Source organism: Selenomonas sp. GACV-9, from assembly GCA_900116485.1.
GTDB classification, from domain to species: domain Bacteria; phylum Bacillota; class Negativicutes; order Selenomonadales; family Selenomonadaceae; genus Selenomonas_A; species Selenomonas_A ruminantium_G.
Window position 1 is genome coordinate 1 of sequence record FPAX01000002.1, and the last position, 115,343, is coordinate 115,343.

The 115,343-nt window shown below is 51.5% G+C and carries 105 protein-coding genes and 1 tRNA gene (1 of these 106 running past the window's edge); 12 read left to right on the forward strand and 94 right to left on the reverse strand.

Annotated elements, in window-relative coordinates; all coding sequences use genetic code 11:
* Positions 1 to 187: 187 nt before the first annotated feature.
* The 6 genes from addA to BM322_RS03280 all read right to left on the reverse strand — a co-directional run bounded on the left by addA (position 188) and on the right by BM322_RS03280 (position 11,583).
* The gene (gene addA / locus BM322_RS03255; RefSeq protein WP_075428483.1) at positions 188 to 4,039 is read right to left on the reverse strand and encodes a helicase-exonuclease AddAB subunit AddA; all 3,852 of its coding nucleotides are present in this window, start codon (positions 4,037 to 4,039) and stop codon (positions 188 to 190) included.
* Positions 4,005 to 7,601 (reverse strand): helicase-exonuclease AddAB subunit AddB, encoded by a 3,597-nt coding sequence (addB, locus tag BM322_RS03260; RefSeq protein ID WP_075428484.1) that lies wholly within the window; start codon positions 7,599 to 7,601, stop codon positions 4,005 to 4,007. Before addB ends, addA begins: the two co-directional genes overlap by 35 nt.
* Positions 7,602 to 7,673: 72 nt before the next feature.
* Positions 7,674 to 8,624 (reverse strand): phenylacetate--CoA ligase family protein, encoded by a 951-nt coding sequence (locus BM322_RS03265; protein ID WP_318254515.1) that lies wholly within the window; start codon positions 8,622 to 8,624, stop codon positions 7,674 to 7,676.
* 64 nt (positions 8,625 to 8,688) lie between these two features.
* Complete coding sequence (locus BM322_RS03270; RefSeq protein WP_075428486.1) at positions 8,689 to 9,477, reverse strand: protein-glutamate O-methyltransferase CheR; 789 nt, start codon at positions 9,475 to 9,477, stop codon at positions 8,689 to 8,691.
* A 129-nt stretch (positions 9,478 to 9,606) separates the two neighbouring features.
* Positions 9,607 to 10,050, reverse strand: a complete 444-nt coding sequence (locus tag BM322_RS03275; protein ID WP_075428487.1) for an Hsp20 family protein — start codon at positions 10,048 to 10,050, stop codon at positions 9,607 to 9,609.
* A gap of 87 nt (positions 10,051 to 10,137) precedes the next feature.
* Complete coding sequence (locus BM322_RS03280; protein WP_075428488.1) at positions 10,138 to 11,583, reverse strand: DUF438 domain-containing protein; 1,446 nt, start codon at positions 11,581 to 11,583, stop codon at positions 10,138 to 10,140.
* A gap of 225 nt (positions 11,584 to 11,808) precedes the next feature.
* Between BM322_RS03280 and BM322_RS03285 the strand changes: the two genes are divergently transcribed.
* Genes BM322_RS03285 through BM322_RS03295 form a run of 3 tightly spaced genes read left to right on the forward strand, consistent with a single transcriptional unit; the run spans position 11,809 to position 13,884 of the window.
* Positions 11,809 to 12,735, forward strand: a complete 927-nt coding sequence (locus BM322_RS03285) for a LysR family transcriptional regulator (RefSeq protein ID WP_075428489.1) — start codon at positions 11,809 to 11,811, stop codon at positions 12,733 to 12,735.
* Positions 12,717 to 13,304, forward strand: a complete 588-nt coding sequence (locus tag BM322_RS03290; protein ID WP_075428490.1) for a chromate transporter — start codon at positions 12,717 to 12,719, stop codon at positions 13,302 to 13,304. The genes BM322_RS03285 and BM322_RS03290 overlap by 19 nt, the downstream gene beginning before the upstream one ends.
* Positions 13,305 to 13,314: 10 nt before the next feature.
* On the forward strand, positions 13,315 to 13,884 hold the full coding sequence (locus tag BM322_RS03295) for a chromate transporter (protein WP_075428491.1): 570 nt from the start codon (positions 13,315 to 13,317) through the stop codon (positions 13,882 to 13,884).
* Between the two features lie 5 nt (positions 13,885 to 13,889).
* Here BM322_RS03295 and cbiE read toward each other — a convergent pair whose 3' ends face one another.
* The 27 genes from cbiE to BM322_RS03430 all read right to left on the reverse strand — a co-directional run bounded on the left by cbiE (position 13,890) and on the right by BM322_RS03430 (position 40,898).
* Positions 13,890 to 14,540 (reverse strand): precorrin-6y C5,15-methyltransferase (decarboxylating) subunit CbiE, encoded by a 651-nt coding sequence (gene cbiE / locus BM322_RS03300; protein ID WP_075428492.1) that lies wholly within the window; start codon positions 14,538 to 14,540, stop codon positions 13,890 to 13,892.
* A complete protein-coding gene (cbiD, locus tag BM322_RS03305; protein WP_075428493.1) occupies positions 14,522 to 15,634 on the reverse strand; it encodes a cobalt-precorrin-5B (C(1))-methyltransferase CbiD in 1,113 nt (370 codons plus the stop codon). Before cbiD ends, cbiE begins: the two co-directional genes overlap by 19 nt.
* Positions 15,635 to 15,714: 80 nt before the next feature.
* The gene (locus BM322_RS03310; RefSeq protein ID WP_075428494.1) at positions 15,715 to 16,704 is read right to left on the reverse strand and encodes a lysylphosphatidylglycerol synthase transmembrane domain-containing protein; all 990 of its coding nucleotides are present in this window, start codon (positions 16,702 to 16,704) and stop codon (positions 15,715 to 15,717) included.
* 34 nt (positions 16,705 to 16,738) lie between these two features.
* The gene (gene folE2, locus BM322_RS03315) at positions 16,739 to 17,527 is read right to left on the reverse strand and encodes a GTP cyclohydrolase FolE2 (RefSeq protein WP_075428495.1); all 789 of its coding nucleotides are present in this window, start codon (positions 17,525 to 17,527) and stop codon (positions 16,739 to 16,741) included.
* A 28-nt stretch (positions 17,528 to 17,555) separates the two neighbouring features.
* Positions 17,556 to 18,200 carry a ribulose-phosphate 3-epimerase gene (rpe, locus tag BM322_RS03320; RefSeq protein ID WP_075428496.1) on the reverse strand — a complete coding sequence of 215 codons (645 nt, stop codon included), beginning with the start codon at positions 18,198 to 18,200 and terminating at the stop codon, positions 17,556 to 17,558.
* On the reverse strand, positions 18,197 to 19,105 hold the full coding sequence (gene rsgA / locus BM322_RS03325; protein WP_075428497.1) for a ribosome small subunit-dependent GTPase A: 909 nt from the start codon (positions 19,103 to 19,105) through the stop codon (positions 18,197 to 18,199). The genes rpe and rsgA overlap by 4 nt, the downstream gene beginning before the upstream one ends.
* Positions 19,106 to 19,119: 14 nt before the next feature.
* The gene (gene pknB, locus BM322_RS03330; RefSeq protein WP_075428498.1) at positions 19,120 to 20,901 is read right to left on the reverse strand and encodes a Stk1 family PASTA domain-containing Ser/Thr kinase; all 1,782 of its coding nucleotides are present in this window, start codon (positions 20,899 to 20,901) and stop codon (positions 19,120 to 19,122) included.
* Between the two features lie 52 nt (positions 20,902 to 20,953).
* Entirely contained in the window at positions 20,954 to 22,351 is a 1,398-nt protein-coding gene (locus BM322_RS03335; protein WP_075428499.1) for a penicillin-binding protein 2, read from the reverse strand.
* Positions 22,344 to 23,615, reverse strand: coding sequence for an FtsW/RodA/SpoVE family cell cycle protein (locus tag BM322_RS03340; protein ID WP_075428500.1), 1,272 nt, complete (start codon positions 23,613 to 23,615; stop codon positions 22,344 to 22,346). Before BM322_RS03340 ends, BM322_RS03335 begins: the two co-directional genes overlap by 8 nt.
* Positions 23,612 to 24,316, reverse strand: coding sequence for a Stp1/IreP family PP2C-type Ser/Thr phosphatase (locus BM322_RS03345; RefSeq protein ID WP_075428501.1), 705 nt, complete (start codon positions 24,314 to 24,316; stop codon positions 23,612 to 23,614). Before BM322_RS03345 ends, BM322_RS03340 begins: the two co-directional genes overlap by 4 nt.
* Positions 24,317 to 24,320: 4 nt before the next feature.
* Positions 24,321 to 24,764 (reverse strand): FHA domain-containing protein, encoded by a 444-nt coding sequence (locus BM322_RS03350; RefSeq protein WP_407047824.1) that lies wholly within the window; start codon positions 24,762 to 24,764, stop codon positions 24,321 to 24,323.
* A 10-nt stretch (positions 24,765 to 24,774) separates the two neighbouring features.
* Positions 24,775 to 25,518, reverse strand: a complete 744-nt coding sequence (locus BM322_RS03355) for an FhaA domain-containing protein (protein WP_075428503.1) — start codon at positions 25,516 to 25,518, stop codon at positions 24,775 to 24,777.
* A gap of 94 nt (positions 25,519 to 25,612) precedes the next feature.
* The gene (gene rlmN / locus BM322_RS03360) at positions 25,613 to 26,656 is read right to left on the reverse strand and encodes a 23S rRNA (adenine(2503)-C(2))-methyltransferase RlmN (protein WP_177220810.1); all 1,044 of its coding nucleotides are present in this window, start codon (positions 26,654 to 26,656) and stop codon (positions 25,613 to 25,615) included.
* Positions 26,657 to 26,669: 13 nt separating this feature from the next.
* Complete coding sequence (rsmB, locus tag BM322_RS03365; protein ID WP_075428505.1) at positions 26,670 to 28,004, reverse strand: 16S rRNA (cytosine(967)-C(5))-methyltransferase RsmB; 1,335 nt, start codon at positions 28,002 to 28,004, stop codon at positions 26,670 to 26,672.
* On the reverse strand, positions 28,005 to 28,805 hold the full coding sequence (locus tag BM322_RS03370; RefSeq protein WP_075428506.1) for a DUF116 domain-containing protein: 801 nt from the start codon (positions 28,803 to 28,805) through the stop codon (positions 28,005 to 28,007).
* Positions 28,806 to 28,858: 53 nt separating this feature from the next.
* Complete coding sequence (gene fmt / locus BM322_RS03375) at positions 28,859 to 29,794, reverse strand: methionyl-tRNA formyltransferase (protein ID WP_075428507.1); 936 nt, start codon at positions 29,792 to 29,794, stop codon at positions 28,859 to 28,861.
* Positions 29,791 to 30,258: a peptide deformylase gene (gene def, locus BM322_RS03380; RefSeq protein ID WP_075428508.1), complete on the reverse strand. Its 468-nt coding sequence runs from the start codon at positions 30,256 to 30,258 to the stop codon at positions 29,791 to 29,793. The genes fmt and def overlap by 4 nt, the downstream gene beginning before the upstream one ends.
* 16 nt (positions 30,259 to 30,274) lie before the next feature.
* Positions 30,275 to 31,117 carry an amidohydrolase family protein gene (locus tag BM322_RS03385; RefSeq protein WP_075428509.1) on the reverse strand — a complete coding sequence of 281 codons (843 nt, stop codon included), beginning with the start codon at positions 31,115 to 31,117 and terminating at the stop codon, positions 30,275 to 30,277.
* Positions 31,118 to 31,126: 9 nt separating this feature from the next.
* On the reverse strand, positions 31,127 to 32,377 hold the full coding sequence (gene pepT / locus BM322_RS03390) for a peptidase T (protein ID WP_075428510.1): 1,251 nt from the start codon (positions 32,375 to 32,377) through the stop codon (positions 31,127 to 31,129).
* 172 nt (positions 32,378 to 32,549) lie between these two features.
* On the reverse strand, positions 32,550 to 34,832 hold the full coding sequence (locus BM322_RS03395; protein ID WP_318254516.1) for a molybdopterin-dependent oxidoreductase: 2,283 nt from the start codon (positions 34,830 to 34,832) through the stop codon (positions 32,550 to 32,552).
* A 9-nt stretch (positions 34,833 to 34,841) separates the two neighbouring features.
* Positions 34,842 to 35,387 carry a NapC/NirT family cytochrome c gene (locus tag BM322_RS03400; protein ID WP_075428512.1) on the reverse strand — a complete coding sequence of 182 codons (546 nt, stop codon included), beginning with the start codon at positions 35,385 to 35,387 and terminating at the stop codon, positions 34,842 to 34,844.
* A gap of 1 nt (position 35,388) precedes the next feature.
* Positions 35,389 to 36,159: a 4Fe-4S binding protein gene (locus BM322_RS03405; protein ID WP_075428513.1), complete on the reverse strand. Its 771-nt coding sequence runs from the start codon at positions 36,157 to 36,159 to the stop codon at positions 35,389 to 35,391.
* Positions 36,160 to 36,171: 12 nt separating this feature from the next.
* Positions 36,172 to 36,714 (reverse strand): 4Fe-4S dicluster domain-containing protein, encoded by a 543-nt coding sequence (locus BM322_RS03410; protein ID WP_075428514.1) that lies wholly within the window; start codon positions 36,712 to 36,714, stop codon positions 36,172 to 36,174.
* A 209-nt stretch (positions 36,715 to 36,923) separates the two neighbouring features.
* Positions 36,924 to 38,078, reverse strand: a complete 1,155-nt coding sequence (gene nagA, locus BM322_RS03415; RefSeq protein ID WP_075428515.1) for an N-acetylglucosamine-6-phosphate deacetylase — start codon at positions 38,076 to 38,078, stop codon at positions 36,924 to 36,926.
* 4 nt (positions 38,079 to 38,082) lie between these two features.
* Positions 38,083 to 39,324, reverse strand: a complete 1,242-nt coding sequence (locus tag BM322_RS03420; RefSeq protein WP_075428516.1) for a radical SAM protein — start codon at positions 39,322 to 39,324, stop codon at positions 38,083 to 38,085.
* Positions 39,317 to 39,943 carry an aminoacyl-tRNA hydrolase gene (gene pth, locus BM322_RS03425; protein WP_075428517.1) on the reverse strand — a complete coding sequence of 209 codons (627 nt, stop codon included), beginning with the start codon at positions 39,941 to 39,943 and terminating at the stop codon, positions 39,317 to 39,319. Before pth ends, BM322_RS03420 begins: the two co-directional genes overlap by 8 nt.
* Positions 39,944 to 40,049: 106 nt before the next feature.
* The gene (locus tag BM322_RS03430) at positions 40,050 to 40,898 is read right to left on the reverse strand and encodes an undecaprenyl-diphosphate phosphatase (RefSeq protein WP_177220811.1); all 849 of its coding nucleotides are present in this window, start codon (positions 40,896 to 40,898) and stop codon (positions 40,050 to 40,052) included.
* A 223-nt stretch (positions 40,899 to 41,121) separates the two neighbouring features.
* Here BM322_RS03430 and trxA point away from each other — a divergent pair, with 223 nt between their 5' ends.
* Positions 41,122 to 41,430, forward strand: a complete 309-nt coding sequence (trxA, locus tag BM322_RS03435) for a thioredoxin (RefSeq protein WP_075428518.1) — start codon at positions 41,122 to 41,124, stop codon at positions 41,428 to 41,430.
* A gap of 48 nt (positions 41,431 to 41,478) precedes the next feature.
* Here trxA and BM322_RS03440 read toward each other — a convergent pair whose 3' ends face one another.
* The 8 genes from BM322_RS03440 to ispE form a co-directional block, all read right to left on the reverse strand.
* Positions 41,479 to 42,267 (reverse strand): YgcG family protein, encoded by a 789-nt coding sequence (locus BM322_RS03440; RefSeq protein ID WP_075428519.1) that lies wholly within the window; start codon positions 42,265 to 42,267, stop codon positions 41,479 to 41,481.
* Positions 42,268 to 42,279: 12 nt separating this feature from the next.
* Positions 42,280 to 43,383, reverse strand: coding sequence for a hypothetical protein (locus BM322_RS03445; RefSeq protein WP_075428520.1), 1,104 nt, complete (start codon positions 43,381 to 43,383; stop codon positions 42,280 to 42,282).
* Positions 43,384 to 43,398: 15 nt separating this feature from the next.
* Positions 43,399 to 44,679, reverse strand: coding sequence for an SPFH domain-containing protein (locus BM322_RS03450; RefSeq protein WP_075428521.1), 1,281 nt, complete (start codon positions 44,677 to 44,679; stop codon positions 43,399 to 43,401).
* Positions 44,680 to 44,794: 115 nt separating this feature from the next.
* A complete protein-coding gene (locus BM322_RS03455) occupies positions 44,795 to 45,475 on the reverse strand; it encodes a Crp/Fnr family transcriptional regulator (RefSeq protein WP_082334358.1) in 681 nt (226 codons plus the stop codon).
* Positions 45,476 to 45,601: 126 nt separating this feature from the next.
* Positions 45,602 to 46,549 (reverse strand): ribose-phosphate pyrophosphokinase, encoded by a 948-nt coding sequence (locus BM322_RS03460; RefSeq protein ID WP_075428522.1) that lies wholly within the window; start codon positions 46,547 to 46,549, stop codon positions 45,602 to 45,604.
* A gap of 147 nt (positions 46,550 to 46,696) precedes the next feature.
* A complete protein-coding gene (glmU, locus tag BM322_RS03465) occupies positions 46,697 to 48,064 on the reverse strand; it encodes a bifunctional UDP-N-acetylglucosamine diphosphorylase/glucosamine-1-phosphate N-acetyltransferase GlmU (RefSeq protein ID WP_075428523.1) in 1,368 nt (455 codons plus the stop codon).
* A 30-nt stretch (positions 48,065 to 48,094) separates the two neighbouring features.
* A complete protein-coding gene (locus BM322_RS03470) occupies positions 48,095 to 48,823 on the reverse strand; it encodes a GntR family transcriptional regulator (protein WP_075428524.1) in 729 nt (242 codons plus the stop codon).
* A 50-nt stretch (positions 48,824 to 48,873) separates the two neighbouring features.
* Positions 48,874 to 49,734 carry a 4-(cytidine 5'-diphospho)-2-C-methyl-D-erythritol kinase gene (gene ispE / locus BM322_RS03475; RefSeq protein ID WP_075428525.1) on the reverse strand — a complete coding sequence of 287 codons (861 nt, stop codon included), beginning with the start codon at positions 49,732 to 49,734 and terminating at the stop codon, positions 48,874 to 48,876.
* A 145-nt stretch (positions 49,735 to 49,879) separates the two neighbouring features.
* On the opposite strand from ispE, the gene BM322_RS03480 reads away from it, so the two are divergent.
* From BM322_RS03480 to BM322_RS03500, 5 genes are all read left to right on the forward strand, one after another.
* Complete coding sequence (locus BM322_RS03480) at positions 49,880 to 51,109, forward strand: HAD-IC family P-type ATPase (RefSeq protein ID WP_075428526.1); 1,230 nt, start codon at positions 49,880 to 49,882, stop codon at positions 51,107 to 51,109.
* 128 nt (positions 51,110 to 51,237) lie between these two features.
* Positions 51,238 to 52,605, forward strand: coding sequence for a cytochrome ubiquinol oxidase subunit I (locus tag BM322_RS03485; RefSeq protein WP_075428527.1), 1,368 nt, complete (start codon positions 51,238 to 51,240; stop codon positions 52,603 to 52,605).
* A complete protein-coding gene (cydB, locus tag BM322_RS03490) occupies positions 52,605 to 53,618 on the forward strand; it encodes a cytochrome d ubiquinol oxidase subunit II (protein WP_075428528.1) in 1,014 nt (337 codons plus the stop codon). The genes BM322_RS03485 and cydB overlap by 1 nt, the downstream gene beginning before the upstream one ends.
* A gap of 38 nt (positions 53,619 to 53,656) precedes the next feature.
* Complete coding sequence (locus BM322_RS03495) at positions 53,657 to 55,300, forward strand: ABC transporter ATP-binding protein/permease (protein WP_075428529.1); 1,644 nt, start codon at positions 53,657 to 53,659, stop codon at positions 55,298 to 55,300.
* Positions 55,297 to 56,919, forward strand: a complete 1,623-nt coding sequence (locus BM322_RS03500; RefSeq protein ID WP_075428530.1) for an amino acid ABC transporter ATP-binding/permease protein — start codon at positions 55,297 to 55,299, stop codon at positions 56,917 to 56,919. The genes BM322_RS03495 and BM322_RS03500 overlap by 4 nt, the downstream gene beginning before the upstream one ends.
* Here the strand turns inward: BM322_RS03500 and BM322_RS03505 are convergent, their stop codons facing one another.
* Positions 56,920 to 58,632: a phosphoethanolamine transferase gene (locus tag BM322_RS03505; protein ID WP_318254517.1), complete on the reverse strand. Its 1,713-nt coding sequence runs from the start codon at positions 58,630 to 58,632 to the stop codon at positions 56,920 to 56,922.
* A gap of 79 nt (positions 58,633 to 58,711) precedes the next feature.
* On the opposite strand from BM322_RS03505, the gene BM322_RS03510 reads away from it, so the two are divergent.
* The gene (locus tag BM322_RS03510; protein WP_075428531.1) at positions 58,712 to 59,416 is read left to right on the forward strand and encodes a hypothetical protein; all 705 of its coding nucleotides are present in this window, start codon (positions 58,712 to 58,714) and stop codon (positions 59,414 to 59,416) included.
* 19 nt (positions 59,417 to 59,435) lie between these two features.
* Here BM322_RS03510 and tadA read toward each other — a convergent pair whose 3' ends face one another.
* The 9 genes from tadA to uvrC all read right to left on the reverse strand — a co-directional run bounded on the left by tadA (position 59,436) and on the right by uvrC (position 68,509).
* On the reverse strand, positions 59,436 to 59,951 hold the full coding sequence (gene tadA, locus BM322_RS03515) for a tRNA adenosine(34) deaminase TadA (protein WP_075428532.1): 516 nt from the start codon (positions 59,949 to 59,951) through the stop codon (positions 59,436 to 59,438).
* Positions 59,938 to 60,225 (reverse strand): hypothetical protein, encoded by a 288-nt coding sequence (locus tag BM322_RS03520; RefSeq protein ID WP_075428533.1) that lies wholly within the window; start codon positions 60,223 to 60,225, stop codon positions 59,938 to 59,940. The genes tadA and BM322_RS03520 overlap by 14 nt, the downstream gene beginning before the upstream one ends.
* A 175-nt stretch (positions 60,226 to 60,400) precedes the next feature.
* Positions 60,401 to 61,369 carry a malate dehydrogenase gene (locus BM322_RS03525; protein ID WP_075428534.1) on the reverse strand — a complete coding sequence of 323 codons (969 nt, stop codon included), beginning with the start codon at positions 61,367 to 61,369 and terminating at the stop codon, positions 60,401 to 60,403.
* A 285-nt stretch (positions 61,370 to 61,654) separates the two neighbouring features.
* A complete protein-coding gene (locus BM322_RS03530) occupies positions 61,655 to 61,816 on the reverse strand; it encodes a rubredoxin (protein ID WP_075428535.1) in 162 nt (53 codons plus the stop codon).
* A 114-nt stretch (positions 61,817 to 61,930) separates the two neighbouring features.
* A complete protein-coding gene (locus tag BM322_RS03535) occupies positions 61,931 to 63,208 on the reverse strand; it encodes an oligosaccharide MFS transporter (RefSeq protein ID WP_075428536.1) in 1,278 nt (425 codons plus the stop codon).
* 47 nt (positions 63,209 to 63,255) lie between these two features.
* A complete protein-coding gene (locus BM322_RS03540; protein ID WP_075428537.1) occupies positions 63,256 to 64,641 on the reverse strand; it encodes a glycoside hydrolase family 32 protein in 1,386 nt (461 codons plus the stop codon).
* A 165-nt stretch (positions 64,642 to 64,806) separates the two neighbouring features.
* Positions 64,807 to 65,781 (reverse strand): LacI family DNA-binding transcriptional regulator, encoded by a 975-nt coding sequence (locus BM322_RS03545; RefSeq protein WP_075428538.1) that lies wholly within the window; start codon positions 65,779 to 65,781, stop codon positions 64,807 to 64,809.
* Positions 65,782 to 65,811: 30 nt separating this feature from the next.
* A complete protein-coding gene (locus BM322_RS03550; protein ID WP_075428539.1) occupies positions 65,812 to 66,672 on the reverse strand; it encodes a PHP domain-containing protein in 861 nt (286 codons plus the stop codon).
* A complete protein-coding gene (gene uvrC / locus BM322_RS03555; protein WP_075428540.1) occupies positions 66,659 to 68,509 on the reverse strand; it encodes an excinuclease ABC subunit UvrC in 1,851 nt (616 codons plus the stop codon). The genes BM322_RS03550 and uvrC overlap by 14 nt, the downstream gene beginning before the upstream one ends.
* A 270-nt stretch (positions 68,510 to 68,779) precedes the next feature.
* Between uvrC and BM322_RS03560 the strand changes: the two genes are divergently transcribed.
* On the forward strand, positions 68,780 to 70,189 hold the full coding sequence (locus tag BM322_RS03560) for an acetyl/propionyl/methylcrotonyl-CoA carboxylase subunit alpha (protein WP_075428541.1): 1,410 nt from the start codon (positions 68,780 to 68,782) through the stop codon (positions 70,187 to 70,189).
* Between the two features lie 140 nt (positions 70,190 to 70,329).
* A complete protein-coding gene (locus BM322_RS03565) occupies positions 70,330 to 70,599 on the forward strand; it encodes a type II toxin-antitoxin system RelB/DinJ family antitoxin (protein ID WP_075428542.1) in 270 nt (89 codons plus the stop codon).
* 143 nt (positions 70,600 to 70,742) lie between these two features.
* On the opposite strand, the gene BM322_RS03570 is transcribed toward BM322_RS03565, so the two are convergent.
* From BM322_RS03570 to BM322_RS03775, 43 genes are all read right to left on the reverse strand, one after another.
* Positions 70,743 to 71,099 carry a helix-turn-helix transcriptional regulator gene (locus BM322_RS03570; RefSeq protein WP_075428543.1) on the reverse strand — a complete coding sequence of 119 codons (357 nt, stop codon included), beginning with the start codon at positions 71,097 to 71,099 and terminating at the stop codon, positions 70,743 to 70,745.
* A gap of 4 nt (positions 71,100 to 71,103) precedes the next feature.
* Positions 71,104 to 71,295 (reverse strand): ribbon-helix-helix domain-containing protein, encoded by a 192-nt coding sequence (locus BM322_RS03575; protein WP_075428544.1) that lies wholly within the window; start codon positions 71,293 to 71,295, stop codon positions 71,104 to 71,106.
* Positions 71,296 to 71,399: 104 nt separating this feature from the next.
* Positions 71,400 to 73,073: a phosphoethanolamine transferase gene (locus tag BM322_RS03580; RefSeq protein ID WP_082334363.1), complete on the reverse strand. Its 1,674-nt coding sequence runs from the start codon at positions 73,071 to 73,073 to the stop codon at positions 71,400 to 71,402.
* A 9-nt stretch (positions 73,074 to 73,082) separates the two neighbouring features.
* Entirely contained in the window at positions 73,083 to 74,114 is a 1,032-nt protein-coding gene (gene aepY, locus BM322_RS03585; protein WP_082334364.1) for a phosphonopyruvate decarboxylase, read from the reverse strand.
* Entirely contained in the window at positions 74,065 to 74,631 is a 567-nt protein-coding gene (locus BM322_RS03590) for a DUF6564 domain-containing protein (protein WP_075428546.1), read from the reverse strand. Before BM322_RS03590 ends, aepY begins: the two co-directional genes overlap by 50 nt.
* Before the next feature lie 171 nt (positions 74,632 to 74,802).
* Positions 74,803 to 75,870: a DegT/DnrJ/EryC1/StrS family aminotransferase gene (locus BM322_RS03595; RefSeq protein WP_075428694.1), complete on the reverse strand. Its 1,068-nt coding sequence runs from the start codon at positions 75,868 to 75,870 to the stop codon at positions 74,803 to 74,805.
* A 148-nt stretch (positions 75,871 to 76,018) separates the two neighbouring features.
* Positions 76,019 to 76,681, reverse strand: a complete 663-nt coding sequence (locus tag BM322_RS03600; protein ID WP_075428547.1) for a LicD family protein — start codon at positions 76,679 to 76,681, stop codon at positions 76,019 to 76,021.
* Positions 76,678 to 77,961 (reverse strand): ATP-grasp domain-containing protein, encoded by a 1,284-nt coding sequence (locus BM322_RS03605; RefSeq protein WP_075428548.1) that lies wholly within the window; start codon positions 77,959 to 77,961, stop codon positions 76,678 to 76,680. Before BM322_RS03605 ends, BM322_RS03600 begins: the two co-directional genes overlap by 4 nt.
* Positions 77,962 to 79,416 (reverse strand): lipopolysaccharide biosynthesis protein, encoded by a 1,455-nt coding sequence (locus tag BM322_RS03610; protein WP_075428549.1) that lies wholly within the window; start codon positions 79,414 to 79,416, stop codon positions 77,962 to 77,964.
* Between the two features lie 5 nt (positions 79,417 to 79,421).
* A complete protein-coding gene (locus tag BM322_RS03615; protein ID WP_177220812.1) occupies positions 79,422 to 80,426 on the reverse strand; it encodes a glycosyltransferase in 1,005 nt (334 codons plus the stop codon).
* Positions 80,427 to 81,095: 669 nt separating this feature from the next.
* Positions 81,096 to 82,448: a phosphomannomutase gene (locus BM322_RS03620; protein ID WP_075428551.1), complete on the reverse strand. Its 1,353-nt coding sequence runs from the start codon at positions 82,446 to 82,448 to the stop codon at positions 81,096 to 81,098.
* An 11-nt stretch (positions 82,449 to 82,459) separates the two neighbouring features.
* Entirely contained in the window at positions 82,460 to 83,833 is a 1,374-nt protein-coding gene (locus BM322_RS03625) for a mannose-1-phosphate guanylyltransferase/mannose-6-phosphate isomerase (RefSeq protein ID WP_075428552.1), read from the reverse strand.
* A 443-nt stretch (positions 83,834 to 84,276) separates the two neighbouring features.
* On the reverse strand, positions 84,277 to 84,777 hold the full coding sequence (locus BM322_RS03630) for an acyltransferase (RefSeq protein ID WP_082334365.1): 501 nt from the start codon (positions 84,775 to 84,777) through the stop codon (positions 84,277 to 84,279).
* Positions 84,777 to 85,739 (reverse strand): glycosyltransferase family 8 protein, encoded by a 963-nt coding sequence (locus tag BM322_RS03635; protein WP_075428553.1) that lies wholly within the window; start codon positions 85,737 to 85,739, stop codon positions 84,777 to 84,779. The genes BM322_RS03630 and BM322_RS03635 overlap by 1 nt, the downstream gene beginning before the upstream one ends.
* Before the next feature lie 229 nt (positions 85,740 to 85,968).
* Complete coding sequence (locus BM322_RS03640; RefSeq protein ID WP_075428554.1) at positions 85,969 to 87,081, reverse strand: hypothetical protein; 1,113 nt, start codon at positions 87,079 to 87,081, stop codon at positions 85,969 to 85,971.
* A gap of 185 nt (positions 87,082 to 87,266) precedes the next feature.
* Positions 87,267 to 88,376: an EpsG family protein gene (locus BM322_RS03645; RefSeq protein ID WP_075428555.1), complete on the reverse strand. Its 1,110-nt coding sequence runs from the start codon at positions 88,374 to 88,376 to the stop codon at positions 87,267 to 87,269.
* Between the two features lie 27 nt (positions 88,377 to 88,403).
* Positions 88,404 to 89,201, reverse strand: a complete 798-nt coding sequence (locus BM322_RS03650) for a glycosyltransferase family 2 protein (protein WP_075428556.1) — start codon at positions 89,199 to 89,201, stop codon at positions 88,404 to 88,406.
* Positions 89,198 to 89,998, reverse strand: coding sequence for a glycosyltransferase (locus tag BM322_RS03655; protein WP_318254518.1), 801 nt, complete (start codon positions 89,996 to 89,998; stop codon positions 89,198 to 89,200). Before BM322_RS03655 ends, BM322_RS03650 begins: the two co-directional genes overlap by 4 nt.
* A 3-nt stretch (positions 89,999 to 90,001) precedes the next feature.
* The gene (locus BM322_RS03660) at positions 90,002 to 91,393 is read right to left on the reverse strand and encodes a sugar transferase (RefSeq protein ID WP_075428557.1); all 1,392 of its coding nucleotides are present in this window, start codon (positions 91,391 to 91,393) and stop codon (positions 90,002 to 90,004) included.
* 13 nt (positions 91,394 to 91,406) lie between these two features.
* Positions 91,407 to 92,762 carry a GumC family protein gene (locus tag BM322_RS03665; protein ID WP_075428558.1) on the reverse strand — a complete coding sequence of 452 codons (1,356 nt, stop codon included), beginning with the start codon at positions 92,760 to 92,762 and terminating at the stop codon, positions 91,407 to 91,409.
* A gap of 381 nt (positions 92,763 to 93,143) precedes the next feature.
* Positions 93,144 to 93,228, reverse strand: a tRNA-Leu gene (locus BM322_RS03670).
* A 46-nt stretch (positions 93,229 to 93,274) separates the two neighbouring features.
* On the reverse strand, positions 93,275 to 94,435 hold the full coding sequence (locus tag BM322_RS03675; protein WP_318254519.1) for a D-alanyl-D-alanine carboxypeptidase family protein: 1,161 nt from the start codon (positions 94,433 to 94,435) through the stop codon (positions 93,275 to 93,277).
* A 93-nt stretch (positions 94,436 to 94,528) separates the two neighbouring features.
* Complete coding sequence (radA, locus tag BM322_RS03680) at positions 94,529 to 95,908, reverse strand: DNA repair protein RadA (RefSeq protein ID WP_075428560.1); 1,380 nt, start codon at positions 95,906 to 95,908, stop codon at positions 94,529 to 94,531.
* Position 95,909: 1 nt separating this feature from the next.
* Positions 95,910 to 96,038 carry a hypothetical protein gene (locus tag BM322_RS13770; RefSeq protein ID WP_318254520.1) on the reverse strand — a complete coding sequence of 43 codons (129 nt, stop codon included), beginning with the start codon at positions 96,036 to 96,038 and terminating at the stop codon, positions 95,910 to 95,912.
* The gene (locus BM322_RS03685) at positions 96,031 to 98,520 is read right to left on the reverse strand and encodes an ATP-dependent Clp protease ATP-binding subunit (protein WP_075428561.1); all 2,490 of its coding nucleotides are present in this window, start codon (positions 98,518 to 98,520) and stop codon (positions 96,031 to 96,033) included. The genes BM322_RS13770 and BM322_RS03685 overlap by 8 nt, the downstream gene beginning before the upstream one ends.
* A complete protein-coding gene (locus tag BM322_RS03690; RefSeq protein ID WP_075428562.1) occupies positions 98,517 to 99,605 on the reverse strand; it encodes a protein arginine kinase in 1,089 nt (362 codons plus the stop codon). Before BM322_RS03690 ends, BM322_RS03685 begins: the two co-directional genes overlap by 4 nt.
* A complete protein-coding gene (locus tag BM322_RS03695) occupies positions 99,592 to 100,143 on the reverse strand; it encodes a UvrB/UvrC motif-containing protein (protein WP_075428563.1) in 552 nt (183 codons plus the stop codon). The genes BM322_RS03690 and BM322_RS03695 overlap by 14 nt, the downstream gene beginning before the upstream one ends.
* A 35-nt stretch (positions 100,144 to 100,178) precedes the next feature.
* On the reverse strand, positions 100,179 to 100,631 hold the full coding sequence (locus tag BM322_RS03700) for a CtsR family transcriptional regulator (RefSeq protein WP_075428564.1): 453 nt from the start codon (positions 100,629 to 100,631) through the stop codon (positions 100,179 to 100,181).
* 149 nt (positions 100,632 to 100,780) lie between these two features.
* The gene (locus BM322_RS03705; RefSeq protein ID WP_318254529.1) at positions 100,781 to 101,650 is read right to left on the reverse strand and encodes a metal ABC transporter substrate-binding protein; all 870 of its coding nucleotides are present in this window, start codon (positions 101,648 to 101,650) and stop codon (positions 100,781 to 100,783) included.
* Positions 101,651 to 101,756: 106 nt separating this feature from the next.
* Positions 101,757 to 102,158 carry an ATP-binding protein gene (locus BM322_RS03710; protein ID WP_075428566.1) on the reverse strand — a complete coding sequence of 134 codons (402 nt, stop codon included), beginning with the start codon at positions 102,156 to 102,158 and terminating at the stop codon, positions 101,757 to 101,759.
* Positions 102,159 to 102,183: 25 nt separating this feature from the next.
* Positions 102,184 to 102,489, reverse strand: coding sequence for an STAS domain-containing protein (locus BM322_RS03715; RefSeq protein WP_075428567.1), 306 nt, complete (start codon positions 102,487 to 102,489; stop codon positions 102,184 to 102,186).
* Between the two features lie 27 nt (positions 102,490 to 102,516).
* Positions 102,517 to 104,367 carry a condensation domain-containing protein gene (locus BM322_RS03720; protein WP_075428568.1) on the reverse strand — a complete coding sequence of 617 codons (1,851 nt, stop codon included), beginning with the start codon at positions 104,365 to 104,367 and terminating at the stop codon, positions 102,517 to 102,519.
* A 177-nt stretch (positions 104,368 to 104,544) separates the two neighbouring features.
* Positions 104,545 to 104,934, reverse strand: a complete 390-nt coding sequence (locus tag BM322_RS03725; RefSeq protein WP_075428569.1) for a biotin/lipoyl-containing protein — start codon at positions 104,932 to 104,934, stop codon at positions 104,545 to 104,547.
* A 37-nt stretch (positions 104,935 to 104,971) separates the two neighbouring features.
* On the reverse strand, positions 104,972 to 105,127 hold the full coding sequence (locus tag BM322_RS03730) for a methylmalonyl-CoA carboxyltransferase (protein WP_075428570.1): 156 nt from the start codon (positions 105,125 to 105,127) through the stop codon (positions 104,972 to 104,974).
* Between the two features lie 14 nt (positions 105,128 to 105,141).
* Entirely contained in the window at positions 105,142 to 106,671 is a 1,530-nt protein-coding gene (locus BM322_RS03735) for an acyl-CoA carboxylase subunit beta (protein ID WP_075428571.1), read from the reverse strand.
* Positions 106,672 to 106,788: 117 nt separating this feature from the next.
* A complete protein-coding gene (gene mce, locus BM322_RS03740; RefSeq protein ID WP_075428572.1) occupies positions 106,789 to 107,205 on the reverse strand; it encodes a methylmalonyl-CoA epimerase in 417 nt (138 codons plus the stop codon).
* Positions 107,206 to 107,236: 31 nt separating this feature from the next.
* Positions 107,237 to 108,175 (reverse strand): methylmalonyl Co-A mutase-associated GTPase MeaB, encoded by a 939-nt coding sequence (meaB, locus tag BM322_RS03745; RefSeq protein WP_075428573.1) that lies wholly within the window; start codon positions 108,173 to 108,175, stop codon positions 107,237 to 107,239.
* An 81-nt stretch (positions 108,176 to 108,256) separates the two neighbouring features.
* Positions 108,257 to 108,652, reverse strand: coding sequence for a cobalamin B12-binding domain-containing protein (locus BM322_RS03750; protein WP_075428574.1), 396 nt, complete (start codon positions 108,650 to 108,652; stop codon positions 108,257 to 108,259).
* A gap of 59 nt (positions 108,653 to 108,711) precedes the next feature.
* Positions 108,712 to 110,358: a methylmalonyl-CoA mutase gene (locus tag BM322_RS03755; RefSeq protein WP_075428575.1), complete on the reverse strand. Its 1,647-nt coding sequence runs from the start codon at positions 110,356 to 110,358 to the stop codon at positions 108,712 to 108,714.
* A gap of 63 nt (positions 110,359 to 110,421) precedes the next feature.
* Complete coding sequence (locus BM322_RS03760; RefSeq protein ID WP_075428576.1) at positions 110,422 to 111,924, reverse strand: acetyl-CoA hydrolase/transferase family protein; 1,503 nt, start codon at positions 111,922 to 111,924, stop codon at positions 110,422 to 110,424.
* A 283-nt stretch (positions 111,925 to 112,207) separates the two neighbouring features.
* A complete protein-coding gene (locus BM322_RS03765; RefSeq protein ID WP_075428577.1) occupies positions 112,208 to 112,837 on the reverse strand; it encodes a redox-sensing transcriptional repressor Rex in 630 nt (209 codons plus the stop codon).
* A 12-nt stretch (positions 112,838 to 112,849) separates the two neighbouring features.
* Positions 112,850 to 114,283 carry an O-antigen ligase gene (locus BM322_RS03770; protein WP_318254521.1) on the reverse strand — a complete coding sequence of 478 codons (1,434 nt, stop codon included), beginning with the start codon at positions 114,281 to 114,283 and terminating at the stop codon, positions 112,850 to 112,852.
* Positions 114,283 to 115,343: the 3' portion of a folylpolyglutamate synthase/dihydrofolate synthase family protein gene (locus tag BM322_RS03775; RefSeq protein ID WP_075428578.1), read on the reverse strand. It continues 250 nt past the right edge of the window; 1,061 of the gene's 1,311 nt are visible here — the last part of the coding sequence; its start codon lies off the right edge, out of view; its stop codon occupies positions 114,283 to 114,285. Before BM322_RS03775 ends, BM322_RS03770 begins: the two co-directional genes overlap by 1 nt.

Consider the following 115,343-nt stretch of genomic DNA (forward strand, 5'->3'; position numbering starts at 1 on the left):
CATTTAGCGGAGCGGAGAAAAAGTGCACCCACCCTCACCCAAGCTGAGCTGTAGCAAGCTTATTGTAATCTCGCACTGACAGACAAACTGCAATTTTACGTAAAAAAGCCCGCATAAGCCATTTTCATACCGACTTACGCGGGCATTTCATTTGCCACTTGTTTTTTGAATGTAGCTTTTTATCTCATTACGGAACCATCACCATCTGTCCGCTGCGCAGCAGATAGAGATAGCGCTCCTTGACGGGACGTTGGAGGATTTCTTTTACCGCTTCGCTGTAGAGGTCCACCTGTACCTGATAGCGCCGCAAAGCCTGCTCAGGATCAGGATTCTGGTCAGTCTTATAGTCGATCAGCACGAGGCTACCGTCATCCTCCTCAAACAGCAAGTCAATGACGCCCTGTGTGAAGACTTTCTCATCCGGTGACTGCACATCTGAATAGAAACGCTTGGCTGGCAGCATACGCGAAAACGGCAGCTCACGCCAGATATCCTTCGCCTTGCGCAGACGCTGCCCGACAGCCGACTGCACGAAATCGCGGATGCCTTTCAGATAAACGACATCCTTCTGGCCAGGCAGCAGGATTCCAGCCTGCTCCATCCCCACCAGCTGTTGCCGGATTCCGGCAAAACTCATATCGCCATGGATATCGATATGCTGCATGACGGTATGCATGATGGTGCCCTTCTCGGCTGCAGATAATCCCTGCCGCTCCTCCTGCAGGAACTGTGGCCGTGGCCAGTCAAAATCAGCCTGGACCGCCTTGTCCATAGTTTCTGCCTTTACCAGCATCGTACCAGGCTCTGTGTCATCCTCATGCAGTTCTTCGACGGCAAAGCGTCGCTTGATCTCAGTGACCGTCAGCTTGGCTGGCACCTCATCGAGTCCCCCCATATCATAACGATACGCGAGACAGTGCTCAACACGCTCCTTGTTCTCCGTTGCCGGCATGGGCTGCCCCAGAGCAGCTGCCCGCAGCAGTTCGTCATCCTGCAGTTCCTCTTCGTGCTGCATGCCGATAGCAGCAGCATTCAGGACTTGCACGGCAAAATGGGCCTCGGGCTCCAGCTCCAAGGCAGCATATCCATCAGCCTCATCAGCCACGAACTGCCGCAAAGCCTCGCCATCAGCATGGCGGATGATGGCAGGTGCCACCCAATCCAGATAGCTTGCCGCCTGCCGGACAAAAGCCGCAGGCATCTGCCTGTCAGTACTTTGCAGATATTTGCCCCATTTCTTTTGTACCTTGTCAGCCTTCGACGCCGTCAGCACACCTGTCAGGATGAGCTTTTCGCGGGCCCTTGTCATTGCCACGTACAGCACACGCATCTCCTCTGCCTTTGACTCTGCGACGATTTTATCAGCGATTGCCTGCCAGGGCAGTGTATTGTAAATCTGCCGCCCGACACGCGAGCGCTCGCTGAGCTTTATGCCGATGCCTAGCTGCTGATGCATCAGGAAGTTTTTCTTGGTATCCTGCAGATTGAACTCTTTGGCCATATCAGCCACGAAAACCACAGGGAACTCCAGTCCCTTGCTCTTATGGATGCTCATGATGCGCACGACGTTTTCACTAGCCCCGAGCGTCCGCGCCACGGAAAGGTCCGTATCGCGCTTGCGCAGGTCATCGATGAACCGCAGGAAACGGAACAAGCCGCGGTAATTCGTGCGTTCATAATCAGCCGCACGGTCAACGAGCATGCGCAGATTCGCCTGCCGCAAAAGACCGCCCTTGAGACTACCGACATAATCATAGTAGCCGGTCTCACGGAACAGCATCCAGATGAGTTCCGGCACGCTGTGGCTCACGGCGTAATTGCGCCAGGCAGCCAGTTCCTGCTGAAAGGCTGACGTCCGCTCCGCAAGCTCCGCAGGCAATCCGGTATCTGGCGAGAAACTAGCCAGCAATCCATCGTAGAGATCACCATCTTCCGCCGACATGCGTATGCGGACAATCTCCTCCCAGGAAAAGCCGCCGATTGGCGATGCCAATACCGCCGCCAAGGGAATGTCCTGCCGTGCATTATCGATGATCGCCAGTAATGCCAGGACAAGCCTGACCTCCGTCGCCTCAAAGTAACCGCCATCCACATCAGCATAAGCGGCAATGCCATTCTTGCGCAGTGTCTCGAGCAGTATATTGGCCTTGCCACGCACGGCGCGCAGCAAGATAGCAATATCGCGCAGCTCCAACGGCCGATAGCCGTCAGCATCCTTATCATAGACGAATTTCCCCGCCTGCATGAGCTGCTGGATGCGGCTGGCGATATGCTGTGCCTCAAGGTCAAAACCTTCCAGCTCCTCACTATCGCCATCCTCTGCTGTCTCATCCATCTGCTTCTTAGGCACCTGCTGCTCCTCCGCAGCCTCCTGCAGCACGAGATCAAGTTCCAGTGGCCCTTGCAAGGTATTTCCATGGGCGGGATAGTTGGCCCCTGGATACAGCTTGCTGCGCTCATCGTATTCAATCTCGACGGCATCCCGCCGCATGACCTGATCAAAAATATAGTTGATTGGCGCGAGCACCTCTGCCCGGCTGCGGAAGTTCTGTTTCATCGTGATCAGCTGATTCAGTTCATCGGCCTGCGGCTGTTCCGGATAACTGTCATATTTGGCCTGGAACAGATAGGGATCTGCCAAGCGGAACCGATAGATGCTCTGCTTGACATCGCCTACCGTGAACCGGTTGTCTTCACGAGCAATGAGATTCAGTATTGCCTCCTGTACACCATTGGTATCCTGGTACTCATCGACCATGATTGCCTTGAACTGCTCACGCAGGGACAAAGCCGCCTCCGTCGGCACGAATTCCGGCTCCGCCTGCATGAGCTTTGCCGCATCGCCACAGAGGATTGCCAGCGCATAGTGCTCGAGGTCGTTAAAGTCGAGGATATTGCGCTCTTTTTTCGCCGCCTGCAGGGCCTCGATAAAATCAATGACTAGTTCCGTATACTGCACAATGACCTCGCCGCAACGATTGATGCGCTCCATATTCCCGGCTTCACTTTCACAAAAGTAACGATCCTTGAGCCCTTCATTGAAACGTTTCTTCAGCTTCTTGCGCTCCGCATCAAAGGCTTCGCGGATTTCCGGATAATCTTCCTGCAAGGGTTTGAAAATCTTTGCACCGATATTCTTCCACTTTAGGTCAGCGACACATTGGCATACCTCATCAAAACAGCCTGCTGCCGGATTTTTCTCACAGCTGCGCAACGCCCCCCGGATTGCCTTGAGCTGTTCCACATCTTCCTGCACCGCAGCAGCATAAGGCTGCCATTCCTCCTGCAATGCCGCAGGGGCCGCATCCGATACTATTCCTGCCAGAGCAGCATACTCTCGGATGATTGCATCTAGCTCCGGACAGACCGTGGACAACATCGCCTTAAACCACGGCGTTGCAATAAGGCTGTCTGCTGTCAGGAAAAGCTCCTGTTGCTGACGCAGCCAGGCAATTGGATACGGCTGGCTCTGACAAAATCCATACAGCTTCAATACTGCATCGTATATCTTATCATCGCCCTTATCATCGCCATAGTCATCGGCAAACGACAAGAAACCTTCCCAACGAGAAAGTTCCGCTTCGTTTTCCGGCCGCTCATAATGCTGTTCCAAGAGTTCTTCGAGCACGTCGCGCTTGAGCAGGACCATTTCCTGCTCACTGGCCAGGCGGAACTGCGGATCTACATCAATAACATCAATGTACTGGCGGATGACCTTCTGACAGAATGAATGGAAGGTACAGATATCGGCCCCGGTCAGCAGCACCGACTGCCGCTCCAGCCAGGCAGACATCCCGGCACTCGTCTCCTCTAGCAGCCGTTCCTGCAAGGCCCCTTCGATACGCTCACGCATCTCGGCCGCCGCTGCATTGGTAAACGTCACGACCAATAGCTCATCGATGCTGAGTTCCTGCTCCATCAACTGCTTGATGATGCGCTCGACCAACACGCGGGTCTTTCCCGAACCGGCTGCTGCCGCTACGAGGATATTCTTGTCGCGGACATCAATGGCTTTCTGTTGGTCCTTCGTGAATCCCATCGAGCAAATCCTCCCTTCCCATACACTTTGCCATCTGGCACTCCATCTGCGCCTCATCGCTGCAACCGATTTCGCGGTATTCGCAGCCCGGCAATTCCGGATTGAAGCCGCAGACATCCTTATACAGGCAATATCTGCAGGCCGTGCGCTTCTTCTGCTCCCGCAGGCGATAGGGGCTGGCTTTTATGACACCATCGAGTATCTCACGGCCTGTATCCCGCAAAATATAGTCGACATAAGCAAGCAACAGTTCAAATTCCTTCTGCGTGCGCACATAATGATACTTCTTGGTATTATCATCAAAACTGCCGTCTTTTTTCTTCTTCACCTTCAGATGCCCCAGCCCCTTTTCGATGCTGTCAACAAGTTCCGCATCAGCCAGGACCCAGCCAGGCATACGCAATTCGGCCATTACCTTCTTTTGCAGCTCTGCTTCGGACAGGCGCTTCCCGCTCGCAATCAGCGGATTCTGCAAGAACGCATAGAGCATGCCAGCGGGAAAACGGTCTTGGCCCTGCTGATGGAAGAGCTGCTGTGCCACCAGCACATAGACCAGCAGCTGCAGCTTGAGCCCATAGTAAACCTCAAACAGATTGATGGCCGCCTGCCCCGTCTTGTAGTCAATGACCAGGAAGAATGGATTATCCTGATGGATATCAAGACGGTCAATCTGCCCCTTGAAGGACAGCTGATAGCCATTGCCAAGCGGCAACGGCGACAGCTGCGCCATATCCCCCGCATGACCGAAGGCCTGCTCGAAATACGCCGGCTGGAACTCCGACAACGCCGCCCAAGCGGTAAGCTGCTCCACCGACTGGCTTGCCGTTGCCGCGATACGTTGCTTGAGATGCCGGTAATTGGCACGGCTCAGCAGGATCTCGCTTTGCAGCCGCGGAGCCAATGTATCCACAAGTTCCCGGCAAAGATCCAAGCGGCGCTCTGCCGGTACATCCTGCCAGCGGCCAGCATACTGGTCACGTACCTGCTCACCATAAGCACGCAGTACGGCATGCAGCAGCTGCCCCAGATCCATATTACGGAACTGATATTCACGGCGTTCCTGCAGCTTGAGCCCATAACTGGCAAAATGCGCAAAGGGACACGAGCGGAACTTCTCAAACTGCGTCACGCTGCCATGCAGGCTCTTGCCCCGCAGATATATCATCTTGGCCAGTTCCGGCGGCAGCTGCTCTTCATCAGTCTTGGCAAACAGACCTGACAGTGCCAGCTGCAACGGCCGCTCCAAATCCTTTTGGTTTAAAGCCCAGTTGTAGACATCCTGCCAAAACGGCTCCATCTCACGGCCGCCAGTTTCGCGGCGGCCACGCAAGGCATTCACGAGTCCTGACAGTGCCGGCCGTCCCGCCGAAAGCTGCAGGTCATCGCTGCGCCCCAAGGTCTCCAGCGGAATGGACAGGAACGTGGCCGCCGGCACGAGCTTGCGCAACTGGCTGACAAGCGTTGATGGCTGCAGCCCTTTTCCTTCAGCATCAGCCAGCGCATACGATACCCAAAGATACTCACGCGCCTCGTTGAAGCCGCGATAGAGCAGGAACTTCTCACCGAAACTGCGCTCGCGGCCGCCGCGTGATATCTCCTGCACATCCATGCCTTCCTTGTCCAGCTGGGCCAGGATCTCATCGATATGAAGCCGATCAGCATCTGTGAACAAGCCCTGCTCGGCCGTGTGCCGTGGCATGATGCCAGCATTAGCCCCCAGGATATACACGGCCCGCGTATTATCAAGACTGTTCTGATCGAAGGATGCGATGGTCACATAGTCAAGCCCTGGCGGGATCAGCGAGATCTGCAACGCATCAAGCCCATCACTGAGCACAGCGGCAAAATCCGTCAGGGACATGGTGTCCTGTCCACTGATCTCCACGATCTGGTCGAGCAGGGCGATACTGCCTGCCCATATCTGCCGATGTTCGGCCGCATCAGCCAGACGCCCTTCCTGCTCAGCCATTTCAGTCCACTGGGCAAGATGCAGCGGCACCTCAAGCCCCACCAGCAGATGATAGACTGCCTCCGTCTGCGCCCGGACATCCTTAGCCGCCCGGACCTCATCCTCAAAGGCAGCCAATGACGCCACAGCCTGGCGGCGCAAGCTGTCGATATGCAGCAAGCGAAGCTGCGCTGCCTCATCGATTGCTGCTTCATCATCCTCCAGATCGTAGCGGCGATGCCACGACCATGCCTCTTCCTGGGTCCAGCGCTTGCGACCACGAATCCCAAACTCCAGCACATAATTCTCGAGTTTGTCCACGTCCTCGCGGACCAACGGGAAGAATCCTGTACGCAGGCAGCGGAATACCGTTTCATACCGCCAGCCCTTCACGACCACTTCCAGCACAGAGCGCATGAGTTCTGCCAATGGATGATGGATACTCGGCCGCTTGCTGTCCGCGAAGAACGGTATTCCATAATCCCGGAATACGAGCTGCAGCACCTCATCATAGGCCTCTTCGGCCCGGATCAGCACACCGATATCCCGATATCGGCATCCTTCCTCCCGAACCAGCCGCAGGATATCCGCCGCCACGACTTCCACCTCGAGCCTGCGATTAGCTGCCTCCACGATCTTAAGCCCCTGACCTTCCACCAGCGAAGCACCGCCAGCAGCAAACAGGTTCTTCTCTACCTGCTGCAGGACCTGTGAGTCTGTGCGCCGATTCCCTGTCAAAAGCGTTACTGGATAGCTGGCATCTGCGCTGCTCCTTGAAAGCTCCCGCATCAGACGGACGATATTTTCCATAGTCCGGTACGACCGTTGGAACAGCCCAGTCTCCTGCTGGTTCTCTGGCAGCTGCAGATTCACGCGCCCATCCGCCAGCAGTTCCCCCTGCATGGGCAGGGTAATATGCACAGCCGCTGCTGTTTGCAGCAGCGCTGCCAGCACCATCATTTCCTGCGGATTGAAGAAGATAAAGCCATCGATCCACACCTCGGCCCCATGCATGAGCTCAGCCTGGGGCAGCTGCTCTGCCAGCAGTGTCATCATGTCTTCGGCATCATTGGCCTTGCCCTGCATGGCAGCGGCAAATTCATCAGTCAGCAGGGAGAGCTCCTTGAGTTTGCCCGCCAAGCGGCTGCTGTGTTCATCCAGACGGCTGCCTGCCATGCGCAGCACATCAGTCGTCAGCCGATAGCTCTTGATCTCCTTGATAGCCTCCGACAGGCTTGCCGTAAAGCCACGCTGCCGGGCCGCTCGGGCAAACACCGTGAGATCCTTGGCCTTCTGATGCCTCACAAGCAGCTTGCGCAGCAGCAACCGGCGTCCGACCTCGCTGATGCGCGGTGTATACGCCCCGCCTGTCTCCATGAGGATTTGGCGGGCGAAACGGCGAAAGCCGAATACATAGGCGCGGAAAAATCCCTGGCCCTGCGGCATCGATGCCGCAAGCTCGCGCTCCACCTTATACGTCATATGCTCGGGCAAGAGCAAGAACAGCGCCGGCCCCAAAGGGTCGCGCTGCATCTTTTCGCGCATCGCCGTCAGGCATGTCTGTGTCTTGCCTGTACCCGCACGGCCGATGATGAAATCTAACTTTGCTGTCATGATAACCTGCCTTTATCCATGCCTGTCATAAAAGAAAGGACATATTCCCCTCGGGGAATATGTCCCTTTCACTCACATAAAAGAGAACGGTGTCGTAACACGGCACAGCGTACGTCCGCAGCTGCAAGCCTCTTCCTCCACCATGACGGCCTGACCCGTACGATAGCGGATAAGCGGCATCGCCTCATTCATGAGGCTGGTGATAACCAGCTCACCCATCTGATGCGGCTCTGATATGACTTGATCGCTGTTGAACGCCACGATCTCCGGGTAATAATAATCCTCCTGGATATGATAGCCATTATGTGCCTCACATTGGAAAAGTATGCCTGCAGTCCCAAGCTCAGCTGGCTCATAAAGGTTGAATACCTGTGCCTTGGTCCGCTCCTGGATATGACGCTGCATAGGGTTCTGCACGCCCTGAGTATTACAGCAGATCACGCGGCTCAGCGGATAATCCACGATGTTCTTGCCTGTCGCCTGCAGCTGGATGATCAGCTGCATGATAAGCTGTGGCGTGCTGACCAGGGTATCCATGCTCATGAGCTCCATGAGCCGCAGCCACTGCCGGTAATCTGTGCCCATCGGCACCACCGTCGAGCCAATCATCTCAAGCGCATACTGGATATCGAGCAGTCGGCTGTCCGACAGGTCTCCCTGCAGGGCGACAACCGACGCATTGGTGATGCCAGCAGCCACCAGGCAGCGTGTCATCATCTCAACATTATGCGCGATATCCCCATTCGTATAGAACTTCGTTATCTCACCGGTCTCCTGCTGCATCACATTGAAGCGCAGGATTCCTGAAAGCGGCATCGTCAAAATGTCGAGCGAATCAACACGATACAGCATATTCTTTTCCAGGAACGGCAGTTTCGCAATGTCCGCCAAGCTTTGCACATCCTCATAGGATACACCTTTTTCCTCAAACTGCTTTTGATAGAAAAAGCTCTTTTCCAGCGTCCATTTCAATTGCTTTTTCAGCCGTTCCAGCTGCAAGTCGCGCAACTTTTCTCTATCCAATTGTTCGATCTGCTGATTCGCGTACATGACTTAGCTCCGTTCAACTCTATTTGCTATTTCCGGCTTACCCCAACGGTTTCTGATAGAAGAACGGCTGGAAGCTGGTATACCCCAATTTGCGGAAATTGAGGATTGCCTCAGTAGCACCGACAAAGAGGATACCACCTGGCTTGAGTGCCTTGAAAAAGTTTGCATACAGCTGGTCTTTGGCTTCCTCGGTAAAGTAGATGACTACATTACGGCAAAGGATCAGGTCAAAGCCCTCTTCGAACTTATCCTTCAACAGATTGTGACGTTTGAACTCGATGCAGCTCTTGATTTCCTGCTTGACTGCAAACTTGTCACCATCCACCTTATCAAAATACTGGGCACGACGCTGCGGCGTCATGGCCTTGATCTCGTTATCCGTATAGATACCGCGTTTTGCCTTGGCCAGGATCTCAACATCAAGATCCGAAGCTAGGATGCGGTGGCGCGTATTCGGCGTCATCTCTTTCATGATGATAGCCAGGGAATAGGGCTCAGCACCAATCGAGCAGCCAGCGCTCCAGATATTGAGTTTCGGCGACCGCTTGAGCAGGTCCGGAATGACATCAGTTTCCAGCTTACCAAATTTCTCTGGCGTGCGGAAAAACTCCGAAACGTTGATCGTCAGATATTCGATAAAAGCCGCAAAATCATCCTTATCCTTGGCCGCATTGTCAAAATACGCACTATAGGAATCCATGCCTGCCCGCGTAACCAGATTGCCGATACGGCGTTTCATCTGTGGTTCCTTGTACAGGTCAAGGTCAATTTCCGTCTTAGCTTTCAACTTTCTCTTGAATTCCACCCAATCTTTTTCATCCATCATGGGTCTTCCCTCCTATTTCCTCTGCCTGACTGCCCACTAGCAGTCTCCCGTTGCTACATCTCATTACTATATAGTATTCCCGCTATCCTAGAAAAATCCTGCTGCTGGCCATGGGAGGGAAAAAATATTTTAGTCGATATCAAATACGGTACGATTGTCTTTGGCCTGTTCTTTTGGCATGATGATATGCAAGATGCCGTTCTCATACGAGACACTGACATCTTCTTCCTTGATGCCATCGATCAGGAAAGTCCGCTCATATTCACCAGTGCGGCGTTCATGGCACAGGTATTTGAGCTGCGATTCACTTTCCGGCCGTTCCGCCCGGATACGCAGATAATTATGCTCATCATACGAGACGTTGATCTGTTCCTTATAGAAGCCAGGCAGTTCGGCAAACAGCTCATAGGCCGTCTCGGTATCAATGACATCGACACGGAACGGCGACAGTGCACTGCTGACCCGCCCCATCGGATTAAACGGCTGGTCGGCCATAAACTCCAAAGCCTTCTCCAGCACTTCGCGTCCACGCTCAGCGTTTTCCCGCAGGTTAAATGGTATCGTCCGGAACATAAAAATCGCCTCCATATATAGACTGAGTTTTTCTGTCAGTTCTATTATAGAGGCGTTTTCTGAATTTTTCAAGATTCGCGTCAGTGACTATATGCGTGGGGGAAACTTCGCGAGGATATGACTGCAATCCTGCACGACTTCCACCGTGCCGATATAGCTGCCAGCCTGATCGTAGACAGCCATATATTTCACCATGACAGGTTTGCCCATGATGTAGCGCGCCACTTCCAGACTGTCACGCTTCTTTGCCTTGAAATCCGCCAGCAGGTTGCGAACAACGGGTACGATCTGCGGCGGATGACACTCGTAGACCTCGCGGCCCAACGCTGCTTTGGGTCGAGGGAAAATGTTGCCCTCGTTGATAAAGAACCGCAGCTTATCCTGTTCGTCAATGAATGTGATGTCTACAGGCAGCAAGGAAAACATCGCCCGCAGCTGCTTGACCGTAAGCTCCCCGGTGGGCAGCTGGATCCTGCCAGCAAGGATTTCCTGCTCGCTGACACGGGCCATCTCAGCCTCAGCCCAGGCCTCGCCCTCTGGCCAGATTGGCGGTTTCTCCACAAAGGCAATGCCCATCTCGGGGAAATCGCGATAGATGCGTTTCCATTCCTCCGCCGTAAAATACCGCAGGCAAAGCGGAAACAGGATGCGCTCTTCCTTGTAGATCATCTCCCGCGTGCGCTGAGCCAAAGCAGCGATACGCCCCTTATAGATCATCACATTATCCGCATCCTCTTTTATCGCCCGCGTCAGGGTGCCAAGTTCTTTCTTGATTTCATCATCGACACCCCACATGACCTGCGCTGGCCCCGTCACACCATAATTGTAGAGCAGCGGCATCAGCAGCTCTTCTTTCTTGGCATAATGCGCGCGCACGCCATTGAAGTCCACCAGGGCCTTAACCACCACCGCTGCATCCGGTGCACCGCTCTCACATTGGGCGGTGATGATGTCAAGAACCTTCTCCATTCCTTCATTCTCCGCCCTTAGCAGGCTCAGCGGATGACCTGCCGGCAAATCGCTGCCCGCTAAATCCTCCATCTTTGCCGCCTGTGCCTTAAGCCCTTCTTTCAAGACTTCCGTCTCTGTACATCCATGAAACATCGCCGAATGCACATCGCAGAGTTTCTGCACATGTTGCAGTGGCACGCCACTCTTGATGAGCTCCTGCTCCGCCGTCGCGATTTCCAGTGCTGATACACTGGCAAACTCGCTGACAAACTCCGCCCGCACAGACTCGAGCGCTTCGCCCTGACTCAGCCGCTCGATATAGCTGCGCAATTTTGCCTTGCGCTCTTCGTCCTCGTCATAGCCCACAACCATAAAATCATTGGCCTGTAAAGCAGCAACGACTTTCTCCAGCGGCACACCCTTGACAGCAGCCCCGCGCGGCAAAGTCATGATATTTCCCATCGCCTTGAGGGCCAGTGGACTCATGATCTTATCAAAGCCCAGCTCTGCAAGGATAGCCCGCAACTCTGGATATGTATTTACCAGTTCCCCCACCGTGAGGTTCAAATCGATTTTTTTCATAATGGCTCCTTCTTCCCCACATATCATTCATCTTGCTTTTATTATAACCTGCCGCTTCCCCATCGTCTGTTGCATCGGTTACACTTCCTGAAGGACGATTACGCCACGAGCACTTGCATTTTTTTTCCCAGAGGTTTATGATATCAGTGTCGCATTAGTATATGAAAAAAATATCACCCTTAGGTGATATATATAAAATAAGTATAGAGAGGATATTCTATCGCTATGGACCTCAAGCAGCTAAAGTATTTCCTGACTGTCGTCGATGAACGGCAGATTACCGCTGCGGCCAAAAAACTCCATATGGCCCAGCCCCCGCTGTCACAGCAGATGAAGATGCTGGAATCTGAGCTGGGAACTGAACTCTTCAAACGCGGCCCCCATCATATCGAATTGACCGATGCAGGGCGTCTGCTGGCCCGCCGGGCGCAACAACTGCTCGCCATGGCCGATTCGACGAGCCGCGAGATTGCTGACCTCTGCCAGGGCCTGCGCGGCACGCTTTCCATCGGCACCATCTCTTCTTCGGGCAGCATCCTGTTAAGTCCTGGCCTGCAGCAGTTCCAACAGGAATACCGTGACGTCCATTTCGAGATTTATGATGCCAACACCTATCAGCTCATTGAGCTGCTTGAAAAAGGCGTCATCGAAATCGGCATCGTCCGCACCCCCTTCAATGCAACTCCCTTCAATTGCGCTTACCTTGCCGCTGAGCCAATGGTTGCTGCCATGACAGACGCCTTTGACTGGTGCCCGGAGCGTGATACCATTGACCTTGCTGAACTTAATGAGCGCCCACTCATCATCTACCGCCGTTTTAGCCAAGTGCTGGCTGATGCCTTTGCCGCCCAGAATATCGCGCCCACTATCTATTGCCGCAACGACGATGCCCGCACCACGGTCCTATGGGCCAACGCCGGCCTTGGCATTGCCATCGTCCCTGCCTCAGCAGTCAATCTTGCTGCCCACGAGCAACTCCATATAAAAAAAATAGCGGCTGACGCACTGGTCACCCGCATTGCCGTCATCTGGCGGCGCAACCGCTACCTTTCCAGTATCGGCGAAAAATTCCTGGCGGCTCTCGGAGCCTCACCATCCAGACAAGACCACAAGGCCACTCAGGAGGAACAACTATGTCCAACGAAGAATTGAAATCAGTTGCTGCCGCTTGTCCCCATTTCTATTGGAAACTCTTCCAATCCACTTTCCTTATCAGCGCCTTCACCGTGGGCGGCGGCTTTGTCATCATTCCATTGCTGCGCGCTAAATACGTCGACGAGTATGGCTGGCTTAACGATAAGGAAACCTTGAATCTCGTTTCCATCGCCCAATCGATGCCCGGTGTTGTCGCCGTCAATGCCTCGATCATCCTCGGCTACCGCATGGCCGGCCTGGCAGGCGCTCTTACCGCCCTGTCAGCCACCATCCTGCCGCCGCTTATCACCCTGTCAGCCATCTCCTGTGCCTACGACTGGTTCGCCAGCAATCCCTATGTACGCTATGCCTTGAAAGGCATGCAGTGCGGTGCGACGGCCCTGATCGTCAACGTCGCCATCGACCTGCTCAAAAAACAGTTCAAGAAGAAATTGTTGCTGCCGCTATTTATCATCGCCGGAACATTCCTAGCCAATTTCTTCTTTGCCGTCAACATCATGCTGCTCGTCATCATCGATGGCATCATCGGACTGCTGTTCCTGCGCGGCACCGAGTACAGCAAATAAGGAGGACATCATGATATACTTGCTCTTGTTTTGGGAATTCGCCAAAGTCGCCATCTTCTGCGTAGGCGGCGGCTACGCCTCCATGCCACTGATCCAGGCCGCCGTCGTCGACACTTACCACTGGATGAGTCTCAGCGAGTTTGTCGATATCTTCACGATTTCCCAGATGACACCAGGCCCCATTGGCATCAATGCCGCGACCTTTGCTGGCCAGAAGATTGCTGGCTTTCCCGGAGCGGTCTGCGCCACAGTTGGATTCTGTACTCCATCCCTTATCATCGGCATCGCCCTCACGCGCCTGTTTTTCAGCTACGGCGATATCGGCGCGATCCGCGGCGTCCTCAACGGCCTGCGTCCGGCCGTCGTTGCTCTGATTGCGGCTGCTGGCATCAGCTTTGTGGTACTGGCGCTCTGGAACACCGAGACACTGCCCGCCGACCTCACCACGATCGATCCGATTGGCGTACTGATCCTCGCCGGTTCCCTCGTCGCCGTCCGCCGCAAGATTGGTGTCATCCGCATCCTTGCGGGAACAGGAATCATCGGCCTGCTGCTTGGCGTCGCACGCGAATTCCTCTGATTCCCTCACCCCTCAACAATCAGTATGCCGCTGGCATAAGCGGGCAAGGAGGCAGCCTCCCCGAGGCTTACCGTCCGTACTTCCTCATCTTCATAGGACAGCCGCATACAGATATGCAGCTTGGCATCTTGGGGCCACCCCTGCTCAATCAGCAGGGGTGGTATTGTTTTAGAGGTATACTGGCCATCAGTCAGCATCCCGATCACAGTGCCCGGCGCATAGCGCAGGGCAGTATCTGCCGGGCGCCGCCCGTGAAAGCTCACGAGACGGGCATCATGCCAAGGAAGGGCCAGCCGCGCAAAGGCCAACTGCATCGCGCTGATGCCAGGAATCACCGCGATCTGCTCCACAGGAAAATTGCGGCGCAATGCATCGAGCAGCGAATAATAGCCGGGATCTCCCGAAACCATGACGACCACATCATGGCTGGCAAGTTCCTGAGCAATAAAGGCCATGACGCCTTCGATATCCCGCGTGACAGCCATGGTCTTCTGCTCCGTTGATGCTTTAGCAGCGAACTGGGCTAAAGCACGTTTGCCACCGACTAGGGCCTTGGCTGCTGCAATCGCCTTACTGGCCAACGGCACCATGTAATCCGGATTGCCTGGGCCAATGCCGGCTACGATGATCTTATGTCTCACTGTGGCAGTTTCCATCCATATCCCTCCCCGATTTCTTTGGCTGTCGCATCCATGCCTAAAAGCTCGCCGCTCAAGGTCACCATGACGGTACCGACTTTCAGCTTCTGGAACAGATAGCGCTCAGCGCGCAAGCTTGCGCGCTCCGCCAGCTTTTGACATACCTTTTCCTGTAGTCCCGCCTGCTGCAGCACGACCAGTGCATCCTCCGTCGTATTGGCGGCCAATAGTGCCTGTACTCCATCTTGCGGCAGACCTGCCGCTGCCCCATAGGCCGCCATCGTCTCCAACCGGCCATCGGCAATGCGGTTATGGGTGTAGAAAACACCGGCGGCCACCTTGCTGAGCTTGCCGATATGGCCAAACAACAGGATCCGTTCTATCCCACGTTCGGCTGCCGCCTCAAGCATGAACCCGATGAAGTTGCTCGTCTGCACCATAGCTGCTGCTGGCAGATTCCAGCCAGTCGCAATGCGTTCGCCAATCTTGCCCGGCACAAAGATCAGGTCCTTAAAACCGGTTGCCTTCGCCACATCGATCTGCGGCACCAGCGAATTCTTGAACCCTTCCTCGGACATCGGCCGCAGGACACCAGTAGTGCCGATGATTGAGATGCCGCCCTCAACACCAAGGATCGGGTTAAGTGTCTGCCGCGCCAGCTCTACACCAGCCGGAATCGAGATCGTGACCTCAAGCGGTATCGTCTCCTTGCCCAGCACCTCAGCCACAACATTGCGGATAAGCTGCCGCGGCCCGGGATTGATGGACGGCTCTCCCACCGGCACCGATAGGCCAGGTTTCGTCACAGTGCCGATGCCCTCACCAGCCCGGAATATGATTTCCTCTTTTGCGCCAGTCAGATGCCGCACCTGAGTAAATACCGACACTCCGTTCGTGATATCAGGATCATCCCCCGAAAACTTCACGACCTCAGCCTTCAGCCCTGCGGCTGTCTTCTCAACAGCCTTGACAGGAATCGTCAGCTTAGTGCCATCGAGTGCTGTGAGCTCTACCTCCTGCCAGCTTTCTCCGGCTGCATACAGCAATGCCGCCTTGACGCCTGCTGCCGCACAGGCACCAGTCGTATAACCGCTACGCAATTCTTTTGCCACAAGATTCACCTTCTCCAGTATCTATTCCACTGAAACAGCCCCGCCGGTAAGGCTTGACATACCAGCGGGGCTGTTTTCTTTTACTTGTTCAACTGCCTGTTGAGGAAGTCACGGCCAAATACCGTAAGCGTATAATAAAGACCGATCAAGAACGGGATGTATTCGGCAATCAGCCGCCAGCAAACCGCGACAATGCCTACAGTACCAGCCGGGACCGTCTCGCTGAACAGCAGCACGAAACCGCCTTCGGCGATGCCCGAGCCCCCTGGCGTCGGCGTGAAATAGAGCAGCATGTTCAGGAATATCATGCGCCCCATGACCGTATACCAGTCAGCATCCGTCACCCCCAGCCCCAGCAGCAGGCAAGGCACTATCGCATAAATGCAGAGCAGGTTCAGTCCCGACTCGATGAACACCAGCAGCATGCACTTTGGCGCTTGTGACAGCAGATTGATGGCGCTCTTGGTATCACGATAAAAAGCAAACAGCTTGCGCCGCTTCTCATTCTTCATGCGCTTAGAGCATTTGACCACCACATAGTCAAGATAGCCGCGTCTAGCGCCAAGGATGATAGCCAGGATGACCGCGAAAGCCGTCAGCGTTATGCCCATCAAGGTCTCATTCGACACACCGGGAATGATGCCTGCATCATGCAGGAAGATAAACGGCATGCAGACCACTAGGAACAGGATGGACAACAGGGTGCGCACGATGACCAGCACCGTCGCCTTGCCCGTCGGCACCCCCGCATGGCGCAGGAACATCAGCTGGGCCACAGCGCCGCCAGTCGCCCCTGGTGTCAAAAGTGCCAAGAAGTAGTTGCCGAAAATAACCTGTACCGCCTGGTACAAGGTTATCTTCTCATTTGAAATTTTTACCATATGCATCAGCCGGCTGCCATCAAAGAACATGCCCAGACCAACAGCAAACACCGCCAATGCAATCGACCACGGTTGGAATTTGTCCAGATTCCGCAGCGTGTGGATATCGACAGTCGAATAGATGACGATGCCGGATATCACGACGACGAGCAGGATCAAGAACAGGAACCGCTTATAAAACTTATTCATGCAAACCGTCCCTTAGGATAGTTGTAATTCTCATTTAAACCAAGTTTTCCTCATGTGCCGCAAAGGCGCTGTGATTATGTATCGACTCATAGTTCTCACACTCAACCGAGAACCACGCGAGACCTGCGATTCCCCGCAAGGCGAGGACGATATCCCGCAGGATATCCTCGACAAATTTCGGATTCTCATAGGCCGCCTCAGTCACGAACTTCTCATCCTCACGCTTGAGCAACGGATAGATTGGTGACGAGCCCTGCTTTTCCGTAAGCGCCGCCAGATTTTCGATGTAGATGCAATCCACACCAGGCTGGAAACGCAGCTGGATACGTGCGACCGAGCGCTGATTATGCGCCCCGTATTGCGAGATTTCCTTACTGCATGGACAAAGAGAAGTGAACGGCACCTCAACACCGAGCTGGAACTCCAGCTCGCCCCCCCTTTGTTTGCGTCCCGTAAAACAGCAGTCAAGATCGAGCACCGATTTCTTGCCGCTGACCGGCGCCGTCTTGTCCACGAAATATTTGAAGGCCAGCTCTACCTCTGCCGACTGGGCATCGAGATGTTCCAGGGCCTCAGCGAGCATCTTATCGATTTCAGGCTCAGCCAATGGTTTCTGGCTCCAAGGCATCAAGATCTCCAGAAAACGGCTCATATGCGTGCCCTTGTATTCACTGGGCAGGGAAACCGTAAACCGGATGCGAGCCAGTACCTGCTGGAAACCGCCATCCTTCGTCTTGATGAGGAACGGCAGATGTGCATCCTTGATGCCGACACGCTGGATTGCGATTCCCCGGGCATCCTCCCGGCTCTGTACGTCCTGCATTTCAGATTCTCCTCGTTTCATCGTATAATCAGCCACGGATTGCCTGGATTGCTGCCGCCACATCATCAGCACCATAGATTGCCGATCCTGCTACGAGCACATTGGCACCCGCCTCGCGCACGAGCTTGCTCGTCTCTGCATTGATGCCGCCATCGACCTCGATATCACAAGCAAAGCCCATATCCTGGATCGTGTGATAGAGCATATGGATCTTCTCAAGCTGTGACGCGATGAATTTCTGACCGCCAAAGCCCGGATTGACCGTCATGATAAGCACCATGTCCACATCCGGCAACAGCTCCTCGATCATGGCCAGCGACGTGCCCGGATTGACAGCAATGCCCACCTTGCAGCCAGCCGCCTTGATCTGCTGGACAATGCGATGATGATGTTTCGCTGCCTCCACATGGAACGTGATGATATCTGCACCAGCCTCGGCAAACGCCTCAATCTGCGTCTCCGGATGTTCCGTCATCAGATGGACATCGAAGACAGCCTTCGACGTCTTGCGCAGGCTCTTGACCACCGGCGAGCCCAGCGTGATATTCGGTACGAAGGTACCGTCCATGACATCGATATGGATGTACTCAGCTCCGGCATCGGTAACTTTCTTTACCTCGTCTGCCAGGTGGGCAAAGTCAGCCGATAGGATAGATGGTGCAATCTTGATCATTTATATTCCTTCTTTCGTGCAATTTTTTGATTCTCTTTGATCTCTTCGTAGATATTCACATAAGCATCATAGCGTTCCTGGGTGATGGCGCCAGCGGCAACAGCCGCCTTGACCGCACAGTCCGGCTCATGGGTATGGCTGCAAGGCGCGAAACGGCAGCCATCAAGATACGGGCGGAACTCTGGGAAATAGCCCGGTAATTCCTGCGTATCAAGTTCTGTAAGCTCCATCGCGCTGAATCCCGGCGTGTCGACAATGAAACCGCCAGCATAAGGCAAAAGCTCGGCAACGCGCGTCGTATGACGGCCGCGCTTGATCTTCTCGCTAACATGACCAGTCTGCAGAGCCAAGCGCTCATCGATGCAATTGAGGAGCGACGATTTGCCAACGCCAGACGGCCCGGCAAAGACTGTCGTCTCGCCCTGCAGCTGCTGCCGCAGCTCAACGATGCCCTCGCCCTGATGCGCCGAAACGCGCAGGACTGGATAACCGATCTGCTCATAGGCCTTGAGGAACGTTTCGATATCGCCCTCGTATAAGTCCTGCTTATTGACGCAGATGACGATCTTAGGGATGCCCGACCATTCAGCCAGCACGAGGAAACGATTCAAGAGCAGCGGATGGAGATCCGGCTGCGCAGCTGCAAAGGTCAATACCACCTGCGTGATATTGGCCACGGCTGGCCGCTTCAGCAGGCTCGTGCGCGGCAGCTGCTCCTCGACTACGCCGCTGCCGTCCGGCAACCGGTCGATACGCACGCGATCGCCGGGCACAACCCCGACACTCCGCCGCGATTTCTTGAACTTCCCCCGCAGCTTGCAGGTAACCATCTCCTGACCATTTTCCATATCGGTCAGCACATAGAAAAAACTGTTATAGGCCTTGATGACTCGCCCTTCTTGCATGAACGCTCCCTTTCTCAGCGGCTCTTTGAGCCTTCTGTCGAACGCTGCACCGCTGGATTATCATTTTCCTGCTTACTGTTTGTCTTATTGTTTTCTTGCTTGCTCTTCGCGGTGGATGCCTCAGCCACCACCAGGTTGACCGACGTGCCCTCTGCAATGGAGCTGCCGCCTGACGGGCTCTGGCTGATTACCGTTCCCGCCGCCTGCTTGCTGGCCTCCTTCGTCACGCTGCCGACATGGAATCCGGCACTCGTGATGGCCTCCTTGGCTGCCTCTAACGGCAGGCCCGTCACATCTGGAACCGAGGCTTTCTTCTCCTTCTTGCCCTTGCTGACGGTAATATCCACACTCTGACCCTTGGTGATCTTGCTGCCAGCCCGCGGATCCGTCGCAATGACCGTTCCAGCCTCTTCATCCGAATTGCGCTCATAGATCGAGCCTATCTTGAGCCCCATCTTCTTGAGCTTTTCTTCCGCATCGGTCCGGCTCAGGCCTTTGAGATCTGGCATCTCCATGCTCTCGCCGCCCTTGCTGACATAAATCGTGACCAGGCGCTCTTCTTTGACCTTTGCACCAGCCTCAGGATTCTGGGAGACGACCGTACCAGCCGGAACGCTGGCATCATAGGTCTCGGCCACGTTGACGCGCAGCTTCTTGTCCTCCAGGATCTGGCGTGCCAGCGTCATCTGCTTGCCGGTCACATCCGGCACCACGACTTCAGCCGTACTCCAGAACTTGCCATAGCTCATGAATGCTCCGGCAAAGAATCCCATGACCAGTACCATGATAAGGCCAGCAATGAACGCCTTGGATTTGAAGATCGACTTCTCATTCTCCTCGGGTTCCTCGTCCTCATATACGGCAGCATGATTGCGCTCACGGCGCGACACGATGGGCTCCGCCGGTTCTTCTACCCGTGGCAGCACCTGCGTCGCGAAGGGATCCGGCTGGCCCCCATTGCCGTAGCCATGACCAGCCCCCAGCATCTGCTCGGCCTGCTGGATATCGTGCATGAGCTCTGCTGCCACTGGACGCATGGCAGGATCCTTACTCATAGCCCGGGCAACGATTGCCTCAACCACAGGCGGTATTGACGGATCAAGCTGACGCACAGAGGCCGGCTCTTCCTGCAGATGTTTCATCGCAATGCTGACCGGCGTCTCACCCGTAAACGGCAGTGCTCCAGTCAGCATCTCATAGAGAACCACGCCCAGCGAATACACATCGGACTTCGGCGTGATCATCGTACCCTTGGCCTGCTCCGGCGAGAAATAATGTACAGAGCCCACGACATTGCCTGTATAGGTCATCGTGGATTCTGTGACCGCACGAGCAATGCCGAAATCAGCAACCTTGGCACTGCCATCTGGCATCATCAGGATATTGTGCGGCTTGATATCACAATGAACGAGATTATTCGCATGGGCATGTGCCAAGGCACGGGCAATATCCCTCGCAACCTGAAGGGCATCCTCGACAGAAAGATGGCCTTCCTGCTTGATCCTGTCCTTCAGCGTCCGGCCCGGCACATATTCCATGACGATGTAATGGGCATCGTCCATCACGCCAACATCGAAGATATTGACGATATTCGGATGTGACAAGCGTGCAGCCGCCTGGGCCTCACGGTTGAACTTATTGATGAATTCCGTATCGCTCTTGAACTGCTCATGCAGTATCTTCACAGCCACAGGACGATTGAGCAGCAGATCCTGTGCCCTGTAGACATCTGCCATGCCACCACCGCCTATGAGCTCCTGCAGCTCATAGCGCTGATCTAATACACGCTTTATCATTAACTGTTCCTCCTAGACTTTAATACGATCTATCGGACAACTCATACTCTCTCTAATTCTGCAGACTCAGGATTACCTTGCGGGCAATCGGTGCCGCCTGAGTACCGCCGCCACCACCATTTTCGACGATGATGGCAAAGACGATGCGGCGATTGCGCAGTTCTGCCGAGCCGATGAACCAAGCATGATCCTCGCCCGCCGCATTCTCAGCAGTACCGGTCTTGCCCGTTACGCGCACGCCACTGACCTGCGCTGCCCGGCCCGTCCCCTTCGTAACGACGTCTTCCATGAAACTATCGATCTTAGCTGCCATTTCCGGTGTCGTAGCTGTCAGCCATTTTTCCGGACGCGTGTCCGCGATGACTGTTCCCCCTGGCGTAATGACTTGCTGTACCAGATACGGTTTCATGATCGTGCCGCCATTGGCATAGGCAGCTGCCAGCAAAGCCATATGCATCGGCGTCACCAGCAAAGTACTCTGACCGATAGCCGTCTGGGCCTGGTCACCACTGCCCAGCTTGCCGAAGTCGGGCAGATGGGATTTTGCCATGAGTATCTCACCGCCAATGCCGCGGTCAAAGCCAAAACGTGTAAAGCACTTCTTGAGCTTATCATCGCCAAGGCGCATGCCCAAGGTGCCGAACGTGACATTGCACGACTCTGTCAAAGCCTTGCGGAGATCCACCTTGCCATGAACCTCGCCATGGCTCTCACGGATGGAATGTCCGCCGCCAACATCAAGCGCGCCCGTGCAGTCGAAAACTTCTTTCTCATCAGTCACGCCTTCCGTCAGCGCCGCATCAGCAATCATCGGCTTGATGGTCGACCCCGGCGGATACATGCCCTGCACCGCACGGTTCAGCAGTGCGCCGTCCGCCTGCTTCGACAGCTCCTTCCAATTGGCCTCGATATTGTTCGGATCATACGAGGGCGTACTGACCATAGCCAGTATTGCACCAGTATTCGCATCCATGACCACGACGGCCCCCTTGCGGCCACCAAGGCCATCGTAGGCAGCCTGCTGGGCATCGGCCTCAATGGTCAGCTTGACATCATTGCCACGCTCTGACTGAAAGAGCTGTGAGGCCGGCCCCATATGGCTAAGGTCCTCCGATAAGCCCAAGAGTTCGCGGTTGGCATGACCTTCCACGCCAGCACTGCCGATGTTCTCGCCATTGTAGCCAGTCACGGCCGCCATAGCCGCGCCCATCGGATAGCTGCGGCTGCCATCGGGCCGATTCTGTGCCAGCACGCGCCCCTGGGCATCGAGGATTGCCCCGCGCCAGATATCTGCCCGCGCAGCCGCGCCGCGCATGTTCAGCGAATTATTGGCAAGGCCATCCGCCGCCCAGGTCGATAGATAAATGATATATGCGGTCAAAAGACCTGTCAGCACCAGTAAGATTGATGCCGCCTGCAGGATCTGCCGCTTGATTTTCCAATCAGCCATGTTCCTGCTCCTTTGATAACGATAATAAAAGTCCCAATAAAATAAAACTGGATACCAGTGAACTGCCGCCATAACTGATGAACGGCAGCGTAATGCCTGTAAGCGGCAGGAATTTCGTGACACCAGCAATGATGATGAATGCCTGCAAGAGCAGCAGCGAGCAGCAGCCCGCTGCCACCAAGGCCTCCTTTTCCTTGCGGCAGGCCAGTGCAGCCTTGATTCCGCGCCAGAAGAACAGCACATAACAACAAATCAGCATCATCGTAGCAATCAGCCCCATCTCCTCAGCGATAGCTGCAAAGATGAAGTCCGTATGCACCTCAGGAATAAAGCCCGGATGGCCAAAGCCAAAGCCGGTTCCCCAGATGCCCCCCGTGCCGAATGCGAACAAGGACTGCACGACCTGATAGGCCATGCCGTTCGGATCCTGCCACGGATCCAGCCAGATGTCAAAGCGCACGCGCACATGGCCAAAGGCCGCATAACTGGCAGCCGCCGCTGCACCGATAAAGGCAAGCGCCAGGAAAGCATACGACTTGCTGCCTGTAGCCATGTATGTCATGAGCACAGCCATGCCGAAAAACAACAAGGCCGATCCAAGGTCCTTCTCCACGACGAACATCAGGACCGCCATGCCCCAAATACAGATAAGCGGTGCGATGAACCGGATAGGCGGCAGCCGCAAGAACAGGAAGCGCCGCGAGGGCAAGGTCAATACGCGCCGATGATCTGACAGGTACGAGGCCAAAAAGAACACCAGCAGGATCTTGCCAAACTCCGACGGCTGGATCGATATCGGCCCCAGCACGAGCCAGTTCTTGCTGCCGCCAATCTCAGTGCCAAAGAGCAAAGGCAGCCCGAGCAGGAACACGCAGACCAGTCCCAACAGATACGGATAATTGAGCATCCGCCGGATACGTCCCCAAAAGCGCAACACCAGGATCATCACGATCATAGCCACACAGAGCCATTGCAGCTGCCGGATGAGCAACGAAGGTTTCAGGCGGGCAATCTCGACGATGCCGACACTTGCCAGCGTCATCACGATGGGAAACAGGAACGTATCTTCGTGGCGACGGATGATAACGGCCTGGATGAACATGGCCAGCACGATCACACCAGCCAGCCAGGGCACGTAGTTAAGTGGCCCCTGCAGGACATCTGCCGTCAGCTTCGAGCCGCCAGGATTCATCTTGAGATAGAGCACGCTCATGCCACAGAGGACAATGCCCAAGGGCGCAGCCAGCAATCCCCAATTCTTCATGAGCCACACACCACCACAATCGCTGTAATATTGTCTTTGCCACCGCCGGCCAGGGCACGCTGGATAAGTTCCGCCGCCGGGTCATCATAGCCGGCACGGAGGATGCGGCAAATCTCCTCATCCTCGACGGTCTTCATCAGCCCATCTGTCGCCAGCAGCAGGATGTCCTGCTGCTCCACAGGGAAATGTCCCGTGTCGACCTGCAGCTCTGCCTCGATGCCTACAGCCCGTGTCAGATAGTTCCGTTTCGGATGCACCCGGGCCTCAGCCTCAGTAATCGTTCCCTCAACGACGAGATCCTCCACATAGGAGTGATCTCGCGTGACCTGCTGCAGCGAATCGCCGCGCAGCAGGTACAGGCGGCTGTCACCAACATGGGCCCAATAGGCCTCATCGTCTGCCAGGTGCAGGACCGTTGCCGTCGTTCCCATGCCTTTGTAATCGGGATTTTCATCCTCACAGGCCAATATTGCCTGATTACCTGCCAGCACAGCCTGGCGCAGCTCATCTTCCCCGATTGCTGCCACACCGGATAACTGGCGGCGAACGGTATCTGTCAGCATATGGCTGGCAACTTCGCCAGCCACATGGCCGCCCATGCCATCAGCCACCACATATGTCGATGGCTCAAACACCACGGCACAATCTTCATTTCTCGGACGGACCAGACCAACATCGGTGGCCTCGTATACCTGAATCATCCGCTCACCTCTCGAATCTCAATGTGACCATGCCAATGCGAACGATATCGCCTGGCTTGATATAGGCTCTGCCTTCCAACAGATGATCGTTCACATAGGTATGATTCACACTGCCAAGATCTTCAATAACGTATTGGTTGCCATGCTGATAGATAGCTGCATGATGGTGCGATACGAATCCCTCAGGAATCACGATATCGTTGTCTTCACCACGGCCGATGGCAATTTGCTCACTAAAGGCAAACCGCCTGCCAGCAAGGCTTTCCTCTTCAGCCTCCAGCACAGACAGCACCGCCTCATTCTGGCTTGTCTCCGGCCGCCGCTGCTGCTTTTTCTCCTTGCGGATTTCCATGAACATACGCCGCGTAAGTTTCGTGGCAAACCATAGCAGCCATAGCAGCATGCCATATTCGAGTATCACGCGGACACCCTTCAAAATCATCGCCATTGCCGGCAATTCAAATCACCTCATATAATAAAACCGTAGAACCAGCCTTGATCTTATCGCCAGACTGCAGGCAATGCGTCTCCACACGTTTGCCATTGACAAAGGTACCATTGGTACTCTGCGCATCATGCAGCACATGGCGATGCTCCTCATACGTGATCCAGGCATGAAGCCTTGATGCCTTGGTGTCGGTCAGGATGAACTCATTCTTGTCCCGGCGGCCGATATAGATCTTCTTTTCGCCGAATTCCAGATAGGCATCCTTGTCAGGACCTTCGAGCACCGTCAACGATACTGTCTTGTATTCGCGCGGCAGATTGAGGGGCGTGCTGCCCGAAAGGCCTGGCCTTTCAAGGACAATCGTATTCGATGCCGCCTCAGTTTGTTTGGGCGAAGGCAGTTCCTCGTAGGAGGATTTGAGCTCATATGTCCCCATGCCCCGTGCCTTATCCTGTTGGCAGGAAATCTTGAGCTGTCCCGTCATGCGGTAGTTCTGCAGGATAACCTGTTTTTCCACGGCCGCATAAAGTGTATCGATGACACGCTGGGCACAAAACCGCTGATAGTCATCGCCAGATAATATGAACACATAGCTGTTGGGCACCTGATGCATAGGCTTGCCGCGGCCCTGCCGCGCCACTTCCTTCTCAATGCCCTTGATCAGTTCAACAAGCTCCAGATTGCTGCTGAAACGCTTGTTGAAAAAACCTTCGATATGATTCTCGAGAAACGATTCGAGCTTGCCGATTCCCATAAAACAGACCTCCTTTTCCCGTCTGTTTTCCTTTTTGTCCATTATAGCAGAAAGCCTGCGCAATGCCTAGGTTGCGTTTCTTTCCGCCGCCTGCTCACTTGCACAGGTGCTTGTTGCGCAGCTGGCCGCAGGCCGCCTGGATATCTGCCCCCATCTCCCTCCGTACCGTGACATTTATATGATGATCGGCCAGGTATTTCTCAAACCAGTCGATTCGTGCCTTGGACGGACGCATCAGATTGCGCTCGACAACCGGATTGATGGGAATCAGATTGACGCTGGCCAGCTGCCCCTTGAGCAGGGCCACGAGCTCACGTGCTTGCTGCTCACCATCGTTGAGCTGATCGATGAGGATGTACTCATAGGTCACACGCCTTTTCGTCGTATCGGCATAATGCTTGGCCGCTGCGATGACATCGTCCAGCGGATACTTGCGGTTGATGGGCATGATCTCAGACCGCAGCTCCTGATTCGGCGCATGCAGCGATACCGACAGCGAGATTGGCATGCCCTCATCGGCCAGCTTGTACATATTCGGCACGATGCCCGACGTCGACAAGGTAATGTTGCGATAGCCCATGCCCAGCGTATACGGCTCATGGATCAGCCGCAGGAAAGCCACGACATTCTCGTAGTTCATCATGGGCTCGCCCGACCCCATGATGACCATCGTATCGACCTTCGCACCTTCTTCTTCCTCCCGCAGCATATCATTGATGGTCACGGCCTGGGCCAGGATCTCGCCTTTAGTTAGGTCACGCGCCATGCCGTGCAGCGTCGAGGCACAGAACGCACAGCCCATATTGCAGCCAGCCTGTGTCGACACACAGATGCTGTTGCCATAGGGCTGCCGCATCAATACGGTTTCTACTGCCGTGCCATCGGCATATTCGAGCAGGAACTTCGTCGTGCGGTCATCCTTGGAATCCAGACGATCCTTGATGCGCGGGCGGCCGATGTACAGCTCTGCCGCCAGCTCCTCGCGCAGCTGCTTGGAAAGGTTCGTCATCGCCACAAAATCCCTGGCGCCGCGCTGATACATCCACTCGGCAATCTGCTTGGCCCGGAATTTCTGCACCTTATACGGTGCCAGCACCTCCTGCAGCTCCGCCAATGTCATTCCAAATATATCTTTCACGTTTCTTTCCTTTCTAGTCGCTGCGACGCATGCGGGCGATGAAGAACCCGTCCGTACCGTCCTGCTGCGGATAAAGCTGCACCATCTTGTCCTGCCGCTTTTCCCCTGGCAGAAAGGCTCCTGTGTCTTCCAGTACAAATCCCGGCTGCTTCGCCAGGAAGGCCTCGACCACATCCTGGTTTTCGGCTGCCTCAATCGTACAGGTACTGTAAACCAGCACGCCGCCCTTCTTCACAGCTTTGGCCGCACTCATAAGGATTTCCAGCTGCAGGGCCGGCAACGCATCGATTTCCGCCGCAGTCTTGTTCCAGCGCGCATCGGGCTTACGGCGCAGGACGCCGAGCCCTGAACAGGGTGCATCGACCAGCACGCGGTCTGCCTGCTCAGGATATTTCTCCCCGACCTGGCGCGCATCGATGAGCTGTGTCTCGACGATATGGATGCCCAGACGCTCCGTATTCTCTCTGATGCGCTCGAGCTTATGCTCATAGACATCGCCGGCAACAATCAGTCCCTTATCCTGCATCAGCGCCGCCATATGCGTCGTCTTGCCGCCTGGCGCACTGCAGCAATCGATGATGAACTCGCCTGGCTGCGGGTCGACGATATGTGCCACAAGCATCGAGCTCTCATCCTGCACCTGGCAAAGGCCCTGCTGCAAAGGCGCCAGTGCATCCAAGGCACCATGGCGCGTTATGCGTATGCCCTCGGGCGTCCATGCCGAAACCTCCGCCTCGGCCCCCTGCTCAGCCAGCTTGGCCAGCAGTGCCTCACGATCCGTCTTCAAGGTATTCGTGCGCACCGACAGCACCGGCTCCCCATTATCGAAGTCACAAAGATCCCGCGCCGCATGAAAGCCGAATTCCTTGACCCAGCGCTTGACGAGCCAGTACGGATGCTGACTCTTGAGGGCTAGCTCCTCAACACCGTGTCCCTTGCCACTGGGGAACGTTGCCTTTTCCGGCTCCCGCACGGCCGTCCGCAGTACCGCGTTGACGAATTTTGCCGTTCCCGCATTGCTGTATTTCTTCGCCAGGTCGACTGCCGTATTGCAGGCTGCCGATGCCGGCACTTTGTCGAGATAAAACAGCTGATAGATACCGAGCCGCAAGATATCGCGTACCATGGGCTCAATCTTCTTCAAGGGCCGGTTCACATAGCGGCGCAGGATCCAGTCCAGCGTGTCGCCGGCCTTGACTGCACCATATACGAGCTCCGTCACAAAGCGGCGGTCACGATCCTCGATGCCAGCACGGCGCAACTCCCTGACTAACGCCACGTTCGCATAGGCGCCCTTCTCATGCACTTCATTCAAGATTTTTACCGCGGTGTCACGCGCTTTGTCCATTTATTTCTCCTTCGGTATGATAATCTTCTCCAGCTGAGCCTTCACTTCGTCGATATCCACATGGGTGTTATAGCATGGCCCATTGGGACGGATGTTCAGTACGCCCACCGCCGGCAATGGATAGACATCCTGAATACCGCTCATGAGATCGCGCTCACAAGCAATCGCCAGCACAGCCTTTGGGCGCGTCTGATAGACAATCTGCCGCGCCAGCGTACCACCTGTGGCTACGAAAAAGTGAAAGCCCATCTCCTCGGCCAGCGTCACCAGTGCGCCGATGTCACAGCCACCGCAGCGCTTGCAATTGTTCGGGTCACGCGTGATCTTATGCGGGCACGTTGCCAGCTGCAGGCAGTGTGGCGTCACCACAAGCAGCCTGTCAGCCGGCACACGGATTCCCATGCGGGCAAACATCAGATTGCTCGTCGCGATGAATGAACCCTCCAGTTTCCGCCGCCCGATACCAAAGGGCTTTGCCAGCCGCACGGCCACGGGAAACAGTAGATTGATGAGCTCATAAGTCTGGCGCTGCAATACCGGCAGATATGGCAGGTTCAGCACCGCCAGCACCATATTGATTATGCCCAGCAAGGAAACTGCCACCACAATGCCAAAGACAGCACCAACCACCAGCGGCAGCACCGCAGCGATATTGGAAAGTCCCGGCGACGCAATGTACCAGATGCCATACAGCAATGCTGCTGTCAGCATCGCCGTCAATGTCAGCATCGCCAAAAACAAGCGTTTTTTCGGTCGGCCGGGAATCACGATTTTCTTCTTATTCATGGATTGATCTGCCATTGTTAACCTCCAACAAATCTCACCCGTTTCGCATCCTGATTCTCAAAATCCCCTCAGACAAACGCCGCGGGCAGGCTGATGCCATGGCCGTTCAGATAGTCAGCCGCACGCATCTTCTTCTTGCCCGGTGCCTGCAGCTCCAGGATTTCCAGCAACTCATCACCAGCAGCCACCAGCAGGCCTTCTTTCTTGTCGGCCTTGACCACCGTTCCGGGCGCAGCCTCCGTCTTGCTGCCGGTTTTCTTCGTCAGCCAGATTTTATACTTCTTGCCCTCGAGTTCCGTGAAGGCCCCGGGCCAGGAATTGAGACCACGCACCAGGTTATGGACCTGCTGCGCTGGTTTTGACCAGTCAATATGGCCCGTCTCCTTCGTAAGCATCGGCGCATAATTCGACTCACCAGTCTGCGGCGTGCGCGTGAGGCTGCCATCCGACAGCTGCGCCAACGTCTCCATGAGCACTTTGGCGCCCATCGCCATCAAACCATCGTGGACGGCCTCGAGCGTCATATCGGGGCCAATCGGCAGCTCCGCTTTGAGCAGCATATCCCCCGTATCAAGGCCAGCATCCATGAACATCGTCGTGACACCGGTCTTTTCCTCACCGTTGATGACGCACCACTGCATCGGTGCCGCACCGCGATAGCGCGGCAACAGCGACGCATGCACATTGATGCATCCATAGGACGGAATATCGAGGATGCGCTGCGACAGGATCTGCCCGAAAGCCACGACGACCATCAGATCCGGTTTGAGTTTCTCGAGCCTCTCCGTGAATTCTTCCGTCTTGATTTTTTCTGGCTGGTAAACAGGCAGGTCATGCTCTGTTGCCCAGGCCTTGACCGGCGACGGCATGAGTTTCTGCCCACGCCCCCGCGGCTTATCCGGCTGCGTGATGACACCGATGACCTCACACTGCTCATAGAGAGCAGCCAGGCACGGAACGGCAAACTCCGGCGTGCCCATAAAGATTACACGGAACTTCTTCAATCCTGATTCCCCCTGCGGATGCTCTTAGCAACATCGATGAACAACTGTCCTTCCAAATGGTCAAGCTCATGCTGAATGCAGCGTGCGAGCAGGCCCGTTGCCGTCAGGTGCTGTTTCTTGCCCCGGCGGTTCATGAACTCGACCTTGACCTTGGCTGCGCGTTCAACCTCGCCAAAAATATTCGGTACCGACAGGCAGCCCTCCGTATCCAGCTCTGACCCTTCACGGAACGTGATGACCGGATTGATGAGCTCGATGAGACCGTGGTCATCCTGGCAATCGATGATGACCAGGCGGATTGCCTTGCCCACCTGCGGCGCAGCAATGCCAACACCATCGTTCTGGTACATGGTCTCAGCCATATCGTCCATGAGTTTTTTTAGCTGCTTATCGATCTTCTCAACCGGTGCGCAGACTTCCTTCAAAACCGGATCGCCGGCTTTCTTTATCTCTAATAATGCCATTCCATTACTCCTTCGCTTAATATCTGTTTATCGTATTTCCTTCTGTCAGCTGCAGATGATAGACGCGCTGGGCATTGGCAAAGAACACGGCCTCCCAATGCTCGGCTGGAATGATTTCCTGGGTAAACTTGATATAATCCCCAAGATTGGCCAGCGGCCAGTCCGTGCCAAACAGGAACCGGTCGTAGCTGTCCAGATATTCCAGCCAGCCCTTCATGCGGTCGATATAGAAATGCTTTTTCTGCAGGAACGCTGCAAAATCAGGTATCTTTGCCGTAAGGATGCCCGACAGGTCCGCCACGACATTGGGATTCTTCTCGATTACTGCCGCCGCATCCTCAAACCACGGCTCACCAAAGTGGCACATGACAAACTGTACACCACGGAACTTCGTGGCCGCCTCGTCCATGACCAGCGGGTGGCTGTACTTGAGCAGCGCGTCGTTGCTGGCCGTAAGCCCCATATGCACGGCCACCGGCTTCGCATACTTTTGCGCCAGCTCATAGAAAGGCTCCAGGCAGTCATCATAGATGTAGAAATAATTATAGCCTGGATAGAGCTTGAGTCCCACACACTGAGGATTCCGGAAGTGCTGCTCGACCAGCACTGCCTGTGCCTTGATTGTCTCCCGGTCAAAGCCCACGCGGCTGTCGATACCCACACAATAGCTCACGAATGCCGGATACTGCGGTGCCGTGTTCTCCAGCGGCAGGTTGCCCATGACGATGCCATGCACCAGGCCACGGGCACGGTACTGCTCCGCCAGATGTTCTACATTGTTCTCATGACCGGCCGCCTTGGCAATCGCGTCAAAATAGGCGTCCGTCCCCAAGTGCAGATGCGCATCAATAATCTTCATCGCTATCCCTTATTTCTTCAAAGATGCCGCTCCCACTGCAATGCCGAGAACCGTCTCTCCGGCTTTCTTGAGGGAATTCAGCGGCAGATATTCAAAACGGCCATGGAAGTTGGCACCGCCTGTAAAGATATTCGGGCAGGGCAGCCCCATGAACGACAAGCGCGCACCATCCGTGCCGCCGCGGATTGGCTGCACATCCGGCGTTACGCCGCAGCCTTCCATTGCCTGCTTTGCCAGCTCCACCACATACATATTGCCATCCTCGATTTTCTCGAGCATGTTGTAATAGACATCATGCGGCGTGATTTCCACCGTACCTTCCCCATACTTTGCGTTGAGGAAGTCAGCTATCGTCTGCAGCATGGCCTTGCGGGCCTCAAACTTCTGACGATCATGATCGCGAATCAGCATATGCATCGTGCACTTCTCCACGCCACCCTCAAGCTTGTGGACCTGATAAAAGCCTTCATAGCCTTCCGTATACTCCGGCTTTTCGCCTGCCGGCAGCATCTGCTGCCATTCAGCGGCTACGCTCAGCGCATTGATCATCTTGCCCTTGGCGCTGCCCGTATGCATGCTGCGGCCATGGAACGTGATTGTCGGATTGGCCGCATTGAAGTTCTCATACTCAAGTCCGCCGAGCTCGCCACCATCAATCGTATAGGCAAAATCAGCCGCGAACTTCCCGACATCGAAACGATCTGCACTGCGGCCTACCTCTTCATCCGGCGTAAAGCCAACGCGAATCTTGCCATGCTTGATTTCCGGATGCTGGACAAGGTACTCCATGGCACTCACGATAGCCGTGACGCCAGCCTTGTCATCAGCGCCCAATAGCGTCGTGCCGTCGGTGAACATGATGTCCTGTCCCTTATACTTGAGTACCTCAGGGAAATCCTTCGTCGAGAAAATGATTGGCCCATTCTCATTGAGCACCACATCGTTGCCATCGTAGTCTTTGATGATCTGCGGCTTGATGTCGGCCCCCGAAGCGTCTGGGCTCGTATCCACATGGGCGATGAATCCGACGACCGGCGCATCCGTTACGCCATTTGCCGGCAGCGTCGCCATGACATAGCCATGATTGTCAAGATCGACCTCCTCAAGGCCAATCTCCTTCAATTCCTCGGCCAGATGCTTGGCCAATACCAGCTGCCCCGGCGTACTCGGGCATACCTTATCATTTTCTTCATCAGACTGAGTATCAAAGCTGATGTAGTCCTTAAAACGTTTTACTAATACATCCATTTCCAGTTCCATGGATAAAGCACCTCGATCAATATTTCTATTTATACATCATTACATTATAGCAAAGTTCATCTTGAAAGTCCAAACTCGTCTCTTTCCCCGCTAAAAACACAAGCACATAAAAATGCCGCCTGCAACCGCAAGCGGCATTCTGCTGACTATTCAATTATCGGCCCATCACCTGTCATGCCTGATGCTTTTGCAGTCTCACGGCGCAAACCTTATACTCAGGCTGCTTGGATGCAGCATCAAACGCATCAAGCAGCACGCGGTTGATCATGCGCTCCTTGACCTGATCGTGGAACGGCACATAGACCAGCCCCTTGCGCGGACGGCCGCGGCCATTGAGATGTGCCTTGAGCGTACAAGTTGCCCGACGTGAAATGACGTCGACCTCATCCCCCTCGGCAATGCCAAGGCCAGCGGCATCCTCAGGATGGATCTCCACATACATCTCACCGACAACATTCTTGAGCTCCGGCACGTTGAAGGTCATCGTGCCCGTATGCCAGTGCTCGAGAATGCGGCCCGTCGTCAGATAGAAAGGATACTCAGCATCAGGATTCTCCTGCGGATCGACCTGCGGCCGTGCCCAGATGACGGCGCGGCCATTCGGACGGCCGTAGAATTCGATGCCATCCGGCGCATCTTCCTTGACATATGGATCCCAGGGACGCGCATAGCGGATATAAGTCTCAGGCTTATCATCCCCCGGCACCGGCCAGGTCAGTCCGTGTTCCTTGCGCAGGCGGTCATAGGATGCCAGCTGCATCGCTGTTCCCTCCTGACACTTCTGATATTCCTTCCAGACATCCTCCGGCGTCTTGAACGGAACGAGATCATCATAGCCAAGACGCTTGGCCACCTCGATGAGTACCTCAAGGTCTGGCTTGGCCTCCCCCGGCGGGTCGATAGCCTTAGCCAGATGCTGGGTGCGGCGCTCGCCATTGCCGTAGACGCCTTCCTTTTCCATCCAGAGTGCTGCCGGCAGGACAACATCGGCAAGCTCCGACGTACGTGTCGGATGATAAGCCTCCGAAACCACCATGAAGGTCTTCTCCATGCCAGGACGGTAATACTCGAGATTTGGCAGTGACTGCCCCGGATTCGTGCACATGACCCAAAGGAACTTGAGCTTGCCCTCTACAGCGGCCTTGAACATCGCCAACGTATGATAGCCTGGCTTGCTCGGCATGCGCGCGGGATCGATGCCCCAGATCTTTGCGAGCTCCTCACGATGTTTCGCATTGGCCACCAGACGATGCGCCGGCAAGATATGGGAAAGGCCGCCCGTCTCGCGGACAGAACCACAGGCACTCGGCTGGCCAGTCAGCGAGAACGACGAATTGCCCGGCGAGCAGATCTTGCCCGTCAGCAGATGCAGGTTATGGACGAGGTTGTTGACCCAGACACCACGCGTACGCTGATTGAGGCCCATGCACCAAAGCGACATCGTCTTGCGGCCCGGAGCTGCAAACAGGCGCGCCACCTCACGGATAGTCTGTGCGGGAATCCCCGAAATAGCCTCGACCTTTTCCGGTGTATAATCCTGCAGGAAAGCCTTGTATTCATCAAAGGACAGCTTGTCCGTCCCCTTCATGAATTCCGTGTGGCGGTCGATAAATCCCTGATTGATCAGATTCTCTTCAATGATGACCTGCGCCATCGAGTTAAGCAAAGCCAGATCACGGCCCGGAATGAATTCCAGGTAGTAGTCGGCAATATCGCCAGTGCGCGTCTTGCGCGGATCGGCCACGATGACCTTGACATCGGGATTGGCATTCTTGCGGTCAATCAATCGCGAGAACAACACAGGATGCGCCTCGGCCGGATTGGCACCGATGATGAAGAACGTATCGGCCTCCTCGATGTCTGCATAGGTGCCCGACGGTTCATCTTCGCCAAACGAGGTCATGAATCCAGCCACGGCCGACGCCATGCAGGTACGCGGATTGCCATCGATATTGTTCGTACCGATGCCGGCACGGATGACCTTCTGCGCTACATACGTCTCCTCAGCAAAGGTCTGCCCCGAACCGTAGAAACCGATGGAATCCGGGCCATACTGGTCAACCGATTCCTTGATCTTGGAAACGATGAGTTCAAGGGCCTCATCCCAAGACGCTTCGACAAACTCGCCATTTTTTTTGATCAGCGGATGCAGGACGCGATCCTTCGTGTTGATGATCTTCGGCAACAGGATGCCTTTGACACAAAGGCGTCCCTTATTGACGGCACAATCGGGATCCCCCTTGACCGCCACGATCTTATTGCCCTTGACACCAGCCAGGACACCACAGCCAGTACCGCAGTAACGGCAAACGCCCTTTACCCATTTTTCCGCATCTTCGGCGCCTTTCGGCCCATTTTGCGTATCGCGGTCTTTCGAAGTACAGCCGGCTGTAAGCATGGCACAGGAAACAGCCATCGCTTTCAGGAAATTTCTACGCGTTATCGATTTCATCATTATGCCTCCTTACAGCTTGCCCATGTTATCGAGATGGCAGGTGTAGCAGCGCTCACGGCCCGGCACATCCATATTCACCTTGTCATCATGGACGACGCCCGTATGACAGGTCAGGCAGTTCATGCCATTCTCGAAATGTTTGGCCGTATGCGGATCTTTATGTTTTGCCGCCACTTCACTGTTCATGATCTTATCCTGATGGCAGATATAGCAGTTGACCTTCTTATGGGCATCGGTCATCTTGATGGGATCTGGTACCTGACCAGTCACATGCAGGAACAACTCCTGCGTGCCCTGCCACTTCGACTCGATCGTGCCCCGAAGGCCCGGCTTCTCATGGCAGTCAGCACAGCCAACCCCAGCCTTCGCATGTATCGAGTGATCATAGCTCTGCGCCATAGGTGCCATCTCATGACAGGTCGATGAGCAGAACGAAGTCGTATTCGTCGCCTCGATCATAGCCGTTGACACACCAAGCAAGGCAATGCAGGCCAGTCCGGCCACAGCAATGTACTTGAGTTTGAATTTCTTATCTGGCAATTCTGATAATTTCATTTCACTTTCCCTCCCCAAGCGCGTCTTCTCCTCTTCCACGCCAAGTAAACCTGATAGCCTGCTTATCACAGGCATCTATACAGTCACCACAGTTCGTACACAGATACGATTCTTTCCAATTGCCGCTCCCCGGATATGTTCCCATCGAGCAGGCAGCGCGGCATTTTCCGCAGCGCACACACCGCTTCGCATCGACCTGCAGGAACAGGCGGCGCTTGATTCCCAGCAGTCCATAGACAGCACCGAGCGGACAAAGCGCACGGCACCAAATCTTCTGCCCCCAAACCAGTGCAGCCAGCAATACCAGCGCCACCAGCAGCAGTTCACTCCCCCAGCCAAACAACAGCACGCGCAGCAGCGAAAACACCGGCGAGATCGTATTATTTACAGGTACCGCCAAAACCAGCGACAGCAGCAGCACCATGACCGCAATGCCAATCGGCAGCGTCTTGCGCACCAGCTGCCTTTCTTGGCGCCGCGGCAGCAGCTCGAGCAGGAAGTTCAGTGGGCAGATATAGCTGCAAAACACTCTCCCCAGCAGCAAGGCCAGTACCACCAGCGGCACAGCCGAAAGCCACAAGGCCGGCCAGATAGATTTGCCAGCCAAGGTGATCTCGAGAACCGACAACGGGTCCGTCAGTCCCACACCCAGGAAATCCGCCGATATATAGGTACCAACCCAGACCGTCCCGAGGAAGTACACCGGCGGAAACAACCAGCCGATGGCTGCGAGCTGGATCAGGCGGCGGATGTATTTCTTTTTATTCTTCATGCCAACCGCCTCCTATTCCCGTACCCGCACATGCACGGCCTTGGGATTTCCCAGACAGACATGCTCGCACATGCCGCAGCCCGTGCAGTAATCCGGATCGATGATTGGGTACTTGAGTTTCTCGAGCTTGATGGCCTTGCCATATTGCGGACAAGTACGGTAGCAGGTCTGGCAGTCATCGTCACGGCGTGCAATGCAGAGATCCTGATCGATGACGGCAACGCCCATACGTACCTCTTCCTTCGGGATCTTCTTCAAGGCACCTGTGCTGCAGACCTCCGTACACTTCATGCAGAGGTCACAGGGATGCTCAAGCGGTGTCATATACGGCGTTCCGACTGCCAGCAGTCCATCGTCAGCATGGGCAATCTGGATACAGCCCAGCGGACATACCTCGGCACACTTGCCACAGCGGGCACACTTGGCCAGGAACATCTCCTCTGCCTCAGCCCCAGGCGGCCGTAGCATCGGCGCTGCCCGGCCCTTGCCAATGCCGAATACCAGGCCAAGGACTCCGGCGCCTGCCGCCATCTTGATAAACGTGCGTCTCTCCATATCCATCCTTCCCCATTATCCCTCGACACTCTTATTGTGGCGCAAATAGCCGCAGTTACTATTATAATTATAGCGTTTTCTATCAACCCATGATGTTGCGACAATCACCTTACTGAAAATTTTGTGATAAAAATCAAAGACATGTCATTTCGCGCACAAAAAAAGAACTGCTGAATGCTCAACAGTTCTCTCTAGCATGGAATATGAAGTCAGGCAAAGACCTTGCCACCAATGATTGTCTGTCTGATATTGACACCATCGTCAAAGATGACGATGTCAGCGCGCTTGCCAGCTTCCAGTGAACCAAGCTCCGCATAAAGCCCGAGTTCCTGCGCCGGCGTCTTCGTCACCATCTCGATGACCTCTGGCAGTGGCGCCCCTGTATTCTGCCAGAAATGAGCCACGCAGCGGTTCATCGTCGCGACACTGCCTGCAATCGTCCCATCCGCCAGTGTCGCCAGCTCGCCTTTGACAAACACAGCCTGGCCGCCGAGCTCCGAGGGCCCATCGCCAATGCCACAGGCCCGCAGCGAGTCAGTGATCAGGATGATATGCTTGCCGCCCTTGGCCCGATACAGCAGCCGCTGAGCCGCAGGATGGGCATGCACATTGTCGGCGATGATCTCACAGTTAGCCGCCGAGTCGAGGGCCGCTCCGACAACGCCAGGATTGCGATGATGAAATGGTGTCATTGCATTATAAAGATGCGTGATGTGATGGACACCGTGATTTTCGATGGCATCCATCACCGTATCATAGTCGGCTGCCGTGTGGCCAATCGATACCGTGGTTCCCGTCTGCTCACAGGCAGTAACAAACGTGTAATCTGGCAGCTCTTCGGGGGCTAGCGTGATGATGCGCACAACATCCTGCCACGGCTCGACCAGCGAGAAATCTGCCTGGCGGATATTCTCTTCGGCCTGCGCCCCTTTCTTGGCCGGACTGATGAAGGGTCCCTCCATATGCGCACCAAGCACGCGCGCTCCCTCTGGCTGCTTCTGCATGCATTGGCGGATATGGGCAAATGCCGTTTCCACTTCCTTCCAGGCACAGGTCATCGTTGTCGGCAGGAAGCCCGTGACACCGGTCTTGGCCTGCAATCTTGCCATGCGCGGCAAGGCCTGCGCATCGTCATCCATCGTATCCATCCCATCGCAGCCATGCACATGGACATTGAGGAAGCCCGGCGCTACATAGCCGCCCCCAGCATCGATAATACTTTCTGCGGGCAGAACTGCCGCTTCCTGCGCATCAACGATGGCTGCGATGCGCTCCCCCTCGCAAAGGATCGCCTTGTCCGTCACGATGGCAAAGTCTCCCTTGGCATCGGGCAGGAAGAACCGGCCATTGATGATTGCAATCATAGCGTCAATCCTCCACGTAATGGCTGAAACTGCCGATGACCAGCTGTGGGAACTCCTCATGCAGCGTCTCGATAAACTGGCGTGTGCCCACCGCCTTGCCCTGGGGCTCTGGCATGATATCGAGGAACGCATCGGGATCGATGTTGAGGTTGCGCACTTGGATCATCTGCACCGGCAGCTCACGGAAGAATTCCTGCCAAGCCTTCAGCTCTTCCTCACGATCATTGAACCCTGGGAAGTAAAGAAGATTCAAGGACACATAGACGCCCTTGTCGAGCGCATAACGGATGGAAGCCTTGACATTCTCCAGATGATAGCTGGCCCGATAATAGGCATCGTAGCCTTCCTCGCGGGCACTGATGATCGATACGCGCAGCGAGTCAAGGCCGGCATCGACGATTTTCTTCACGCCCTCGGTCCAGCCGACATTCGAGTTCATATTGATCTGTCCCTTATCCGTCTTGGCACGGATAAGCTTGATGCCAGCTGCGATATTGTCAGCAGCCAGCGAGGGCTCGCCCTCACAGCCCTGGCCAAAGCTGATGATGCCATCAGGGGCAACGCTCAGATGGTAGATGCCCACCTCAGCGATTTCCTCCGGCGTCGGCCGGAACTTGATGCGCTCCTGTGGCGAGGGACAGCACTCTGCCGGCTGCAGCGAAATGCAGCCAAAGCAGTTGGCATTGCAGACCGGCGAAGTCGGGATACCGCACTCCCAGCGGCGGTAGAAGAGATTCTGCGCCGTGCAGCAATGCCAGTTGAGGGAGCAGCCGCCCACCTGCTCGACGATGCGATTGCCCGGCAGCTCCTTCTTCGTGCGCTTGACGAGATTCTTGAGCTCCTTCGTATTGTAGTGAACAGGATCCCACTTGTCATTCTCATCGGTATAGACTGCCGCACAGTAAAGCTCATCCTTGTAAACCACCACGGCCGTATAGCCATAGAGCGGCAGGCGCTCGGCCTCTTCGGCACGCTCATAGGCCGGCAGATAGAGCCGCGTATAGCCAGCTGGCAGGATGGCCGCCACAGCCAGGCCACTTATCGGCATGACCTCGCCATCCTCCGAGCAGCCCACGGCCAAATGATCTGGCAGCAGCATAAGGTCAGCACTTTCCGGCAAGGGAATCAGATCTTCAGGCTTCAGCAGGATGTTTTCACGCCCCGTGCGCCCCATGCCTTGCATGCCTGGCGCATCAAGGATATTGCCATCTTCATCGGCATAGACTGCCGTAATCCTCTCATGCATTGACTGCCTCTCCTTCCTGTGGCGCATCGGCTGGCGCCGTCTTCTTTTTCTTCTGCTTCTTCGGGTTATACTGATTCATTGCCATATCGACATCTTCGCTGACGATGCATTCCACCGCTGGCAGCAGATAGTCGATAGCCTCACGGATTTTCGGCTCATCCTCAGCCGTGAACGGCGCCAGCACATGATTGACCACCGTCCACCCCGGCAGCGGACGGCCGATGCCGATGCGCACACGCGCAAAATGCTCATCCCCCACATGGGCCAGGATCGACTTGATGCCGTTATGGCCGCCCGCACTGCCCTTCTTGCGGATGCGGATCGTACCGGCAGGAATATCCATATCGTCATGGACGACGATAAGGTCTTCTATTGCCAGTTTATAGAAATCCATCAGCGGGCCAACCGCCTTGCCACTCTCATTCATATAAGTCTGCGGCTTGACCAGCAGGACTTTTTCCGTGCCGATGCGAGCCTCACCGATCAGCGCATCGAACTTATCCTTCCACTGCGTCACCCCCAGCTTATCCGCCAGCGCATCGACAAGCATAAAGCCAACATTATGCTTCGTCTTGGCATATTCACTGCCCGGATTGCCCAGGCCTGCAATTATCTTCATTCTGGTTTTCACTCCCATCAAAACTGTAACTCCCATTATAGTAAAGTTAGCCAGTAACGGCAAGCCATAAAAAAACAGCCCTCCGAAAGGAAGGCTGCTATAGGCATCAGTTGTCAGCCGTCGGATCGCCAACCAAAAGCAGGTAAGCGATGACGATGATACCGAGAACGATACGGTACCAACCGAAAGCTTTGAAGTCATTGGTCTTGATGTAGCTGAGCAAGAACTTGATGGACAGGATGGAAACGATGAAGGCCGTGACCATGCCGACCAGCAGGATGACAATCTCAGCCCCCGTATAGCTGAAACCGAACTTGACCATCTTGAGCAGGCTCGCACCGAACATGACCGGGATTGCCAGGAAGAACGTGAACTCAGCTGCTACATAGCGGCTCGTGCCAAACAGGATACCACCGAGAATCGTCGCACCGGAACGGCTCGTGCCCGGCACCAGCGACAACACCTGGAACATGCCGATGATGAAAGCCGTCTTGTAATCGAGGCGGCGGAGCTCACTGACACGCGGACGACGGCGCTTGTTGTAGTTCTCGACCAGGATGAACATGATACCATAGAAAATCAGCGTAGCTGCAACGACCGGTGCCGTCATGAAATGCTCTTCCATGTATTTGTTGAAGGCCAGGCCAATGACTGCGGCCGGCAGGCAGGCAACGATGACCTTGCCCCAGAGCTGGATCGTCTCGCGTTTCTCCTGCCGCGACTTCCACGACGACCAGGGATTGAGTTTCTCAAAGTTCAGCACCACGACCGCCAGGATGGCACCGAGCTGGATGACCACCAGGAACATATCCATGAAGGCCTTGCTGACATCGAGCTTGATGAACTCGTCCACAAGAATCATATGACCCGTACTCGATACCGGCAGCCACTCAGTCAAGCCCTCGACGATACCGAGGATGATTGTCTTCAATAATTCTATGATACTTAAATCCACTGTGCTATTTCCTCCTAAAATATGTGTTCAGATTCAAAAACAAATCCCATTATAGCACAGCCACTTGCCTTATGCATGTATATGGTCAAAAAATCTGTATATTTTTATTGTCTGCACTCTATCTGTGTGAGCCGGTCACTGAAAAGCCCGTTCCAGCACTGCTATAATCCAATTGAACAAACACAAGAAACTACAATTTACCATTTGCTATAGGAGGAATATCATGGAACCTGTTACGATTACCAATGAGAATTTCCAGTCTGAAGTGCTCGAGGCCAAAGGCACGGTCCTCATCGATTTCTGGGCCTCTTGGTGCGGCCCTTGCCGCATGCTCGCCCCCCTCGTCGACCAGGTTGCCGCTGAACACAGCGACGTAAAGGTCGGCAAGGTCAATGTCGATGAACAGCAGGAACTTGCCGCTCAGTTCGGCGTCATGAGCATCCCCACGCTGATTGTCTTCAGGGACGGCCAGAAAGTCAACGAGTCCGTCGGCCTCATCCCTAAAGAAAATATCGAATCACTTATCCAGTAAGTGCATAGGAAAAAGCCTTCCCAAAACCGGGAAGGCTTTTATCATGTCCTAGAACTTGCCACCGCCACCACCATGGCTGCCGCCAGAGCTGCGGCTGCTGCTTTTCGCTTTCCGCGTGCGCGTGACGCTGGTATAAAGATATGTATCACTCTGCTCCGTCAGCGCAACGCTGTCTTGCTGCAGATACGTGTCAGCAGCTACTGCATGCATGACATTGTTGAGCTGCCTGACCAGGATCTGCCAGACGCCGATTGCAACGAGCCCCGCCAGTACCATCGCTATGATAAGCGCCAACAGGTTGAAATCGCTGGCCGGATCATACGGCTCCCCCTGCTCTTCATAATAGCCCAGCATTTCATCGGCCGTCGCCGCATACATCTGGAAGGCTTTCGCATACTTCTTTTCCTTAAGCGGCGGCAGGAACGCCTCGGAAAGATGCTTGAACCCACCTTCATCGGTGATGCGCTTGCGCATCGTATTGTCCGTCGACACATACCAGTCACGGGAATCCATGGCCAGCAGCAAGACCATGCTGCCGTGAGTCCCATCCGCATAATCCCGGTCAAGGATACTGTCAGCTGTCGCCCCCGGCTGCTTGCCGTGCAGGGATTTGAGCGTGACCACAGCAATCCGGACGCCATGATCGCGTTCCACCTGATCGATCTGGCTCATCAATTCCTGCCGCTGTGCGTCCGTCAATAGGCCGGCTTCATCCACCACACTTGGCACCGGGCCATTCTCATGCTGCGGGACAGTCAGGCTGCCAGCAGCAAATGCCGTCGTCATCATCACAGCTAGGATGAGGACTGACAACAAAGCAACGATTCTCTTCTTCATCGCGTCCCCTCCTCAAGCAACAAAAAATTTCGCCAGGTAATACATGAGCGGCAGCAGCAGCAGGAACACAGCCGCTGGATAGAGCACCTCTTTGCGCTTATCGCTTGGCAGGCTGCCGACGACCTTGCCGGTCTGCCCATTCATCATGAAAGTATAAGGTTCCCCTTTATACCGCGTCGTCAGTATCCATACAGGCACCATCGCATAGGCTACCTGGCCGCTGTTCTTGATCACGGCCGAGGACTGGCATGATACCGAATCATAGCCGATGACGCTTTCCTGGAGCACGCCTACGGCACTGTATTCGATACGCTTGTCAGCCCGCGGCACCGATGCCTCGGCATCGACATCGTATTTATCGGCCAGGAACCCTGTCAGGAATGCTGTGCTGAATGGCACCATCTCGGCATAGTCAAAGGGCTCGATGCTTTCCATATAGGCATCATCCATCTTCTCACTGCCATCCACAGGAATGCGCGCAAAATCCATCGAGCCGCTGCGCTCGCAATCATAATACGAAGTCTCGGTGATGCGCTCATCTGAAGTCTCATAGACGCGCACTCGCGTAGCGCGGAATCCCGCATGCGCTGACACCGAGGAATCAAACAGCCAGAACGGCACATACATCGGCTGGATGGCCTCCAGGCGATTCTGCGCCTTGAACTCTGCTGGCAGCAGCCACTTACCCTTGTAGAACTCCTTGAGGGCCTCCACCGCATCCTGCTTGGTCTTCTTGAACGGGATGACATAGTCAGGTTTCAGCATGCCATCGAAGTTCTTCGGTATCATGGTCGGATTGCCACAGTATACACACTCCGTTGCCATCGTATTGCCATCACAGACGATTTCGGCACCGCAGGACGGACAGGTGCAGACGCGCAGAGCCGCGGCCTCAGCTGCTGCCCACTCGCTGCCGGCCTGCTCCGTCGCCCATTTGGACTCCTGCGCCTCAGCAGCTCGGGCAGCTCGCTCCTGTTCCTTTTGGAACATTTCCTCGATGGTCTTTACCTCGAATTCGTTGCCGCAATACTCACAGCTGACCTTCTCATGACCGGGCTGGAACGAAAGCGGCGCACTGCAATTCGGGCATTTGTAGTTCACAGAGGTCTCTGCCATCTGTCTCCCTCCTTTTTACGGGCGCGGCTTGCCACAGTTCGAGCAGAACTTCCCTTCATTGGCCGTCCCGCAGTCGCAGGTCCAGGGGCCAGCTGGTCTTGGCTTACCACACTCCGAACAGAACTTGCCCGTGTTGCCGGCATGACCGCAGCTGCAGGTCCACGACTCGGCCTGAGGTTTCGGCTTGCCGCAGTTCGAGCAGAACTTGCCCTCGTTGGCCGTCCCGCACTCACAGGTCCAGCTGGCAGCAGGCGCTGCCGCAGCTGGTGCCGCTGCTGCCTGCTGCTGTCCCATCGCATAGAGATTGCCCGCGTTCATGCCGCCGGCCTGCCCCGCCATGTTCATGCCCATAAAGCCCAAGGCCGCCCCCATGCCGCCCTCGTTGGCCGCCGCAGTCTGCATCGCCTCAGCCTGCGCACCTACGAGATGCGCTGCCGCCATCGTCGGATTGCGGAATGCAGCATTGCGCTGGATTTCCTTGATAAGCTGCTGGTCTTCCTCACTGGCACTGACATTGCTGACACCAAACGACACGACATCGATACCGCGCAGCTGTCCCCATTTCTGGCTCAGCACCTCATTGAGGGCATCGGCAATCTCCTGCGTATGTCCCGGCAGGGCGCTGTAGCGGATGCCCATGGCCGAAATCTTGGCAAAGGCCGGCTGCAGCGCCGTCATGAGCTCCGTCTTGAGCTGGCCGTCAATCGCACTACGATCATAACTGCCTTCCACATTGCCGCAGACATTCGTATAGAATAGTATAGGGTTGGTCAGCCGATAGCTGTATTCGCCAAAACACCGGATGGAAATATCCACATCAAGTCCGATATTCTGGTCGACGACCCGGAAGGGAATCGGGCTCGGCGTGCCATACTTGTTGCCCATGATCTCCTTTGTATTGATATAGTAGACGCGCTGATCCTTTCCCGTGTCGCCGCCATAGGTAAAACGATGGCCGATACGCTCAAAGACCGCCTTGATATCCTCGCGCAGATTGCCGCCAAATATCGATGGCTCCGTCGACTTGTCATAGACATATTCCCCCGGTTCGGCACAGATATCGACCACCTTGCCCTGCTCCACGATCAGCATGCACTGGCCGTCATTGACAGCAATCGTCGAGCCATTGGAGATGATATTATCCTCTCCACTCGTATTCGAGCTCCGCTCGCTCGTGCGCTTTTGTCCCTTAGCCGCCAGGACATCGGCCGTCAGGCTGTCACAGTAAAAGAATTCTTTCCATTGATCCGCCAGTACGCCACCCACAGCACCAGCAGCTGCTTTTATGAGACCCATATGCTTTCCCCTTTCTGCTTGTCAGCAATAAAACGCTGTTATTATACATCCCATATACTAAAATACGCTGAGATAATGACTTCTTCGCCATCTCTCAGCGTATTTCCTGCTAGACTCAGCCCGCCAAATCCCGCAGGGCCTCCCGATTCGTCAAACGGATGCAGCCACGTGCTGTCTTTACCCAGCCTTCCTGATTGAAATATTTTACCAGCCGGCTGACCACTTCACGGGCTGTTCCCATAAAGCGGGCAATCTGTTCATGGGTCATATGAATCTCATCGCCGCCCAGTTTCTCACTCTCCTCGAGCAGGAAGATGGCCAGCCGCCTGTCAGCGGACAGGAAGAGTACTTGCTGCATCTTCCAGAGCATTTCCGACAGGCGATTTGCCGCCTTCTCATAGCCAAAGCAGCGCACATAGACATTGGTGTCTGCCAATTTCCGGAAAGCCACCGCATCAGTCAGCAGCACTTCGGTATCCTCTTCGGCGTCGATATATACGTCAAAGGTCACAGCATCCAGCGCACACGATGCCGACAAGATGCCGACATCATCGGGAAACAGACGGTAAAGCGTGACCTCACGTCCATCCTCGGACATGGTGTAGACGCGCAGCTGGCCGCTCTTTATGAGCAGCACGCCGATGCAGTCCAAAGGCCCCTGATGGACCTGCGTTCCCTTGGTATAGCGGACAATATTGGTATGCGCACTGATCAGATCCTTTTCCGGTTCCGACAGATGCGGCCAGAAATCAAAATGCTTGATAAAAAGGTCGGTAACATTCTTTTTCTTTTCCAAACATACTCCTCCTCTTTCGAACTACTCATTTCTCATTATAGCGAAACAACCTGCCGGAATCTGTAACTCATGCACAAAAGCAGCCCGCTCCACAGAGCAGGCTGCTTGAAAAGCCAATGTATTCGATTAGCGGAAGAGCTGGCTGACCGAACGATGGCTCTGGATGCGCATGATGACATCGCCGAGAGCATCGGCCAGGGACAGCGTAACGATCTTGTCGGATTTTTTCTCCGGCGGCAGCGGAATCGTGTTCGTGATGACGAGTTTCTCAATCGGGGACTCGTTGATGCGCGAAACAGCCGGATCGCTAAGGATTGCATGGGAGCAGGAAGCAAAGATGCGTTTTGCACCGCGCTTCTCAAGGGCCTTGGCACCCTCGCAGAGGGAACCAGCCGTATCGACGATATCGTCGATGATGATGGCCGTCTTGCCCTCAACATCACCGATAAGGTTCATGACCTCAGCGCAGCCCGGTTTCGGACGGCGTTTCTCGATGATGGCAATCGGAGCCTGCAGATGATCGGCGAGGATACGGGCACGCGTAACACCACCGAGGTCCGGCGATACGACAACCACGTCCTCAAGCTTCTGCTCACGGAAGTAGTTGGCAATGACCGGAGCAGCAGCCAGATGGTCAACCGGGATATCGAAGAAGCCCTGAATCTGACCAGCATGGAGATCAACCGTAACAACACGAGTAACTCCAGCCGTAACCATGAGATTAGCGACGAGTTTAGCGGAGATTGGCTCACGGCCACGGGTCTTGCGGTCCTGACGAGCATAAGCATAGTACGGAACAACTGCTGTAACGCTGTGTGCCGAAGCGCGTTTGCAGGCATCTGCCATAATCAGAAGTTCCATCAGGTTGTCGTTGACCGGATAAGACGTCGGCTGAATGATGAAGATGTCCTTGCCACGAATGCTTTCGCTGATCATGACCTGCGTTTCACCGTTGTTGAAATGACCGACATATGCATCGCAGAGATTGACGCCGATATGGTCAGCGATTTCTTTTGCCAGTTCCGGATTCGCGTTACCGGTAAGGATGCATAAGTTTCCAGTGTCTAAAGCCATTTTGTAAAAATCCTCCAAATCGTTTTGTACTAAAAGTTTTCTTCTCCTGAGTGAGCAAAGTCACCCTTTATACAACAGTATAGCACTGTTTGTAACAAAATAACATAAAGCTTTTTATTTGTTTTTAAAATTCCATTAAAAATCTTATCAGCTGTTGCGCTTATCTTTCCAGCCCTCGATATTCGTCTGACGCGCACGGGCGATTGCCAGCGTATTGCTCGGCACCTTCTTGGTGATCGTGGAGCCTGCTCCTACATAGGCACCATCTTCCACCTCGACCGGTGCGACGAGATTCGAGTTGCAGCCGATGAACGCATCGTTGCCAATCTTCGTGCGGAATTTCGTCTTGCCGTCATAGTTGACCGTAATCGTACCGCAGCCCATGTTGCAGCCCGAGCCCATATCGGTATCGCCGATATAGGAAAGATGCGGCAACTTGGAGCCTTTGCCCACCGTGGAGTTCTTGACCTCGACGAAGTTGCCGATCTTGACACCCTCAGCCAGGTGGGTATTCGGACGGATATGGGTGAACTGCCCCAGGATGACACCATCCTCCAGCTCACAGTCATGTGCATAGGTGAACTGGCCCGTCACATGATTTCCAGCCTTGACATTCTGGAAACGGATGCTCGGTCCGATCTCGCATTCCTCACCAATGACCGTGTTGCCCTCGAGCCAGGTCATTGGATAAATGACCGTATCACGGCCGACCTTGACATCAGCATCGACATAGGTCGTATCTGGATCCATCAGCGTTACGCCTTCAGCCATGAGCTCTTCGTTCTTGCGGCGGCGCAGGATCTTCTCAGCACCTGCCAGCTGCTGGCGGGAGTTGATGCCCAGCGTCGACTCATAGTCATCAGCAGCTACAGCCCAGATTTTCTCGCCCTGCTTCTGCAGGATCTCGAGGACATCCGGCAGATAGTACTCGCCCTGCGCGTTGTCGTTCGTGACTTTCTCGAGAGACGCAAACAGTGCCTTGGCATCAAAGCAATAGATACCGGAATTTACTTCCTTGACTTGGCGCTCTTCTTCCGTCGCATCCTTATGCTCGACGATTTTCTGCACCGAGCCATCTGCCATGCGGATGATGCGGCCATAGCCCGTAGCATCCGGCATGATAGCCGTCAGGACCGTAGCTTTGGCGCCAGCCTCAACATGAGCATCAAAGAGTTTCTTGAGGAGATTCCCCGTCAAAAGCGGCGTATCCCCGCAGAGAACCATGACCGTGCCAGTTTCATCCTTCAGCAGGTCTGCCGTCTGCATGACAGCATGGCCCGTGCCGAGCTGCTCTTTCTGCTCAACGAACTCAGCCTGAGCGCCGATAGCCTCACGAACCACATCGCCACCGAAACCAGTTACGACGATATTGCGCTTGGCGCCAGCAGCCTTAGCGGCATCGATGACATGCTGCACCATCGATTTGCCCGCAGCCTTGTGCAGGACCTTCGGCAGCTTGGATTTCATGCGGGTGCCTTTGCCGGCAGCCAAGATAACTGTAACTAAATCAGACATGTAAAAATTACTCCTTTATTGCTCCGAGGCTCATTTGTCCTCGGCTTTTTTCTTCTTGGATTTCGTCTTGGTCTCGCTCTTCTTATCCATGATTTCCATCGCCTTGAGCAGCGTCTTCTCGGAATTTTCCATATGGCGCTCTGCTGCCTTGATGGCTGCCTTGCGGTCGCCCTGGGCAATGGCCTCGACGATCAGGCGATGCTCCTCGAGGGTTGCCTCGAGACGGCCCGGATAAGACATGGACAAGGTACGGAAACGCGTCAGTTGATCGCGCAGATTCGAGATGATACCGACCAGACGCGTATTGCGGGCAGCATGGTACATCGTATCATGGAACTCGATATCAGTCTCGACGATCTTTTCCATATTGCCTTCTTTGATATAGCCGCCAATGATGACGAGCAGCCGCTGCAGATGCTCGAGCTCCTCGTCCGTGATGTGGTCAGCAGCCAGGCCATTCGACAGCGCCTCCAGCGCCGTGCGGATCTCAAAGATCTCATTGATATCACGGATCGACATGCTCGCCACATAGGTACCGCGACGCGGCATCATGACAACATAGCCTTCGAGCTCCAGCTTGCGGATTGCCTCACGTACCGGCGTGCGGCTGACACCGAGTTCCTCAGCCAGCTGGATTTCCATGATGCGTTCGCCCGGTTTCAGGATTCCATTGCGGATAGCCTCACGCAGGGACTCACATACGACCTCGCGCAGCGGTTGGTAGCTGTCAAGCTTAATGGGAGCTAATCTGTTGTCCATTTACGATTCCCTCAATTCTGGTAGCTTAGTGATTTAGTGATGATCTGTGGTTACTGTACTTTCCCCGTCGTGCGGATGACATAGACATAGGCATCGGTATGCTCGCGCATATAGGCCGCAATCTTTTCGGCTGCCTCCCTGCTTTCCGCCAATCCGAAAACGGTCGGGCCGCTGCCAGACATCATGCTGGCCATAGCTCCCTGCTGCATCATCATCTGCTTGTACTGGGAAATGACATCATACTTTTTAATAGTAACACTTTCGAGCACATTGCACAACAATCCAGCTACAGCTTTTCGATTGCCGCGGGCAATTTCCTGCTGGATCTTCTCAGTGTCCGGATGCTTTTCTGCCCCCTGCTCATCATAGTTCTGATACGCCCAGGCCGTCGAAACCGAGATGCGCGGTTTCGCGAGGACCACCCACGTTTCCGGCATATCGGGCAGCCGTTTCAGTATCTCGCCGCGCCCCGTCGACAGCATAGTGCCACCGAGCAGGCAGAACGGGATATCCGAGCCCAGACGCGCACCGAGCTCGCAGAGCTTCTCATCGGAAATATCCAGGTCATACAGCGCATTCATGCCGCGCAGCACAGCTGCCGCATCAGTACTTCCTCCAGCAAGACCAGCAGACACCGGGATGCGCTTAGTCAATTTCATGCACACGCCACCCGTCAGGCCATACTCTTCCTTTATAAGTGCCGCTGCCCGCCAGGCCAGATTCTTCTCATCTGCCTTGAGCCAGGGAACATTGATGGCAAGCTCAATCGGCCCATCCGTCTTCTCCATCTCCACCGTATCGCTGAGGCCAATCGACTGCATGACCATCGCTACTTCATGATAGCCATCGGGACGCTTGCCCAGAATATCCAGCGTAAGATTAATCTTGGCATTGCCCTCCACCTTAATCACGAAACCACGTCCTTTCGCAAACTTTTCTATATAAGGATAGCAATAAATCCCCCCCTGTTCAAGTGTTTCCGTCCAACTCTATTGCACAATTTCATATTTTGCAGGATAATAAGAATCAGAAAACTGAAAAAATGAGGTCATGCGTATGAAAAAACAAACAAACATCCGTTATTTCACCGTTCTGGCCGTATTGCTCGCTGCCGGAATGAGCGGCTATTGGTACTCCACAGGCCTGCCACTCCCTCAAATCATAAATATTGGTTTTGCGATTCTCTTGGCCGCCCTGCCCATCCCGCTGTGGCTCTCACGGCCAGTTGCCCTCGCACGCGGTGCCAAGCGGGCCGCAAAAGAAGAAGAGATCCTGCTGGCCCATCCAGCTGTGATTGCCGAAACAGCCAAACTTGATACGCTGGTCGTAGCCAAAGATGGCATCGTCACCGAGGGCAACCCCTATATCGCCGCCCTCGTCCCTGAGGGCATCAGCCAGGGAGCACTGCTGGGACTGGCCGCCTCAGCCGTGCGTGACTCAAGCAATCCGCTCTTCCAGGCCATCTACCGGACGGCTATCGAGCGCCGCCAGCATCTGCAACGCTTATCGGCAGCCAACGAATTTCCAGGCTATGGCGTCGAGGCACTTATCAACCGCTCGCCCCTGCGGGTCGGCAAAGGCGAATGGCTGCAGCAGGAAGGCATCGAGATCAGTGCCAACCTGCTGACTAAGGCTGACCAGCTCGCTCAGCGTGGCCAGACCACCGTATTCGTCGCCAACGACAAATACTGCCGTGGCATCATCGCTCTAGCTGACGAGATTCCTCAGGACAATATCACGGCCTTCCATAAGCTGCACCGCCAGAAAATCAAACTCATCATGCTGACGGGAGACAGTCGCCGCACAGCTAATGCCGTCCGCAAGCAGGCCCACCTCGACGAGGTCTGCTCCAACCTTTCCCCTCAGGACAAGGTCCGTGAGATCCAGCTCCTGCGGGCCCATGGTGCCACCATGGCCATGGCCGGCAGCCTTGACAGCGATACAGCCGCCATGGCAGCGGCAGATCTCAGCATCCATGTAGGTGCGTTGCCAGAAGAACCAGCCGGCGATATGGAAAATCCTGCCCGCCCCTTTCCAATGACCTTTTCCATTGTCTTGCAGAGCGGCAAGCTTTGGGATCTATCCACGCTGATCGACATCAGCCGCAAGACCATGGGCATCGTCAAGACGAACCGCTTCATCGCAGCTGTCACCTGGCTTATCCTGCTGCCACCAGCCCTTGGCCTGCTCCACGTTTTTGGTGGACCTTTTCTCCCGCCATTCTGTGCAGCAGCCATGCAGCTGACAGCTGCCGTCCTGATTCTTTTGAATTCCTTGCGTGCCTGATTTTCAGCGAACTGCACCGCTTCTGAAAACGGAAGCGGTGTTTTTATTTTATTGTAATTCTTAATTTTCTGATTTATAATAAAAGATGAATTTATGTCTTTTATCTACGCCGCAAAGGAGGGAATCAAATGGAAGCCTTGCTCTTATCCCGATGGCAATTTGCCATCACGACAACGTATCACTTTCTGTTCGTCCCGATTACCTTAGGGCTGTCGATTTTCGTCGCCCTGCTCGAAACCTGCTATGTCCGCACGAAACACCCGGCCTGGAAAGCCACCTGCCGTAAGCTCGTCCGCTTTTTCGGCACGATTTTCCTGATCAATTTCGCCATGGGCGTCGTCACCGGTATCGTGCAGGAATTCCACTTCGGCATGAACTGGTCCGAGTATTCGCGGTTCATGGGCGACATCTTCGGCGCGCCGCTGGCTCTTGAGGCACTGACGGCCTTCTTCCTCGAGTCGACATTCCTCGGCATCTGGGTATTCGGCTGGGATAAGCTGTCCGAGAAACTTCACTGCGCCTGCATCTGGCTCGTCGCCATCGGCAGCAATATCTCGGCATTCTGGATTCTTGTCGCCAACAGTTTCATGCAGCATCCCGTCGGCTTTGCCATCGAAAATGGCCGTGCCGTCATGACCGACTTCTTCGCACTGCTCACGAACCATTATGTCATCGGCGAGTATTCCCATGCTCTGTTTGCTGGCATTTCCACCGGTGGTTTTGTCGTGCTAGCGGTCTCGGCCTGGAAGGTGCTCTATGATGAAACTTCACGCCAGGCCTTCACCCAGACGCTCAAGGCCGGTGCCATCTATATGATCATCGGCATCCTCGGTGTCATGGGCAGCGGCCACATGCACACGCAGTATCTTGCCGAGGCCAATCCGATGAAGCTTTCTTCGATGGAAGCCCTCTGGGAAACGGAGAATCCCGCACCGTTTGCCATTATGGCCGACATCAACATGGAAAAGAATCGCAACGACAGCGAACTGGCTGTCCCCGGCGTCTTCTCTTTCATGCTCTACAATAAGCCAGAAGGCGAGGTAAAGGGCATCAACGCCCTGCAGAAAGAATACCAGACGAAGTACGGCCCTGGAGACTATCGCCCTGACGTGCCAGCCCTGTTCTGGAGTTTCCGCATCATGGTAGCAGCCGGCGGCTTTATGCTGATGCTTGCGCTGGCCATTGGTTTCCTCGCCAAGATGGATCGCGTCATGGCCTTCCCGCTACTGCTCAAATCACTGCCCTTCCTGCTGCCGGTTCCCTTCCTAGCGAACTCAGCCGGCTGGTTCATCGCTGAGGCCGGACGCCAGCCTTGGATTGTCGTTGGCCTGCAGAAAACCGCCGACGCCGTGTCGCCAAACCTCACTGCCGGATCTGTCTGGCTGACCATGATCGGCTTTACGGCCATCTATCTACTGCTGGCCATTGCCGCACTCTACATCGCACTACGTCATATCCGCACGACCTCGATTCCCGTTGAAGGGAGGGATTCATGATGGAACTCAATGTAATCTGGTTTGTGCTCATCGTCGTCCTGTTCACAGGCTTTTTCCTGCTCGAGGGTTTTGATTATGGTGTCGGCACGCTGCTGCCCTTCATGAGCCCCCACGACAACGAACGCACACAGGTACTGCGCACGATTGCGCCAGTCTGGGATGGCAACGAAGTCTGGATGATTACGGCTGGCGGCGCATTATTCGCAGCCTTCCCCCATGTCTATGCCACGATGTTCTCGACCTTCTACCTCGCCTTGTTCCTGATGCTCGTGGCTCTTATCCTGCGCGGCGTGGCCTTCGAGCTGCGCGGCCGTCACGAGTCGCCGTGCTGGCGTCATTTCTGGGAAGGTGCTATCTGCTTCGGCAGCGCGATTCCCGCCTTCCTCTGGGGCGTCGCTGTCACCAACCTCATCCAGGGACTGCCAATCAGCGAGAAGATGATTTACCTCGGCGGGTTCTTTGACCTGTTGACGCCCTACACCATCATCGGCGGTCTGACCTTCCTATTCGTCTTCACGTTCCATGGTGCCGCCTTCCTGACCCAGCGTCTGGCCAGCCACGGACTGATCCTGCGGGCCAGGACCCTTGCAGCCAAAGCTGGCGCACTGGCAATCATCGCCTTTGTCTTCTGCCTGGCCCTGACCTTCCTCAATACCGACCTTTTCCACAGTATGCTTGGCGGTCTGTGCCTGCTGGCTGCTGGTGCCTTCTTCATCGTAGGGTATCTACGCTTGTTCCAGGGGCATTCCCGCACAGCTTTCGTGCTGAGCTCGCTGGCAATTGGTGCCACGACTGTTGCCTTCTTTGCCGGCCTGTTCCCGCGGCTCATGGTCTCCAGCCTCAATCCTGACTGGTCACTGACCATCACCAACGCCGCCTCGACTCAATACACACTGTCAATCATGACCATCGCAGCCGCCTGCCTGGTGCCGGTCGTCCTGCTCTATCAAGGTTGGACCTACTGGATCTTCCGGCAACGCATCACGCCTGAGGATGGTGAAAGCTCCCATTGATATCTGAAATATCTGACCGGTCAAAAGAGTGAGGTACTATGTCCAAACCATTCATCCAGCATTTCCTAAGCACATATAAAGCCGCCTTGCTCTGGCTTGCCAGTCTCGAGCTTGTCAGCAGCCTGCTGATCCTTGCCATCGCCTGGCAGTTCACGGGCCTTATCGCCGGGGTAGCCAGCCAAACCTTTACGGCCATTTCCGAAACAGCGCCAGTCCTGCTGGCGCTGTTTCTCATGCTCTGCCTGCGCCTGCTGCTGACAGATTGTCAGCGCCGCCGCCTCGTCCACCTCTCCACCAGCTGGCGGGAACAGTGCCGGCAAAAGATCCATACTGGATTGACAAGTCAATCCCTGGCACCAGCTGACTTGTCAATCCTGGCCGTCGAAACAATCGATGCGCTGGACAATCTGCTGAGCCAAGGACTGCCTGTGCTCCTCGCGCTGGTGATCCGCACGCCAGTGCTCATCGCCGCAGCCTCTGTGGCCGATCCGTTTACCGCACTGCTCTTTGCCCTGACCCTGCCCATCGCCCCCTTCCTGCTCTACCTGATTGGCCAGACCACCAAAGCGGCCAGCCAGAGGGAATGGGCAAAGCTTGAAGAGCTTGCCACAGGCTTTCAGCAAATGCTGCGCAGCATGCTGACCATCAAGCTCTTCGGTCAGGAGCGCACCGCCCGTCATACGCTCCATACCCTCAGTCATGACTTTGCCACGGCTGCCCTGCAGGTACTAAAGCTTGCATTTGCCAGCGCCTTTGCCTTGGAACTCATCACGACGCTTTCGATTGCCATCATCGCCGTGAGTACTGGCCTGCGCCTGCTTGACGGCACCCACTCCTTCCCTGCCGCCTTTTTCCTGCTGCTGCTAGCCCCGGAATTCTATCAGCCGCTGCGTCAGGGCGGCATCATCTTTCATGCAGCCATCGAGTCGCTGACCGCCTGGCAGAAACTGAAAGGCTTCGGCCTGACTTGCGAACCTCCAGCAACAGAAAATGCCCGCCATGAGCAGCTGCAGGTTCCCCCCGCCATCTCCGTGCAGAGACTCAGCTACCACTATCCAGGCACTGCTGCAAAACTTTTCGAACAGTACCATGAGGATTTCCCCGCCGTCAAGATTTCCGTCATCACCGGGCCAAGTGGCTGCGGCAAGTCCACCCTGCTGAAACTTCTGGCCGGGCTGCTGTCCCCCGCTTACGGCACCATCCTGCTCAACGATCAGCCGCTTGCCACAATGGCAGCTGCCAGCCGCCAAAAGCTCATCACCTATGTCCCCCAGCAACCCCATATCTACGACGCCAGCCTGAAAGATAATGTCAGTCTGTTCCAGGAGGTGCCCGACGAGCGCGTCCGTCAAGCCCTGCGGCTCGCCTCACTGGAGGACTGGTTCCTTGCGCTGCCTGATGGCCTCGCCACACCGCTTGGCGATAGCGGCCTGCCGCTGTCACAGGGACAGCGCAATCGTCTTGGTCTTGCCCGTGCCCTGCTGCAGAACCGCCCGATTGCCCTGCTCGACGAGCCGACAGCTGGCATGGATGAGCAACTGGAGCAGCAGCTCCTTCGCACCTTGACGGCCTTTGCCAAGCGGCGCACGCTCATCATCATCTCACATCATCCCGCCGTACAGTCCATCGCCGATAAATGCATTACCCTCTCCCCAGCACCCGAACAGGAGGCCACACCATGAAAAACTGTCTTGCTGCCATAACCCCACTGCTAAAACTCATGGCCCCCTCGGCGCTCCTCCCGGCTGCCCTGGCCGCTCTGGCCTCAGCCCTCTGTGCGCTCAGCCTTATGGGGGCAGCCGCCTGGCTCATAACCACCGCCGCACTCCAGCCGCCCCTAGCTGCGTTGGCGCTGGGCATCACCATTGTCCGGGCCTGCGGCATCGGCCGCGCTGTCTTCCGCTATGCCGACCGCTATTTCTCACACCGGCTGGCCTTTGACAGCTATACCGCCCTGCAGCTAAAACTCTACGATAGCGCAGCTGCTGTCCTGCCCCTGCGCGAGGGACCTGTTGCCCAAGGCCAATGGCTGCACCGGCTGACAAGCGGCTGCCAGGTGCTGCGCGACTTCTATCTGCGCGCCCTGCTGCCACCGCTTGTCAGCCTGCTGCTCATCCTGTTGACCACCATCCTGCTGTTTCCCGTGATTGGCCTTATGAGCTGCCTGCTGCCTCTGCTTTTTCTTGCCCATCTGCTAGTGCCGCTATGGCGCGAATCTGCCCAGCCCTGCGCCAGCCAGCAGGCAGCCCCCGCCTATCGCAGTGCCCTGCTGGACACTGCCGAAGGCCGCGACGAACTCCAGCTGGCCGGAAGCCTCGCTGCGATAACGATACGCCTGGATGCCCATGCCCAGCGGCTTTGCAGTCAGCAGCGGCAGGATGACTCTGCCAGGATAACCAGCGACAATCTGCTGCAGCTGGCCAGTGTGACCGTCCTTATCCTGCTGCTTGCCAGCCTCAGTGGCGCTGCAATCGCCCAGACGCTTTCCTTTATCGAGCTGGCGGTCTGGCTGCTGATCCTGCTCGCTTTGCAAACGGAACTGCCACCGCTTGCCGCAGCCGCCCGCTCCCTGCGTGAGAGCAAGACAGCAGCACTGCCCTTATGGGCAGTGCATTCGCCGCTAACAGAACAAAAGACTGCTGCCACGCCTACGGCTGCTACCCCACTGCTTGCCGTCAACCAGCTGACCTTCGGCTACCACCCAGAAGTTCCCATTTTCAATGGCCTGTCGTTTACGATTACTACTGGCCAGCATACAGCTGTTATCGGCGACAGCGGCAGCGGCAAGACAACACTGGCCTGCCTGCTGACGGCCTGCTGGCCCCCCGACAGTGGCAGCATCAGTCTTGGCGGACTTGACGCCGGCAAACTCACGCCCACACAACAGCGCAGTTTCTTTGCCGCCTGCCTGCAGGGCTGTCAGCTCCCCGCTGGTACGATCCGCTCGCTGTTCTCGCAGTTCATCCCCGGCATTAGCGATGATACTATCCAGCACTGCCTGCAGACTGCTCAGCTGACCGCCTTTATCCACCAGCAGCCCCAGGGACTTGATACCGAGCTCACATCCGATGCAACCAATCTCTCAGGCGGCCAGCGCAGCCGCCTGCTCACGGCCCTATCTCTTGCCCGCCCCGCACCTATCCTGCTGCTCGATGAGCCCACAGCCGGTCTTGACGCAAAAACATCGTCCGCACTGCTTACCGCCGTCCTTGACGAACTCGATAAACAGCAGCGAACGCTGCTGGTGATTACCCACGATCCACTGGCCATTGACCGTGTCTCCCAGGTAATCAGGCTTTGATTATTTCGTTTTCATCTCCGCATCATAGTCCCGGCCGCGGACTATTCGCTTGCGGCTGCTGACAAAGGCCGGATTGATGACACTCTTGGCCGGATTGAACTCCGGCGTCCGGATGTCGAGGATATCGAGCAGCGTGTGGATCATATCATCGGTCATATAGGGCCTGTTCACAGCGGCACAGATAGCCTGCCACTTCTCGGGATGTTTCTGCTTATAGGCAGGCGATGCCCAGAATACCAGCGGCACCTCGAGCTGCTGCCGGTTAGGGTTCTCCTCCACATGACCAGCAAAGCTGCTGCCATTATCGTAGATTGTCTCACCGTGGTCGGGCAGATAGATGACAAGGGCTTCCTTGTCCTGGAACTTGCCGATCAGCGAGCTCACCACAAAATCATTGTAGAACAGCGCATTCTCATACTGTGCGATTTCCGTGCGCTTTTCCTCAGACAAGTCATTCTGAGGGGCCGGGATATCCTCCTTGGTAAACTTCGTGAAGATATACGGGAACCGCAGATAGTAGAGGCTATGGGCCCCCATCAGATGCAGCACATAGAAATTCTTTGCCGCCGGCTGCTGCAGCGCCTCATCCACCAACGGGAACAGCTCCTCGTCCAGCCGCCCCGACTCCTCATGGGACTCGCGCAGCTGCGTATAGCGGCGCACATCGCTACGGCCCGCAAAGAGCTGCCCCACATTGCCCCAAATCCCCGAGCTCTCCTGATTGGACAGCCAATAAGTACGATACCCAGCAGCCTTCATGACATCGATAAGGTTGTTGTACTCGTACCACTCCTTATCCGACTCAGCGTCGTTGAAGGTCATGAGTTCCCGCAGGACAGCCACAGTCGCCCCCTGCGGCGCAATGGCATCCCGGTAGACAGCAATATCGCCCTTGACGGCAAGCTCATCAAGGTTCGGCGTATTTTCCAGCGGATACCCATAGAGGTGCATGCGCTCGCGGTTTGTCGACTCGCCGAGGATAAACACCACATAGGGTACATCGCTGTCATTAGCCGTAATCGTCACATCAGCTGCGGCCTGCTGCCTGAGCTGTTCAAAGGCCTGGATGTTGCGCACCGAAGTATCGATGGCCCTGCCCACACGCACAGCCGGAATATCCAGGGAATCGTTGACGACAAACGAATGATAATACTGCCAGAGACAGACGCCAGCTATGCCGCCTGCCAATAGGAACACCGGCACGATGCGGCTGCGCCAATGACGGTTGCCGAGGCTTAGCCGCAGTTCCCAGTCAAGCCGGTATACGGCTGCTGCCAGGCCAATAGCCACCAGCATGATGAACAGTCCCGTCCAACCCACATACATGCGCAGGAATTCGCTAGCCTCATGGATATTGGTTTGCATCAGCGCCGTGATGATGCCCGCCCCCACCAATGTCTCATAGTTGTAGATGGAAAAACACTCCAGCGCAGCCAGCACCACCGATATGCCGAGCACCAAGCCCGTGAGCAGCTGCCGCCCCCGCTTTACTGGCACCCAGCTGATACCTACGACCACCAGTGCCGCCATGGCCAGCAGGAACACGGCATCCACACCGAGGACTGCAAGCTGCCCATCCTTATACATATGGATATTCTGCCAAGCTATCGTGAAGAAATTCAAGCAAAACAAGCTCAGGATCGAACCAATCTTCGACTCCACCACCTGCTGCATCCTGGCCCAGAGCCTGAGGAAAACTGCCTTCAATCGCACAAAAAGACCTCCTGTCCTGTCAAATCACAGGATTCATGATATAATGGTATCATTATATCACGTTCCAGGAGGTTTTTTCATGACACAAGATGAATTTCATAAATTGGTGCACGTCGTAATGGATTCCCCGGCCAAACCGCCCGAGTCGCTGTTCATGGGCGGCATGGACAGCTGGCAGGCCCGCGCGCGGCTCGCGCATTTCCTCGCCATGCAGGGCATCGATAAGACCGATGAGGCCCTCGAACTCTTCCACAGCGTCGTCGAGGCTGAGCCTGACGAGGAAAAATCCGAAGAGGTCGAGGAGAAGGTATATGCGCTGCAGCGTCTCAGTTCGCTTGAAAAGGAGCTTGGCCAGAACGACGAGTCCTTGAACCATATCAATCAAGCCATCGAGCTTGCCGAAGGCACGGACTTCCTCTACAAATACATCCTGCGCGGCGAACTCTGGGCTGACCGCTGGAACCTCATGCACAAGATGGGCATGACCAGCGAGGCCGAAAGTGAGGCCGATGAGCGCATCGCCGCCTACAAGGACATCCCCGTCGAGCACAACAGCTATCTCTACTATGGCTACCGCTTCAAGGCCCAACTCTCGGCCGAACGCGGTGTAACACTAGTCGCCAAGGACTACATGCACATGGCCATCCACAGCATGGAAATCCCGGCCGAATACGAGGCTGGCCTCGAAAAAGCTTTCGCAGCCACCCACGATAACGCCTCATGGATCCTCAGCGAAGTGGACAAAGCCACGCCTAATCCAGAAAAATTGCACTGGGATATCTGATAACCCTTTACCTCATCCGTCAGACTTCGTCTGCCACCTTCCCCATAGGGGAAGGCTTTTTTTTTGCAGCCTTTTGCTGCTCCCGGCGCATCTTGAAGAACCGCTTCATGATATCGGCGCATTCCTGCTGCAATATCCCCGCTGTAATCTCCGGGCGATGATTGAGTGTCGGATTACCTGGGATATTGAATACTGACTCGCAGGCACCGGCCTTGGCATCCGTACTGCCATAGACCACACGGTCAACACGGCTCATGACGATAGCCCCGGCACACATCGGGCACGGCTCGATCGTCACATAGAGGGTAAGCCCTGACAGGCGCCAGCGCCCCAGATCCTTGCAGGCCTGCTGGATGGCAATGAGCTCGGCATGGGCCGTCGCATCATGCCAGTTCTCCCGCATATTATGCCCACGCGCCACAACAGCGCCATCCTCATCCACAAGGACAGCGCCAATGGGCACCTCTTCTTTGTCATAGGCCTTCTGCGCTTCCGCCAGTGCCAGCCTCATATACTTCTCGTCATCCAGCGTCATGGATCTTCCCTTCTACCTTGCTGAGGTCCACGCCTCCGCGATAGAACAACGACTGGGTAGGCCGGGCCGAAATCTCCAAACGGTAAGCATTCGGCGCGCCGGGCCCTGCCTCGTTCTCTGGCCGTGTATCCTTGGCCAGCTCGCGGTCGAGCACGTCAGCAAACTGTTTCTTTTTCTTTGGATCGTCCTCATAGCCTTCCTTGCGCTCAAAGAACTTGCCAATGCCTGAATCGATTCCCTTGAGACGGGATACTCTTTCAATGCGGTCTACCATATCAACCACCTCCCTGGTGATGGCAGCGGTTATTATCATACCTTACATAGTTTATATCGTCAAATATCCAGCAAACATTAAGCATTTTGCCGATATTTTACAAGATTTTATGAAAATAGGGGCATGTGCCAACCGCACATGCCCCTATCTCTATTGATCCAGTTTCATCGCTGGATTATTTCAGTGCATCACCGAGTTTTGCGTTCGTGTTGCGAGCAGCAGCTACGCTCTCATCGAACTTAGCTTTCTCGTCGCCTTCGAGTTTATACTCGACGATCTTCTCCATACCGTTCTTGCCGAGCAGGACCGGTACACCGATGCAGAGGTCTTTCTCGCCATACTCGCCATCGAGGTATACGCAGCACGGCATGAGCTTCTTGGAGTCAAGGGCAATAGCCTCGACCATAGCAGCTGCTGCAGCACCCGGTGCATACCAAGCGGAGGTGCCCAGAAGCCCCGTCAGCGTAGCGCCGCCAACTTTCGTCTGCGCAACGGCTTCATCCAGCTGCTCTTTGGAAAGGAGCTGCGTAACAGGAATGCCGCGATACGTAGCAAGGCTCGTAAGCGGAACCATTGTCTTGTCGCTGTGACCGCCAATGACCGTACCATCGACATCGGTCGGCGTAGCCGGATAGCCAGCTTCCTGCAGAGCCTTGGACAGGAAATAACGGAAACGGCTGCTATCGAGCATACCGCCCTGGCCGATAACACGGTTGCGCGGCAGTTTGGAATCTTTGAGCGTCAGGAACGTCATAGCATCCATCGGATTGGAGATGATGATGAAGATGGCATCCGGCGAATACTTGAGAGCCTGATCGACAACGCTCTTGACAATCTTAGCATTGACGCCGATGAGCTCCTCACGCGTCATGCCCGGTTTACGCGGCATGCCAGACGTGATGACAACGACATCAGAACCAGCCGTCGGCGCATAGCCATTCTCATCCCCGATCTCGGCCGTCACACCGATGACCCGCGTGTCGAAGTTCAGCATATGCGCCGTCTGCATGATATCCATGGCTTTACCTTCGGAAAAGCCCTTCTTGATATCCACGAGCATGACCTCGCTGCAGAAATTCTTGACTGCCAGGACATTTGCAACGGTAGCACCAACGTTACCTGCACCAACAACTGTTACTTTCATAATAGATTGCCTCCTTATAATTTGAAAACGGCTGCCCCATTACCATAATGGAAACCGCTTTCGGAATGCCTATTATTATGAATCACACTTATGATTCATTACGTGTAAATTATAACAAAGTACGACCAAAAAAGCAATGACTTTCCTTGAAATTTCTTATTTTATCATAAATTATGATTATTATCATAAGACCTGCTAACAATTCGTCAGACAATAAAAGAGGCCCCTTTCATAAAGGGCCTCTTTGACCATACAGAGTGGATAAATACCATTTCTATCCACTCGTCACGACTGTTCCTCGAACATGTCCTTGCCGACACCACAGAGCGGGCAGACGAAATCATCCGGCAGCTCTTCAAAAGGAACGCCTGGAGCCAGATCGTAATCCGGATCTCCCTTTTCTTCATCATAAATCCAGCCACAAACCGAGCAAACCCAAGTCTTCATAACCGAACCTCCTAAAATATCTACACACCTGTTATCCTAGGAGTACACTTCGCCTCACCAAAGATGAATTCCTGCCTCCCTGCAATTATTTTTCCCGGCTGCAGCGAGGCCACGTCACTCGAGCACCGCCTCCAGCGGCTGGCCTTCTACGCATTGATCATCCTTCCGCAGAACAACAAAGGCATACACGCTTGCCACACACACGATTCCAGAGATCACCAGAAATGTCGGCTGATAACCAATTGAATCATGCAGTGCTCCTAAAGGAGCCGAGAAAATAATCTGGCCAACCTGCGCAGCAATCTGGAAGCCAACCATATAGAGCGTCGCCGAGATACGCGTATCGAAATGGAGCGTAAAATAACGGAAGATGGCCAAAATAAACAGTGCTGTCTCCGGAGCATGCAGCAGCTTGATCACTGCTACACCGAACGGATTCGTAACCAAGCCGCAGCCGCCGATACGCAAGATCATGATTGCACAGCTGAGGAGAATGGCCTTGCGGACACCAATCTTTCTCATGAATACAGGCACCAACCCCATCATCAGGAATTCCAAAAATACTTCAACGGAGTTCAGCACACCATAAGCCTGCTGCCCCTGTTCCGGCGTTGCAAAGAAACGGGTGAAAAACTCAGGAAACATCTGTTGATCGAACACCGTATAAAACGTCCAGCTCATAACCACAAAAAGTATGATCTTCCAAACGTCAAAGATTTTGAATACACCCAGGATCTCTCGCATCGATGGTGTTTTATTATCTTTTCTGCTCTCTTCTTTATCCTCATAATGCGCCAGATTTTTCGTGTCGCGCTCAGGTCTCCATACCAGCAAGCTCACGAACAATATGGCAGAAATCGCCGACCCCGTCCAAAAGATCAGATACGGATTGATGGTAAATAGGAATCCGGCGGCCAGCGCTGCCACAGCATAGCCAAAGGAGCCCCATGCCCTTGCCTGTCCATACTCAAAATGATACCGCCGGCTCATGCGCTCAGTCACAGCCTCAAACACAGGGCAAGCTGCCAAATACGAAATTGCCAAATAAACCGCACCAACCATCGCACCAAGGAAAAAATTGTTTTCCAGCATCGGTACATACACCCAGGTAAAGAACGGTGCTATGAATATCTGTAACCCAATCAAAGCCAGCAACAGATTTTTCCTCATGCCAAGTTTATCCTGAATCGAACCATAAACAAACATCAAGACCAGCGCGACCGCCGAACCAAACGAAAAAATCGTACCTACTTGAGTCCCCGAAAAACCTTGTTTTGTCGTGAGCCATATCTGGAAAAATGACCACCAGATTCCCCAGCCCATAAAGAATAACAACAACTGTGTAGAACCAACACGATAAAATGGATTTTGAAATGCCTGTAGAAATTTCATGGTAAATCCCCCTTATCCATACCATTTCTGCCCCGATTATCTAGCGGTCAATATTGATTGGCCTGTGCCTCCAAGGCGTAAACCTTAGCAACTTCAGCCCCCCAGGGAAGCTGCATCGTCAAATCGTTCTGCCAATAAATCCGTTCGGTAAACGTAAATTCCCCCTCGTTCACAAACAATTCTGCAGAACTATTATCAATATACACCGTCAAATCCAGCTGCGCCGCCGAACGCATGGTGAGCGACCGCTCGCCATCCTCCGTTGTACGCCTAAGCGTCAGACGCCTGTCCCTCCTATCTATCTCCAAACTAAGCGTCTGCTGTCCATCACTCAATTCCAAAAGCTTTTGCTTGCCATCGGGGATATCCCCAAAAACCAGCTCCACTTCAGCCGTACGTGGTATCGCCAGCTGTTTTCCAGCAGCCAGATTGCCATCCCATAGTTTTTTCTCGCGCAGCAGCTGCATTTCTTGAATCGGCCGCTGATATATATGATTATCCTTTATGGATAATTCCCGAGGAATCGTCAAAGCCCCCGCCCAGCCATCTGTCTTTTCATACATGGGCGAATCCCAAGCATTCATCCACGCTACCATGATTCTTCTTCCATCTGGTGCCAGCATGGTCTGCGTAGCATAAAAATCATGCCCATGGTCGATTTCCTCGAACTGGCCGCGAATGAATTCCTTGTCATCTGTAACCTGTCCCAGCATATAGCCCGTCTGATTGAGATTGCGGAACCGATCGCCCTGCGCTTCTACCCCTTGCGGCGACATCAGTAAAACGTCCTGCCCCATCAGAGGGAAAAAATCCGGACACTCCCACATATAACCTTCACTTTTTACATTTGCAGCTTTTGCTAAGACACTGACCTTCTCCCACTGCTTGAGATCCTTTGACTGATAGAGCAGCGCCCGACCTAAGCCGTCCTTTCCTTGGCTCCCCAGCACCATATAGAAAGTCCCCGCCTCCTGCCAAACCTTAGGATCGCGAAAATGTTTTGTATTATCCGCCGGTACCTGCAAGACCGGATTTCCTTCATATTTTACGAAATGAACGCCATCCTCTGACCACGCAAGGTTCTGATCCTGATAAAACGCCTCGCTGTCTGCAGGGTCGGTCAAATGATGACCTGTATAGATCAGCCAAAGTTTATCCTCATAGACAACCGCACTGCCAGAAAAGCAGCCATCCTCCGCTTCATCTGGTGTCAACGCAACAGGCAGCGTCTCCCAATGTACCAAATTCTTGCTCCGCGCATGCCCCCAATGCATCGGCCCCCATTCAGCCGCATATGGATAATACTGATAAAACATATGATAATAGCCTTTGAACCAGGAAAAACCATTGGGATCATTCATCCATCCGCCGCTGGTCATCAAATGATACCCTAGTCTATATCTTTGATTATTCACCCGTATTTTTTCTTTCATCGATTATCCCCCATAGCTTCTTCTTTTTCTCAAACCGGTTCGAGATTTATTCGAAAATACATCGAACCAATATCGAATCGGTTCGATGTATTAATAATAACGCCGCAAATACGATTTGTCAATAGTATTTGCGGCAAATATATAGCATATAATAAAAAATAGGACTCAACAAGTATTGCCATCCAGGATAAACGGATCGATAACCCAAGGACCGTCTTCATACGTACCATTGACCATCTGCAGCACTTTACGTACCGATAGCTCCGCCAATTCACGAATCGGCTGCCGCACAGCAGTGATTGGCTCTAACCCCATCCGCGTCACCGCTGTGCCATCATAGGCAAGCAAGCGCAAATCATCAGGGACACGCCGCCCCAGCGCGGCAGCGACATGCAAACACGCCGCAATAGCCAAATCTGCTCCCAGTACGCCATCTACATCCGGATACTGCTGGAATAACTGCTGTGCTGCCGCTGCAAAGCTCGGATAATCAAACGCATTCCACGGCATCTCAACCACGTCCACTCTTACCCCATGCGCGTGTAAGATATCTGCCGCATTGAAATGATATTCGTTGGCTGGCGTCTGTACCCCTTGATAACCTATGACTTCGACAATATGCCTGCACCCATGCGCCAAAAAGCGCTCCGCCGCCAATTGTCCTCCTTTTTTATGATTGCAATGCACAATCGGAATCCGATCATTCAGATAACGGTCAAAGGCCACGATAGGCTGCTGGACATCTGCATACAGCGAAACATCCAGTGAATGGGCGCCCATGATGATGCCATCCATAGTCCGCCGCTTGAGCATATCCACAAAGGTCCGCTCCCCATTTTCTTTATGCTGCGTACAGCATAGCATCATCTTGCAATTCTGGTCATAAAGCGCAGCCTCCAGTGCTTCGATGACCTCACCAAAAAATGGATGCGATACCGATGGCATGATGACACCGATCGTATTTGTCCGGCTAAGAGACAGATTGCGCGCTACCTCACTCGGCACATATTTGAGCTTCTTCATGGCAGCCTCGACTTTTTGCCGTGTGGCTTCCGAAACATAGCCTTTCTTATTCATGACCAATGATACAGTACTTGCTGCTACCCCTGCTTCTTTCGCTACATCTTTTATCCTAACCATTGCTATCCTCTAATCCCGTGTCTTATCCTATCATTTCCCGCAATGCGCCCTGACCTGGGCAAAGAACTCATACGGCACGGCCATATTATTGTCAATACCTGTCCCGAGCTCGATTCCCGGACGGTTCGTACCATGGAAATCCGTGCCGCCCGTTGGCAGCAGACTGTATTTGTCAATCATGGCCGCAGCAAACGCCTTATCTTCCTCGGTATAGTTTGGATAATAACGCTCCATCCCATCGAGGCCAAGACTATGCAGATAACAGATAGCCTCTTCCTGCTGCTCACGCGTCAGACCCTTGAGGCCGATATTCTTATGGAAATGCGCCAGTGATGTCACGCCACCCGCCTCATGGATAAGCGGCAGCGCTTCCTCGACCGTAATCGTCTTATTGAGCCCAAGTTCAGCAGCCGCTGGATCGAGATAATTATCCCAGAGGGGCTGCGCCCGGTCATACATGTGCAGCGACACCAGATAGCGCATGATGGCATAGCGGTCAAACGGGCCATCATAGGCAAAGGGACGCACCTTCTCTACGGAAATATCTACGCCCTTGTCCCTGACGTAGGCGATGATTTCCTCGATTTTTCCTTCCTTGACCGCGCGGATCTTCTTATAGACCTTCTGAAACGATGGATGCTCTGGATCGAAGCCAAGGCAGACGATATGCACCTTGCGCTCACCAAAAGTCGCCGCAAGCTCCATGCCCGGGATGAATTCGATACCAGCTTCCCTTGCCGCTGCAGCGGCCTCCGCATTGCCCGCAATAACATCGTGGTCGGTCAACGCCAAAGCCGAAAGGCCACGCTCCTTGGCAAGCCTAACCAGCTCAGCCGGACGGTAGCTGCCATCAGATACCAGCGAATGGACATGCAAATCAACTGTTTTCATTTATATCTTTATCCTTCCCTCGAAATTCCTGTTGTGCCAAAAAGAAATTAAAGACGGCCTCCGCCGCTGGCCGGTTCATGCCTGGCGCCGCCATGAGTTCCTCGACCCCAGCCGCCTTGATGCGGCTGAGCGTGCCGAAATGCGACCATAGCGCCTGCCGGCGTTTCGGCCCGATACCGACGATATGGTCAAGCACCGAGACAAGATTGCGCTTGCCGCGCAGTTTGCGATGATACGTAATCGCAAACCGATGGGCCTCATCGCGAATGCGCTGGATAAGGTATAATGCCTGGCTATGGCGCGGCAGTACCACCGGCTCTGACTCGCCCTCACGGAATACGAGCTCAAACTGCTTGGCCAGGCCAACCACCGGCACCTTTTTATGTCCGGCATGCTGGCGGATGATTTCCAGTGCCGAGGAGAGCTGTCCCTTGCCACCATCGATGACGATGAGGTCTGGCAGCTCATTTTCCGGCAGGCCCACATAGCGCCGCGTCGTTACCTCGCGCATCGACAGGAAGTCATCCGGCTTGCCCTCGGTGCTCTGGATCTTGAAGCGCCGGTAATCCGACTTCTTCGGCAGGCCGCCTTCAAAGACAACCATCGACGCCACAGTCTCACTGCCCTGGATATGTGAAATATCGAAACACTCCATGCGATCAGGCGGATTCCTGAGCCCCAGATAACGCCCGAGCTCCTCGACTGCCCCGCGTGTCTGGTCGTTGGCCTGCTTGATGCGTGCAGCCTCATCCGCCAGATATTTCTGCGCATTGCCCGCAGCCATTGCCACGATATCATGCTTAGTCCCGCGCTGCGGACACAAGATCTGCACCTTGGCTTTGCTTTTCTTCTCACTGAGCCAGGCTTCGAGCAGCTCGCGCTCAGCTGCTGGCAGCTCCAACGGCAGCAATACCTCGCGTGGAATAAACGCGGCCCGATGATAATACTGCTGCAAAAAAGCCGCCAGGATTGCTTCGTCGCTTTCCTCTTCCGTACTCTGCAACAGGAAATGCTCACGGCCAATCATCTTGCCTGCACGAATGAAGAAAATCTGCACAACGACGCCGATTTCCGAACGCGCCATGCCGACGGCATCCTGATCGCCCGAACCTGTGACGATATTCTGCTTCTCTGCTACCTTGCGCACAGCCAGCAATTGATCGCGCAATCGCGCCGCCAGCTCGAAATGATAGGCATCGGCCGCCGCCTCCATGCGGAACTGCAGCTCCCGCTCCACATCATCGGTGCGCCCTTCCAAAAACAACAGCACCGCACGGATCATCGCATCATAATCGACCTTCTCGACCTTGCCGGCACACGGTGCCAGGCAGCGCTTGATATGGTACTCAAGGCACGGCCGCACCTGCAGATGCCTGCAGGTCCGCAGCGGGAACAGACGCCGCAGCAGCTTTAGGCTTTCATGAACTGCCGTCGCATTCGTATACGGGCCAAAATAACGCGCCCCATCCTTCAAGACCCGCCGCGTGATGAACACGCGCGGGAAATCCTCCTGCACCGTCACCTTGACATACGGATAGCTCTTGTCGTCCTTGAGGCTGATGTTATAGCGTGGCCGATGCTTCTTGATGAGGTTGCACTCGAGGATCAGCGCCTCCACCTCGGAATGGGTCATGATGATCTCGAAATCTGCGATATGGGAAACCATCGCCCGCACCTTCGGCGTGTGATTCTTGTTCGACTGGAAATACTGCCGCACACGGTTCTTGAGCACCACGGCCTTGCCCACATAGATGATCTTGCCCTGCTCATTCTTCATGAGATAGACGCCAGGCTTATCGGGCAGCAGCTTGAGCTTTTCCTCTACGATCTCATTCATCGGCTCACTTCCTTTCCTCAATAAATCGATGCTTCTTATTATACTCCATTTGACCGGTCAAATGAAACGCAAAATCTGTATACAGTATAAATAATTCTTCTGAAGAATTGCTATAATAACCGAAAATTATCATTGCATTTATCAGACAACTGTGCTAGAATTCGTTCATGAAGTTTTTGTTAGTAACAGGTACTAATACCAGTTGATTGACACTAATAAACTTATTTAGAATTATTTCTATTTAATTTGTTAAGTTTAGGAGGTAATCCTATGTTTAAACGCATTCTTATTGCTAACCGCGGCGAAATCGCCGTCCGCATCATCCGCGCCTGCCAGGAGCTCGACATCGAGACCGTAGCCGTATACTCCGAGGCCGACGCCAAGGCACTGCATGTCCGTCTGGCTGACCAGTCAATCTGCGTTGGCCCGGCAGATGCCATGGAAAGCTACCTGAATAAAGACTCCATTCTCGCTGCTGCCCGTGAATCCGGCGCCGATGCCATCCATCCGGGCTATGGCTTCCTCTCCGAGGATGCTGACTTTGCCGAGAAGGTCACGAAAGCTGGCATCACCTGGATTGGACCGATGCCGGAAACCATCCGTCTTGTCGGTGACAAGGATATCGCCCGCGCCTCGATTGCTCCGTCGGGCATCCCGATGGCCAAAGGCAGCGACCCGCTGACCAGCAACGAGGAAGCGATGAAGGCTGCTGAGGAAGTCGGCTATCCGGTCATCCTCAAGCCAGTTGCTGGCGGCGGCGGCAAGGGCATGTGCGTAGCCCGCAACGAAGAAGACCTGCGCAACATCCTGAACCTGCTCGTCGACATCACGAAGACGAAATACTACTTCGAGCATTACATCGAGCGTTCGCGCCATATCGAGGTACAGATTGTCGCCGACAACTACGGCGAAGTCCTGCACCTGGGCGAGCGTGAGTGCTCGCTGCAGCGCCGCAACCAGAAACTCCTCGAGGAGTCGCCGTCGATTGCTCTGACCCAGGATATGCGTGAGCGCGTCGGCCAGCTCGCTGTCAAGGCTGCCAAGAGTGTCCACTACTCCAACATCGGCACCGTGGAGTTCCTGCTCGACCTCTCGAACAACGAATTCTACTTCATGGAAATCAACCCGCGCATCCAGGTCGAGCACGGCATCACCGAGGCTGTCACGGGCATCGACCTCGTCCGCACCCAGATCCGCATCGCTGCCGGTGAGGCCCTCGAATTCACGCAGAAAGACGTCACCTTCACGGGACATGCTATCGAGTGCCGCATCAACGCCGAGGATCCGGACAACAACTTCCTGCCGTCCCCGGGCGACATCACCTTCCTGCATGAGCCCAGCGGCCCCCGCGTCCGTTTCGACAGCGGTGTGACGGCCGGCCTTGCCATCGAGCCATACTATGACTCGATGATCGCCAAGATCATCGCCCATGGCCGCACGCGTGGCGACGCCATCAAAATCATGGAGCGTGCCCTCAAGGAATTCCGCATCGACGGCGTCAAGACGACCGTATCGCTGCACAAGAAGATCCTCAAGGACACCTACTTCCGCACGGGCAACATCGACACCCAGTTCATCAAGAACCGCATGGACGTCTACGAAGCCCTGCCGAAAGACACGAGCGACATGAACGAAGAAGAACTCGCCAACACCATCAGTGAAGGCATGTACTTCGCTTAATCGAATACTGAAACATCGTTCTCTTTTTCGAGAACGATGTTTTTTATTGCACATATATAAAATAAGCACTACAAGTCATTGCAATTTCATTGACTTTACCTACATATCAGCTGTAAAATATACGTATAGGAGGGATCAGTATGGCTACAGCAACAATACAAGTGCGCATGGATTCAGCATTGAAAAAAGAAACCGAAGCTGCACTCAAAAGCATGGGACTCAACATGTCCACAGCAATCCATCTTTTCTGCCGTCAGGTTGTGAACCAAGGGCGCATTCCTTTTGATATTGTCGCCCCCAACATCCCCAATGCAGAAACCAGAAAAGTTTTAGACGACGCTCTGGCAGGAAAGAATCTTAGTCGTTCCTTTTCTACAGTAGACGAAATGTGGGATGACCTGAATGCTTAACGTCCGTTACTCTACAAAGTTCAAAAAAGATTTCAAACTAGCCAAAAAGCGTGGTCTTCCGATGCACGAACTAGAACTACTCGCCTATCGTACAGGAACACATAGTGACTTATTTCAATAACACCGCACAGAAGGCATCGTTCTCATTTCTTGGAGAACGATGCCTTCTTGCTGTCTACCTTCAGATTTTCCTGTAGCTCAAAATCAACCAGCCGCGAAAAGAACTCCTGCTTGTCCGCTGGCAAGCGCCGATACCGCTCAAGCAGAGAAATTTCCTCTGGCAACAGACGGCTATCATCTGGCTGAAAGCCTAACAAATCATCCACACGCACCTGAAACAATGCCGCAATCTTCATCAGCATGACATTGTTCGGACTGCGCTGTCCTGCCTCATAGTTTGCATAGGTAGCCCTGCTGATGCCCAGCCTATCGGCCACATCCTGCTGCCGCAGTCCACGAGCCGCGCGTATGCTCTGGAGATTCTTCGAAAGCTCCGTCATACCCTCACTTCCTCTGCTTCGTCTCCACCTTTCCTCCGCCTGCCATATCCCCCAGCGCATACTCACAGCACTGCTGCACCAGATTGTTGACCGATACCCCCTGTGCCGTTGCCACTTCAGTGAGCCGCTCCAACAAATCTACAGGCAGACGAAATGTCTTATTCATCATCTCAGAGTTTTTCTTTACTACAAACATTCAATCGCCTCACTATCTTCAAACTCGAAATAACGCATAACATCCTTATCTCACTTACCTCTTCGGCAATGCAAATCAAATTTCTGTGGCATTTTATCTAAATCCTATCCTCGAACCAATGTAGTTTCATCACCAGTTTTCATATACTGCATTCCGTTATATTTTCTCTCCGATGGTTCGTATTCCTTATTTATAACGCTTTTACTCGGTTCGTAGTCCTTAGTCTCAATCGATAAGATATCCAGCAACACATGAATCATATCATCTGTCATAAATGGCCGATCAACAGAAGCAGCTATCCTACTAGTTAACGCTGGACGCTTTTTGCTAAAAGAATCAGAAGTCCAAATCAACATCGGTATTTCTATCATGTGTTTTGTCCCCTGTGATTCCGTATGCCCTACAAAATCTCTATCTTCATAAACCTCATCCGCATGATCAGATACATATATGACTATTGCATCCTCATTTTTAAATTTCTCAATAATGGAATCTACAATATAGTCATTATATAATACAGCATTATCATATTCAGCTCGAATCTGTTTTTGCCTCACATCGCTCCCCTTCGTTTCGTCATCCGCTTTGAATTTTGCAAATTCTTGCGGATAACGTTTGTCATATGATCCATGAGTCCCCATAAGATGAACTACAACAAAATTCTTCTCTGCAAAACCCATATTATCCAGCATCGGCAATAATGCTCCATCCGGCAACGAGCTATCCTCTCTGCTTTCGCGAATCTCTGTAAAATATTTCTCAGTGCATCGTTTAGAATAGAACTTATCTAAACTCCAAACGCCAGAAGATTCCTGATTCGACAACCACACTGTACGATAATTCGTTTGCCGTAGAATATCAAACAGATTATCATAACGGAACCATTCATCATCCATGCCTCGACGATAAAAAGTGAACAACTCTCGCATAACCGTCAATGTATGTGAATGATGGCTAATAACATCAGAAAAAACATACAGACCCTCATTAGATTTACGCTTACTCAACAATGGATTTGTATTCAAATCATAGCCATACAAACTCATGTGATTCCGGCTTGTTGATTCACCAACTATAAAAATTACATAAGGGATATCGCTATCATCTCGAGTTATTGAAACAACATTTTTCGAGGCTTCTTTTTCGTATTTTTCGTATGCTTTAACATTTTCATACCCAACTTGTACAATATGAAACAATCGCATAATAGGAACATCTTGATTAGTGGCCATCCACCACTGGTTTAAGCCTAATCTTCCCATGTCAACAGCACCAAAAGCAAAAACAAAAGCGACAAGCATCCCCCCCCAGAGGACACGTCTTTCTATCCATTCCGCCCATTTCACTATAAGTCCAATACCTAAAATACTGATTGCCAAAACCAATAAATATCTAACAGTCACAAACTGTTCCACATACTCCAAAGCTTCATGTTTATTAGTCGATATAATCACATCAAACATACCTGTATTAAACGGATATCCATACTGATACACAGAAAAACAATCTAAGAAGAAAGCAGTTCCTGCAATAGCGAAAATAATGAGTGCAGCAATTCTATGCAAACACTTATGCTTTATCAAGGATAAGATAAAGCATAAAGCTAATGCTCCAAGAAGGCTACGTTCTAAAACCACCAAAGAATGCAATTTAGATCCACTTACGATTTGATAAAATAAATAAGGCGTATTCAAAAATATCAATAAAAACATATAAAAAACAGAAAAGTTTTCACTTTTGTATTTTTTCAATCTAGATAAACAACGAATACACCTCATAACAATCTCCTAAACACTCGCAACATACCCCATAAAGTTTTGTTTATTCTCCAACGCCGTAGTCGTCGGACGCCCCAAATCTTCCCGTGCACCGATTGCACTTGCTACCTCGATAAAGCGAAGACCTGCCGTTGTCTTTGCAGCTTGCAGTGCTTTGTCTAGTTCTGCAAAAGATGCTGCCTGGCTTACCATATCATAGCCGCAAGCCTTTGCAACAGCTGGCAAATCAGCACTCTGCGCCACAGTCGGCATCCCACCTACGGTTTCATGCGCGCCGTTATTGATGACGATATGCACGAGATTCTGTGGTTTCACAGATCCCATGACCGCCATCGCCCCCATATGCATAAGCACTGCACCATCGCCATCGATGCACCAGATTTTCTGTTCTGGTTTATTGATGGCTACGCCCAGCGCAATCGAGGAAGCATGCCCCATCGAACCTACCGTCAGGAAATCGTATTTATGACTCTGCCCATTTGCCTCTCGCGTTTCAAAAAGCTCACGGCTGGCTTTACCTGTCGTCGAGATGATTGGATCTTCGCCCGACACCGCAACGATATGCTGGATGATTTCCTCACGCAGCATCTGATTATCGTTCTTATAGATGACTTTCTCCTCATAGGAAAGAGCGCCCTTGCGGATGACAAAGGCCACATTCTTGCCTTTCTGTAAGGATGCATTGTATTCCGTCATCACAGACTGCAGCTCATCGACCGTCGTCTCCTTGCTGATGACAAAGCTCTGGATATCCATATCATCCAGCAGCTTTATCGTTACCTGTCCCTGATAGATATGCTGCGGTTCATCATGAATGCCCGGCTCACCACGCCAACCGATGACAAAGATCATCGGAATCGCATATACCTTATCACTTAGCAGCGATGCGACCGGATTAATGATATTGCCCTCGCCGCTGTTCTGCATATAGACAACGGGCACTTTGCCGGTAGCCAGATGATATCCTGCCGCCAGCGCCGCACAATTTCCCTCATTTGCTGCAATGATATGATGCTCCATGTCGATACCATAGGTATGCATCAGATATATCCAATGGACGAATCGCACAGGAACCGCTGACTTCGTTCAAAGCATTTTCCGCATAGCAGGAAGTGTTTCCCGTCTCACAGAATGCAACGATTTTCGTCAGCCAAGTTCCCCAATCTTCTTTCGTCAACTTGTAAAGCGGCTGCGCAACCATTGCCTTCTCAAAGAATTCAATGCCTACCTTCTGGATCTTATCATCAACAACAACAGCCTTGAAATCTTTCTGCGGCAGTGCCTCCGTCGAGCTGACCGCCATGACACTGCCCTCCGCAGCCATGAGCTGGTCAAACACAGAATTCTCGAAAACTAGATCCCCATGCATCAGGATAAGGTCCGTATCCTGCAGATACTCTTTCGCCTTGAAAATCGAATAGATGTAGTTCGTGTCCTTGAATTTATCATTATGGACAAAGGTAATCTTCAACGGCAGATCAAGCCCCTGCACATACTTCACCAGGACATCTGCAAACGCACCAGTCGTGATAACCACTTCATCTACACCAGCATCCACAAGACTCTGCAGCTATCTGCTAAGAATCGTCTCCCGACTGGAAATCTCCGTCATGCACTTGGGTTGTTCTGCCGTCAAAACGCCCATACGAGTTCCCATACCAGAATTTAAAATCAATGCCTTCAAAACTATCTCCTCCAACAAGTTATCAATAACAATAAATTCGAGCAATCATCTTCTGCATGAAAGCACGATTTCACATATTTTATCCACTACATCAAAGTTCAAATCTGCATAAAGTGGTAATGTCAATACATGTTTACTCATATGCAAAGCAACAGGTGTTTTATTGACATCATATTTATTATGAAAACACTCAAACGTATTGGTCAGTGGATAGAAATATTTTCTAGCCCCTATCCCCTCTCTTCCCAGTGCTTCAACCACTTCATTCCGCGTAGATCCGAATTTTTTCTCTTCAAAGATTACCGGGAAATATGCGTAATTAGGCTCTACATCTTTTTGAATAGGATTAAGCTGTAATCCTTCTACATTTTCTAGGTGCTCACGATAACGTTCTACCACAGCTTTACGCTTGTTTATTTCTTCATCCACATGGCGTAAATTACAAATCCCCATTGCCGCACAAAATTCATTCATTTTTGCATTAGCCCCCACTGCATCTACACACTCTGGGCCTCGAATACCAAAATTCTTCAGTCGATAAAGTTTTAACCCAAACTCTTCATCTTTAAAACAAGCTGCACCACCTTCAATACTATTAAAAACCTTTGTCGCATGAAAACTAAAGCAAGAAACGTCACCAAAAGTTGCCGTACTTTTACCTTTATATTTCACGCCAAAAGTATGCGCAGCATCATATATAACTTTCAACTCATATTTTTTTGCAATACGTTCAATTTCTTCTATATTGCAGACATTCCCATAAACATGTACTGGCATTATCGCAGATGTTCTATCTGTAATAAGGGATTCTATCTTATTTACATCCATGGTAAAATCATCTGGACTAATATCACAAAAGACCGGTGTCAATCCATTACGGACGATTGCATGCGTTGTCGACGCAAACGTGAACGGAGTCGTAATGACTTCTCCTTGTAAATTCAATGCCTGCAATGACAATTCCAATGCCATATGCCCATTAGTAAATAAGTCAATATTTTGTACTCCTAAATACTCCTTTAATTCTCCTTGAAACGTTTTATGCTTAGCCCCCATGTTCGTAAGCCAATGACTGTCCCATATATCTTTAATTTCTTCAACATACTCATCCATTCTAGGTAACGAAGACCTAGTAACAAGAATACTATTTGCCAAGATTTACCGTCTCCTATCCTAAATAACATCTTTATATTGAAACTACTTCTTCGTAATGCGATTTTCTTTTATCTTCAGGGGAAGTTTCATATATTCACCATAAAGCTCATCCAAAAACAGCATCAGAATTCGAAGGTCCATAAAATAACTCATCTGAAAACTTATATTTTTTCAACGGGAAAATATCATCATAATAAAAACCATAATCTGAAATCAGATTCGACATAATCAATTTACTACCACTAGAGATTTTCTTTCGCATCTTAGCTATATCTTCTTGCCGCCGGTCATATTCTTCTTGTGTTATCAAATCCTTCTTCAATCGCCTATCGATATACAATTGATATTCATTTGCTTTTTGTATATACAGTTCTGATTGCTTGCAAAACTTAGCCCGATATAAATCAACGTTAAGCCCTTTATGTGCATAACAGCTGTCTTGTGGATAGCATTTATACGTTGTCATAGTATTTAAATCTTTTACCCTAGCCCACCCATGAAAGAATAACGGCTCCGACTTTTCATCCTCAACAAACATATCATCTGGTAATTCATTTCTCAAGCATTCGATTGCAGCATCATATTCATCATCGAACAAATAAAAATCGAAGTCATCATCCCAAGGAATAACCCCCTTATGTCGAACAGCTCCCAAAAGTGTACCATATGCAATCATGTATTTGAAATTATTCTTCTCTAAAGCATCTCTTATTACCACTGACATTTCAAAGAGCCTTCTCTGAATATCTTGCAAACTATATACTTTCATGTAAAATTCACCTTCAACAGAACATCCACATCATCCGGCGCAAATACAGGTATGCCACAATTATCTTTTACATCGCATCGTTCCGCATAAGAATCATCGATAAATATAGCTTTTTCGCCACAGATGTAGTCTGATTTTTTCTCATCTTTAGTTATATGGATAACCTCATCAAATATATCCAGTAGCCGAAGTGACTTCAAGTTCTCATATAAATCACCATCATGCCGAGAAAGCAAAACCACTTTAATATTAGAATTTCTGCATTGGAATAAAAAAGATACCAGCAATGCATTCACCTTATTATCTCCCAATTTTATGCAGTCATCATAGTCAATAAATACAATATCATACACCAAATCACATCTATACCTGCAATTTAGCGCCCTATCCATTACGACCTTACAATCATTCAGCAATATCCTAACATCATAATCAAATGCATCAAAAATACTCAACAGTGCAAAATTAACGCCAATCGCTCTTGCCACTCCTGATGAACCACCAAAACGAGCTGCTATCTCTAAAAGGCATAGCTCACCACTTGAAGTTTCCTTGACTTGCACAAACCAGGCACCACGAAAGGCAATCGCGTCATTTATTTTACTCGCGAATGCAAAAAACCTTTTTTGATCATCCTCATAGCTTGTGTTCACACTGATACCATTTCGGATGCGATTCCTGCATCTTGCTGAAGCAAAATGCAACTCGCCATGCCTATCGGTAAAACAATCTATCGTGTATTCTTGCCCAGATAAATATTCTAACAGTAAATATTCTTCGTCTTTTTCACGCAGAAACGATTCTACCTCTACATAACTATCAATTTTTTTTGTCCCCCTTGCCCCATACCCGATAGTCGGTTTTGCAAACACAGGATATTCACGAATGTTTTCTTTAGTGTATACAACTGGCACACGTACTATGTCTTTTAGTTTTTCATAAGTTTTTCGTTTAGATAAACATATTGCTGTAGTTTCTTGACATGATGTTATGACTTTACATCCTAGATATTCCTCATTTTTCTTCAATACAGCAATTACCGAATCCATTGCCGGATAGATTGCATCAATATTGCGTTCACAAATTATCTCTTTTAATGCTGGTAGAAAGTTTTCATCATGAATCTGTGGAACATCACCGATATAATCATCATATGCATACTCTCCATGATCATGAACAGAACTCGCACCTATCAAATGAAAATATGTTGAAAACTTAACACTTCTCCGAATCTCTAAACCAATTTCAGACCCACACGGAAACACCATAACATTTTTCATCTATTCTATACCTTCATTCTTGTTTTTCATTTTTAAAAAAACTTCATAAACATATCTAAGAGATTTTAACTTAAACAGCCACGCCATCGATATGTAAGCCACACCTCCCGCAACAACTTGAAAAAAAATAACCATAGCCAACGGCAATTCAACTCGCCCAATCAGCCAAACTATTCCGCCAGCCATAACAGCCAATATGATAGCTGGTAAAATATCTCTCATTTGTTGGAAATATCCGTATTTAAGCAGTTTATGATTTGGCCAGGAATTTACTAGCTGACTTATTCCCGACATGACCAATAAGCCATACGCCATAACCAACAATCCATATTGCATCGTGTATAATAAAACAGCTATACCAACAATCTTTTTTATTACTTCCATCCCCAAGAACAAATCACTTCTCCCCAACGCCTTAATCGCATTGAGATTTGCAGTATGAAGAGGATAAAACATATAGATGATACAATAAACAACAAAAAAAGGAACACATGGCAGCCATTTGTCGGTTAAAACAAGCATAACAATATTTTCAGCAGAAAAAGCCATAATCATCATTATCGGTGCCATAATGAAAATACTTGTTTCCATCGCATGACGCGTCATCTCTTTCACCCTGTTATGATCCTCTTGTACATTTGACATTACAGGAAGTAAAATACTATCAATGGATGCGTTGATATTAGTCACTATTAAACTAGGGAATTTTTGGCCTTGATTAAAATAGGCTAAATCACTCGGTGAATAGAACTTACCAATCAGCAACTGCCAAAGCTGATTATACCCTGTGTCTAATACTGCAGACAGGAGCAATTTCCAACCGTAAGAAAACAAACCTGCTACACGACGAAAAGAAAAGTTCATAGACGGACGCCAAGATATAATCTTATCAACAACTATAACTCCAGCTATATTATTTATTAATTGCTGAGCAACCAATGCCCATACTCCCACTCCTTCTATAGCCATACCTATTCCAACTACAGCAGACAATGCAGAAGAGACAAGCGTTGCATAAAAATAACACTTGAACTTCATTTTTCTTGATATATACGCCTGCTGAACACTACGCCAAGCAGCTATTATCAAGGTAATCCCCATCACGCGGATAAGTACTGTCAATTCGGTGACAGAATAAAATCTTTCTATGTAGGGAGCACATAACCACAATGCAACATATAATATTACCCCGATAAATGTATTCAGGATAAATACAGAAGAAAAATCCAGCTCATCTGCATCTTTTTTCTGTATCAATGCTACCCCCATACCATTGTCAACAAAAACAGATAGAATTGTTAAAAAAATTTGCACCAATGCAACAAGTCCATAATCTTCAGGCATCAGAATTCTAGCCAGAAAAACCGTTACAACAAACGAAATTCCTTGTGAGCCACAACGTTCTGCAAATTTCCAAAACAAATTTAAAACAATATCATATTTCGTAAAAGCCATTTTTCTCAACTCATCATTTTCGTCAATCTCATCTTCAAGCCTTTCAGCACCATATATAGAACAGGAAATCTTTTTATGATACGCACCAATTTATGCTTACAAATCATCCATTTAACAGCATTAGAATCACAGACCGACAATTCGTTAATAATAGTATTCCATTTTTCAGCAGGATATACTCCCTCTAAATACATTCCTAACGATGACAGTACAACAACATATGCCACATCTTTTCCATATTTATGAGTTGTATAACAATTGAATTCTCCCAACCACGAACGTAGCGTATACAAATGTTTTAAATACTTTTCTTTATCATCAATCATACGATTAGTCCATGATCCTTCATTTATCCACCTGTATTTTGCCATTACTCGGGGGATATAATGCACATTCCCAGATACCCCCAATAGCAACTGCACCGGATAATCTGTTATATCAGCCATTCGAACAAACGCAGGCAAATCTCCCTTAACATATTTACTACGGAAGAACAATGAACAAGTCGCTTGAAATCCTCCACCGCCTCGAATCAATTCACGTATAGAAAAATTACGTTCACAATCTCCATGTTTATCATTACATACCACAATTTCATTCTTTAGATATTCTACAGGATGGAACACACAAGCACAGTCTTTGTGTTTACTTATATAATCATACTGAATCTTTAATTTATTATTATCCGTCCAATAATCATCTCCTTCACAAATAGCTATATATTCTCCACGTGCTAACTTGAACAAGTTATGCATGATTTGAACACCTTTTGAATATTGATTCTCCTTTTGAAAAATCGGCCTTATAATATCAGGATATTTTTCATAGTATTCTTTTATTATATCTGCTGAATCATCTTTAGACGCATCATCGTGAATCAAAATTTCATATTTAAAATCCACTTTTTGATTAACAAATCCTTCTAATGTTTTCCTTAAATATTTCCCATGATTGTATACAGTGCATAATACACTGACCATGCCAACTTCAATATCACTCTCACCATTCATATATATATCCATTCTAACCAAACACACCCCAATATAATTCCTACTTTTTTATAAAAACATCAACACATAATCCATAAAACAGGATTCGAGCATTCGTTACAAATATTCCCCCACAGCATGAAATCACACAGTCCACATGGTTGCGCATAAATTTAGTCCATTCTCGCAAAGCTCTTACAGTATGAAAAAACACCTTGGGATAGTAACTTCACAAACTCTCCACAGCACACAAGTACTTCCTGCAAGATATTTTGAACGATTCCTCTATTTTCAGGACTTGCTGCGAGCTTGTAATCCATAAAACCGTATGAAGAAAAATTCTTCTATTTTGTTAAACAAATTATCTATCGCCCCATCATCTGTTACCACAATATGACAATCACACTGCACCTGCATAAGTACCATTTAAGCGTCAGTCGCAACTTTTCCCAAACAGGACGATAAGAACAAACCACAACACTGCAATCATAGAGTTCGGTTTTACTTGGCATCTAAAATCATTGCCTTCCTTTAAAGTTTTACCCACTGTCCCATAGATTCATCCTAAACCTTCATAACTTTTGCAGGACTGCCAACAACAATAGAATTTGCAGGGATATCGTGCGTCACTATACTATGACTGCCAATAATGCATCCTTCACCAATGAATTCCCATATCAACCACTCCAGTTACGCACGAATACCAGTCAGCAGCTCTGAAGTTTTCTTTTGCATCAGCTCTTCATTCTGACGGGTCTCCACGTTCAGTCTTATGACTGGTTCCGTATTGGACTTGCGCAGATTAAAGCGCCAATCCTCAAACTCTACCGATAAACCGTCAAGCCGCGTTATCTTGCCTTTCGGACCATACTCTGCTTCGATGCGTTTCAGGACTTCATCCGCATCCTTGACCTTGCTGTTGATTTCCCCTGAGCATGGATATCGATCCATACGTTCCTTCATCAGTTCTGACAAGGTTTTATCTGTATTGGAAAGCAGTTCCAACACCAGCAGCCACGGAATCATGCCACTGTCGCAATAGGAAAAATCACGGAAATAGTGATGCGCACTCATCTCGCCACCATAAATGGCATTCTCCTCGCGCATCTTTTCCTTGATAAAGGCATGTCCGCTCTTGGACATCACTGGGATGCCACCGTTTTCCTTGACCAACTCTTCGGTATTCCAGATCAGTCGCGGATCATAGATGATCTTCTCACCAGGATTCTTCTGCAGGAACGCTTTGGCAAGGAAACCTACCATATAGTAGCCCTCGATGAAGTTTCCTTGCTCATCGAACATGAAACAGCGGTCAAAGTCCCCATCCCATGCAATACCTGCATCAGCGCCAGACTCACGCACAGCTTTGGCGGTGGACTCACGATTCTCTGGCAGCAGCGGATTCGGCACACCATTCGGGAAGTTGCCATCCGGCGTATGATGAACCTTTACCAGCTCAAAGGGCAGATACTTCTCCATCACATCAAGGATTGGCCCTGCGGCACCGTTGCCGGCATTGACCACGATTTTCAATGGTTTCAGCTTGGCTACATCCACATAGGACAGGGTATGCTTCACGTAATCTTCCACGATATCCAGCTTCTCGACTCGGCCAACGCTCTCTGCCTTAGCCGGAAGTTCACCATCTGCTACCTGCTTTTCCAATTCCCGCAGTCCCGTATCTCCTGAAATCGGACGGGCTTCCTGCCGGACAAACTTCATGCCGTTGTATTCCTTAGGATTATGGCTGGCAGTGATCATGATGCCGCCGTCCAGCTGCAGATGTGCTGTGGCAAAGTAAATCATCTCCGTACCACATTGCCCGATGTCGATGACATCGCAGCCAGACTCCGTAAGACCTTTTACCAATGCCGCCTTCAAAACTGGGCCAGACAAGCGGATATCATTTCCCACGACAACTTTTCTCGCCGAGAACAGCTCAGGAAAAAATCGCCCAATACGGTAAGCTATCTCTTCATTTATGGTATCCGGATAAATACCCCTGATATCGTAAGCACCGAATGCCTCTACGCAAAAACTCATATAATCCTTCCTTATTCTGGGTCTGCAAACCTTACTATGTCATCCTCGCCGATGTAGGCTCCATTCTGTATCTCAATCAGCTCCAAAGGGATCTTGCCTGGATTGGCCAACTGATGTCTTACCGTCTGGGGAATGAATACGGACTCTTCCTCATGGATGAACATCCGCTCTTCCCCACGCACGACTTCAGCCGTACCGCGCAGGACTACCCAATGCTCTGTCCGATGGTAGTGCATCTGCAATGCCAGTTTCTTGCCAGGCATCACCCGGACTTTTTTCATCCGGTAGCCTTTGCCCTGGCCAATGATGGAGGATGTGCCCCATGCATGGAAAATTGTAGTATGTTCTACGACCTCTTTACGGTTCATAGATTTAAGCTTTTCCACCACATTTTTTACCTTTTGGGATTCCCCCTTTTTTGCAACTACAATCACATCATCAGTTTCAACCAATAGCAAATCATCAAGGCCAATACCAGCAATCAAACGGTCACACCCTATAATCAGGGAATCCTTGCATTCAAAAGTCAAAACATCACCTTTGACGGCATTACCGTTATCATCCTTGGGAAGAATATCGTACATCGCATCCCAAGAGCCAATATCATTCCAATAACAGGACATTTCCACCATGCACACATTTTTTGACCGCTCCGCTACAGCGTAATCAATGGAAATTTCCGGCAAGTTAGCAAAGTTTTCCAACATCTGCTTATAACCTGCATCCATCTGCTGAGCAATTTTCGGCTGCCAGGTTTCCAATTCACGTTTTATTGTTTCCAAAGTAAAAGCAAACATCCCGGAATTCCAAAAATAATTACCCACTGCAACATATTTTTCTGCCGTTGCTAAATCTGGTTTTTCTTTAAAAGAAACCACCTGCATAACATCATCAAACTTTTTACCAGCTTCAATATACCCATAACCTGTTTCCGGCTTTTTGGCAGGAATGCCGAACGTGACCCATTTACCGGTCATCGCTTCTTTTTCAGCCGTACGCATACATTGCTGAAATTTGTTCAAAGGCCGTATTACATGGTCAGCTGCAGCCACTAGCAAAACTTCCTCATCAGCACAGCCAAGTTCCGAACGACAAAACTCTACACCAAGTGCAATAGCCGGAGCCGTGTTGCGAGCAACAGGCTCCAATAGAATATGTGCAGCTTCTGCATGACATTCACTAAGTTCATTCTGCACATGATAGAAGTATTTCTGATTGGTAATTATGACAATATCCTCTGCTGAGACAAATGATATAAATCGCTTCACAGTATGCATTAGTAATGAACAATCATCCTCTAAGCATAAAAATTGCTTAGGATAAGATTTTCGAGATAGTGGAAATAATCGCGAACCACCACCACCGGCTAAAATTAATATTTTCAAGTTTAAATTTCCTCCCATATAGTATGGATGCGAATCAGAAAACTCAAAGGCCACTGTTTACGTGTCTTGAGATGTAGCACATTCCTCAATGTGCCTCCCAATATTCACGATTTCTTCCACTGCTTGCAGCCTGGATTCAACAATTTCTCGCCTCAAATGCGTTACCACAAGAAAAACTCCCAAAAACAGTGAGCGCAGCCATTCAACCTGCAATTGTCATAAAAACGGCTCGCTAATTGCAGCAAAATGCCCACTGGGGTTGAGAATCCTGCGCTCATTTTCAGTCACATCTTTCAAAATTACAGTATTCCAGGCCTATGTAAAAGCATTTCGCCTCACCGCCTTACTGACAACATAGCATTATCCTTTAATCTGCTTGGTTTTCTAATTTACGTAAGGACATTCTAAAAGGTGTCTTAGTTATAATCATCAAATATTCTCCATCACCTTCGTGTTTCAATCACATAATCCCCACAATTTTTTACAACAGAATTGGAACATATTTCACCATTTACCACAACATTCGCTCCAATTACACAGTTATCTCCAATTTTACTGCCGGCCAATATCTTAACGCCGCTACCAATCCAACAATTATTTCCTATACTAACCTCTTTTATGGAAAAACCTTGTTTATGTATTAATTGTGTGTTATCCGAAAACCGATGATTATGATCATATATTTTTACATTCTCGCCAAAAATACAATCATCACCGATTTCAATATGATTGAGCGCCGTAATTGAACAGTTATAATTAAAAAAACAATCTTTTCCAATTTTTAGAGTTGCATTATTTTCTATAATTACATGAAATCCCGGTCGGATAGACACCCTCTCTATGTATATATAGGGCGCATACATTTTTTTTAATATACTCACATACATTCGGCTATAAATACTGTAATATTTTCTGCGTACATATGATAATAATTTTCCTATCATTATTCTCTTCTCCACATTTTTAACATTCGCTTAGCAAAAGCAATAATGAATTTTTTTCGACTTAAAACAAGCTGATCTGCCATTCCATTTTCCAACACAGGATTAACATCCCATATCATTTCCACAAATTTGTTTTTTTCCATTCCCCATGGCGAAGCCGCTAAATATTGCCAAAAAATAATATCAAGACGCGAAGTTTTAACTTTCCATGGTTTGTTATAAGGATTATTAAAGTGTAATATACAATTGTTTATATCTGTTTTATCATCGTTCAAATGGTTAACAAAAACATTATATTTACCGTCGATTATTTTTTTATCTTCTAAAAACATACTGTTTAATGCGTCTTGATCCAAAAGAGGCGCATCAGGATATTTCGTAAGAAAAGCTATGTTATCATTCAAAAAATCATATTTTTCTCTTATTTTTGCAAGATTCATTAACATAACGCCGGCGTTAAAATATTTATCAGTATAGTAATCTTTATCCTTATAAAATTTATACTTTCGAGGCAATCTATTTGGAACAATAGCATGTGATAAAGTATCTCTAACCGCTGCTATGGAGCAATCTGAGATATCAATATTATATAATTCACTTATGTCCATACGACAAATAATATCGCAATCAAGGTACAATACTCGCTCTATAGTTTTTAACTCTTTTTCTATAAAAAATCTAAATAAAGTCCCCGGAGAAAACTCTGCTATAGCTTTGCAATTTAATAATTTTGCAGGTAAATCAACTTTATAAAAAGTTATCTTTGCATTATTATCATCAATCATCTCTATTAATTTATTTTTATTTACATTTCGCAATGTATTATCATGAAGAACATGAAAATGTAATTTTGATTTGTTATGACTATTTATTAATATTGAATATATCATAACGCCTGCATACATACTATACTTACCATCCGGTTCCCAAATAGAAGTAACAATATTAATTTCATCCAACATTAAATATCTTCCCTTTAATATAATTACCAATTTCGCGACTATTTTAAAAGGTTTTGTAGCAAGTAACACTTGCAGATAATTTTTCGATTCTGCATACAATAACAGTTATACATGTACCTCTATTTTCTTTAACATTAAAGCACAAAACTTTAACCAATATAATAATCAAATGTATATTATTACCGTATACGAATCGAATCACTAAGCAAACGAATGTATAATTTCTTCCTTAGTTAAATAAAATATTTATTTCCTCTTTTTTTATGCTCTTCATCATCATAATAAATTCTTTTCGTTTGGTTAACATATCTAAAAAATCTTCTTCTTCAAAAACATGGTTGTTTACCTTTATCATTTCAGCTGCAAAGTCCCCCATATCTCTATGTATATAAATATGTGTCAGTCCATTATACTTAATATTTTCCATTCCAATTGGTGTTGAAATAATTTCCAAGCCGTTTACAATTGCTGTTAAAGTCCTATTCTTGGTCCCCGAGCCAGATGCCAAAGGTATACAATGTACATCTCGTCCAAATCTACATACATCATAATAATCTTCTATAAATCTAACGTATTTCACTTTAACATGACTAATACCACGAAATAATTTTGCAACCCATTCATTATTTTTCCCAAGTACAACTATAAATAATTCTTTAGTCAAATCCTTTTCACGTTTTTTTAATGAACTCACTAGCGCATTTATAGTCACCTCTTGATATGTTTTGGCCAAATCACCAGAAAAAATAAACCGTTTTTCTCCACTACAATCTAATAATTCGTTAACATTTATATCATATTGCTCATTAGATAAAATTGGATGATGTAAGAACCGTACTTTATTAATATCTTCACAACAACGTTTTTTTAGTACTTGCCTTATATATCTTCTATCGTTTTTTCCAACTACAATATATCTATAACATTTATTTATAAGAGCCTTTTCGTGCAATTTGCTTATACATATAAATAATCTACGTATTGTATTTTTTCTAAACCAATTTTGTGTTACTCTATAAAGGCTAGAGGCATTTAATATTAATGAATCAGGACTTACAATTATTGTCTTTTTCCATTGTTTTTTCGACACAATCCAAAATAGATACCCTGGAAAAACAATTATTCTATCATAATCATCATAATCAAAATCTAATTTATTAAATACATACCCCCCCATTTGATAAAATGCTCTTTTGATTTTTCCTTGATGAGGCTCTAAATACATAACATCAATACTATGATTATCGTCTAACTCTTTTTTTATTTCCCATATTAATCCCTTTCCTCCCCCCCAGTCTGAAATCTCTAATTTTTTTCTCTCTATCAGCACTAGTATCTTCATAAGTCAATCTACCCTTCTATAATTTGTTTTAAGCAACGTCCTAAAAAACAATCCCAAAACAAATATATAAAAACAATTCTATGTGCATAAGCTCTCCATATTCATATGACATGTATATCCATGCTTTCAATTTTATGACATGCTAGACATTCCAACACACGATAACTAATCATTTACCATCATTATCATATAGTCTTAAACGGGAAAAATAAATTTGGATAAGCAGATAATCCCCAATAAAATTTCAAACCGCAATATACAAACAAAATAACCCATAATAACAATTTATATTTGATTTTATATGAAACCAGCGCTAAACTTGCCAACAAAAACGACTCAAAACAGAAAAAATATATCGATAATCTACCGACCATAATCCCCATACTGCCTGTAAATGCAATCATTAATACTACACTAAATGTATATAGATTCAATAACCCGTTATAAATAGGAAACTTTCTACTAATTGCATTCTTAAAATAGTACAAACACGGAAGAAAAACAATGCGCCTTGCTATGCTTACTACAATGGCCATTTTGCCATATTCTGTTTCATCTGCCAGTGCATCTGTAACATCAGAACTTGTATATTCTGCCAGTTTAACCATCACTCTTATGTCCGCATCAAACCAATACTCTACAACACTTGTTAATATTTTTTCAAAAACTCCTGTAACAGTTATTAACATCGCTAATAACACAAGATATGTACATTTTTTAGTTCCTATATCCTTATAATATAAATAATACGCTAAAAAGAAAATAATTGCAGTAAAATGAAATTGCATTGCCATCAACACACAAAAAGCAAATTTCAGTTTTTCTCTATCCACAATATATCTAACAGAAAAAAGGCATATTGCAATAGCAATATGTTGTCTTACAGGAAAAATATCTCCATTAAAATTCGCAAAATTTATCCAAACAGCTATTAATGGATAGGGACTAAATTTATATAATGTTTCATATTTCAAACCCACTATAATTAAACTTATTAATCCAAGAAGTATATTATAAGAATCAAAAGTTATTTTCACCAAATAATTTAATATTGCATATCCTGCCTCAAAGCCATATATCGAATTATGCATATATTCATCTAACTCTTCATTACCCATATAAAAGTCATAATACGAATACCAATCCGTACCAGTTTCCCAGCGAACCGCTCCTAATGCCGCAATAAAAAAAGCCAGCAATATAAGTATATTTTTTTTAGCATTACAATTAATATTAAAAAAATCAAAAATACCTGTAATTGAAAATAACAAATATGAAAGTATATATATAAGCATATAATATGTCCTCTTTAATCATATATATCATGACCAAGATCTAATCCTGACTTTTATGACTCTTCTAATATATTTTATGATTGAAAAAATATACACTGCTACAAACATCACTAATGGCAATTTGTTTTTGTTATATAAATCAATAAAATTTTTTAATTCCCCTTTTTCCATTTCTAACATTCTTCCACTTAACCCCGATGAACCATAAAACGGTTTAAATACTCTTGCCAAAGCCCTATCAATATAAACCACCCGATAGTTATTAAACAACAACTCACACCATAACGATGTATCTTCCGCATATCTTTTATCAGTTTTAAATCTATACGGGATACTTCTCTTTAGCATAACACTCGGAGTCATCATTTGATTTTTAAATAGCGCGCGATATTTATTTACATAAAACCATCTGTAATTTTCATCATCGTCTTTATTCTCATCTAAAATCATTTTATGACATGATATATCTATATCATCACTGTTTTCCATAATTCCAAATTGTACTTCTAGTTTATTAAAGAACCAAGCATCATCAGCATCTAAAAAAGCTAAATACTTTCCTTTCGCCTTGTCCCATGCATAATTTCTAGCCTGCCCCGCACCAACATTAACGGCATTTCTTATTATAATAAGCTTTATAATATTCTTATAAGCAGCTTTAATATCCTTTAAAACAGTCCAGGAATCATCGCTACTTCTATCGTCTACTATAATAACTTCTTGTGGTAATACGGTTTGTTCGATTACCGAAGCCACCGCACGTTCGATTGTTGTTGCTGCATTATAACATGGTATAATTACTGAAACTGGCACTACTTTTTTCAAATCATTTTCCATCCCCATTTGTTAAAATAATAAAACGCCGACTTTATATTAATAAGCATTAATTTTATCGAATGATGTGCCCCTTTATTCCATATATGCTTTACTTTATTAGACGGTTCGTACATCGACTTTTTTGTTATATTTATTCTTCTTGTTATATCTGCATCTTCTAAATACATAAATATATTCTCATCAAAACCTCCAATCGATCTATATGTTTCTCCTCGTATGAACATGCAACACCCCGAAGCGTATTCTATACCAAATGTTTCATTATAATCCTTGTCCCTCATTTCATAATAATACTGCCTTTTTCTTAAATACTCACAATTAAAAGACTTCAAAAATCGTCGCATAAACAAATCAAAAAAAGTGGGATTTCTTTTACATAAATATTGTAAATCTCCGTTTGGATATTCAACTCTAGGCACTAACAGTCCTATATGTTCATTTTCTTTCATCTTCTTAGAAAAAACATATAATAGATTATCTGTCAAAAACAAATCAGGATTATATATTAAATAATTTTCAGCGAGGGGATATCTTTCGGCATTTCGATTATGACCATAGCCAAAACCATAATTATACTTAGATTCAACCACATCTATTTTATCGCATTTTATGGATTTTATCAGACTGACTGTGTCATCACTAGAAAAATTATCAAAAACGACTATCTTAAAATCTATTCCTTGAGAATGCTCTATAATTGATTCTATAACCTCTTTAATATTCTCCTGATTATTATATGTAACAATGCTCACAACGAGGCCATTAAAATCCATATTATTATTCATATTCTAATAATCTCCATATATATTTTTCCCAATATCATATTTCTCTAAATCTATAGGTTTTTGTTTTATGCCTGCACCCTCAGTAGCGCTCTTGGTAAATAATACTTTTACCGTCTGTACGATAATAGACAAATCTGTTAGAATACTACAGTTTTCGATATACATAAGATCATAAACAAGTTTGTCAAAGGCTGTCGTATTATACTTTCCATAAACTTGCGCCATTCCTGTAATACCAGGCTTAACATTATGACGATAGGCATATTCCGGAATTTCCTTTGTGAATTGTTCTACGAAAAAAGGACGTTCCGGCCTAGGACCTACTATGCTCATATCACCTACAACCACATTCCAAATTTGGGGCAATTCATCCAATCTTACAGTTCTGAGGAATTTGCCCAGTTTTGTAATTCTTGAATCGTTTTCTTGTGCCAGCATGGGGCCTGTATATTTTTCAGCATCTACCCGCATGGTACGGAATTTGTAAACACGGAACTCTTTACCATTTTTGCCTGTCCTTATTTGGCTGTAAAGAATCGGGCCAGGATCAAAGATCTTGATTGCCAGAGCTGTCACAGCCATAAATGGCAAGGCACAGATAAAGCCAATACCTGCTACTAAAACATCTAACAGACGTTTCAGTGTACGAACTTCCAAACTGGGATAAAGGCTTTGAGGTCTGAATACAGGAATATCATCAATCTTGTCTAAAACAGCTCCCGCACAAAAAATCTCATAGGTGTTCGGGATAAGCATTGCCGTCTTGCCTGTTTGGTGACAGTAGTTTATAACAGCCACTTTGTAGCGATGACGTATTTCCGAACAAAGGATAATCACGTCTATGTTCTCCGACGCTCTTTTCCAGTCGCTCGCCCCCATATCCGTGCAAATATATTTCAGTTTCAAATTTAGTTGCGGCTGTAAGCGCAAACGGTTATACACATGGTCGCATTCCTCGGCAGTACCCATCAGCATTACTGTACGGCTGTTATGAATTTTTTGCTCGAAACTCCAACCTAAGTAACGCCAAGCTATGAGCATTATTCCTTGCAGAATACAACTAAAAGCTACAACACTGCGGGAATAAGAAAACTCCTGTATGAAGAAGCTTAGCGCCATTACTAAAATAAAGGTACACAGGGTTGCCACCGCTGTGCTAAGAATTATTTCAGCAAACCGCTTACACGCAATAGAGTAAAGACCATTGATATTCAAAAGCAGACCACTGATTATCATAATTACGGGAAGCATCCCAGAATATAAATAAATGTTGTTCAGAATAAATTCACGATCTAAGACTATACCCGCAGCAATTATGTAGGCCATTACAATGAAGGCCACATCTCCTAGTAATAGTATTAACTTGCGGGATTTTGGGAAGTTGCGCGTACGCACCAATGTGCCTCCTTTATGCTTCTTCTCGTTTATAGCAGACCAAGCCGTAACCAAAGCTGATTAGGCATCCAATCACGAACCCAACGGCCGTAATTATTTTCTTACGAGGGCCAGCGGGCTTATCTTCATCCGGCAAATTTGCTGAATCGATTACCTGTATATCCATACTCTGCATAGCTTCCTGAATCTTATCCTGCTCACATTGTTGCACTAGGCTCATATAGATCTTCTGCTTGATTTCCGCATCACTCTTGAGCTGCAGGAATTTCATCATATCATCCGGCAGCTTGCCGATTTCCTGTTCTTTCCTTTCTTTCTGTGCCTTGATGGCAGATTCACTAGCAACTGCTGCCTCCCTCTCTGCCTCAGCCACAGCCTGATTCTGCAGTAGTGTCATCTGGGCAGCATTAATCGTGGCTGCATTCGAGCTGACGATTGCGTTTACCTCATTTTCCAACGAATTGTGTAATTCGTTCAGCTGACGCTGTGTTGCAATCACTTCCGGATGCTTGTCCGTTAATTTCTGTTTAAGGCCTACCAATTCCACCTCTTTGTCGACAATTGATGAACGTATACTTTGAACCGTACTATTATCATTGATGCTATATTTACGCGTACCTGCCTTCTGCTCACCAAGTTTCTGCGTTGCCACATCATACTGCGCTTGTGACGATTTCTGCTTAACCTGCATTTCACTAATCGCTTTGTCAAAGGCCGACAGTTGCTCGAGCGCTTCTTTTGCCTGGTCATCCGGACTGTAAATCTGATGTTCTCTAGAGAATGTCGCCAATTTCTGTGCTGCATCATCGGATTCTTTCTTTGCTGTTTCAATACGCTCATTGAGGAATTTCACGAGCAGACTCTGTGTCTGCTGGTTCATATCCGTCTGCATAGCCAGGAAGTTATCCACTACTCCCTGACTTATTTTCTGTGCCTCTTCCGGCGTACGCCCCTTAGCTATGACAGTAATCAGATTCGTTTGTTTGATATTTTTGATATCCAGATTACTTTTCGCAAAACCAGCAGCACTCGGCTTATGTTTTTCATCCGGCCATTCCAGAGAGTCGATAACCGGCTCCAGTACATGACGAGATTTCATCAACTCTATATAGTTAGTTGGCGAAGCAGAACCACTACCACCACCGCCAATGCTTATCCCCAGCATACTTGCCATGGAGGATAAGCCGCTGATATCTTTACCTACGCTTCTCGTCTGTACCAGTGCTGTCGACTCGTATTGTTTCGGCATGACCAACGCTGCCCCCATGGCGACAATGGTGCAACCGGCAATGATGCCTCCTACAACCTTCTTTCGCTCCAGCATGATCTGTATAAATCGCCCAAGGTCGATGCTCTCTTCGTTTTCCATATTGTAGTAACGCTCCTTTATTCGTCGTGTATTTCGTGACTAAATTTTCCGTGCAACTATTATCAAAAAGTGTACTTATTGATAATGCACGAAAAATGTCTCAAAACTTGTCGTATATTCTCAAAACCTTCATCTAGACACGTAAAATAGGCAAAAAAATAGACATCCACAACGCCATTTGTTATAATGGAGGTTGTGAATGCGCTGTCTCAAAAAGTACACTTTTTGAGACAGCGCATCATTTATGCAATCAATAGCATTACACGCAAAAAGAGCATGGACACACTGCTTTGTGTTTCCATGCTCTTTCTTGTTGTCGTGTTATTTTAGGCATAAAAATAGCCCGCTGTATCAATTGATACAACGGGCTTTATCTTCAAGTGGTGCGGATGACAGGGGTCGAACCTGCACGTCGTGAGACACTGGATCCTAAGTCCAGCGCGTCTGCCAGTTCCGCCACATCCGCAGGAACTTAAGTATTATATCATGTTTTTCATTAGTCTGTCAATTCATCATGCCCGTACCAACAGTGGCTCAAAAAGGTCTACGAGCCAGGAGCCGAAACTGAACCCCTTGTCTACCTTGCCGACTGTCATGTCGACGCTGCCAATCTGCTCGCCGTCATACTTGATGATGGCCTTGCCGACTACGTCGCCATTCTTATGGGGAGCGGTGATGACTTTTGGCAGGTCATAGGCGACGGTGTAGTGCGTTGCATCCTCGCCGTTCAGCAATGGATAGTTGATGTCGCTGGCCAGATAGACATCGGTTGTCGCCTGTTTGGCGCCCTTTACCCAGACGCGGCGATGGACGCGCTCTTTCGAGAGGCCTTTGACCATCTTCACATGGTCAAAGCCATAGTCAAGGATAGCCTGCGCGTCGGTAAAGCGGTCTTCCATCGTCGGTGTCTGCATGAGCACGACGATGAGTTCCACGCCGTTACGCTTGGCCGATGCGGCCAGGCAGCCACCGGCCGCCTGGGTCCAGCCTGTTTTGATGCCGGTCATGCCCTCGTATTTGCCGAGCAGTTTATTGGTATTTTCCACTGGCAGATAGTGATTGGCCGGAAAGGCCCACTGGATCTTATCATGCTTCTGCCGCACAATCTCGCGGAATTTTGGATTTTCCATCGCATAACGGGCCAGTCTCGCAATATCCCTAGGCGTCGAGTAATGGTCAGGATTGGTCAGGCCGTTGGGATTGGCAAAATGCGTATCATTCATGCCCAGCTCCCGGGCCTTCGCATTCATGCGTTTGGCAAAGTCTGCCACGTTGCCATCGATCTGCTCGGCTACGGCCACAGCCGCGCCATTATCTGAGACCATCAGCATGCCCGTCAGCAGCTCGTCAGCCGTCAGCCGTTGTCCGGCCTTGATGCCCAGTGGGCAGTCCTCGGTTTCTGCCGCCGTCGGCGAAATGAAAACCTCCGCATGGGGACCGATGTTTTCTAAGCCCAGGATGCCTGTCATGATCTTTGTCGTGCTGGCCGGATAGTGGCGCTCATCGGCATTTTTCTCCCAGATGACGCGGCCCGTCGATGCCTCGATGAGGATTGCCGCCTTGGCCTTGATCTGCGGTTCCTGTCCGCCGTCTTCGGCTCCAGTCACAGGCATCTGTATGATAAGCAGGCATACCAGTAAGATGCCCGCCATGATTCCCTTGGAAAATCTCAAAATCTTGCTAAACCTCCCATAAAAAACAGAGCCCTTCCAAATTGAAAGGCTCTATTATTATAGCACTTTATGCCGCAATATGCATCTGACCGGTCAATCTTTCGGCATGGCCAGCCGCAATGCATCGCTGATGGTCTCGGCCCCATAGAGATGGATGCCGTCGACCTCACGCGCCAGCTGCCGGTAGTTCTTCATCGGCAGCACCACATGCTCAAAGCCGAGCCGCTTGGCCTCGTTGATGCGGATGTCAGCCTGGCCGACGGCGCGCACCTCGCCTGAGAGTCCCACCTCGCCAAAGACGATGGTCTTGGGACGCAGCAGGCGGTTGGCGAAGCTGGAAGCCATCGCCACGCAGATGCCGAGGTCGGCTGCCGGTTCATCGATGCGGATGCCACCGGCTACCTTGACATAGACATCGCAGGCACCAATCTGCAGGTGCACACGCTTTTCGAGCACGGCCAGCAGCAGCTGGATGCGCTTGATGTCGACGGAGTCAGCCGTGCGGCGCGGCGGCACATAGGGCGTCGGTGCGACCAGGGCCTGCAGCTCGACGAGCAAGGGCCGCGTGCCCTCGACAGTCGGGATGATGACCGTACCGCTGTCGCCGACACGGTCAGACAGGAAGAGCTTGGACGCGTCAGGCACATCGACGAGTCCCACCTCGCGCATCTCGAAAAGCCCCAGCTCATTCGTGCTGCCAAAGCGGTTCTTGACAGCCCGCAGCACGCGGTACTCGGCATTGCGCTCGCCCTCGAAGTACAGCACCGTATCGACGATATGCTCAAGAACCCGCGGGCCAGCCAGATTGCCCTCCTTAGTCACATGACCGATGACGAATGCGGCAATGCCGTTCGTCTTGGCAATCCGCAGGAGGTCTACGGAGCACTCGCGCACCTGCGAGACACTGCCCGGCGCGCTCTGCACATCGGGCTTGAAGATGGTCTGGATCGAGTCGATGACCAACAGGTCAGGCTTGATATTTGCCACATGGGCCTCAATCGTCTCGAGATTCGTCTCACTGACAACATAGAGGGTATCCGCGATGGCCTTGAGCCGGTCGGCACGCATGCGCACCTGCCGGGTGCTTTCCTCGCCAGTCACGTAAAGCACCCGGTGGCCGCCCCGCGCTACATCGGCGCAGACCTTGAGCGTGAGGCTCGACTTGCCGACGCCGGGATCGCCGACTATCAGCACCATCGAGCCTGGAATCACGCCACCGCCGAGCACACGGTCAAGTTCGCCCGAGCCCGTCGCAAATCGCGGCAGGTCCTCAACCTGCACCTCGGCAATCGGCTGCGGCTTTACGGCATCCGATAATCCCAGCCGCAGGCCGCCGCCCCCAGCAGGTTCGGGCGTTATGGTCTCCTCGACCATCGTATTCCAGGCACCGCAGCCGGGGCAGCGGCCCAGCCACTTAGGGGCATCATAGCCGCATTCCTGGCAGACATAGACAGTTTTCTTTTTCTTTGCCATATTATTTCCCTATCCTTTTGAGCAGACGGATTGTCCAGCGTCCGAGCCAGACAATCGACCAGAGCAGATTCGCGAAGAAATCCAGGATCCTGCCGCTACGGCTCTCTGGAGCCAATCTGTTCTTAGGCATCGGCGTTCTCCTTCTTTACTGCCTTCTGTTCCTTTTTCACGAAGTCGAGGCTGTCGCCGCTCTTGCGCACATAGATGGTATCGCCCGCCTTGAACTGGCGTCCGAGCAGTCGCTCGGCAATCGCATCCTCGATGTGTTTCTGCAGAGCGCGCTTTAGTGGCCGTGCACCGTATTTGAAGTCTGTGCCAGCCTCAACGAGCTTGTTCTTGGCCGACGGGCTGATCTCGAGCTTGATTTCCTTTTCCTCCAGCCGTTTCTTGACATCGCGCAACAGGATGTCGACAATCTTCGCCAGCTCTGGCCGTCCCAGCGGACGGAATACCAGCAGCTCATCGATGCGGTTGAGGAACTCGGGCTTGAAGATGCGCTTGACCTCACCCAGCACACGCTTGCGCGCATTCTCCTCAGCCTGCGCCTCCTCGTCGGCAGCACTGCCGATGGCAAAGCCCATGGCCGTGTTCTGTTTCTTGAGGAAGCTTGCCCCGGCGTTCGATGTCATGATGATGACCGTATTGCGGAAGTCCACCGTACGGCCCTGGCCATCGGTCAGGCGGCCGTCATCGAGCACCTGCAGCAGGATGTTGAACACATCGGGATTGGCCTTCTCGATCTCATCCAAAAGGATGATGGAGTACGGCTTGCGGCGCACAGCATCAGTCAGCTGCCCGCCCTCCTGATAGCCGACATAGCCCGGCGGCGCGCCGACCATGCGCGATACGCTGTATTTTTCCATGTACTCTGACATATCAAAGCGGATGACGGCATCTTCACTGCCAAACAGCGACTCTGCCAGCGCCTTGGCAAGCTCAGTCTTGCCGACTCCCGTAGGCCCCAGGAACAGGAACGAGCCAATCGGCCGTTTCGGGTCCTTGAGCCCGGAACGGGCCCGGCGGACAGCCTTGGCTACTGCTGTCACAGCCTCCTTCTGGCCGATGACGCGCCGCGTGAGGATTTTCTCCATATTGAGCAAACGCTCCGACTCCTTGGCCGCCAGCTGGCGGACAGGAATGCCCGTCCACTGCGCCACAACGTCGGCAATATCGTCAGCCGTGACCGTGATGCGGTTATTGCCGCGCTTTTCCCAGCGACGGCGCGCCTCGTCAAGCTCACTTTCAGCCGTCTGCACGGCATCGCGCAGCTTGGCAGCCCGCTCATAGTCCTGCGAGGCTACCGCAGCCTCCTTCTCGGTGTTCAGCCGTCCGAGGCGCTCACGGATTTCCTGTACCTTGTCCGGCGGTGCGACCTGGCGCATGCGGACCTTCGAAGCTGCCTCATCCATCAAATCGATGGCTTTGTCGGGCAGGAAACGATCGGTGATGTAGCGCTGCGACAGGCGGACAGCAGCCTCGATGGCCTCGTCCTCGATAGTCGCCCGATGGAACTCTTCGTACTTGCCGCGCAGGCCGCGCAGGATCTTGATAGCATCCTCCGGCGAGGGCTCCTCGACCACGATGGTCTGGAACCGGCGGGAAAGTGCCGCGTCTTTCTCAAGGTATTTCTTATACTCATCCAGCGTCGTCGCACCGATGATCTGGATCTCGCCGCGCGACAGCGCCGGCTTGAGGATATTGGCCGCATCGAGTGCTCCCTCAGCAGCGCCAGCTCCGACCAGCGTATGCATCTCGTCGATGAACAGGATGATATTGCCGAGTCGCTGGATTTCCTCGATGACGCCCTTCAGACGTTCCTCGAATTCGCCGCGGTACTTGGCTCCGGCGACGAGGGAGGCCATCGACAGCGAGACGACCTTCTTGTCCTGCAGCATATAGGGCACCGCCCCTTCGATAATGCGTTGCGCCAGTCCCTCGGCGATGGCCGTCTTACCGACGCCCGGCTCGCCGAGCAGGATGGGATTGTTCTTCGTGCGGCGCGACAAGATCTGGATTACGCGCTGGATTTCCTTTTCGCGACCAATGACCGGGTCCATCTGCGCCTCTTCAGCCATGCGGTTGAGGTCGCGCCCGTACTTCTTTAGCAGAGGCGCGCTTTCGCCTTTGCGGCCACGTGACCGCGTCTCCTGCGGGCCGTCATCCTCCGAATGCGGCTGGTCGATGCGGTCCATGACCTCATTCTGCAAGGCATCGGGATCGATGCTGAGCCGGTCGAGCACCTCGACCGCTGCGCCCTCAGTCTCCTGCAGCAGGCTCAGCAGGATATGCTCGGTGCCGATATAGCTGTGGCCAAGTGTCTGCGACTCCTCGACGGCCCCTTCCATGACGCGCTTAGCCCTTGGCGTGTAGTAGGGATTATCCGACGGATATTCCGCCTCCTTGGCCACGAGACTGCGGATCTGGCTGACAGCGGTCTCAAAGGTAAGGCCCAGCGCCTGCATCGCCTGGGCTGCTACGCCCTCACGCTCATGCAGCAGGCCGAGCAGGATATGCTCGGTACCGATATAGTCCTGCCCTAAATCCTGGGCTACGTACTGGGCAAATTCAATCGCCTTGATGGCGCGATTGGTAAAGTGATTTCGAAAATTCATGGATGTTCCTCCGCGCTCACGCGATGGTCCAGCAACGCTTGCCGCGTCTTGCGGGCCCTGAGCCGGTCAATCTCATTCTTGGACATATTCGCATTCTCGGCCAGATTCTGCAGATAGCTCTTGCGGCTGGCCAGCAGGATATCGGCATAACAATCAGCCGTAACCTCACTGATGAGCTTTAGATCGATGCCGAGGCGAACCTTCGAGAGCAGCTCCATCGTTTCCTTCTCGGACAGCAGCCGCGCGTAGGCCAGTGTGCCATAGGCGCGCCATACCTCGTCTTCGAGCTGTTCCTTGCGATAGAGAGCCAGGGCCTTGCGGGCCCGGCGTTCATGGGCGACGATTTCCGTCACGGCACTCTTGAGGTTCTCAATGAGCTCCTCCTCCGAAAAGCCCAGCGTCAGCTGGTTGGAAATCTGGAACAGGCAGCCAATCGGCTCCTTCGCATCGCCGTAGAGGGCGCGGACAGCGAGCCCCAGCTGCGGCGAGATGTTGATGATGCTGCCGACATTGCGCGTGAACACGAGTCCTGGCAGATGCAGCAGCACCGAGGCCCGCAGGCCTGTGCCGAGATTCGTCGGGCACGACGTCAGATAGCCCATCTTTTCATCAAAGGCAATATCGAGCTTGGACTCGATGAGATCATCGAGCGTCGAAGCTGTACTCATCGGCAGGTCAAGATTGAGCCCCGGCGCCCAGCACTGGATGCGCAAATGATCCTCTTCGTTGACCATAATGCTGATGCAGCGGTCATACGACACATAAGCCGCCCGATGCTGGGGATTCTTGACGAGATTCTCCGTAATCAGCTGCTTTTCAATCAAGACTTCACGCTGTACTGTCGACAACCGTTCGACATCGACACGGTCAAACGACATGCCCATCGATTTCTCGAGTTCCGGCAAAACACCATCCGTCGCTACGAGCACTTTTGCCAGCTGATTGAAGTCAGCCCGATTCGGGAACGGCTCGCCGCGCAGATTGCGGGCCAAGCGGATGCGGCTTGCGATGACGACATCGCTGTCCGTACCGCCACTTTTGAGCCAGGTGAGATCCTTATCCCGCAGCAATTCATTGATTGCCATCAGCCACGCCCCCTTCCTTGCTTAAAAGCTGAGCCTCAAGGGCCCTTATCTTATCACGCAGCTCCGCTGCCTTCTCATATTCTTCCTGGGCCACACTATCCTGCAGCTTTTGGCGCAGCATGCCAATCTCATGCTTGAGCTCGAGAGTGCCCCCCGTACGGTGCGGAATCTTGCCGCGGTGCAGGCTCGAGCCATGAATGCGGCGCAGCAGCGGCTCCAGCTGCTGCCGGAAAGTCTGGTAGCAGTCCGCACAGCCGATCTTGCCCGACTGCTGGAAGTCATGATAGCTCATGCCGCAGCTCGGGCAGACGAGCTCATGCTGCCCGGTCTGGCGCAGTTCCTCCTTATCCGCGTGGTTGCTGAAGATTCCCTTAAGGAAATCATCCATCGATACATTGCGCGGATGGTGCTCAGTCGCCATGAATTCGCCATAGGCTGCCGCACACTTCTCGCAAAGATTCTTCTCTACCCGCCCATCGGGGCCAATCTGGGTAATATGAACGACCGCCTCATTGCGGCCGCAATCGTCACATAACATCCGTTTCTCCTCCTTTGCAAAAATGCTCCGACCTGCTACGAGAAATTTTCCAGTGTCAGCAGCATAGACTTCAACAGATGCACACGTTCCTCATCCGTACATGTCGGCGACTCGAACACCGATACCACGACCTGCATCACGAGAGCTGCCTCACGATTCGTTATCATCTGATGCTGCAGCAGATAATGCACCATGGACTGTACCATCGGCAATTCCGTGTCCTTATCTATCTTGTCGAGCATGTCCTGATAGACCATATTGCGCGTCGGCACTTGCACGATGCGGATAAAGCCGCCAAGACCACGGCGGGATTCGACCACAAAGCCCTTGTCCTGGGTGAACCGCGTCGACAGCACATAGCTGATCTGGGAAGGCGCACAGGAGATCTCATCGGCAATGTCCGTACGCCGCAGCTCCACCTTGCCATCCTGCTGTGCCGCCAGCTGGCGCAGGATATAGGCCTCAATCAAATCTGCGATATTGCTCACAATAATCACCTTCTATTTAAATTGACCATTTGACTTTTATCTCACTCTATTATAACGCCTTTGCGCCGATTTTGCTACTGGGAAAATCGGGCAACGAAAAAGGAGCTGGTCTAGCAGCTCCTTTTTCGTTGCCCCCAGAGGGGAAGGCTTTATTGCAGTGCAGTCTTGAGGGTTTCCATATTCTTTTTCATCGTATCGATGTATGCATCCATAGCAGATTCATTTGCCTCACCCGTTACTATCGGGTCCAAGGTATAAATCTTGGCGCCGGTCTCGCGAGCTATGGTCTCAGCAGCTGTTGGCGAGTACTGTGGTTCGACGAACAGCACCTTGACTGGCAGATCCTTGACCTTGGCTATGGTTTCCTCGAGTTCCTGCGGCGCCGGCTCAGTGCCCGGCTCGCGTTCGATGACATCGACGATATTGAGCTTGAACTCCTTAGCCAGATACGGGAATGCCTCATGGAACGTCACGATATCCTTATGGGGCAGATTGTCGAGCTCCGCATGCATTTCTTTCTTGAGCGCTTCAAGTTTCATGCAGTAGTCCAGCGCATTCTTGCGATACTCATCCTGATGGGCAGGGTCTGCCTCACAGAGCTTGGCCGTGATGGCCTTGACCTGGGCAATCGAGTAAGTCACCGACGTCCAGACATGAGGATTTTCTTCATCGCCGTTCTTCAGCAGATTGATATCCTTGTAGTCCGCCGCCTCGATGACCTTGAGTTTCTTGTTCTGCTTTACGGCCTTGTCGAGGAAACTCTCCATGCCAGCACCATTGGCGACAAATACATCGGCCTTTTCCAGCGTCTTCATATCTTCCGTCGTCAGCTGGTAGTCATGCAGACAGCCCGTCTGGGGCTTGGTCATATTGATAACCTCGACGCCCTCGACACCCTTCGTGATGTTGATGACATCGATATACATCGGATAGAACGATGTGACGATGGTAAAGTCCTTCTTATTGCCAGACGGCTGCAAGGAACTGCACCCCACCGTCATGAATGCCATCATGAGCATCAACAAAAACACCACTATTTTCTTCAAGCAAATCCCCCTCTTCAGCAGCCAGCTGCTTTTCATAAGCTTATCATAAATACATTGTAACAACTGTGTCAAGCTGCCGCTAACGCATAGCCTTGCTGATCATCAGCCGGTTACAACCATCACGATATTCATACTGCATGCTGTCCACGTTCTTCTTGGCCAGGAAAATCCCCAAGCCGCCTCCCTGGCGCTCCTCTAAGCGCAAGGTAATATCAGGGTCCTGCCTTTTCAAGGGGTCATAGGGCAGCCCTTGATCGATAAACGTCAGTTCCAGCCGCGAAGATTCCGGCTGCCAAAAACCTTCAATCGTCACATCGCCTGTCTCGGCGCCATACGCATAACTAGCAATATTGACAAATATTTCCTCCACCGCCAGATCCAGCTGAAAACGTTTCTGCGACGAAATCTCCTGCTGCGCCAGCAGGCTGTCCACAAATGCATTGACCTGTGGAAGATTATCCACCTCTGCCTTAAGCTGCATCTCATGCCTTCCTTCCCCGCAGGATTCACTCTGCTGATTCAATCGTCAAAAAGCTGCTGAAACCAGTCATCTCGAATATATCGCGCACATTATCACCTACATGGATAAGTTTCATTTCCCCCAGATGCTTCATGCGTTTTTGAGCAATCAAAAGGGAATGGAGCCCCGCCGATGCGATATACTCGAGCCCGGCAAGATCCAGGATCAGCTCCGTGACTCCATCGAGTTCCTTTTCCAGCAAGGTATTGAACTGTGGTGCCGTGACCGCATCCATCCTGCCGGACAATGCCAGTTTCAGCGTCGTTCCCTGTCGTTCCTGCTTGATATCCATAACTGTCTGCTGCTCCTTTCAAGTCCTTCAGGACTGTACCCAAAGCCGTTGATATTTTTCCATCTGCCGGCAAAGATGCTGGATCACACTCTGGGCTACGGCTGGTTCTTTGCGCAAGATGCTCTCCATGGTAATCCTCGGGACAGCCAGCAGCATTGCCTGCTCGGTCAGAATCTCCAGCGCCAAGTTTATCTTGCGTTCCGGCAGCAGGATCATCTCATTGACCCAGGAGTTCTCTGCCAGGATGTCGAGGGTATTGTACCAGCCATCGCCTGTCTCTATGCTGCGAGCCACTTTGCCCCGCACAACGAAAAGGAACTGTTCATCGACATCCTTGCCGATGAACCTGTCACCTTCATAGCATGGCAAGAGCTTGGCGGTTCCCGCGAAAGACTGCACCAATCCCTTTTCGCAAGACTGGAGCAGCTGCAGACGAGACAAGGCATCCAATAGTTCCATCCGGACGAAAGCATACTCTGCCGGTTTCTGCCTGCTGTGCTCCTGCCAATTCTCCATGAATTTGCGGTAGTCCAGATGCCAGTCCGTCAGCATCTGCCGCAGGATCTGTCCGTAATCCTGAGCGAGCTTTCCTATCCCTTCCGGCGTGAAATACAAGCTGTTATAGGCAAACGTGATCGCAATCTCTTTTTCTCCATAACGGAAACGCAAACCCAGACACATATCGCGGATATCCACGACCTCCTGGGTCACGATATTCCCATCGGCATTTCCTTGGCGCTGCGAATAGCCAGCCTCCTCTTGGAAGAAATCGCTGAAATTCAGCACATGGTCAAAATCCGTTTCGTCCTGTCCCATGATAGCCCGTATATCTTCACGCCCCAGCGCTGCATACGAATGCGCCACCCGGAACTGCTTGAGCACCTGGTTGACAATCTCCTGTACAGCAGGTTCGCCCTCTACCCGCAGACGGAAGGGCAGCAGGCTCTGACTGCCTCGCGCCCCATTGCGGCTCGGCGCCAGCAGGCAAAAAGCCACATCCTGGCATTCGTTCTCTCCCTGCAGCAAGAGCCCCCACGCAGTCTGCAAGATAGACAGCAGCACCATCTTGTTATCCTTTGACAGCTTCCGCAGTTCTGACAAGACATCACCAGGAATATGGGTCAGATAGCTCTGCATCCTTCCCTGCTTTCCTGCCGCCAGTACAGCAGGTTTATTCACACAGTAAGGGATACGAGCAGGCGGTGGCAACTCGCTGAGCAGCTGGCTCCAATACTTGCGGATTGGTTCGGCGAGTCTCACCGTCCCAACTGGCGGAACGGCTGCCTTCTCCAGCGGCATATTCCTAAGCGCGCGGAAGATATTGCTCACATTGAAGCTTGCGATTACCGCCTGCACGCCTGTGACCACCACCGCGTATTCTTCCACGCCGGTATGGTAGACGGCAAACCGCAGCAGGCTGCCATGCCGCAGGTCAAAACCCTGACGCAGATCAGCCTCCATCAGTCGGCGCAGGTTGTCATCGAGATCCTGCCCCGTAAGCTTTTCGAGATTACGATACATGATCTCGGGCAGGTCGCGCCGCTCCTTGAATACTATCGCTCGCATCTCCCGGCCCACGCAGCAGAAATTGAGCCGCAGGATATCTTCATGCTCCGTCAGGGTCCGGATTGCCAGATTGAACCGCAAGGGCAACAGGCTTCCCTGAAACTTATACAGGATCTGGCGCAACGGACTTACAGGTATGGCTGCCTCTCCCTGTGACAAAACCTGCTGCTCTCCCTCAGTCAGCTCCCTGACATATTCTATCCGATTGGCTGAGTACCCCCAACGTTCATCTACCTGGGCACCGTACAGCTGGCGAAGGATTTCCTGCTGCTCTGCTGGCAGCTCTGCAACATCCCATTTACGCACATTCATCAGAGCTCCTCTATCTAAAATATACGGTCATCGCTTCAGTATTATCTTAAAATTCGCCAATCAGGCAGCTTTTCCCTGCCTAGCCAGTGAAAAACATCCACCAATGCTGAAAAGCAACAAAAAATTCCCTTCAGGAAAATCCTGAAGGGAATTCTTACTCTCTATAGCGATCTATGATTAGCCGAGGATAACCAGCGACTCATGCGCTTTTACGCTCTGGCCAGCATCAACGTTGAACTTCTTGACAACGCCATCAGCATCAGCAGCAATCTCGTTCTGCATCTTCATAGCCTCGAGGATCAGCAGCGTCTCGCCGGCTTTGACAGCCTGGCCTTCGCTGGCGACGAGTTTGACGATCTTGCCCGGCATCGGGGCATCGATGGAATGCTCACCAGCGCCAGCGGCAACAGCCTCTTTCTTCGGAGCTGCCGGTGCAGCCGGAGCCGGTGCCGGAGCAGCTTTCGGAGCCGGTGCAGCAGCCTTCGGAGCTGCCGGAGCAGCAGCTTTTACTTCTTCGACCTCTACTTCATAAGCATTGCCGTTAACAGTAATATTGAACTTTTTCATTAATAATTCCTCCAAATACCTTCAACTTCGGAATCAATCAAAACTGTTTGGCCAGACCGCCGCGAGCGGAAAGAGCCCATACATCGCTGCGCTTGATGCGGACAGCGATAACTTTATTCGACATCATCATCTGGACAGCAGCCGTAATAGCAGCTACTACCTCAGGCGATACGCCATTTGCTTCTGTTTTCATAGCTCGCCCTCCGATCAAAGCGGAATATTGCCGTGTTTCTTAGCTGGGCCAACTTCGCGCTTGCTGGCAAGAGCATTGAGAGCCGTGATGATGCGCGGACGCGTCTCTTTCGGCTCGATGACCATGTCGACGTAGCCACGCTCAGCAGCAACGTACGGCGTAGCGAAGTTCTCGACATACTCAGCCGTCTTGGCATCCTTATCCGGATCCTTGCGGAAGATGATGTTAGCAGCACCAGCCGGGCCCATGACTGCAATCTCCGACGTCGGCCAAGCCATGACCTGGTCAGCGCCGAGCTCACGGCAGCACATAGCGATGTAGGAACCGCCGTATGCCTTACGCGTGATGACCGTAACCTTAGGAACCGTAGCCTCGCTGTATGCATAGAGCATCTTCGCACCGTGACGGATGATACCGTTGTGCTCCTGATCGACACCTGGCAGGAAGCCCGGTACATCGACGAGGTTGACGAGCGGAATGTTGAACGCATCGCAGAAACGGATGAAACGTGCCGACTTATCCGAAGCATCGACATCGAGGCAGCCAGCCATGACGTTCGGCTGGTTGGCGATGATACCTACGCTGCGGCCGTCGAAACGGGCAAAGCAGCAGATGATATTCGTTGCGAAATGCTCATGGACTTCGTAGAACTCGCCATTATCAACGATGGAACGGATGACATCCTTCATATCGTACGGCGCATTCGGGTTGTCCGGGATAACCGAGTTGAGGCTGTCATCCTGACGATCCGGATCGTCACCAGTCTCCATGATCGGCGCATCTTCCATGTTGTTGCTCGGCAGGAAGGACAGCAGGTAACGGATCTGCTTGATGCAGTCGTCCTCATCCTCAGCCGCAAAGTGAGCAACACCGCTGCGCGTGTTGTGCGTCATAGCGCCGCCCAAAGCCTCAGCCGTGACTTCCTCAGCCGTTACCGATTTGATGACAGCCGGGCCCGTGATGAACATCTGGCTCGTATTCTTTACCATGTAGATGAAGTCCGTGATAGCCGGGCTGTAGACAGCACCACCGGCGCACGGTCCCATGATGACCGAAATCTGCGGGATAACGCCCGATGCTGCCGTATTGCGGTAGAAGATACCACCATAACCGGACAGAGCATCTACGGCCTCCTGGATACGGGCACCGCCCGAATCATTGATGCCGATGCACGGAGCGCCCATCTTCATAGCCAGATCCATGACTTTCCAGATCTTGTGCGCATGCTTCTCGCCCAGCGAACCACCCTCAACGGTGAAATCCTGTGCGTAAGCATAAACCAGACGGCCATCGACCGTACCATAACCCGTCACAACGCCCTCGCCCGGGAGTTCTTTCTTCTCCTGACCGAAGTTCGAGCAACGATGTTTCATGAACATATCCAGCTCAACAAACGTGCCTTCATCGAACAGCTTGTTGATGCGCTCGCGAGCCGTCTGCTTGCCTTTAGCGTGCTGTTTCTCGATGCGCGCCTGACCGCCGCCCTGCATGATATGCTCTTTTTTCGCATGCATTAATTCAATCTTTTCCTGAACAGTAGCCATTATATACCTCCTATAATTAGCTTGTGAGCATCCTGTCAATGACAAGATACTCATACACTGCAATCTCTATTTTGCACTATTTGTGTGAAAATTGCAAGACTAATTTATTACCAGGTATCAATCACGCTGGCAGAGTTCGAGGAGAACACCATGGGATGCTTTCGGATGAACGAAAGCAATCTTGGCACCACCGGCACCGATACGCGGCGTTTCATCAATCAGGCGGACGCCTTTTTCCTTGAGATCAGCCAGCGCTGCCTCGAGATTGTCAACACGCAGAGCGATGTGCTGGATGCCACCGCGGCCGCCGTTCTTCTCGATGAACTTGGCAATCGGGGACGTCTCGTCCGTAGCTGCCAAAAGCTCGATCTCGCTGCCGTTCGGCGTCGGGAAGAAGCCCGTCGTTACTTTCTGCTCAGCAACGGTCTCCTCACCATTTGCCGGCAGGCCCAGCATATCGCTCCAGAAGGAACCAACTTCCTTGAGGTCAGAAACTGCAACACCAATATGATCTACGCCTAATACTTTAAACATGATTTATTCCTCCATTCTATAATCTTGAAATTCATTTGAGCATCTCGTCCATGACCTCGCCGATAACTGTGTACGGGTCAGTCTCATGCTGCCTGATCTGCTCAACATAGCCATCCAATCTGCCACTGTCGACAATCTTTTTCTTGATGTAACTGCCGATATTGCTACTAAGGATATCGAGTATCTCATCCCTGGTACGCTTCGTCCGGCGTTTGGCCAGTTCGCCATTGCCTTCGATATACGTCCGATGCTTCTCTACTGTTCCTAAGAGCTCAGTGATGCCCTCATTCTGGCTGGCTACCACTTTCGTGATTGGCGGACGCCAGTCCGTCATCAGGCTGTCAAGATCAAGCATCATGTTGATCTCGCGAACCAGCTTATCGGCACCATCAAGATCTGACTTGTTGATGCAGTAAAGGTCGCCGATCTCGAGGATGCCAGCCTTGATGGCCTGGATATCATCGCCCATGCCTGGAATCAATACGACCATGGTCGTATCCGCAGCCTTGACGATATCTACCTCAGATTGGCCGACACCGACGGTCTCGACGATGATGATGTCCTTTCCGAAGGCATCCAATGCTTTGACAGCGTCAGCGGTCTTATGGGAAAGACCTCCAAGACTGCCACGAGTGCCCATACTGCGGATAAAGACTCCCTCGTCAAGAGTCAGGCCATTCATGCGGATGCGGTCGCCTAAGATGGCACCGCCCGTGAACGGGCTGGTCGGGTCAACAGCTATTATACCAACGGTCTTGCCCTGGGCGCGGTACTCTCTTGCAATCTTGTCCGTGAGCGTACTCTTGCCAGCGCCAGGCGGCCCCGTGATACCTAATACATAGGCATGTCCGGTATGGGGATAGAGCCTCTTCATGATGTCGGTCGCTTCATCATATTCATTCTCGATGGCCGTGATAGCCCGCGAGAGTGCCAGCCGGTTGCCTTTCAGCAGTTCTTCTGCAATATCCAAAATGCCACCACCTTTCGGTAGTTTTCACAAAAATGATGCTGGGAGGAAGCATGCTTCCTCTTCCCAGCACCACTATGAGTATTAGAGTTTTACATGTTCATTGATGAATTTGACGACATCACCAGTCGGCGTGCCCGGCGTGAATACTTCCGAAACGCCAGCCTCTTTGAGAGCCGGGATATCGCCCTCAGGAATGACGCCGCCACCGATGATCAGCACGTCGTTCATGCCATTCTTATGGATGAGGTCGACGACTTTCGGGAACAGGTGACCATGGGCACCGGAGAGGATGCTCATAGCGACGACGTTGACATCCTCCTGCAGAGCTGCCTCAGCAATCTGCTCCGGCGTCTGGCGCAGGCCCGTATAAATGACCTCGAAACCAGCATCGCGCAGAGCGCGGGCGACAACCTTAGCACCGCGGTCATGACCATCAAGACCCGGTTTAGCGACTAATACTCTGATTTTCTTTTCCATTTTGAATTCCTCCAAAAACGTAAACGCTATTCTTGTCCGATTGTTCGCGATAGGGACGCTTACAGGCTGACATGAGCCTCATACTCGCCGAATACCTCACGCATGACGTTGCAGATCTCGCCAAGGGTTGCATACGTCTTGACAGCAGCGAGGATATGCGGCATGAGATTTTCATTCTCATCCTGGCAGGCCGTCTTCAGGTCAGCCAGAGCAGCTTTTACTGCCTCATTATCGCGTTTCGCTTTCATAGCCTCAACCTTAGCCTTCTGACGCTCACCGACGGCCTCGTCGACTTTCAGCAGGCCTTTTGGAGGTTCTTCTTCCATCTGGAATTTATTGACACCGACGATGGTGCGGGCACCAGACTCGACATCCATCTGCCATTTGTAAGCAGAATCCTGGATTTCCTTCTGGATGTAGCCCTTCTCGATAGCGGCAACTGCGCCACCGAGATCGTCAATCTTCTTGATATAATCCCAAGCCTCAGCCTCGATGCTGTTGGTCATGGACTCTACATAGTAGGAGCCAGCCAGCGGATCGATGACATCAGCCAGGCCGCTCTCGTAGGCAACAATCTGCTGCGTACGCAGAGCAATCGTAACGGATTCCTGCGTTGGCAGGGCCAGTGCCTCATCACGGGAGTTCGTGTGCAGGGACTGAGTGCCCCCCATGACAGCAGCTGCCGTCTGCAGGGCAACGCGGACGATATTGTTGTTCGGCTGCTGAGCCGTCAGCATCGAACCAGCCGTCTGGGTATGGAAACGCAGTTTCATGCTCTTATCGCTCTGGGCATGGAAACGCTCCTTCATGACTTTCGCCCAGATACGGCGGGATGCGCGGAACTTCGCTACCTCTTCCAGGACGTTGTTGTGTGCGTTCCAGAAGAAGGACAGGCGGCCAGCAAAGTCGTCAATCTTGAGTCCAGCCTTGATAGCTGCCTCGCAGTAAGCGATACCATCGGCAATCGTGAAGGCGATTTCCTGAGCAGCTGTGGAACCAGCCTCACGGATATGATAGCCGGAAATGGAAATCGTATTCCATTTCGGTACGTTCTGGGAACAATACTCGAAGATATTCGTGATCAGGCGCATGGACGGACGCGGCGGGAAGATATACGTACCGCGTGCGGCATACTCCTTGAGGATATCGTTCTGAATCGTACCACGCAGCTGGTCAGCCGGTACACCCTGTTTCTCAGCTACAGCGATATACATAGCCAAGAGGACCGATGCCGGTGCATTGATGGTCATCGACGTGGAAACCTTGCCGAGATCGATCTGATCGAACAGCGTCTCCATATCAGCCAGCGAGTCGATAGCAACACCGACCTTGCCGACCTCGCCTTCAGAAATCGGATCCGTAGAATCATAACCGATCTGCGTCGGCAGATCGAAGGCACAGGACAGGCCCGTTGCACCGTTCTCGATCAGCATGCGATAGCGTTTGTTTGATTCCTCAGCGGTGGAGAAACCAGCATACATACGCATCGTCCAGAAACGACCGCGATACATCGTCGGCTGGACACCGCGGGTGTACGGATAAACTCCTGGGAAACTGATCTCGTCAGCATAATCCGTATCCTTGATGTCAATCGGCGTGTAAAGGCGTTTTTCCGGCAGATGTTCACGCTCCGGGAAACGTGCGATTGCTTTTTCGACGCTGGCTTCGTATTTGGCGAGCTCAGCCTGGATTTTCTCATTGCTCATTTGGAAATTCCTCCTGATTCATTCAGTCAATCTATATCTATATATTATCTGTATGTGATTTTCTTATTTTGCCATGCTGCCTGTCTCGACGAAACGCTCATGGAAGGAAAGCGCCTCTTCAAGGATGTGCGGCGTATGGGCATGCTTCGTTGCCTCAGTCGCACGGTTGAAGTAATCGAGCAGGATTGGGCGATAATCCGGATGTGCGCAGTTGTTGATGATCTCAAGGGCACGCTCACGCGGTGCCTTGCCCCGCAGATCGGCAATGCCCTGCTCCGTGATGATGATATCTACATCATGCTCCGTGTGATCGATATGCGAACAGAACGGAACAACAGCGGAAATCTTGCCTTCTTTAGCAATCGACGGCGTATAGAAGATGGTCAGGTAAGCGTTACGGGCAAAGTCGCCGCTGCCGCCGATACCGTTCATCATCTTAGTCCCCGTGATATGCGTCGAGTTGACGTTGCCATAGATATCGACCTCGATGGCCGTGTTCATGGCGATGACACCTAAGCGATGGACGACCTCTGGGCTGTTGGAGATTTCCTCCGGACGCAGCAGCAGGTATTTCTTATACTTGGCTACATCCTTGTAGAAACGAGCCATGCCCTCTGGCGACGGGCTGAATGCCGTGCCCGATGCAAAATTCAACTTGCCAGCATCGATAAGGTCGAGCATGCCGTCCTGGATGACCTCGGTGTAAACCGTCAGATCTTTGAGGTCAGAATCGACAAAACCAGCGATAACGGCGTTAGCGACGTTACCGACACCAGACTGCAGCGGCAGCAGGTTCTTCGGCATGCGGCCAGCCTCGATTTCCTTGTTGAGGAACTCCAGCGTGAACTCGCTCATCTTCTTGGAATCTTCATCGATTGGTTTCAATGGACGCGTGTGATCTGGAATATCGCAGGGAACGATGTATTTGATCTTTTCCGGCGTACACGGGATATAGGTCGTGCCCACGCGGTCATTGGCCTTGACGATTGGAATCGGCAGGCGGTTCGGCGGATCCATCGGGATGTAGACATCGTGCATGCCTTCAAGATCCAGCGGCTGCGAGGTGTTGACCTCGACGATGACGACATCCGCGCTCTGGACATACGATGCAGCATTGCCCAAGGAAGTCGTCGGGATGATATTTCCCTCTTCCGTAATCGCGCAAGCCTCGACAACGGCTACATCGACATTGCCCAGATAGCCGCAGCGGCTAAGCTGTGCCGACTCCGACAGATGCAGGTCGAGGTAATCGACCGAACCGTCGTTGATCTCATTGCGCAGTACCTTGTCTGTCTGATACGGCAGACGCTGCTTAATGCCATGTACCGATGCCAGTGCATCATCAAGCTCCGGGCCCGTAGAAGCGCCCGTCCACAGGTTAATCGCAAATGGCTCCTTTTTCATGCGCTCAACGAGTGCAAGCGGAACAGCCTTCGGATACGCAGAAGCGGTAAAACCGCTCATAGCGACGTTCATATCCGGTTTGAAGAATGCTGCAGCCTCTTCAGCCGATACGATTTTCGCTTGCAATGCTTTGTTGCGTACGCGATCGAGAATGTCAATCATGGAAAATCCTCCCTCATCAGTGCCGACCCATCTTCGGTTCCGGCACCAGATTTTAACGATTGGGACGCCGCATCTTGTTTCGAATTCCTTGTTATGATTCATAACATGTGGAAGTATAACACGAAGTTATCAACATTATGAATTATAATCATAGATTATCATAACACTATGCCTTGATTATGCCCCATGACTAAGGATAGCACGAAAAGAAAACGCCGTCAAGTTAGACTTGACGGCGTTTGACGAGATTTCGTGCAAAGCTTCACGTATGAATTTTTTGTGCTTATTTGCGGGTAATATGATATGACAAGCTACTAAGACCAATTGATAAATCTTCATTGACGATATGCATGGTCTCAGGCACTTCCATCTTGATCGGGGCAAAATTCCAGATGCCTTTTACGCCTGCATCGACGAGCTTATCTGCTACGCCCTGGGCAAAGGCAGCCGGCACGGCAATGATGCCGATATGGATATTGCGCTCCTTGACAATAGCCTTCATGTTGCGGATATCCTCAACCTTGACATGATTGACCGTCGTCCCGATGACATTCGGATCCTGGTCAAAAAGTGCCACGAGGTTGAACCCTAGCGTCACGAAGTTCTGATAGTTCGCCAGCGCCGCACCAAGATGACCGATGCCGACCACAGCGATATTCCAATGGTTATCCAGTCCTAAGATCTCACCTACATTGCGCTTAAGCTCATTGACATAATAGCCCACGCCCTTCTTGCCGAACTGGCCGAACGACGCCAGATCCTTACGGATCTGCTCGGGGGTGATGCCCAGCCGGCGGCCAAGCTCATCAGAGGAGATAATATCGATCCCCTCATCCTGCGCCAGACGCAGGGTACGGAAATATAACGGAAGGCGGTCGATGGTTGCCTTAGATATATTCACTTGACCTTTCATATATACGCCTCCCTATTCTTCATCTTGTTCTGCTGGTTCATTCAAGATTGCCAGCGCTGCTGTCAATGCGGCCATCATCCACAGGAACATCGACGATGGGATATTGAACAGCAGATCATCGGTAAAGCCGTTGAGGGCCACCGACAGGATGGCAAGGCCCAGTCCCAAGGACAAGCCGCCTAGCAGGCGGTAGTCCTGCCAGTCACAGCAGTCCTTCCAGAACGGTGTCGCCGGTGTATCCTGGGTAGCCTGCATGCTCTGCTCGACACGCTGGAGTTCCGCATCAGCCGCCGCATCTTCCCTGAGGTCAAAGGGCGTCGCCTCGACTGGCGCGGGAACCGGCGGCAAGAATTTCTGCCGCAGTGCCAGTCCCATCGTGCCGAAAAAATACCATAAGAACGCCAGCGCTCCCGGAATGCCGATTTCCGCCGCATAGTTCAGGTAGAGATTATGCGCATGCACGATGCGGATATCCGCCCCCTGCAAATAGAAATCATATTCCGGATAGACCATCCAGTACGCACCCCAGCCAATGCCGAAGAAGGGATGATCCTGGATCATGGCCACGGTACTTTCCCAAAAAGCCAAACGCATCTCCGAGGAAGTATCGACCTTCGTGAATACCGAGGTCAGCCGCTCGTAAAGCACGGGATCAGCCAGCAGCAGGATGCCGCCAACGACAACACAGCCCAGCAGGATGCGCCAGTCTTTCAGCATGCCATAGATCACCAGGATCACGGCCATGACCAGCAGGGCACCGCGGGCATACGTCATAGCCAGGCAGGCAGCTGCCAGTACCATGAACACGCCCAGCACGATGCGCTTGGCCTTGCTGTCCGCTTTGACAAACAGGCCAAAAGCCAGGCAGATGATGATATCGAGATAACCAGCCAAGATGTTGGGATTCTCCCAAGTCGAGAAAACGCGTTTCCGCAGCTCGGGGAACGCATCGCCATCCACCCATTTCATCGCACTGATGTCGATGCCGAAAATGAACTGATAGATGCCATAGAGCACCACAAACACAGCGGCAGCAGCCATGGCCAGCAACACCTGCCGGATTTGCCGGGCATCGCGGGCCTGCTGGCCCACCAGGAAGTAAGTCAGCGCATAGACACCCACGAGATTGTACCAGTTGTAGAAACTGAACCCGCGATCCGGTGAGCCCACGATCGAGACACCACTCAGCAGCAGGAACAGGCACACAGGCACATCAAAGGGCAGATGACGGAACTTGAACGCGCGGTCCACCCGGAACCGCAGCACCGTGAGCACGACGCCTGCCAATAAGGCAATCGTTGCCCCTGCCGGCCACAAGGCTAGCAAGAACACTTCGGCCAGCAGCGCATACCAGGACCAGTCCGTAAAGCGCTTGCACCATTTCTGGCGGAATGCCTCACGGCGGCGCTGATGGATTTCCCGCATGGAATCAGACTCCACAGCCATCACATTTCCCCCTTCCGTTCAAGCAGCAGATGGCGGACTTCGCCGACCAGATACAATGACCCCGCCATGATCAAAAGCTTTTCGCTATTGGCAAGCTCCAGCGCACGGTCAAGGGCCTCGCCGTTATCAGCGATTGCCTCAACATGCTGGACATGCGGCGATGCGCGTCTTGCCAGCTCCTGCGGGTCTGAGGCCCGCTCCGAATCAGGAACGGTGACCACCACCGTATCGTTGGGCCGCAGCAAGATATCCAGCATCGTCTCGATGTCCTTATCTTTGAGGATTCCGAGCAGCAGCACGCGCTGCTCAGCTGGGAAATAGAGATCCAGGCTGTCGCGCAGGGCCTGCATGCCAGCTGGATTATGGGCACCGTCAACAATGACTGATTGTCCTCCCAGCTCGATGCGCTCAAACCGTGCTGGCCAGTTGACCATCTTCAAGGCCTCACCTATCGTGATCTCGTTGACCCTCTCGTCGATATTATGGATCAGCTGAGCCGTCATGACAGCCACAGCACTATTGGCTACCTGATGGCGTCCTAGCAGACGCAGTTCATAGGGCGTCTGCAGCTGTCCCAGCAGCGCGGAAGTGAACTGCACTTGCTGTGTGCGTCCGTCACAGGAAAGATAATCCATCTGGAAATCAACGCCTGACACAAACACATCGGCGTTCTTCGCCTCTGCCGTCTGACGGATGATTTCCAGTGGCACACCATCGGCTGCTGTAACGACTGGTACGCCCTCCTTGATAATCCCTGCTTTATGCTCAGCGATGCCTTCGAGGGTTCCGCCACAGCGATCCGCATGCTCAAAGGTCACATTGGTGATGACCGAAACCTCCGGCGTGATGACGTTGGTCGAATCAAGCAGGCCGCCGAGGCCAACCTCGATGACTGCGTACTCCACATGACGCATGGCAAAATAGAAGAATGCCAGCGCCGTCAGCACCTCGAACTGGGTCGGGCACTCATCGCCTTCGGCTACCATCTGCTCCACATAGGTGCGGATGGTGCTCAGGCAGTCGGCAAATTCCTGCTCGCTTATGGGCTGGCCATCCACCT

What these genes read in the sequence shown, in the direction of transcription:
- BM322_RS03760 (WP_075428576.1), bottom strand. Translation starts at nt 111,924, where the DNA reads ATGATTGACATTCTCGATCGCGTACGCAACAAAGCATTGCAAGCGAAA.
- rpe (WP_075428496.1), bottom strand. Translation starts at nt 18,200, where the DNA reads ATGATCAAGATTGCACCATCTATCCTATCGGCTGACTTTGCCCACCTG.
- BM322_RS03275 (WP_075428487.1), bottom strand. Translation starts at nt 10,050, where the DNA reads ATGTTCCGGACGATACCATTTAACCTGCGGGAAAACGCTGAGCGTGGA.
- BM322_RS03345 (WP_075428501.1), bottom strand. Translation starts at nt 24,316, where the DNA reads ATGATTCAGGTATACGAGGCCACCGATGTTGGTCTGGTCCGTCCGAGA.
- BM322_RS03595 (WP_075428694.1), bottom strand. Translation starts at nt 75,870, where the DNA reads ATGGATGAGTATGTTGAAGAAATTAAAGATATATGGGACAGTCATTGG.
- BM322_RS03735 (WP_075428571.1), bottom strand. Translation starts at nt 106,671, where the DNA reads ATGGCTACTGTTCAGGAAAAGATTGAATTAATGCATGCGAAAAAAGAG.
- BM322_RS03340 (WP_075428500.1), bottom strand. Translation starts at nt 23,615, where the DNA reads ATGAAGAATTGGGGATTGCTGGCTGCGCCCTTGGGCATTGTCCTCTGT.
- folE2 (WP_075428495.1), bottom strand. Translation starts at nt 17,527, where the DNA reads ATGCAGGACGTACAGAGCCGGGAGGATGCCCGGGGAATCGCAATCCAG.
- BM322_RS03690 (WP_075428562.1), bottom strand. Translation starts at nt 99,605, where the DNA reads ATGGCAATCAATGAATTGCTGCGGGATAAGGATCTCACCTGGCTCAAA.
- pepT (WP_075428510.1), bottom strand. Translation starts at nt 32,377, where the DNA reads ATGGAACTGGAAATGGATGTATTAGTAAAACGTTTTAAGGACTACATC.
- BM322_RS03495 (WP_075428529.1), top strand. Translation starts at nt 53,657, where the DNA reads ATGTCCAAACCATTCATCCAGCATTTCCTAAGCACATATAAAGCCGCC.
- BM322_RS03510 (WP_075428531.1), top strand. Translation starts at nt 58,712, where the DNA reads ATGACACAAGATGAATTTCATAAATTGGTGCACGTCGTAATGGATTCC.
- BM322_RS03615 (WP_177220812.1), bottom strand. Translation starts at nt 80,426, where the DNA reads ATGAATGGTGAGAGTGATATTGAAGTTGGCATGGTCAGTGTATTATGC.
- addB (WP_075428484.1), bottom strand. Translation starts at nt 7,601, where the DNA reads ATGACAGCAAAGTTAGATTTCATCATCGGCCGTGCGGGTACAGGCAAG.
- BM322_RS03765 (WP_075428577.1), bottom strand. Translation starts at nt 112,837, where the DNA reads ATGAAAGGTCAAGTGAATATATCTAAGGCAACCATCGACCGCCTTCCG.
- BM322_RS03730 (WP_075428570.1), bottom strand. Translation starts at nt 105,127, where the DNA reads ATGAAAACAGAAGCAAATGGCGTATCGCCTGAGGTAGTAGCTGCTATT.
- BM322_RS03705 (WP_318254529.1), bottom strand. Translation starts at nt 101,650, where the DNA reads ATGCTCATGATGGCATTCATGACGGTGGGGTGCAGTTCCTTGCAGCCG.
- glmU (WP_075428523.1), bottom strand. Translation starts at nt 48,064, where the DNA reads ATGTCTGATTTAGTTACAGTTATCTTGGCTGCCGGCAAAGGCACCCGC.
- cydB (WP_075428528.1), top strand. Translation starts at nt 52,605, where the DNA reads ATGGAACTCAATGTAATCTGGTTTGTGCTCATCGTCGTCCTGTTCACA.
- BM322_RS03545 (WP_075428538.1), bottom strand. Translation starts at nt 65,781, where the DNA reads ATGGTTAGGATAAAAGATGTAGCGAAAGAAGCAGGGGTAGCAGCAAGT.
- BM322_RS03575 (WP_075428544.1), bottom strand. Translation starts at nt 71,295, where the DNA reads ATGTTTGTAGTAAAGAAAAACTCTGAGATGATGAATAAGACATTTCGT.
- BM322_RS03535 (WP_075428536.1), bottom strand. Translation starts at nt 63,208, where the DNA reads ATGAAATTTCTACAGGCATTTCAAAATCCATTTTATCGTGTTGGTTCT.
- BM322_RS03580 (WP_082334363.1), bottom strand. Translation starts at nt 73,073, where the DNA reads ATGAGGTGTATTCGTTGTTTATCTAGATTGAAAAAATACAAAAGTGAA.
- BM322_RS03640 (WP_075428554.1), bottom strand. Translation starts at nt 87,081, where the DNA reads ATGAAGATACTAGTGCTGATAGAGAGAAAAAAATTAGAGATTTCAGAC.
- tadA (WP_075428532.1), bottom strand. Translation starts at nt 59,951, where the DNA reads ATGACGCTGGATGACGAGAAGTATATGAGGCTGGCACTGGCGGAAGCG.
- pth (WP_075428517.1), bottom strand. Translation starts at nt 39,943, where the DNA reads ATGAAGATAATTGCAGGCCTGGGCAATCCGGGCAGTGAATATGCCAAG.
- BM322_RS03570 (WP_075428543.1), bottom strand. Translation starts at nt 71,099, where the DNA reads ATGACGGAGCTTTCGAAGAATCTCCAGAGCATACGCGCGGCTCGTGGA.
- BM322_RS03335 (WP_075428499.1), bottom strand. Translation starts at nt 22,351, where the DNA reads ATGGCTGATTGGAAAATCAAGCGGCAGATCCTGCAGGCGGCATCAATC.
- rsgA (WP_075428497.1), bottom strand. Translation starts at nt 19,105, where the DNA reads ATGCAAGAAGGGCGAGTCATCAAGGCCTATAACAGTTTTTTCTATGTG.
- nagA (WP_075428515.1), bottom strand. Translation starts at nt 38,078, where the DNA reads ATGATTGCAATCATCAATGGCCGGTTCTTCCTGCCCGATGCCAAGGGA.
- BM322_RS03295 (WP_075428491.1), top strand. Translation starts at nt 13,315, where the DNA reads ATGATATACTTGCTCTTGTTTTGGGAATTCGCCAAAGTCGCCATCTTC.
- BM322_RS03445 (WP_075428520.1), bottom strand. Translation starts at nt 43,383, where the DNA reads ATGGCAGAGACCTCTGTGAACTACAAATGCCCGAATTGCAGTGCGCCG.
- radA (WP_075428560.1), bottom strand. Translation starts at nt 95,908, where the DNA reads ATGGCAAAGAAAAAGAAAACTGTCTATGTCTGCCAGGAATGCGGCTAT.
- BM322_RS03610 (WP_075428549.1), bottom strand. Translation starts at nt 79,416, where the DNA reads ATGGCTTTTACGAAATATGATATTGTTTTAAATTTGTTTTGGAAATTT.
- BM322_RS03480 (WP_075428526.1), top strand. Translation starts at nt 49,880, where the DNA reads ATGAAAAAACAAACAAACATCCGTTATTTCACCGTTCTGGCCGTATTG.
- BM322_RS03310 (WP_075428494.1), bottom strand. Translation starts at nt 16,704, where the DNA reads ATGAATAAGTTTTATAAGCGGTTCCTGTTCTTGATCCTGCTCGTCGTC.
- BM322_RS03280 (WP_075428488.1), bottom strand. Translation starts at nt 11,583, where the DNA reads ATGAAAAAAATCGATTTGAACCTCACGGTGGGGGAACTGGTAAATACA.
- addA (WP_075428483.1), bottom strand. Translation starts at nt 4,039, where the DNA reads ATGGGATTCACGAAGGACCAACAGAAAGCCATTGATGTCCGCGACAAG.
- BM322_RS03710 (WP_075428566.1), bottom strand. Translation starts at nt 102,158, where the DNA reads ATGCAGCTTAAGGCAGAGGTGGATAATCTTCCACAGGTCAATGCATTT.
- BM322_RS03500 (WP_075428530.1), top strand. Translation starts at nt 55,297, where the DNA reads ATGAAAAACTGTCTTGCTGCCATAACCCCACTGCTAAAACTCATGGCC.
- BM322_RS03605 (WP_075428548.1), bottom strand. Translation starts at nt 77,961, where the DNA reads ATGAAAAATGTTATGGTGTTTCCGTGTGGGTCTGAAATTGGTTTAGAG.
- BM322_RS03485 (WP_075428527.1), top strand. Translation starts at nt 51,238, where the DNA reads ATGGAAGCCTTGCTCTTATCCCGATGGCAATTTGCCATCACGACAACG.
- cbiE (WP_075428492.1), bottom strand. Translation starts at nt 14,540, where the DNA reads ATGGAAACTGCCACAGTGAGACATAAGATCATCGTAGCCGGCATTGGC.
- BM322_RS03525 (WP_075428534.1), bottom strand. Translation starts at nt 61,369, where the DNA reads ATGAAAGTAACAGTTGTTGGTGCAGGTAACGTTGGTGCTACCGTTGCA.
- BM322_RS03635 (WP_075428553.1), bottom strand. Translation starts at nt 85,739, where the DNA reads ATGTTGGATGAAATTAATATTGTTACTTCTATTTGGGAACCGGATGGT.
- BM322_RS03385 (WP_075428509.1), bottom strand. Translation starts at nt 31,117, where the DNA reads ATGAAGATTATTGATGCGCATCTGCACTTGGGGACGGACGCCTATTTT.
- BM322_RS03750 (WP_075428574.1), bottom strand. Translation starts at nt 108,652, where the DNA reads ATGGAAAAGAAAATCAGAGTATTAGTCGCTAAACCGGGTCTTGATGGT.
- BM322_RS03600 (WP_075428547.1), bottom strand. Translation starts at nt 76,681, where the DNA reads ATGAAAGTATATAGTTTGCAAGATATTCAGAGAAGGCTCTTTGAAATG.
- BM322_RS03395 (WP_318254516.1), bottom strand. Translation starts at nt 34,832, where the DNA reads ATGATGAAATCGATAACGCGTAGAAATTTCCTGAAAGCGATGGCTGTT.
- rsmB (WP_075428505.1), bottom strand. Translation starts at nt 28,004, where the DNA reads ATGGACAAAGCGCGTGACACCGCGGTAAAAATCTTGAATGAAGTGCAT.
- BM322_RS13770 (WP_318254520.1), bottom strand. Translation starts at nt 96,038, where the DNA reads ATGCCTAAGAACAGATTGGCTCCAGAGAGCCGTAGCGGCAGGATCCTG.
- BM322_RS03565 (WP_075428542.1), top strand. Translation starts at nt 70,330, where the DNA reads ATGGCTACAGCAACAATACAAGTGCGCATGGATTCAGCATTGAAAAAA.
- BM322_RS03725 (WP_075428569.1), bottom strand. Translation starts at nt 104,934, where the DNA reads ATGAAAAAGTTCAATATTACTGTTAACGGCAATGCTTATGAAGTAGAG.
- BM322_RS03630 (WP_082334365.1), bottom strand. Translation starts at nt 84,777, where the DNA reads ATGATAGGAAAATTATTATCATATGTACGCAGAAAATATTACAGTATT.
- BM322_RS03460 (WP_075428522.1), bottom strand. Translation starts at nt 46,549, where the DNA reads ATGGCTTTAGACACTGGAAACTTATGCATCCTTACCGGTAACGCGAAT.
- BM322_RS03770 (WP_318254521.1), bottom strand. Translation starts at nt 114,283, where the DNA reads ATGGCTGTGGAGTCTGATTCCATGCGGGAAATCCATCAGCGCCGCCGT.
- BM322_RS03665 (WP_075428558.1), bottom strand. Translation starts at nt 92,762, where the DNA reads ATGGAAAACGAAGAGAGCATCGACCTTGGGCGATTTATACAGATCATG.
- BM322_RS03355 (WP_075428503.1), bottom strand. Translation starts at nt 25,518, where the DNA reads ATGGGAATCGGCAAGCTCGAATCGTTTCTCGAGAATCATATCGAAGGT.
- BM322_RS03440 (WP_075428519.1), bottom strand. Translation starts at nt 42,267, where the DNA reads ATGAAGAAGAGAATCGTTGCTTTGTTGTCAGTCCTCATCCTAGCTGTG.
- def (WP_075428508.1), bottom strand. Translation starts at nt 30,258, where the DNA reads ATGGCATTATTAGAGATAAAGAAAGCCGGCGATCCGGTTTTGAAGGAA.
- BM322_RS03370 (WP_075428506.1), bottom strand. Translation starts at nt 28,805, where the DNA reads ATGGCAGATCAATCCATGAATAAGAAGAAAATCGTGATTCCCGGCCGA.
- BM322_RS03450 (WP_075428521.1), bottom strand. Translation starts at nt 44,679, where the DNA reads ATGGGTCTCATAAAAGCAGCTGCTGGTGCTGTGGGTGGCGTACTGGCG.
- pknB (WP_075428498.1), bottom strand. Translation starts at nt 20,901, where the DNA reads ATGATAAAGCGTGTATTAGATCAGCGCTATGAGCTGCAGGAGCTCATA.
- uvrC (WP_075428540.1), bottom strand. Translation starts at nt 68,509, where the DNA reads ATGAATGAGATCGTAGAGGAAAAGCTCAAGCTGCTGCCCGATAAGCCT.
- aepY (WP_082334364.1), bottom strand. Translation starts at nt 74,114, where the DNA reads ATGCATACCTATGGTATCGACATGGAGCATCATATCATTGCAGCAAAT.
- BM322_RS03620 (WP_075428551.1), bottom strand. Translation starts at nt 82,448, where the DNA reads ATGAGTTTTTGCGTAGAGGCATTCGGTGCTTACGATATCAGGGGTATT.
- BM322_RS03350 (WP_407047824.1), bottom strand. Translation starts at nt 24,764, where the DNA reads ATGGCGATGATTTTGAAGGGTGTCCGCGTGATACTCGAATATGGCATG.
- BM322_RS03550 (WP_075428539.1), bottom strand. Translation starts at nt 66,672, where the DNA reads ATGAAAACAGTTGATTTGCATGTCCATTCGCTGGTATCTGATGGCAGC.
- BM322_RS03715 (WP_075428567.1), bottom strand. Translation starts at nt 102,489, where the DNA reads ATGGATATCAAGCAGGAACGACAGGGAACGACGCTGAAACTGGCATTG.
- BM322_RS03520 (WP_075428533.1), bottom strand. Translation starts at nt 60,225, where the DNA reads ATGGTAGACCGCATTGAAAGAGTATCCCGTCTCAAGGGAATCGATTCA.
- BM322_RS03290 (WP_075428490.1), top strand. Translation starts at nt 12,717, where the DNA reads ATGTCCAACGAAGAATTGAAATCAGTTGCTGCCGCTTGTCCCCATTTC.
- trxA (WP_075428518.1), top strand. Translation starts at nt 41,122, where the DNA reads ATGGAACCTGTTACGATTACCAATGAGAATTTCCAGTCTGAAGTGCTC.
- BM322_RS03695 (WP_075428563.1), bottom strand. Translation starts at nt 100,143, where the DNA reads ATGTTATGTGACGATTGCGGCCGCAATGAGGCGGTCGTTCATATTACC.
- BM322_RS03420 (WP_075428516.1), bottom strand. Translation starts at nt 39,324, where the DNA reads ATGCATGAGAGGATTACGGCAGTCTATGCCGATGAAGATGGCAATATC.
- BM322_RS03645 (WP_075428555.1), bottom strand. Translation starts at nt 88,376, where the DNA reads ATGCTTATATATATACTTTCATATTTGTTATTTTCAATTACAGGTATT.
- BM322_RS03530 (WP_075428535.1), bottom strand. Translation starts at nt 61,816, where the DNA reads ATGAAGACTTGGGTTTGCTCGGTTTGTGGCTGGATTTATGATGAAGAA.
- BM322_RS03270 (WP_075428486.1), bottom strand. Translation starts at nt 9,477, where the DNA reads ATGATGGATGAAAAAGATTGGGTGGAATTCAAGAGAAAGTTGAAAGCT.
- BM322_RS03470 (WP_075428524.1), bottom strand. Translation starts at nt 48,823, where the DNA reads ATGGACAACAGATTAGCTCCCATTAAGCTTGACAGCTACCAACCGCTG.
- BM322_RS03685 (WP_075428561.1), bottom strand. Translation starts at nt 98,520, where the DNA reads ATGAATTTTCGAAATCACTTTACCAATCGCGCCATCAAGGCGATTGAA.
- BM322_RS03560 (WP_075428541.1), top strand. Translation starts at nt 68,780, where the DNA reads ATGTTTAAACGCATTCTTATTGCTAACCGCGGCGAAATCGCCGTCCGC.
- mce (WP_075428572.1), bottom strand. Translation starts at nt 107,205, where the DNA reads ATGTTTAAAGTATTAGGCGTAGATCATATTGGTGTTGCAGTTTCTGAC.
- BM322_RS03720 (WP_075428568.1), bottom strand. Translation starts at nt 104,367, where the DNA reads ATGAATGTGCGTAAATGGGATGTTGCAGAGCTGCCAGCAGAGCAGCAG.
- BM322_RS03655 (WP_318254518.1), bottom strand. Translation starts at nt 89,998, where the DNA reads ATGAATAATAATATGGATTTTAATGGCCTCGTTGTGAGCATTGTTACA.
- BM322_RS03410 (WP_075428514.1), bottom strand. Translation starts at nt 36,714, where the DNA reads ATGGAGAGACGCACGTTTATCAAGATGGCGGCAGGCGCCGGAGTCCTT.
- BM322_RS03755 (WP_075428575.1), bottom strand. Translation starts at nt 110,358, where the DNA reads ATGAGCAATGAGAAAATCCAGGCTGAGCTCGCCAAATACGAAGCCAGC.
- BM322_RS03540 (WP_075428537.1), bottom strand. Translation starts at nt 64,641, where the DNA reads ATGAAAGAAAAAATACGGGTGAATAATCAAAGATATAGACTAGGGTAT.
- BM322_RS03400 (WP_075428512.1), bottom strand. Translation starts at nt 35,387, where the DNA reads ATGAAATTATCAGAATTGCCAGATAAGAAATTCAAACTCAAGTACATT.
- BM322_RS03405 (WP_075428513.1), bottom strand. Translation starts at nt 36,159, where the DNA reads ATGAAGAATAAAAAGAAATACATCCGCCGCCTGATCCAGCTCGCAGCC.
- BM322_RS03285 (WP_075428489.1), top strand. Translation starts at nt 11,809, where the DNA reads ATGGACCTCAAGCAGCTAAAGTATTTCCTGACTGTCGTCGATGAACGG.